The 106,250-nt window shown below is 51.5% G+C and carries 131 protein-coding genes, 1 tRNA gene and 1 pseudogene; 59 read left to right on the top strand and 74 right to left on the bottom strand.

Annotated features, from left to right (window positions below; translation table 11 throughout):
* Positions 1-615: 615 nt before the first annotated feature.
* On the bottom strand, positions 616-1,260 hold the full coding sequence (locus SynBIOSE41_RS11050) for a MarC family protein (RefSeq protein ID WP_186537939.1): 645 nt from the start codon (positions 1,258-1,260) through the stop codon (positions 616-618).
* A gap of 29 nt (positions 1,261-1,289) precedes the next feature.
* Entirely contained in the window at positions 1,290-2,684 is a 1,395-nt protein-coding gene (locus SynBIOSE41_RS11045) for a glutamate decarboxylase (RefSeq protein ID WP_186537938.1), read from the bottom strand.
* A 359-nt stretch (positions 2,685-3,043) separates the two neighbouring features.
* On the opposite strand from SynBIOSE41_RS11045, the gene SynBIOSE41_RS11040 reads away from it, so the two are divergent.
* The gene (locus SynBIOSE41_RS11040) at positions 3,044-3,382 is read left to right on the top strand and encodes a hypothetical protein (RefSeq protein ID WP_186537937.1); all 339 of its coding nucleotides are present in this window, start codon (positions 3,044-3,046) and stop codon (positions 3,380-3,382) included.
* Here the strand turns inward: SynBIOSE41_RS11040 and SynBIOSE41_RS11035 are convergent.
* Entirely contained in the window at positions 3,356-4,033 is a 678-nt protein-coding gene (locus SynBIOSE41_RS11035; protein WP_255475722.1) for a hypothetical protein, read from the bottom strand. The genes SynBIOSE41_RS11040 and SynBIOSE41_RS11035 overlap by 27 nt on opposite strands.
* Positions 4,034-5,683: 1,650 nt before the next feature.
* Positions 5,684-5,860, bottom strand: coding sequence for a hypothetical protein (locus tag SynBIOSE41_RS11030; protein WP_186537935.1), 177 nt, complete (start codon positions 5,858-5,860; stop codon positions 5,684-5,686).
* A 161-nt stretch (positions 5,861-6,021) separates the two neighbouring features.
* On the opposite strand from SynBIOSE41_RS11030, the gene SynBIOSE41_RS11025 reads away from it, so the two are divergent.
* Positions 6,022-6,270 carry a Nif11-like leader peptide family natural product precursor gene (locus tag SynBIOSE41_RS11025; RefSeq protein WP_186537934.1) on the top strand — a complete coding sequence of 83 codons (249 nt, stop codon included), beginning with the start codon at positions 6,022-6,024 and terminating at the stop codon, positions 6,268-6,270.
* Positions 6,271-6,732: 462 nt separating this feature from the next.
* Here SynBIOSE41_RS11025 and SynBIOSE41_RS11020 read toward each other — a convergent pair whose 3' ends face one another.
* Positions 6,733-7,722 carry a hypothetical protein gene (locus SynBIOSE41_RS11020; protein ID WP_222930538.1) on the bottom strand — a complete coding sequence of 330 codons (990 nt, stop codon included), beginning with the start codon at positions 7,720-7,722 and terminating at the stop codon, positions 6,733-6,735.
* A 602-nt stretch (positions 7,723-8,324) separates the two neighbouring features.
* Between SynBIOSE41_RS11020 and SynBIOSE41_RS11015 the strand changes: the two genes are divergently transcribed.
* Positions 8,325-8,630, top strand: a complete 306-nt coding sequence (locus SynBIOSE41_RS11015) for a hypothetical protein (protein WP_186537932.1) — start codon at positions 8,325-8,327, stop codon at positions 8,628-8,630.
* 336 nt (positions 8,631-8,966) lie between these two features.
* Here SynBIOSE41_RS11015 and SynBIOSE41_RS11010 read toward each other — a convergent pair whose 3' ends face one another.
* Together SynBIOSE41_RS11010 and SynBIOSE41_RS11005 are read right to left on the bottom strand one after the other, a co-directional pair.
* A complete protein-coding gene (locus SynBIOSE41_RS11010) occupies positions 8,967-9,359 on the bottom strand; it encodes a nuclear transport factor 2 family protein (protein WP_186537931.1) in 393 nt (130 codons plus the stop codon).
* Positions 9,360-11,355: 1,996 nt separating this feature from the next.
* Entirely contained in the window at positions 11,356-11,592 is a 237-nt protein-coding gene (locus SynBIOSE41_RS11005) for a hypothetical protein (protein WP_186537930.1), read from the bottom strand.
* Positions 11,593-12,070: 478 nt separating this feature from the next.
* On the opposite strand from SynBIOSE41_RS11005, the gene SynBIOSE41_RS11000 reads away from it, so the two are divergent.
* The 5 genes from SynBIOSE41_RS11000 (at position 12,071) to SynBIOSE41_RS10980 (ending at position 15,142) form a co-directional block, all read left to right on the top strand.
* A complete protein-coding gene (locus tag SynBIOSE41_RS11000; protein WP_186537929.1) occupies positions 12,071-12,538 on the top strand; it encodes a hypothetical protein in 468 nt (155 codons plus the stop codon).
* Positions 12,531-12,899, top strand: coding sequence for a hypothetical protein (locus SynBIOSE41_RS10995; protein ID WP_186537928.1), 369 nt, complete (start codon positions 12,531-12,533; stop codon positions 12,897-12,899). Before SynBIOSE41_RS11000 ends, SynBIOSE41_RS10995 begins: the two co-directional genes overlap by 8 nt.
* A 5-nt stretch (positions 12,900-12,904) precedes the next feature.
* Complete coding sequence (locus tag SynBIOSE41_RS10990; protein ID WP_186537927.1) at positions 12,905-13,132, top strand: hypothetical protein; 228 nt, start codon at positions 12,905-12,907, stop codon at positions 13,130-13,132.
* A gap of 1,381 nt (positions 13,133-14,513) precedes the next feature.
* On the top strand, positions 14,514-14,717 hold the full coding sequence (locus SynBIOSE41_RS10985; protein WP_255475721.1) for a hypothetical protein: 204 nt from the start codon (positions 14,514-14,516) through the stop codon (positions 14,715-14,717).
* Positions 14,718-14,860: 143 nt separating this feature from the next.
* Positions 14,861-15,142: a hypothetical protein gene (locus SynBIOSE41_RS10980; protein WP_067325263.1), complete on the top strand. Its 282-nt coding sequence runs from the start codon at positions 14,861-14,863 to the stop codon at positions 15,140-15,142.
* A gap of 752 nt (positions 15,143-15,894) precedes the next feature.
* Here the strand turns inward: SynBIOSE41_RS10980 and SynBIOSE41_RS10975 are convergent.
* Together SynBIOSE41_RS10975 and SynBIOSE41_RS10970 are read right to left on the bottom strand one after the other, a co-directional pair.
* Positions 15,895-16,089, bottom strand: coding sequence for a hypothetical protein (locus SynBIOSE41_RS10975; RefSeq protein WP_186537925.1), 195 nt, complete (start codon positions 16,087-16,089; stop codon positions 15,895-15,897).
* Positions 16,090-16,231: 142 nt separating this feature from the next.
* A complete protein-coding gene (locus SynBIOSE41_RS10970) occupies positions 16,232-16,441 on the bottom strand; it encodes a hypothetical protein (RefSeq protein WP_186537924.1) in 210 nt (69 codons plus the stop codon).
* A 424-nt stretch (positions 16,442-16,865) separates the two neighbouring features.
* Between SynBIOSE41_RS10970 and SynBIOSE41_RS10965 the strand changes: the two genes are divergently transcribed.
* Positions 16,866-17,918 (top strand): fatty acid desaturase, encoded by a 1,053-nt coding sequence (locus SynBIOSE41_RS10965; RefSeq protein ID WP_186537923.1) that lies wholly within the window; start codon positions 16,866-16,868, stop codon positions 17,916-17,918.
* Here SynBIOSE41_RS10965 and SynBIOSE41_RS10960 read toward each other — a convergent pair.
* The 3 genes from SynBIOSE41_RS10960 to SynBIOSE41_RS18120 form a co-directional block, all read right to left on the bottom strand.
* Positions 17,904-18,233, bottom strand: a complete 330-nt coding sequence (locus SynBIOSE41_RS10960; protein ID WP_186537922.1) for a hypothetical protein — start codon at positions 18,231-18,233, stop codon at positions 17,904-17,906. The genes SynBIOSE41_RS10965 and SynBIOSE41_RS10960 overlap by 15 nt on opposite strands.
* Positions 18,234-18,308: 75 nt before the next feature.
* Positions 18,309-18,908: a class I SAM-dependent methyltransferase gene (locus SynBIOSE41_RS10955; protein WP_186537921.1), complete on the bottom strand. Its 600-nt coding sequence runs from the start codon at positions 18,906-18,908 to the stop codon at positions 18,309-18,311.
* Positions 18,909-19,353: 445 nt separating this feature from the next.
* Positions 19,354-19,488: a hypothetical protein gene (locus SynBIOSE41_RS18120; RefSeq protein ID WP_255475720.1), complete on the bottom strand. Its 135-nt coding sequence runs from the start codon at positions 19,486-19,488 to the stop codon at positions 19,354-19,356.
* On the opposite strand from SynBIOSE41_RS18120, the gene SynBIOSE41_RS10950 reads away from it, so the two are divergent.
* Positions 19,487-19,684, top strand: a complete 198-nt coding sequence (locus tag SynBIOSE41_RS10950; protein WP_186537920.1) for a hypothetical protein — start codon at positions 19,487-19,489, stop codon at positions 19,682-19,684. The genes SynBIOSE41_RS18120 and SynBIOSE41_RS10950 overlap by 2 nt on opposite strands.
* A 1,400-nt stretch (positions 19,685-21,084) precedes the next feature.
* Here SynBIOSE41_RS10950 and SynBIOSE41_RS10945 read toward each other — a convergent pair.
* The gene (locus tag SynBIOSE41_RS10945) at positions 21,085-21,960 is read right to left on the bottom strand and encodes an alpha/beta fold hydrolase (protein WP_255475719.1); all 876 of its coding nucleotides are present in this window, start codon (positions 21,958-21,960) and stop codon (positions 21,085-21,087) included.
* Between the two features lie 770 nt (positions 21,961-22,730).
* Here SynBIOSE41_RS10945 and SynBIOSE41_RS10940 point away from each other — a divergent pair.
* On the top strand, positions 22,731-23,183 hold the full coding sequence (locus SynBIOSE41_RS10940) for a hypothetical protein (protein WP_186537918.1): 453 nt from the start codon (positions 22,731-22,733) through the stop codon (positions 23,181-23,183).
* A gap of 277 nt (positions 23,184-23,460) precedes the next feature.
* Here SynBIOSE41_RS10940 and SynBIOSE41_RS10935 read toward each other — a convergent pair whose 3' ends face one another.
* Positions 23,461-23,631, bottom strand: a complete 171-nt coding sequence (locus tag SynBIOSE41_RS10935) for a hypothetical protein (protein ID WP_186537917.1) — start codon at positions 23,629-23,631, stop codon at positions 23,461-23,463.
* Positions 23,632-24,193: 562 nt separating this feature from the next.
* Between SynBIOSE41_RS10935 and SynBIOSE41_RS10930 the strand changes: the two genes are divergently transcribed.
* Positions 24,194-24,424, top strand: a complete 231-nt coding sequence (locus SynBIOSE41_RS10930) for a DUF1651 domain-containing protein (protein WP_255475718.1) — start codon at positions 24,194-24,196, stop codon at positions 24,422-24,424.
* 28 nt (positions 24,425-24,452) lie between these two features.
* Positions 24,453-24,722, top strand: coding sequence for a hypothetical protein (locus SynBIOSE41_RS10925; RefSeq protein ID WP_066905206.1), 270 nt, complete (start codon positions 24,453-24,455; stop codon positions 24,720-24,722).
* Positions 24,723-25,298: 576 nt separating this feature from the next.
* Here the strand turns inward: SynBIOSE41_RS10925 and SynBIOSE41_RS10920 are convergent.
* Both SynBIOSE41_RS10920 and SynBIOSE41_RS10915 read right to left on the bottom strand, forming a co-directional pair.
* Complete coding sequence (locus SynBIOSE41_RS10920; protein WP_186537915.1) at positions 25,299-26,003, bottom strand: VIT1/CCC1 transporter family protein; 705 nt, start codon at positions 26,001-26,003, stop codon at positions 25,299-25,301.
* Positions 26,004-26,182: 179 nt separating this feature from the next.
* Entirely contained in the window at positions 26,183-26,953 is a 771-nt protein-coding gene (locus SynBIOSE41_RS10915) for an SDR family NAD(P)-dependent oxidoreductase (protein ID WP_186537914.1), read from the bottom strand.
* 353 nt (positions 26,954-27,306) lie between these two features.
* Here SynBIOSE41_RS10915 and SynBIOSE41_RS10910 point away from each other — a divergent pair, with 353 nt between their 5' ends.
* The 3 genes from SynBIOSE41_RS10910 to SynBIOSE41_RS10900 all read left to right on the top strand — a co-directional run bounded on the left by SynBIOSE41_RS10910 (position 27,307) and on the right by SynBIOSE41_RS10900 (position 30,060).
* The gene (locus SynBIOSE41_RS10910; protein ID WP_186537913.1) at positions 27,307-28,215 is read left to right on the top strand and encodes an SMP-30/gluconolactonase/LRE family protein; all 909 of its coding nucleotides are present in this window, start codon (positions 27,307-27,309) and stop codon (positions 28,213-28,215) included.
* A 297-nt stretch (positions 28,216-28,512) separates the two neighbouring features.
* On the top strand, positions 28,513-28,749 hold the full coding sequence (locus SynBIOSE41_RS10905; protein WP_222930537.1) for a hypothetical protein: 237 nt from the start codon (positions 28,513-28,515) through the stop codon (positions 28,747-28,749).
* 573 nt (positions 28,750-29,322) lie between these two features.
* On the top strand, positions 29,323-30,060 hold the full coding sequence (locus SynBIOSE41_RS10900) for an MIP/aquaporin family protein (RefSeq protein WP_067325540.1): 738 nt from the start codon (positions 29,323-29,325) through the stop codon (positions 30,058-30,060).
* Between the two features lie 224 nt (positions 30,061-30,284).
* On the opposite strand, the gene SynBIOSE41_RS10895 is transcribed toward SynBIOSE41_RS10900, so the two are convergent.
* Both SynBIOSE41_RS10895 and SynBIOSE41_RS10890 read right to left on the bottom strand, forming a co-directional pair.
* The gene (locus tag SynBIOSE41_RS10895; RefSeq protein WP_222930536.1) at positions 30,285-31,493 is read right to left on the bottom strand and encodes a VCBS repeat-containing protein; all 1,209 of its coding nucleotides are present in this window, start codon (positions 31,491-31,493) and stop codon (positions 30,285-30,287) included.
* A gap of 722 nt (positions 31,494-32,215) precedes the next feature.
* Positions 32,216-32,983 (bottom strand): sulfite exporter TauE/SafE family protein, encoded by a 768-nt coding sequence (locus tag SynBIOSE41_RS10890; protein ID WP_186537911.1) that lies wholly within the window; start codon positions 32,981-32,983, stop codon positions 32,216-32,218.
* A gap of 69 nt (positions 32,984-33,052) precedes the next feature.
* On the opposite strand from SynBIOSE41_RS10890, the gene SynBIOSE41_RS10885 reads away from it, so the two are divergent.
* Positions 33,053-33,346 carry a DUF3104 domain-containing protein gene (locus SynBIOSE41_RS10885; protein ID WP_186537910.1) on the top strand — a complete coding sequence of 98 codons (294 nt, stop codon included), beginning with the start codon at positions 33,053-33,055 and terminating at the stop codon, positions 33,344-33,346.
* Positions 33,340-33,582, top strand: a complete 243-nt coding sequence (locus tag SynBIOSE41_RS10880) for a hypothetical protein (RefSeq protein ID WP_186537909.1) — start codon at positions 33,340-33,342, stop codon at positions 33,580-33,582. Before SynBIOSE41_RS10885 ends, SynBIOSE41_RS10880 begins: the two co-directional genes overlap by 7 nt.
* 72 nt (positions 33,583-33,654) lie before the next feature.
* Here the strand turns inward: SynBIOSE41_RS10880 and SynBIOSE41_RS10875 are convergent, their stop codons facing one another.
* The 13 genes and pseudogenes from SynBIOSE41_RS10875 to SynBIOSE41_RS10815 form a co-directional block, all read right to left on the bottom strand.
* Positions 33,655-34,368, bottom strand: a complete 714-nt coding sequence (locus SynBIOSE41_RS10875) for an SDR family oxidoreductase (protein WP_186537908.1) — start codon at positions 34,366-34,368, stop codon at positions 33,655-33,657.
* A gap of 258 nt (positions 34,369-34,626) precedes the next feature.
* Positions 34,627-35,007 (bottom strand): hypothetical protein, encoded by a 381-nt coding sequence (locus SynBIOSE41_RS10870; protein WP_222930535.1) that lies wholly within the window; start codon positions 35,005-35,007, stop codon positions 34,627-34,629.
* Between the two features lie 1,080 nt (positions 35,008-36,087).
* Complete coding sequence (locus tag SynBIOSE41_RS10865; protein WP_186537906.1) at positions 36,088-36,330, bottom strand: Nif11-like leader peptide family natural product precursor; 243 nt, start codon at positions 36,328-36,330, stop codon at positions 36,088-36,090.
* Between the two features lie 133 nt (positions 36,331-36,463).
* Positions 36,464-36,751: pseudogene (locus tag SynBIOSE41_RS10860) on the bottom strand (Nif11-like leader peptide family natural product precursor).
* Positions 36,752-36,969: 218 nt separating this feature from the next.
* Positions 36,970-37,260: a Nif11-like leader peptide family natural product precursor gene (locus SynBIOSE41_RS10855; RefSeq protein WP_186537905.1), complete on the bottom strand. Its 291-nt coding sequence runs from the start codon at positions 37,258-37,260 to the stop codon at positions 36,970-36,972.
* A 189-nt stretch (positions 37,261-37,449) separates the two neighbouring features.
* Positions 37,450-37,716, bottom strand: coding sequence for a Nif11-like leader peptide family natural product precursor (locus SynBIOSE41_RS10850; RefSeq protein WP_186537904.1), 267 nt, complete (start codon positions 37,714-37,716; stop codon positions 37,450-37,452).
* Between the two features lie 183 nt (positions 37,717-37,899).
* Positions 37,900-38,157 carry a Nif11-like leader peptide family natural product precursor gene (locus SynBIOSE41_RS10845; protein WP_186537903.1) on the bottom strand — a complete coding sequence of 86 codons (258 nt, stop codon included), beginning with the start codon at positions 38,155-38,157 and terminating at the stop codon, positions 37,900-37,902.
* A gap of 206 nt (positions 38,158-38,363) precedes the next feature.
* Positions 38,364-38,594, bottom strand: coding sequence for a Nif11-like leader peptide family natural product precursor (locus SynBIOSE41_RS10840; RefSeq protein WP_186537902.1), 231 nt, complete (start codon positions 38,592-38,594; stop codon positions 38,364-38,366).
* Positions 38,595-38,803: 209 nt separating this feature from the next.
* Complete coding sequence (locus SynBIOSE41_RS10835) at positions 38,804-39,028, bottom strand: Nif11-like leader peptide family natural product precursor (RefSeq protein ID WP_186537901.1); 225 nt, start codon at positions 39,026-39,028, stop codon at positions 38,804-38,806.
* 187 nt (positions 39,029-39,215) lie between these two features.
* Positions 39,216-39,500, bottom strand: coding sequence for a Nif11-like leader peptide family natural product precursor (locus SynBIOSE41_RS10830; RefSeq protein ID WP_186537900.1), 285 nt, complete (start codon positions 39,498-39,500; stop codon positions 39,216-39,218).
* Between the two features lie 347 nt (positions 39,501-39,847).
* Positions 39,848-40,072, bottom strand: a complete 225-nt coding sequence (locus SynBIOSE41_RS10825) for a Nif11-like leader peptide family natural product precursor (RefSeq protein ID WP_186537899.1) — start codon at positions 40,070-40,072, stop codon at positions 39,848-39,850.
* Positions 40,073-40,284: 212 nt separating this feature from the next.
* Positions 40,285-40,509: a Nif11-like leader peptide family RiPP precursor gene (locus SynBIOSE41_RS10820; RefSeq protein ID WP_186537898.1), complete on the bottom strand. Its 225-nt coding sequence runs from the start codon at positions 40,507-40,509 to the stop codon at positions 40,285-40,287.
* 226 nt (positions 40,510-40,735) lie between these two features.
* The gene (locus SynBIOSE41_RS10815; RefSeq protein ID WP_186537897.1) at positions 40,736-40,969 is read right to left on the bottom strand and encodes a Nif11-like leader peptide family natural product precursor; all 234 of its coding nucleotides are present in this window, start codon (positions 40,967-40,969) and stop codon (positions 40,736-40,738) included.
* 1,473 nt (positions 40,970-42,442) lie between these two features.
* Here SynBIOSE41_RS10815 and SynBIOSE41_RS10810 point away from each other — a divergent pair.
* Complete coding sequence (locus SynBIOSE41_RS10810; RefSeq protein ID WP_222930534.1) at positions 42,443-42,694, top strand: hypothetical protein; 252 nt, start codon at positions 42,443-42,445, stop codon at positions 42,692-42,694.
* A gap of 1,101 nt (positions 42,695-43,795) precedes the next feature.
* Here SynBIOSE41_RS10810 and SynBIOSE41_RS10805 read toward each other — a convergent pair.
* Together SynBIOSE41_RS10805 and SynBIOSE41_RS10800 are read right to left on the bottom strand one after the other, a co-directional pair.
* Entirely contained in the window at positions 43,796-44,062 is a 267-nt protein-coding gene (locus SynBIOSE41_RS10805) for a Nif11-like leader peptide family RiPP precursor (RefSeq protein ID WP_186537896.1), read from the bottom strand.
* Between the two features lie 168 nt (positions 44,063-44,230).
* Positions 44,231-44,518: a Nif11-like leader peptide family natural product precursor gene (locus tag SynBIOSE41_RS10800; protein WP_370594122.1), complete on the bottom strand. Its 288-nt coding sequence runs from the start codon at positions 44,516-44,518 to the stop codon at positions 44,231-44,233.
* Between the two features lie 233 nt (positions 44,519-44,751).
* Here SynBIOSE41_RS10800 and SynBIOSE41_RS18400 point away from each other — a divergent pair, with 233 nt between their 5' ends.
* On the top strand, positions 44,752-44,889 hold the full coding sequence (locus tag SynBIOSE41_RS18400) for a DUF3104 domain-containing protein (protein ID WP_186541111.1): 138 nt from the start codon (positions 44,752-44,754) through the stop codon (positions 44,887-44,889).
* Between the two features lie 868 nt (positions 44,890-45,757).
* On the opposite strand, the gene SynBIOSE41_RS18115 is transcribed toward SynBIOSE41_RS18400, so the two are convergent.
* The 10 genes from SynBIOSE41_RS18115 to SynBIOSE41_RS10740 all read right to left on the bottom strand — a co-directional run bounded on the left by SynBIOSE41_RS18115 (position 45,758) and on the right by SynBIOSE41_RS10740 (position 50,453).
* Positions 45,758-45,856, bottom strand: coding sequence for a hypothetical protein (locus SynBIOSE41_RS18115; RefSeq protein WP_255476048.1), 99 nt, complete (start codon positions 45,854-45,856; stop codon positions 45,758-45,760).
* A gap of 317 nt (positions 45,857-46,173) precedes the next feature.
* On the bottom strand, positions 46,174-46,323 hold the full coding sequence (locus SynBIOSE41_RS10780) for a hypothetical protein (RefSeq protein ID WP_186537894.1): 150 nt from the start codon (positions 46,321-46,323) through the stop codon (positions 46,174-46,176).
* Positions 46,324-46,824: 501 nt separating this feature from the next.
* A complete protein-coding gene (locus tag SynBIOSE41_RS10775) occupies positions 46,825-46,989 on the bottom strand; it encodes a hypothetical protein (protein WP_186537893.1) in 165 nt (54 codons plus the stop codon).
* Between the two features lie 405 nt (positions 46,990-47,394).
* Positions 47,395-47,652, bottom strand: a complete 258-nt coding sequence (locus SynBIOSE41_RS10770) for a Nif11-like leader peptide family natural product precursor (RefSeq protein ID WP_186537892.1) — start codon at positions 47,650-47,652, stop codon at positions 47,395-47,397.
* A gap of 179 nt (positions 47,653-47,831) precedes the next feature.
* Positions 47,832-48,107, bottom strand: a complete 276-nt coding sequence (locus SynBIOSE41_RS10765; RefSeq protein WP_186537891.1) for a Nif11-like leader peptide family natural product precursor — start codon at positions 48,105-48,107, stop codon at positions 47,832-47,834.
* A gap of 129 nt (positions 48,108-48,236) precedes the next feature.
* On the bottom strand, positions 48,237-48,548 hold the full coding sequence (locus SynBIOSE41_RS10760; RefSeq protein WP_186537890.1) for a Nif11-like leader peptide family natural product precursor: 312 nt from the start codon (positions 48,546-48,548) through the stop codon (positions 48,237-48,239).
* A 223-nt stretch (positions 48,549-48,771) separates the two neighbouring features.
* Positions 48,772-49,014 carry a Nif11-like leader peptide family natural product precursor gene (locus SynBIOSE41_RS10755; protein ID WP_186537889.1) on the bottom strand — a complete coding sequence of 81 codons (243 nt, stop codon included), beginning with the start codon at positions 49,012-49,014 and terminating at the stop codon, positions 48,772-48,774.
* 108 nt (positions 49,015-49,122) lie between these two features.
* Positions 49,123-49,467 carry a Nif11-like leader peptide family natural product precursor gene (locus SynBIOSE41_RS18395; RefSeq protein WP_186537888.1) on the bottom strand — a complete coding sequence of 115 codons (345 nt, stop codon included), beginning with the start codon at positions 49,465-49,467 and terminating at the stop codon, positions 49,123-49,125.
* Between the two features lie 105 nt (positions 49,468-49,572).
* Positions 49,573-49,803, bottom strand: coding sequence for a DUF1651 domain-containing protein (locus SynBIOSE41_RS18390; RefSeq protein ID WP_186537887.1), 231 nt, complete (start codon positions 49,801-49,803; stop codon positions 49,573-49,575).
* Positions 49,804-50,192: 389 nt separating this feature from the next.
* The gene (locus tag SynBIOSE41_RS10740; RefSeq protein WP_186537886.1) at positions 50,193-50,453 is read right to left on the bottom strand and encodes a Nif11-like leader peptide family natural product precursor; all 261 of its coding nucleotides are present in this window, start codon (positions 50,451-50,453) and stop codon (positions 50,193-50,195) included.
* Between the two features lie 143 nt (positions 50,454-50,596).
* Here SynBIOSE41_RS10740 and SynBIOSE41_RS10735 point away from each other — a divergent pair, with 143 nt between their 5' ends.
* The 3 genes from SynBIOSE41_RS10735 to SynBIOSE41_RS10725 all read left to right on the top strand — a co-directional run bounded on the left by SynBIOSE41_RS10735 (position 50,597) and on the right by SynBIOSE41_RS10725 (position 51,911).
* Complete coding sequence (locus tag SynBIOSE41_RS10735) at positions 50,597-50,872, top strand: DUF3104 domain-containing protein (protein ID WP_186537885.1); 276 nt, start codon at positions 50,597-50,599, stop codon at positions 50,870-50,872.
* Positions 50,873-50,887: 15 nt separating this feature from the next.
* Entirely contained in the window at positions 50,888-51,148 is a 261-nt protein-coding gene (locus SynBIOSE41_RS10730; protein WP_186537884.1) for a hypothetical protein, read from the top strand.
* A gap of 349 nt (positions 51,149-51,497) precedes the next feature.
* Positions 51,498-51,911: a hypothetical protein gene (locus SynBIOSE41_RS10725; protein ID WP_186537883.1), complete on the top strand. Its 414-nt coding sequence runs from the start codon at positions 51,498-51,500 to the stop codon at positions 51,909-51,911.
* Here SynBIOSE41_RS10725 and SynBIOSE41_RS10720 read toward each other — a convergent pair.
* The 7 genes from SynBIOSE41_RS10720 to SynBIOSE41_RS18385 all read right to left on the bottom strand — a co-directional run bounded on the left by SynBIOSE41_RS10720 (position 51,892) and on the right by SynBIOSE41_RS18385 (position 55,295).
* Entirely contained in the window at positions 51,892-52,104 is a 213-nt protein-coding gene (locus tag SynBIOSE41_RS10720; RefSeq protein WP_186537882.1) for a hypothetical protein, read from the bottom strand. The genes SynBIOSE41_RS10725 and SynBIOSE41_RS10720 overlap by 20 nt on opposite strands.
* 64 nt (positions 52,105-52,168) lie before the next feature.
* Positions 52,169-52,396, bottom strand: a complete 228-nt coding sequence (locus tag SynBIOSE41_RS10715; RefSeq protein ID WP_186537881.1) for a hypothetical protein — start codon at positions 52,394-52,396, stop codon at positions 52,169-52,171.
* 57 nt (positions 52,397-52,453) lie between these two features.
* Positions 52,454-52,582 (bottom strand): hypothetical protein, encoded by a 129-nt coding sequence (locus SynBIOSE41_RS18105; RefSeq protein ID WP_255475717.1) that lies wholly within the window; start codon positions 52,580-52,582, stop codon positions 52,454-52,456.
* Between the two features lie 21 nt (positions 52,583-52,603).
* Positions 52,604-52,852 carry a hypothetical protein gene (locus SynBIOSE41_RS10710; RefSeq protein WP_186537880.1) on the bottom strand — a complete coding sequence of 83 codons (249 nt, stop codon included), beginning with the start codon at positions 52,850-52,852 and terminating at the stop codon, positions 52,604-52,606.
* Between the two features lie 42 nt (positions 52,853-52,894).
* Positions 52,895-53,257, bottom strand: coding sequence for a hypothetical protein (locus tag SynBIOSE41_RS10705; protein ID WP_186537879.1), 363 nt, complete (start codon positions 53,255-53,257; stop codon positions 52,895-52,897).
* Between the two features lie 732 nt (positions 53,258-53,989).
* On the bottom strand, positions 53,990-55,096 hold the full coding sequence (locus SynBIOSE41_RS10700; RefSeq protein WP_186537878.1) for a N(5)-(carboxyethyl)ornithine synthase: 1,107 nt from the start codon (positions 55,094-55,096) through the stop codon (positions 53,990-53,992).
* Between the two features lie 25 nt (positions 55,097-55,121).
* The gene (locus tag SynBIOSE41_RS18385; RefSeq protein ID WP_370594236.1) at positions 55,122-55,295 is read right to left on the bottom strand and encodes an integrase core domain-containing protein; all 174 of its coding nucleotides are present in this window, start codon (positions 55,293-55,295) and stop codon (positions 55,122-55,124) included.
* Between the two features lie 224 nt (positions 55,296-55,519).
* On the opposite strand from SynBIOSE41_RS18385, the gene SynBIOSE41_RS10690 reads away from it, so the two are divergent.
* The 8 genes from SynBIOSE41_RS10690 (at position 55,520) to SynBIOSE41_RS10655 (ending at position 62,091) form a co-directional block, all read left to right on the top strand.
* Complete coding sequence (locus SynBIOSE41_RS10690; protein WP_186537876.1) at positions 55,520-55,819, top strand: hypothetical protein; 300 nt, start codon at positions 55,520-55,522, stop codon at positions 55,817-55,819.
* On the top strand, positions 55,819-56,325 hold the full coding sequence (locus SynBIOSE41_RS10685; RefSeq protein WP_186537875.1) for a hypothetical protein: 507 nt from the start codon (positions 55,819-55,821) through the stop codon (positions 56,323-56,325). The genes SynBIOSE41_RS10690 and SynBIOSE41_RS10685 overlap by 1 nt, the downstream gene beginning before the upstream one ends.
* A complete protein-coding gene (locus SynBIOSE41_RS10680) occupies positions 56,322-56,561 on the top strand; it encodes a hypothetical protein (protein WP_186537874.1) in 240 nt (79 codons plus the stop codon). The genes SynBIOSE41_RS10685 and SynBIOSE41_RS10680 overlap by 4 nt, the downstream gene beginning before the upstream one ends.
* A gap of 401 nt (positions 56,562-56,962) precedes the next feature.
* Positions 56,963-57,727 carry a hypothetical protein gene (locus SynBIOSE41_RS10675; protein ID WP_186537873.1) on the top strand — a complete coding sequence of 255 codons (765 nt, stop codon included), beginning with the start codon at positions 56,963-56,965 and terminating at the stop codon, positions 57,725-57,727.
* Positions 57,728-57,789: 62 nt separating this feature from the next.
* Positions 57,790-58,437, top strand: a complete 648-nt coding sequence (locus SynBIOSE41_RS10670) for a hypothetical protein (protein WP_186537872.1) — start codon at positions 57,790-57,792, stop codon at positions 58,435-58,437.
* A 96-nt stretch (positions 58,438-58,533) separates the two neighbouring features.
* Complete coding sequence (locus SynBIOSE41_RS10665) at positions 58,534-60,927, top strand: DUF3987 domain-containing protein (RefSeq protein WP_186537871.1); 2,394 nt, start codon at positions 58,534-58,536, stop codon at positions 60,925-60,927.
* A gap of 577 nt (positions 60,928-61,504) precedes the next feature.
* The gene (locus SynBIOSE41_RS10660) at positions 61,505-61,777 is read left to right on the top strand and encodes a hypothetical protein (protein ID WP_186537870.1); all 273 of its coding nucleotides are present in this window, start codon (positions 61,505-61,507) and stop codon (positions 61,775-61,777) included.
* Between the two features lie 44 nt (positions 61,778-61,821).
* The gene (locus SynBIOSE41_RS10655; protein WP_186537869.1) at positions 61,822-62,091 is read left to right on the top strand and encodes a hypothetical protein; all 270 of its coding nucleotides are present in this window, start codon (positions 61,822-61,824) and stop codon (positions 62,089-62,091) included.
* Here the strand turns inward: SynBIOSE41_RS10655 and SynBIOSE41_RS10650 are convergent.
* A complete protein-coding gene (locus SynBIOSE41_RS10650) occupies positions 62,061-62,378 on the bottom strand; it encodes a DUF3303 domain-containing protein (protein ID WP_186537868.1) in 318 nt (105 codons plus the stop codon). The two genes, SynBIOSE41_RS10655 and SynBIOSE41_RS10650, sit on opposite strands and share 31 nt — an antisense overlap.
* 520 nt (positions 62,379-62,898) lie before the next feature.
* Here SynBIOSE41_RS10650 and SynBIOSE41_RS10645 point away from each other — a divergent pair.
* The gene (locus SynBIOSE41_RS10645; RefSeq protein WP_186537867.1) at positions 62,899-63,108 is read left to right on the top strand and encodes a hypothetical protein; all 210 of its coding nucleotides are present in this window, start codon (positions 62,899-62,901) and stop codon (positions 63,106-63,108) included.
* On the opposite strand, the gene SynBIOSE41_RS10640 is transcribed toward SynBIOSE41_RS10645, so the two are convergent.
* Complete coding sequence (locus SynBIOSE41_RS10640; protein WP_186537866.1) at positions 63,105-63,560, bottom strand: hypothetical protein; 456 nt, start codon at positions 63,558-63,560, stop codon at positions 63,105-63,107. The two genes, SynBIOSE41_RS10645 and SynBIOSE41_RS10640, sit on opposite strands and share 4 nt — an antisense overlap.
* Before the next feature lie 175 nt (positions 63,561-63,735).
* Here SynBIOSE41_RS10640 and SynBIOSE41_RS10635 point away from each other — a divergent pair, with 175 nt between their 5' ends.
* The 3 genes from SynBIOSE41_RS10635 (at position 63,736) to SynBIOSE41_RS10625 (ending at position 64,810) form a co-directional block, all read left to right on the top strand.
* Positions 63,736-64,053 carry a hypothetical protein gene (locus tag SynBIOSE41_RS10635; protein WP_222930533.1) on the top strand — a complete coding sequence of 106 codons (318 nt, stop codon included), beginning with the start codon at positions 63,736-63,738 and terminating at the stop codon, positions 64,051-64,053.
* Positions 64,054-64,128: 75 nt separating this feature from the next.
* Entirely contained in the window at positions 64,129-64,287 is a 159-nt protein-coding gene (locus tag SynBIOSE41_RS10630) for a metallothionein (RefSeq protein WP_186537864.1), read from the top strand.
* Between the two features lie 166 nt (positions 64,288-64,453).
* Positions 64,454-64,810: a hypothetical protein gene (locus SynBIOSE41_RS10625; RefSeq protein ID WP_186537863.1), complete on the top strand. Its 357-nt coding sequence runs from the start codon at positions 64,454-64,456 to the stop codon at positions 64,808-64,810.
* 209 nt (positions 64,811-65,019) lie between these two features.
* Here the strand turns inward: SynBIOSE41_RS10625 and SynBIOSE41_RS10620 are convergent, their stop codons facing one another.
* Positions 65,020-65,592, bottom strand: a complete 573-nt coding sequence (locus SynBIOSE41_RS10620) for a site-specific integrase (protein WP_186537862.1) — start codon at positions 65,590-65,592, stop codon at positions 65,020-65,022.
* A gap of 804 nt (positions 65,593-66,396) precedes the next feature.
* Between SynBIOSE41_RS10620 and SynBIOSE41_RS10615 the strand changes: the two genes are divergently transcribed.
* The 3 genes from SynBIOSE41_RS10615 (at position 66,397) to SynBIOSE41_RS10605 (ending at position 68,681) form a co-directional block, all read left to right on the top strand.
* Positions 66,397-66,696 carry a DUF2811 domain-containing protein gene (locus SynBIOSE41_RS10615; protein ID WP_186537861.1) on the top strand — a complete coding sequence of 100 codons (300 nt, stop codon included), beginning with the start codon at positions 66,397-66,399 and terminating at the stop codon, positions 66,694-66,696.
* Positions 66,697-67,427: 731 nt separating this feature from the next.
* Positions 67,428-67,790, top strand: a complete 363-nt coding sequence (locus SynBIOSE41_RS10610; RefSeq protein WP_186537860.1) for a hypothetical protein — start codon at positions 67,428-67,430, stop codon at positions 67,788-67,790.
* Positions 67,791-67,793: 3 nt separating this feature from the next.
* The gene (locus tag SynBIOSE41_RS10605; RefSeq protein WP_186537859.1) at positions 67,794-68,681 is read left to right on the top strand and encodes a hypothetical protein; all 888 of its coding nucleotides are present in this window, start codon (positions 67,794-67,796) and stop codon (positions 68,679-68,681) included.
* Positions 68,682-69,009: 328 nt separating this feature from the next.
* Here SynBIOSE41_RS10605 and SynBIOSE41_RS10600 read toward each other — a convergent pair whose 3' ends face one another.
* Together SynBIOSE41_RS10600 and SynBIOSE41_RS10590 are read right to left on the bottom strand one after the other, a co-directional pair.
* Positions 69,010-69,294, bottom strand: a complete 285-nt coding sequence (locus tag SynBIOSE41_RS10600) for a Nif11-like leader peptide family natural product precursor (protein WP_186537858.1) — start codon at positions 69,292-69,294, stop codon at positions 69,010-69,012.
* A gap of 810 nt (positions 69,295-70,104) precedes the next feature.
* The gene (locus SynBIOSE41_RS10590; protein WP_186537856.1) at positions 70,105-70,506 is read right to left on the bottom strand and encodes a thermonuclease family protein; all 402 of its coding nucleotides are present in this window, start codon (positions 70,504-70,506) and stop codon (positions 70,105-70,107) included.
* 472 nt (positions 70,507-70,978) lie between these two features.
* Between SynBIOSE41_RS10590 and SynBIOSE41_RS10585 the strand changes: the two genes are divergently transcribed.
* The gene (locus SynBIOSE41_RS10585) at positions 70,979-71,263 is read left to right on the top strand and encodes a hypothetical protein (protein WP_186537855.1); all 285 of its coding nucleotides are present in this window, start codon (positions 70,979-70,981) and stop codon (positions 71,261-71,263) included.
* 38 nt (positions 71,264-71,301) lie between these two features.
* On the opposite strand, the gene SynBIOSE41_RS10580 is transcribed toward SynBIOSE41_RS10585, so the two are convergent.
* From SynBIOSE41_RS10580 to nrdJ, 5 genes are all read right to left on the bottom strand, one after another.
* Positions 71,302-71,547: a hypothetical protein gene (locus SynBIOSE41_RS10580; protein WP_186537854.1), complete on the bottom strand. Its 246-nt coding sequence runs from the start codon at positions 71,545-71,547 to the stop codon at positions 71,302-71,304.
* A 70-nt stretch (positions 71,548-71,617) separates the two neighbouring features.
* Positions 71,618-72,016, bottom strand: coding sequence for a hypothetical protein (locus tag SynBIOSE41_RS10575; RefSeq protein ID WP_186537853.1), 399 nt, complete (start codon positions 72,014-72,016; stop codon positions 71,618-71,620).
* Positions 72,017-72,058: 42 nt separating this feature from the next.
* Complete coding sequence (locus SynBIOSE41_RS10570; protein WP_186537852.1) at positions 72,059-72,715, bottom strand: hypothetical protein; 657 nt, start codon at positions 72,713-72,715, stop codon at positions 72,059-72,061.
* 140 nt (positions 72,716-72,855) lie between these two features.
* Positions 72,856-72,942: transfer RNA gene (locus SynBIOSE41_RS10565), tRNA-Ser, on the bottom strand.
* A 72-nt stretch (positions 72,943-73,014) separates the two neighbouring features.
* Positions 73,015-75,351, bottom strand: a complete 2,337-nt coding sequence (nrdJ, locus tag SynBIOSE41_RS10560) for a ribonucleoside-triphosphate reductase, adenosylcobalamin-dependent (protein ID WP_186537851.1) — start codon at positions 75,349-75,351, stop codon at positions 73,015-73,017.
* A 59-nt stretch (positions 75,352-75,410) separates the two neighbouring features.
* Here nrdJ and SynBIOSE41_RS10555 point away from each other — a divergent pair, with 59 nt between their 5' ends.
* Genes SynBIOSE41_RS10555 through SynBIOSE41_RS10545 form a run of 3 tightly spaced genes read left to right on the top strand, consistent with a single transcriptional unit; the run spans position 75,411 to position 80,061 of the window.
* Complete coding sequence (locus SynBIOSE41_RS10555) at positions 75,411-77,717, top strand: mechanosensitive ion channel family protein (RefSeq protein ID WP_255475715.1); 2,307 nt, start codon at positions 75,411-75,413, stop codon at positions 77,715-77,717.
* On the top strand, positions 77,714-78,427 hold the full coding sequence (locus SynBIOSE41_RS10550) for a trans-aconitate 2-methyltransferase (RefSeq protein ID WP_186537850.1): 714 nt from the start codon (positions 77,714-77,716) through the stop codon (positions 78,425-78,427). The genes SynBIOSE41_RS10555 and SynBIOSE41_RS10550 overlap by 4 nt, the downstream gene beginning before the upstream one ends.
* A complete protein-coding gene (locus tag SynBIOSE41_RS10545; protein WP_186537848.1) occupies positions 78,424-80,061 on the top strand; it encodes a peptide chain release factor 3 in 1,638 nt (545 codons plus the stop codon). Before SynBIOSE41_RS10550 ends, SynBIOSE41_RS10545 begins: the two co-directional genes overlap by 4 nt.
* A gap of 93 nt (positions 80,062-80,154) precedes the next feature.
* Here SynBIOSE41_RS10545 and SynBIOSE41_RS10540 read toward each other — a convergent pair whose 3' ends face one another.
* Positions 80,155-80,526: an AbrB family transcriptional regulator gene (locus tag SynBIOSE41_RS10540; protein WP_114991188.1), complete on the bottom strand. Its 372-nt coding sequence runs from the start codon at positions 80,524-80,526 to the stop codon at positions 80,155-80,157.
* A 732-nt stretch (positions 80,527-81,258) separates the two neighbouring features.
* Between SynBIOSE41_RS10540 and SynBIOSE41_RS10535 the strand changes: the two genes are divergently transcribed.
* From SynBIOSE41_RS10535 to SynBIOSE41_RS10525, 3 genes are all read left to right on the top strand, one after another.
* Positions 81,259-81,792 (top strand): hypothetical protein, encoded by a 534-nt coding sequence (locus SynBIOSE41_RS10535; RefSeq protein WP_186537846.1) that lies wholly within the window; start codon positions 81,259-81,261, stop codon positions 81,790-81,792.
* A 179-nt stretch (positions 81,793-81,971) separates the two neighbouring features.
* Positions 81,972-82,259, top strand: coding sequence for a hypothetical protein (locus SynBIOSE41_RS10530; protein WP_370594121.1), 288 nt, complete (start codon positions 81,972-81,974; stop codon positions 82,257-82,259).
* Positions 82,260-82,334: 75 nt separating this feature from the next.
* Positions 82,335-83,024 (top strand): CPP1-like family protein, encoded by a 690-nt coding sequence (locus SynBIOSE41_RS10525; RefSeq protein WP_186537844.1) that lies wholly within the window; start codon positions 82,335-82,337, stop codon positions 83,022-83,024.
* On the opposite strand, the gene hslO is transcribed toward SynBIOSE41_RS10525, so the two are convergent.
* Together hslO and SynBIOSE41_RS10515 are read right to left on the bottom strand one after the other, a co-directional pair.
* Positions 82,992-83,933, bottom strand: a complete 942-nt coding sequence (hslO, locus tag SynBIOSE41_RS10520; protein ID WP_186537842.1) for an Hsp33 family molecular chaperone HslO — start codon at positions 83,931-83,933, stop codon at positions 82,992-82,994. The two genes, SynBIOSE41_RS10525 and hslO, sit on opposite strands and share 33 nt — an antisense overlap.
* A 21-nt stretch (positions 83,934-83,954) precedes the next feature.
* Positions 83,955-84,587 (bottom strand): ABC transporter ATP-binding protein, encoded by a 633-nt coding sequence (locus tag SynBIOSE41_RS10515; RefSeq protein WP_186537840.1) that lies wholly within the window; start codon positions 84,585-84,587, stop codon positions 83,955-83,957.
* Positions 84,588-84,679: 92 nt separating this feature from the next.
* On the opposite strand from SynBIOSE41_RS10515, the gene SynBIOSE41_RS10510 reads away from it, so the two are divergent.
* On the top strand, positions 84,680-85,129 hold the full coding sequence (locus tag SynBIOSE41_RS10510) for a DUF3531 family protein (protein WP_186537838.1): 450 nt from the start codon (positions 84,680-84,682) through the stop codon (positions 85,127-85,129).
* The gene (locus tag SynBIOSE41_RS10505) at positions 85,126-85,887 is read left to right on the top strand and encodes a 16S rRNA (uracil(1498)-N(3))-methyltransferase (RefSeq protein ID WP_255475714.1); all 762 of its coding nucleotides are present in this window, start codon (positions 85,126-85,128) and stop codon (positions 85,885-85,887) included. The genes SynBIOSE41_RS10510 and SynBIOSE41_RS10505 overlap by 4 nt, the downstream gene beginning before the upstream one ends.
* 342 nt (positions 85,888-86,229) lie before the next feature.
* On the opposite strand, the gene SynBIOSE41_RS10500 is transcribed toward SynBIOSE41_RS10505, so the two are convergent.
* Positions 86,230-86,682, bottom strand: a complete 453-nt coding sequence (locus SynBIOSE41_RS10500) for a hypothetical protein (protein ID WP_186537836.1) — start codon at positions 86,680-86,682, stop codon at positions 86,230-86,232.
* A gap of 93 nt (positions 86,683-86,775) precedes the next feature.
* Here SynBIOSE41_RS10500 and SynBIOSE41_RS10495 point away from each other — a divergent pair, with 93 nt between their 5' ends.
* Entirely contained in the window at positions 86,776-87,534 is a 759-nt protein-coding gene (locus SynBIOSE41_RS10495) for a DUF92 domain-containing protein (protein WP_255475713.1), read from the top strand.
* Here the strand turns inward: SynBIOSE41_RS10495 and SynBIOSE41_RS10490 are convergent.
* The 3 genes from SynBIOSE41_RS10490 to SynBIOSE41_RS10480 form a co-directional block, all read right to left on the bottom strand.
* A complete protein-coding gene (locus SynBIOSE41_RS10490) occupies positions 87,527-88,312 on the bottom strand; it encodes a sigma-70 family RNA polymerase sigma factor (RefSeq protein ID WP_186537835.1) in 786 nt (261 codons plus the stop codon). The genes SynBIOSE41_RS10495 and SynBIOSE41_RS10490 overlap by 8 nt on opposite strands.
* A gap of 108 nt (positions 88,313-88,420) precedes the next feature.
* Positions 88,421-88,957, bottom strand: a complete 537-nt coding sequence (locus SynBIOSE41_RS10485) for a YqhA family protein (protein ID WP_186537833.1) — start codon at positions 88,955-88,957, stop codon at positions 88,421-88,423.
* Positions 88,958-88,999: 42 nt separating this feature from the next.
* Entirely contained in the window at positions 89,000-89,239 is a 240-nt protein-coding gene (locus SynBIOSE41_RS10480) for a hypothetical protein (protein ID WP_186537831.1), read from the bottom strand.
* 428 nt (positions 89,240-89,667) lie between these two features.
* On the opposite strand from SynBIOSE41_RS10480, the gene SynBIOSE41_RS10475 reads away from it, so the two are divergent.
* The 5 genes from SynBIOSE41_RS10475 (at position 89,668) to SynBIOSE41_RS10455 (ending at position 95,410) form a co-directional block, all read left to right on the top strand.
* Positions 89,668-89,946 carry a Nif11-like leader peptide family RiPP precursor gene (locus tag SynBIOSE41_RS10475; RefSeq protein ID WP_186537828.1) on the top strand — a complete coding sequence of 93 codons (279 nt, stop codon included), beginning with the start codon at positions 89,668-89,670 and terminating at the stop codon, positions 89,944-89,946.
* A gap of 445 nt (positions 89,947-90,391) precedes the next feature.
* Positions 90,392-93,934: a transcription-repair coupling factor gene (mfd, locus tag SynBIOSE41_RS10470; RefSeq protein ID WP_186541096.1), complete on the top strand. Its 3,543-nt coding sequence runs from the start codon at positions 90,392-90,394 to the stop codon at positions 93,932-93,934.
* Positions 93,935-94,028: 94 nt separating this feature from the next.
* A complete protein-coding gene (locus SynBIOSE41_RS10465) occupies positions 94,029-94,196 on the top strand; it encodes a hypothetical protein (protein ID WP_186537820.1) in 168 nt (55 codons plus the stop codon).
* 161 nt (positions 94,197-94,357) lie between these two features.
* The gene (locus SynBIOSE41_RS10460; protein WP_255475712.1) at positions 94,358-94,810 is read left to right on the top strand and encodes a hypothetical protein; all 453 of its coding nucleotides are present in this window, start codon (positions 94,358-94,360) and stop codon (positions 94,808-94,810) included.
* A gap of 45 nt (positions 94,811-94,855) precedes the next feature.
* Positions 94,856-95,410, top strand: a complete 555-nt coding sequence (locus SynBIOSE41_RS10455; protein WP_186537818.1) for a hypothetical protein — start codon at positions 94,856-94,858, stop codon at positions 95,408-95,410.
* Here SynBIOSE41_RS10455 and SynBIOSE41_RS10450 read toward each other — a convergent pair.
* The 4 genes from SynBIOSE41_RS10450 to SynBIOSE41_RS10435 all read right to left on the bottom strand — a co-directional run bounded on the left by SynBIOSE41_RS10450 (position 95,401) and on the right by SynBIOSE41_RS10435 (position 99,125).
* Positions 95,401-96,753 carry a S41 family peptidase gene (locus tag SynBIOSE41_RS10450; RefSeq protein WP_186537816.1) on the bottom strand — a complete coding sequence of 451 codons (1,353 nt, stop codon included), beginning with the start codon at positions 96,751-96,753 and terminating at the stop codon, positions 95,401-95,403. The genes SynBIOSE41_RS10455 and SynBIOSE41_RS10450 overlap by 10 nt on opposite strands.
* Positions 96,754-96,790: 37 nt before the next feature.
* Entirely contained in the window at positions 96,791-98,026 is a 1,236-nt protein-coding gene (gene ispG, locus SynBIOSE41_RS10445) for a (E)-4-hydroxy-3-methylbut-2-enyl-diphosphate synthase (protein ID WP_186537814.1), read from the bottom strand.
* A gap of 119 nt (positions 98,027-98,145) precedes the next feature.
* Complete coding sequence (locus SynBIOSE41_RS10440) at positions 98,146-98,700, bottom strand: uracil-DNA glycosylase (protein WP_186537807.1); 555 nt, start codon at positions 98,698-98,700, stop codon at positions 98,146-98,148.
* A complete protein-coding gene (locus SynBIOSE41_RS10435; RefSeq protein ID WP_255475711.1) occupies positions 98,697-99,125 on the bottom strand; it encodes a VOC family protein in 429 nt (142 codons plus the stop codon). Before SynBIOSE41_RS10435 ends, SynBIOSE41_RS10440 begins: the two co-directional genes overlap by 4 nt.
* Positions 99,126-99,257: 132 nt before the next feature.
* On the opposite strand from SynBIOSE41_RS10435, the gene SynBIOSE41_RS10430 reads away from it, so the two are divergent.
* The 6 genes from SynBIOSE41_RS10430 to SynBIOSE41_RS10405 are packed head-to-tail and all read left to right on the top strand — an operon-like array spanning position 99,258 to position 104,633.
* Entirely contained in the window at positions 99,258-100,436 is a 1,179-nt protein-coding gene (locus SynBIOSE41_RS10430; protein ID WP_186537805.1) for a pyridoxal phosphate-dependent aminotransferase, read from the top strand.
* 42 nt (positions 100,437-100,478) lie between these two features.
* A complete protein-coding gene (locus tag SynBIOSE41_RS10425) occupies positions 100,479-101,378 on the top strand; it encodes a putative selenate ABC transporter substrate-binding protein (RefSeq protein WP_186537804.1) in 900 nt (299 codons plus the stop codon).
* Entirely contained in the window at positions 101,375-102,133 is a 759-nt protein-coding gene (locus SynBIOSE41_RS10420; RefSeq protein WP_186537802.1) for an ATP-binding cassette domain-containing protein, read from the top strand. The genes SynBIOSE41_RS10425 and SynBIOSE41_RS10420 overlap by 4 nt, the downstream gene beginning before the upstream one ends.
* Positions 102,134-102,141: 8 nt before the next feature.
* Positions 102,142-103,659, top strand: coding sequence for a phosphonate ABC transporter (locus SynBIOSE41_RS10415; protein ID WP_255475710.1), 1,518 nt, complete (start codon positions 102,142-102,144; stop codon positions 103,657-103,659).
* A 28-nt stretch (positions 103,660-103,687) separates the two neighbouring features.
* Positions 103,688-104,356, top strand: a complete 669-nt coding sequence (locus tag SynBIOSE41_RS10410; protein WP_186537796.1) for a GDSL-type esterase/lipase family protein — start codon at positions 103,688-103,690, stop codon at positions 104,354-104,356.
* A gap of 34 nt (positions 104,357-104,390) precedes the next feature.
* Complete coding sequence (locus SynBIOSE41_RS10405) at positions 104,391-104,633, top strand: hypothetical protein (RefSeq protein WP_186537794.1); 243 nt, start codon at positions 104,391-104,393, stop codon at positions 104,631-104,633.
* A gap of 2 nt (positions 104,634-104,635) precedes the next feature.
* On the opposite strand, the gene SynBIOSE41_RS10400 is transcribed toward SynBIOSE41_RS10405, so the two are convergent.
* The 3 genes from SynBIOSE41_RS10400 to SynBIOSE41_RS10390 form a co-directional block, all read right to left on the bottom strand.
* Entirely contained in the window at positions 104,636-105,052 is a 417-nt protein-coding gene (locus SynBIOSE41_RS10400; RefSeq protein ID WP_186537792.1) for a hypothetical protein, read from the bottom strand.
* Positions 105,049-105,285, bottom strand: coding sequence for a hypothetical protein (locus SynBIOSE41_RS10395; RefSeq protein ID WP_066905332.1), 237 nt, complete (start codon positions 105,283-105,285; stop codon positions 105,049-105,051). Before SynBIOSE41_RS10395 ends, SynBIOSE41_RS10400 begins: the two co-directional genes overlap by 4 nt.
* A 166-nt stretch (positions 105,286-105,451) precedes the next feature.
* Complete coding sequence (locus tag SynBIOSE41_RS10390) at positions 105,452-106,234, bottom strand: DUF938 domain-containing protein (protein WP_255475709.1); 783 nt, start codon at positions 106,232-106,234, stop codon at positions 105,452-105,454.
* Positions 106,235-106,250: the final 16 nt, after the last annotated feature.

Genomic DNA, 106,250 nt, shown 5'->3' with positions numbered 1-106,250 from the left:
AATCCTGCGCAAGATAGGGCTTCATACTTGATGTGAGTGATTGCCAAATTAATCGGCTCAAATAGGTAATCATTCTGTCGCACTCAGAAAGATCGAGTTTGGCTAGCGAGCTTACATGTCTATTTTCCGTGTATAGGTAGGCGCTTATTGATTATTGCTATCAATCTCGCAAGTGCATAAAATATATTGAATATCTTTTTTGACGGATTGCACTTTTTGATCTCCATCGCAGCTCGTTCTCTTGAAGATGTCGCGCGTATTGCTCAAGTATATGATCACAAAATTACTCTTTATAAGCTCGCTAAACCTCCTCAAGCAGAATTGAAGTCATTGCTGGTTGTTGATCGACTGACGGAAAGATTGTTTGCTAGGAGGAGGTACTATTCTCAGGTCCCGGTGCCAGCACGCTTTGAAGCCTGAATGAATACTGCATGTTAGATTTATCGGAATGATGCACGAATTTTTCTTGCAAACTTTGTTCTAATCTTTTTCAAATGTTGATTAAAAAGCGTAGTTCGAATCGATAATCTTTTTATTTATGCAGCCTTTGATTTTTGATTTATTCCAATCACTTGGCGATTATTGAGGTATTGCTTGCGAGCTTGACGATGATTGCTATCCAATCGCATTAATTGATGCGTCTTGATATTTCAAGTAGAATGATCCTATTCCTTGGGCGAGAAATTGAATTCCTATTGATAGCATGAATAGGCCCATGACTTTGATGAAGATTTCCATGCCCATTGTGCCTAGAAGGGTCATAATTTTGCTGCTAAATCTGAAAACCACATAGTTGACAACCACTAAGGCGATTGTTGCTCCAAGTAACTCAAGAGATGTGCCCGTGCTGGCAGCCGTATCTGCAAAGAGAACCACAGCCGAAAGTGTTGCGCCGCCAATTGTCAGTGGGATTGCAAGTGGAACGACCGCAGCTGAATACAATTCTGAGTCGCTGAGTTGTTGTTGATGATTTTTGATTTCAGTTGCATCTCGTTTAGGTGTCGTGTCCGACTTGGAGTTCAGCATTCCAAATCCAACTCGACCTAGGATTAATCCACCTGTGATTTGAAATGCGTCGACGGAGATCCCGAAAAAATCAAGGATTCGTGTGCCCACCAGCATGAACAAGACCAGGATGATCAGACAGGCGAAACTGCTGATCAGAATCAACCGGTGCACTTTTTGGCGCGGTATTCCTTGGGTGAGCATCAGAAAAGCTCCCAGCGCTGAGACGTTGTTCCCGATGGCGAGCAGTCGCATCAGGTAGTGCTGAGACGAGCTGGTATCGATCAATGGTGGAAGGGACGATGATCAGGATTGGGATCCTCCATTGGCTGCTTCAGCTGCTGGAACCAGTCGACGGCATTGCGAATGTCCCGCAACAGCAGGTCAGCCATGTCCCGGGTGAATCCAGCGCGGATCACAAAGCGCAGCACCGCCAGGTCTTCACAGGCGGCAGGCATCGTGTAAGCAGGAACTTGCCAGCCCCTTGCTCTCAGGTGATCGGACAGCTGGAACACGCTCCAGTTCTTCACCGAGTCCTCGAGGGTGATGGCGAACACAGGCAGCTGACCCCGTGGGTGGCTCAGCAGCTTCATGCACTCCATCGCCTGAAGTGAGTCAGCGATGTAGGACGCCGTGTTCTCCAGGCGGCTCATGCGTTGGCGATAACCCGCCTGGCCCAGATGGATGAAGTTGAAGTACTGAGCTACCACCTGCGCACCTGGACGGGAAAAGTTCATGCCGATGGTTGGCATCTGGCCGCCGAGATAGTTGACGTTGAAGCGCAGTTCTTCAGGGAGGTCATCCTGCTGCCGCCAGAGCACCCACCCCACACCTGGAAGCACACCACCGTATTTGTGGCCGCTGGTGTTGATCGATTTCACGCGGGGCAGTCGAAAATCCCAGCTCAGCTCGGGAGAATTGAACGGGGCCACAAAGGCGCCGGAAGCACCATCAACATGGATCGGTATATCGAGTCCCGTTTGCTGCTGCAGCTGATCCAGCCCCTGCTGGATGGCTTCGATTGGCTCATAGCTTCCATCGAAGGTGCTTCCCAACACACCTACCACACCGATTGTGTTTTCATCGCAGGCCTGGATAGCGCCCTCAGCCGTCATCTGCAGGTGATCCCTTGTTACCGGCACCATGCGTGCCTCGACATCGAAATAGGCGCAGAACTTGTCCCAGCAGATCTGAGTGTTGGTGCCCATCACAAGGTTGGGGCGGCGATCATCCAGCCCCTGTGCGTTTCTGCGCTGACGCCAATGCCAGCGCAGCACCATTCCCCCGAGCATGCAGGCTTCACTCGATCCCGTTGTCGATGTTCCGACGGCATCATCAGGATCCGGTGCATGCCAGAGGTGCGCCAGCATTTTCAGACAACGATTCTCGAGCTCAGCGGTTTGTGGATATTCGTCCTTATCAATCATGTTCTTATCGGCACACTCACGCATCAGATGCTTCGCCTCTGGCTCCATCCAGGTGCCAACGAACGTGGCCAGATTGAGCATGGCGTTGCCATCCAGCATCAGGTGATCGTGGATCAGCCTGTAGGCAAGATCCGGCTGTAAGCCGTGTTCGGAGAGCTGATCCCGGGGTAATTCAAGCTGTGTCTGATTGCTTTGGCTAAGGCGGTGACCCAGGGTGGTTTGGAGATCGATTCCGGATTCAGAGGAGGTCAAGTTGTGTTCCTGTTCACAGCGGTTCTTCACTGGTAGCCACAGTTGCAGGGAAAGGGAATCATCCTGCCGTTCATCAGCGGGCAGCCTGAACTCTGTGTACAAAGCAGGCCTTGGGTCCTTCTTGTTGCTGCAGAGCTTCCATTGATGATGACGTGGATGGATCTGAAAGCTTGTCGGACGGAAGACTCTGCAAACGGCGCCCGAACCGCTGTGATTTGTTCAATGGTCCAATGTCTGTTGTCAACGCACTGAAGACTGTTGGTTGATCCACAGCATTGCCGGATACCGCACAGATTCCGAGGGCGTGATCAGCCCTCGGACCCGGATTCTTTCTGAATGCATGGAGGCTTCTCATCGTGATGGAGGCAGCACTCTCGATTCAGGAGCGGTTGGTTGAGTGGAGCTTGTCTGTTGTCTGCTGGTGTCTGATGGGAGCCGGTGAGGCTGATCAATATCGCCAACTCATTGGGGTGTCACTCAGGTTGATTCGCTTTTGTTCAGCTTCTGCAAGCATCACGGCAGCAAAAGATTCCAGTGCTCAAGTAATGAATTTTATGATGAGTATGGCATTCATTCTCAGTGAGATGAATATCTGTATGATTGATAGTGTTGGACTGCGGCAGAGGTCATTGTTGGGGGCGTTAAATCAATATCACACCGTTAACAGGTTTTTATGTGCTGGTGATCTCGTCTTCTGAACATTCAGCCAGGCTTAAGAGTCCAACCACTGCGAAAGCAAGAGAGCCAAGGAACGTTGTTCGAGCCGCCATGTCTGCATTAAAAACGCTTTGCTCTGGCAAGTGATTTGGAAGAGCCGCTAACGCAGATTGCATGAACCATAGGCAGCCCAGTCCGTTAACCATCGCGATCCACCAGCCGAGGTGATTTGGTTCATAGACCAGCAGCTTTCCGTGGCCAACCTCAATCAGGCCATCGGCAGCGGAGATTAAAAATAAAATAGATCCCAAAAGATTTGGAAGCACTGCTAGCAAAAGCCAGCCAATTTCATTTGGCTGAGCCCAACCCCAGAGAAAGAAGGTGTTGATGTTAAATAACACCGTTCCCATGCTCTGGGTTAAGGCGCAGCGAAGACCACACCACTGCCAGTTTTCTGTTTCTGCAGGAAGTTTCTCAACAGCAATTTGTGCCTGTCTCAGTTGCCACCAGCCCCCTGCTGTAAAGAACACGGATCCCATTGCAAGTGTTGCTGAACTGATCTCTACTGCTCCTGGCTCTATCAGCGACCACAACGATCCGATAGCAAATAAAAGAGGCCCAACAATAAAGGCCAGAGATGTAAGAACCTCAAGGCGATTGAGTTGCTTGGGATGACAAAGCGCCCGTGTCATCGATCTGAGGCTCAGACGTTTGAAATGAACAACGGTTAAGGGGCCATGGCCCTTTCGAAGGCGACGGCTGGTCAATATTCCCGTAGGGTGTTGCCAAGCGGTCACTCCTAGACGGGTGCGCCAGTAGGCCTTGAGCTGAGGATTGCTACTGCCAGTGATTAACTCTTTATTCATGTGTTTGCACCGCAACGTTTCCCGATGGATCCATGCAATGTGTATTACTATGGTTGATTCTATGCATGAATTCAATCCGCAGAACGAATGCTACTCAAAATCATTGCTTTCAAGTGATCAAGGTTTCGATTTCGTGCTTTTTGCCATCAGTCTTCAACGTTCTGACGTGTAAATCATCATCTTTCAGCCCCCATGATCAGCCTGAATGACTGGTGACTGTTGTTGATGTGGTGGATGTTGACAAACTTTATTCGTAGATGTGATTGTTCAGCTACCTGTTTGGGAGTAAGCCAAAGTCCCGTCGATGAATGTGATGGCTCAATATTCTGTTCAATTGTTCAAGTATTTCATTGTGCAATGCCTTGAAAGCAGCTTCGATTCCACCCTGCAATCCTTGCTCCCTAAATGATGAACTCCGTGGCTGATTGATGAACACTGAAACCCTTCGACTGATGCCCCTTCACAGATACCAAAACACATCCTGTTGGTGGGTCCTGTCTCCAGTCGTGCCCAGTATTCAATTCCCAGTGCCCAGTGCCCAGTGCCCAGTGCCCAGAGCCTAGATCCGGAATGGATGGCTGCTCTGACTCTGGGTTCCATGCATGATCGCGGATGCCCTTGTAGATGGCGCAATGACCCTTTTCAATGAGTCCTTGGCCATGACCAACAAGCCGTTAACAATCTTGGACCAAGATCCAGTGCTCTGAAAAATTGGAGACGAACGCCTTAACATCCGCGATTGAGTTTGTCGCTCAAGATGAGCTGATCACTGTTCTGAATCAACTCGCCTTTCTTCGTTCGGAAATGTGTCACCATTGTGCGAATGATCACGACTTTTACCGTTGGGTTGACTCTCTTGTTTTTCTGAACTGCCCTGTTTGAGCTGTTGCTTGTCATGATGCTTCGGATGAAGTCTGTCATGATCCGCTTTGTGTGGGCGTCTGTCACTTTGATGATGTTCGTTGCTCATATCAGTTGACCTTCTTTCGCAATGAAGCTGGTCCCTGTTCGTTTAGCAGCACATCAGTTTCTTGTCCGACTTGCTCTCGTCCCAGGTTGCTACAGGCGTCGGTGGGGAGGTGATTGACACTCCGATTTCGCTCCACATCAATTTTTAGAGCTCTTGTTTCGTATCGATGTTGTTTGTCGTTTCCATGCAGGGGCGTCCTGACTCTGATCCATAAAAATTCCATGAACCTTTTGGAGTCTGCAGCCAAGTCAGGGGTTTTTGGCAACAGGTCAAGGGTGACTGAGTTTGTGCCTATCGATGCGTCTTCCAGCAATCACTCACTCACCTCCACCAACTGCCAGGCTTGTGTCGGTTCGGAGCACGATCTGAACGATCGTATTGATGAACTGGACCTATTCACCAATCACGGCATCAGTTCTTCTGTTTGTATTCAGGCGTGACAGGCTTGGTTAGCTTCGGTTCCATGAGCGACAGCCAGAGCCCTAGTGCCTGGTTTCGTGGAGGGACTAAGGCCCTCTCCAAACTCCTTGGTCATGTGCTGTGGCCGCTTCCTCCAGTCCAAGGTTGTCCTGATTACTAACGAACTGATTCCAGGTCATGCCGCATTGAACGGTTTTCAGCTCGTTTTCGCTGAGTCTGTTCTGATTTGCATCGGTGTCCTTGTTGGCTGTTTTGTCTTTCATCGGTCTTGCTTGGTGCTCCTTCAAGCTAGTTACCACCCGGTTCAGTTTCAATCCTTCAGATGCAGCATTGAGGGCCAGCCAAGCGCCGCTAAATATCCCCTAATCGAAGGATTGGCTTGTATTCTCTTTATGGGTATTTTGAGATGACTCGCAAAACACCAATGTCCAATGAACAACTCGAGTTTTTCCTTGCCAAAGCTAAAGGCGATACACACCTTCAAGAAAAGCTCAAAACAGCTAAGTCTGCTGAAGAAGTCGTGTGTCTCGCTAAAGAATATGGCTGCGAATTTACTTCGGAGAAACTCAGTAAACTTAGTAAAGAGGAGTTAGAGCATGTAGCGGGTGGATGCTGGATGAACACCTGCTGGGGGTACGGGCCAGGAACAGCTGCAGCTCCAGATTGGAACTAAATGTCAAGGCCATTGACGTATTACGTGTTTCTGCGACATCTTAGAGTATCATAAAAACCTACATGGCCACATCAATCTTCAGGAAAAAATACAAGCAGTAATATTACCTGGTTAATTGATTGGGATTGTTAAAAAGCATTGGAATCAAGCGACTGCTCGTCATATTGCCTTGCTCGGTAAACTGAACTTGAAGATTTGAAAGGTGTTCAGAGCTTTTTCTTGCACTTTAATGCTACATCAGGCTGCTTTTTAGCCTGATCCGATCAAACTTCGATTTCCTTGACTTTACCCAGAGGTTGTTTTGATTTTGACGCTCTTTATTGGATCATTCAATCCAGGCGTTGAAAAACAGCTGTCACAAGCTTCATCATTTAACATAAGAAAAGCCTTGAAATATTCAAAAGGCAGATTTTTCGCTTTTGAATTGTGTGAACGAAAAAGGTGTCTCACTAATGCGCGATCCTACAACTCTGCAACAACATGGGCATAAGTTTTTAGCTGTACTGGCTTATCTTTCTCAAGGCAAATTTTGTAATGACTAAAGATAGCTGCAATCGTATTGTAAGGCAATTGTGGACATGGGAAGATATGACTAAATGGAGTTTTTTTGACTCCTCGCGGCAGATCATTGTATAAATTGCATATCTGCAGTATTAAGTCCTCTTTTAAGTTGAAGCAACTCTGCAGTGAGTTCAAAACAGACCAACTCGTTGACTCTTTAACGTGGTTAGCCGGGAAGATCTCAAAACAAAGTCTTGGGTGGTTTGACGGCTTTGATAAGCATAAATCAAGGCAGCATCGTACACCAGTTTGTTCAAGAGCAGAAAGACATTTTATGGCATTTCTAAATGAAACCTGAAAGTCTGATGAAAACCACTGCCAAAAACTAGGTTGTATATTTTCAAGTGATACAGAAGATTTAAAAACGAGTTTGATCATGTCCCCTCGTCCAATCATGAGGCCAATCCAAAATGGACAGCCAAGACACTCAAAGATATCCTTCAACATTTGCTCACACTCACTCGTTCGATTATCCTTCTCTTGTAAAATAAGACAATAATCAAGGATTTCGTTCAACATTTGTGGAGGCACCTCATTCTTTAGGCTGTCCAGTCTCTGAAACACGCCACCCAGACGAATTGAATTTTCTAAAAAGTCAAATTCGAGATAATGATAATCAGGCAAAGCACAACTAAATGAAGTGTTTCGCTTTTTATATTTGGGACTAGCATTATTGGTGTCAATGGTTTCGAAAAAAGATTGGGATGGTACGAGTTGATCACAACGCTCAACATATAAGTCCCACCAGGTTGGCATAAACTCAGCAGGTAAACGTGCCGCTGGCGACAAAATGCCAAAAGATACATCTAGTGATAAGTGATCCTCATGATGAAATTCAAGCAAGCATTCGTTTGTTTTGCAGGTTTCATCAAGCTTGATTTTGCTTGCCATCTCCAGGATAGGATTCCATAAGTGTTGATCTGTTTGATTGAAAACTTCGCTGGCGGCCCAGGATATTGATTTTTCGAAATCAGTGTATTTCAATTCTTAAAAGTAATATCTAAGCTGCAACTTATAGAAGTACTGCCTTTAGTCTTGCTTTTAATGTCTTTTTGAAATCTATTTTAATCTGAAAGCTGCGAATTCCACACACCGTTGCTTTCGCTTTGCCAGTGTCAGTATTAATTGATCAGCCTTTCATGGGCGATTGATTTGATGTGGTTATGGGCATCGAAGCATGACGGTAGGTCGGAGAGCCCACAACAGGAATGATCTACATGGTTGACGATCAACACCTCAGTCAGCAAATACCAAGATTGAGCGCGTTTAACCCCGCTTCTTAGAAACGGTGGTTTCTGGGGGACCCGGCTGCCTCGGCATCAACGGCTTCCTCGTGTGCTGATTGAAGCCTGGGAGAGGCATTTGAGCCTCTCACCAGAGGCTCACCAGAAACTTTTGGGTGCTTCACCAGAGCTGTGCAGTGGGGTTCACCAGAAAGGCTGTGATCTTGAAGAAGTCAAGGGGGCAAGACCCCAAACATTTACTCCTCAGCCATGACGATCTTTAGTAATGCCACCAAAGTAATCAAAGCAGTTCTTTGCCTTGGTCTTATTGGAGCTACAACAGGTGCTCTAGCCCCAGCTAGTGAAGCGAGAAGCTATGAAAATAAAATACGACATGAAATGAAAGTGAGGCAGCTACGCAGGGAAATTCGCCGCGACAATCGTAACGACAGGTACGGTCGGCGTGCATATCAACGTGAGTTCAATCGTTCTCCACGTGTGATTCCTGTCTATGGAGTCAGGTATGGAAACGTCTATGGAGCACCCGCAGGTTTTGCAATTCAGTTGCGCTTCTGAGGCATTGTCGTCCCCTTCCAGGTCTATAGTCTTAAAAAAATGTTCTTTAAAACGACCTTTTCTTCCTTAACTATGATTTACGTTTTCCTTGCCTTCGTTGAGACTATTTTTTCATATATAGGCTGTTGCAATGACTCATGAGCGGCCTGTATATCAGTACACGTGTTCTGATTATATGTTGGCCATTGAAGATCAAATCCTTGAATCCTTGAGTTGTTCGGTTTCATAAAATGCTTTTTTCTAATTTCGATCAAAACATCGATTGAAGAGCTTTGGTGCTCAACCATACAGTCGCAAGCATGATGTTGGCGGAGATGTTGATGTTTCAAGTGCAAGTTACTTGATAATCTTATTCACTAAAACATCATCAAAATATACTCGGACTTTGTCAAACACTATGCCATTAAACTCTAATATCCAAACGTACTGATTATTGTAAGGTTGCCCTTGTTTGGAAACAGCCTTTGATGTCATTTCCAGTACAGCAACGGAACCATCAATGATGACATTTTTTACTATCCATTGAATATCGCCATCCAAAGAGGATTTTAACCTTGATATCGCAGTATTGATAAAGTGAGTCCTCGACGAATAAATGCCACCAAGGACGCTTGAGCCTGTAATCACCCATTGAACATTTTCCGCCACATAATTGGCTAAAAATTCATCGATTGCTCCAACTTCAAGCAAATGAATGGCTTTATCTACATAATCACGAGTGAGCTGCATCGCTTCGAAGTAGAGGGAGAAGAGTGAATGGGCAGAATTTAGGAACGATTAGATCCTTCAGCTTTCGTTTCGGAGTTTCGAAATAAAGGGGTTCTGCCGTCATTGTGAAATTGGTGTAGTTATTCTTGTCTGAGTTTTCTGGTCATTGTCTACAACAGCGCTCTCTCATGTTACGTGATTATACAGGTATCCGCGGAGATTCATGTTCACTCTTGTTGGAACAGGCAATCAGAGGAGAATGGACTGACAGGGTGAAAATCAGCTTCACTGGTCCAGTCGTTTTTGCTATTTTTAAATAATTTTCAGTTGCTGATGTGCAGTTTTTAAAGATTTTGCTTAAAGTATAGTATAAAATATTTAGAACAAAAGCATTGTAGGAGCTATCGGTTGCGTTTGACTCTTTGACTTTTCCCTTGCCTTTGTCTCTTCAGCCTCAGATGATGCGTCGTGATTTCAATCAGCTCAGATGGTCGCCCTAGCTTCCGAGTTGGATATCCACCCAAAATTTACAGAAAGGTTCTCTCATGCTCTTGAGCCGGTGAGGACGGTTGCCTCAGATTCGAGATGTCATCAACTGCATTGAAGTATTGATGAAAAATCCATAGACCAATACCGTCGTTGCCTTTGTGGGGGTTCAAAGGTTGATCCTTGTGGGCATATTGTTTTGTTCCTCTCTCTTCAGTCATGAGATTTAACAGCAGAATATTTGCCTGAATATCAAAACACTCAACGATGAGGTGCAGGTTATAGTGTATACGAGTTGATTTACTTTATGGATCTTTTAATTGCTTTAGGTGTTCCCATTGTTCTGTTTCTTGGTCTAACCATCCTCTTTGTCATCGACGGTGTTCCTGACTGGGTCCTCAACTTCAATAATAAATACAGTAGTAAAACCTGGCTTTATGGCGTGATAGTTCTCAGCGTTGTTTCGTTACTAGTTGTTCTATTTAAGAAGTAAGATCTTGGCTTTCTCTTGACTACTTGCTCAAGCTGGAAGGACTACTCTGTTATTAATTTCATACAGATTCTTTCAGCAGGACCAGTGTGGCGTCGACGGATTGGATAGCTTCAAGCAATTTACCTGCAGCCCAATCGGTCTCATCAACAAAGGTGCTGGAATGAACACTCGTTAGCGATGAATGTTCAAGACATCGGACCTCGCTGCACCTATGAATGCCTCGCCCCCTTGCCTTGTTCTCAGACCGATCAGATCCCCGTGAGAGCAGCCTCGTGGCCATGGGTCTGCTGTGCTTCAAAATTTCCGAAGCTCTCCCTTTGAGGCAGAGAAAAGAAGGCGGTACCGCCGATGTCCGTCTCTTGAGGCATCAATCTGCAATCGTTGGAGGTCTGGTACCTCTCGATGCACACATCATTTTCCGTTCAACGTCTGAACAGATGACCGGCCTTACTGATCTCTGTGATTGTGGTTACAGGCTCAATGCTGCTGGCAGCTCGACTCAGCAGCCAGCACTTTTACGCAGCGCCATCTGGGATCACAGCGCTTAACCTTCATTTTCGGCGCCTGTGTGAGTACCGCTCGCCAATCAGCCGCTCAAGTTGGTGTATAGCCGCTTTTCTCAATTTTGAGACTGACGCTGCTCGATGGTGTGTAACGTCAGTTATTGACTCAGCGGGATTCTGTGTCCCACTTTCTGTCAACCTCAATCGGTCAGGGCTTTTCAGCTGATTACTTTGTTGTCATCAAGACAGCATCCATGGCGTCATGCATCCGATGCGTCCTTGCTCTAGGTGAGGGATTTGCATGCTGCAGCAGCAACAGTCACCTGACAACGCAATAGCAGCGATGCACAATTCATAGGTCTGTCGGAGCTTAATGAGCCCTACTTACCTGATCACAACCCCTGTTGAAGTCGACGTCCTCTGGAAAGTCAAAGCAGATTCTGAGGCAGCGGCCATTACGAACCTCTCTGCACATTGCACTGATCTCAAGAGAACACCCGATACCTTGACATTGGGGTCCATCACCAAGGGAATCTCATATCGAGGCCTGCCAGACGAAACGCAGAATATCCAACAGATGTCGATCCGTTTTGCGTCGGACAACCCCCATCGATGCGTTGTCTTTGACGAAATTGACGAAGACGAGAGCTGACTCGCAGAGATTGACGAGCTGGCTTATGAGCATTAGCCCCATCGCAATAAGTGATTTGACCCGTTCATCAGTTCTGGAAATCGATTTCAGCGGGCGTGGTGATGCACTGAGTGATTCCATTCTTGCAAGGCTTCACCACCTGGACTAATGGCTGTTCCGACTGTTTTTGCTTGATGTCCTGATCAGCATGAACTCTGTACTGGTAACCGTGTCGCTACTGGAATAGCCTGACTGTCGTGATCACTGGAGTTGCTTGCTCTTTTACTGCCTGATCTTGCATCATCTTTAAGCAACCCATGTTCTGATGTGGCTTGATGTGATTGACCACAAGTAAATGTTTTCGATCCGCTACAAAACCAGATCTACAGGCCGATCCTTTGGATTAGTGAGGGTTGGTTGAATCGCCTGTAATATTCATGAAGAACTTCCTTCACGATTTCTAGGGTTGGATTGATACTCATGATGCGCTAGTCCAGGACATGGGGAGTCGCAGGCAGCTACTTGCTGTTCACTGTCACGGCATTGATCCAAAGAGCTTCTCTGGATAGAGAAGAATCAGACAGCTTGTTTTTATTTCTTTATCAATTAGTCTGATCAGATGCAAAGCAGACAGCCACAAGACAATCGAGGATGGGAAGAAAAGTTCTATTCCATCAAGGACGACCTGATTGAGCACGCCAAGGATTATTCGAGATATGAAAGTGGGTTTTACTGGTATGATCATCAGCACTCAGGATTGTTTTTTATCTCGGCTAGGATGGTCGACAAATACAAGTTGCGAATGGTTTCTGATGACAACCTTGAACTCTGGATCAATGACTGTGGTTTAAATGATCATGATCGAGCAGAATGTTTGAGAAAATTTGCTTATGCAATTTATATTCACCATGCTGAAGCCTTTTCTATAACAAAGGATGGATTGGATTTTTCCAGCGGCACGTATACAAAAACGCCTCATGGCGAATGTTACTCATTGGAATTCGTTGCTTGGTTTAATGATGTTTCTGTCGAGCTACTCCAGGAAGGCGATGAAGACCTCAAAATTATCAGCTGGTGTGATGGCTGACATGTCAAACTGGTACCAATCAAAAAGCTTGATCGTGCAGGATCTTGTTGACATAATCTGTAAAAAGACTTGTTTTGTAGTTGATCAAAATGATATTGATGGTTTTCTTGTCATTCTTTCAAGCTACGATATTAGTACTGCGAAGCAATTTTTAGACTCATTTTTTGCTGAGTACGAGGGTGATGAAGGTGTCGTCTTGGAACAATTCGTCAAAGACTGGTGTGCTCTTGCTAAGGGCTGCCTGCCTAGAAAGTTGTTGAAGCAGCGAAGTCCCGAACAGCTCTGGCAGGAGATGATTCAGTTTGACTTTGATAAGACTGTATTCAACGGCAACACCTACTTTTTTAAAAAGCACTTTTAAATCGTATGACTGTACAGTCCAATCAGTATCTTATTCTTTTCTGGATTAAGGGCGAGGAGCGTCTTGATAGTGACCATTCAACGCTTCAGGATGCCAGGCAGAGGTTTGAATATCTGAAAGATAACTGGCAAGATGTTTTTCCAGAAGGTTTTGTTGCTATTGAGTTGACGGACCAGTATTTTGACCAAATCGATCAATTCAATCCTTTCCATGAAGGTTACGAACAGGCTTAACCGTCAGTGCTTAGTCAAGCATTATTATGTAAGGATGAGCAAGAATATATCGTAGTGCATGATTTGCTCTCTCAAGTGTGAAATTGATGTGTCCAAGCTTTCTCAAGGTGGATTTTGGGTATGTTAATTTCTTTCCGTCAACTACGTTGATGCCAATTTGTACTAAGGTCTGGCTAACACGAATGCAAATGTATCTAATTTTTGGCTGCCGACCTTTGTTCTTAATATCTTTCATGCCTTGATATGGCAGGAGCTTAATTTCAAGATGTTTTGATCAATGAAATTGCAATTCGCATAACACATAATGCTTGGAGGGCCTGTCCATTATTAGACAAATGGTCTTCGTGAAGAACAGTCAGTGTTTGAAGTTAATCCATGCGATATCTTTTCGATCATGTGAGCATCATTTGCGCATGCTTCAAAGTTTTCCATGCTTTGCAGGTTTATGTTGTTGATGTTTGAACTCTTTTCTCTGTGATACTGCTTTATTCGCAATACATTTACTCTAAATCGGGTGGTTCTGGCTTTGGGGCCATCCTCAGTTCAATAGGTGACCTATGACCTTCTCAAATTTCATTCCCCCTTTCATATAGAGAAGCACAACGCTTGAAATGATCATGGAGTTCACGATCAGGAAGGCTGAGATGACTCTGATTTCATTTTTCATCTCTCAATTTTCGCCGACTGGAGACTGCTGCTGTGGATTGAAAGCTGTTGTGATCTGGAAGAAAGTATCCTGAGACATTTTTCTCGCCGGATCTGGACCGTCTCTGTTCTCTGTCTTAGACCGCAGCTCGACTCTCTTTGCACATGTCCAAGTCTTCATGCTGTTTGTGGATGTCTGCTGATGGAGGTTGGCCTGTTGTTGATCTCTAAACCGCAAAGGAATGATCAATGCCCGTATCTGAAGGCACAGGTCAGTCGCTTTTAACCTGAGATTCCTATGGCCTTGCCTCATGAGCAGTACCGTTTTGCGGCTTGCCATGCTCTTCATCGCTTGATTGGTTCTGATTTCCTCTGTCGTTAGCCTTTGTCGCCTTCTCCTCTGGTTGTGCGTCCCCACCGATGACCTGCTGAGACATTCGCTTTTGATCACAGGCTTCTGCAGCGGATGTGTTCAAAAACCTGCTTTTCACCTGATGTCCTAGCCTCCTCGGTAATGCTTTGAAAGGGTTGTTGAGGTCAGTTTGAGGTCCGATGAAGGATTCAGAGGAAGTCTTGGCTTGCTTAGACCACCTCAGTTACAGCAACAGATCTTCGCTGAGGTCCAGGAGTCCTCTCGTCTTCGCTGGTTGCTTTGTGGAAAAATCCTGAATTCAGGAGCTTTGTAGGGGGTTACAGCCACTAACTCCTGAGCCTCGACCAGTCTGGAATTATGAGCATGACGCTTCAACTGGCTGTTGCACGTGGTACGGCCCGTGGTCTGATCAACGGCACAGCCGCTGCTGATTATGGCGACGTGATTTGTCTGAGGCAACTGCTCCTGCGTGAGGGTGAACATGGTCTTGCGACTGACCTGCTGGTGCTGGCCAAGGCCATGAGCCCTACAGCTGCTGAACTTTCTGAATATGGTCCAGCAGCATGACCGCAATCATTCCAATTGCCCGATAGCGCAGGTTGACTTCATTCGCGTCTTTGTCGTTTTGTCAAGTTAATAGGCTTCGATCCTTTCCCATGTGCAGACAGCTGCTGAGTTTGCTATGCATTGGGTGGTTGTAAGCAAGTTCAATGTCGGAGAATTCAGATCCCCAAACCGTTGATGTGACAGCGATTGTGGAAACTCATCCTCTCTTGGATGAAGATGATCTTCATGGAGGCGTCGCTGAAAGGCTGAAGCATTCCAAGGAGTTTGGAGCGCTCGTCTGGGATGCAACCAAGGATTATGTGCAAAAAATGAATCTCACTTCTGACGAAAAAGCTAACGTCAGTACTTGGTTGTCTTCAAAAAAAGATCGATTGCAAAAAACAATTGTTGAAAGGCTTCATAAGCTGCACCAGCACGATTCATAGTTGTTAAATGTTTTGTGTGTTCGGTTGACTGATGGTCGTGTAATTTGATCGATATCTTTTACTCCATCCATCAGTCGCTTTAAACAGCACCTTGGCCTTGGCTGCTTTTGAGTCGTTTTTTACTTAGGTGTCGTCAAAAGCGCTTGCCATTAGAAATAGATTTACTTCAACCGTTTCAATACTCCTGGTGTTCGGATCCATCGGCTTATCTGTTGGCTGAGAGTCCATTCATCCACGTTTTAGCCTCCTATGACGAACAGTGAATTGAAGAGGTTTAGATCAGTGGTTGTAGCATGCGATGTTGACCACTTTTTGCTCAGCGTCTCATCTCACAGTGTCTATCTCGTGACGATCCCTTACGAGGCTAACTTGCCATCAGATGATCGTTTTAACATTCCTGATTACACCATTCTCCTGCGTTGACGCTTTGATGCGCGACTGAGACAATCAGCTCTTGAGCAGCGGATCCAGGATGCAAAAGCGCTGAGATCTGAGTATCTACTCGAAGTGTGTTCTGCAATGAGGACCCTACACTGACCGATCGATGATCAAAGTCAGCTAGTACTATTAGAGCGTGAAATACTCGTTCGTAGATGTTCTGCAAAATCCTCAAATCGCAATTCTGCCAGTGACTTCAGTCTCGCTCAAGCTCAACTTTTTCAGCGTGACCCGAGAACGTTTATGACAAAGACCATATCAGATACTACCTAGTCGCACACTGATAATAGTTTCAATCAAAAATTCCGCTATTTTTAAGCGGCTGTTGCCTTCAAAGCATTATTTAGTTCAACTGAATGGTCATGTAGATCATTAAAGCGTTCTCCCTCTTCAATGGCGTACAGCTTGTAAAGAGCCATTGCTGCTTCATCCCATCGCTCCTGTTCAACAGCGTCAAGCATCTGTTGAAAAAAAAGCACGTTCACGACTTCAAGATCGAGTTTGTTCATCGAATCCCGATTTCTTCGGACAACTTATCGGAATTGAGCGTGGGATCCATAGCTCAAAGCGGTAGAGAGGTGGAAGATTTTGCTTGTTCTCCACACTGCTCTGCGTTGGTAGGTGCACGGTTGATGGTTTTTGCGAGCACTGTCACTGTTGGCAGCCATCGTTTTGAAGCTGCTGGGGTGAGGAAGCACCCCAGGCATCCGATTCGTTGTTGGTGCATTCCTGCTCTCGAATTTCGCTGAGTTCGCTTTGCTCGCCTTCGTTATCAGAGGCTTCTGCTACCAACACCCCCGCGAGCAGGGCGCTGACTACGACGATGATCACGCTGATTGCTCTCAAGGCTGTTTGCAGCATGTGATCCCAGCATGCTCTTTTTTCAGCTGTCTGTCTGGTTAACGGCTTGTTTTCAGCGGGTCATTGCTCGATCATCCACGCCTCTTGATCGGCTGGGTCTCTCGCCATCCTGAGCACCCTTGCTGTTCGGTGATCCTGGTGAGCGTACTTGAAGACGAGCGGACTCAAGACACACCTGCTGAAGGGCTGTCACACGGCAGATGTGCCTGCCCTCACTGCAATCTGTCCACTCAACCGCCCATCCATGCCCAAAGTGTCCTTCTCTGGTCCAAATGATCCAACATGATTGAGGAATTTTCGATAAGTTAACCTCGTCATTGCTCGACACAGAAAACCAAAATGCAACAATCATTTGAATAGTTCTGTCACCCGCGCCTCAAAATCAAAACCTGTACGAAGGGTTGATTTTGATCTGAAATCGTACATGGCCAGTGATGATCGCATTGCTGTATGGCAGATTTTTAATACTGTTCTTCCTTTAGTTGTTTGTGCGTACGCCTTTTGTGCAGTTACTTCTTCGTTTGATCTGAAGTCGATATTAATCGCACCTTTGTTGTTTGTCCTCATTGTACTTCTGATGAGTCGAAGCTTCTCTTTGATGCACGACTGTGGTCATCATAGTTTGTTCCGCTCGAAGTATGTCAATCGTATTGTTGCATTTGGGCTCAGCATTATTCATGGAATTCCTCATCATCCATGGTCGCGAGGTCATGCGTTTCATCACAAATATAACGGCAATTGGGATCGCTACAGAGGTCCTTCTGCCTTGACTACACGTGAGCAATACGAATCAAAGAAATCAGGGGCCAAGTTTTTCTATCAAATTTTGCGTCATCCATTATTGCTTTTCCCTGGAGGTTTTTATTACCTTATTTTAAAGCCCAGAATAGCGTTGCTTCTGGGCTTTTTTGAATGTTTGCTTGCAACTCTTCAAAAGTTGTTTCATGCGCTTTCTAAAGGTGAATTTGTGAACATTTTTTCAATAATCAACAGTCATCAATCCAGTTTCTTTTATACGAGGGGCGAGGTTTATGACACCATTGCCAACTCAGCCATTCTTTTCACCTGCTGGTGGTTGATTGGAGGTGCTATTGGCCATTGGCATTTCTGGCTTCTCTATGTCTGTGTGATGAGTTCCAGTGCCGCCTTGATGATCGCTGTTTTCTTTGTTCAGCATAACTTTCCTGGATCTTATGCCAGCAATGAGGAGGATTGGAGCTATTTCAAGGGAGCTATCGAAGGCTCATCTTTTCTTCAGCTTCCGCCAGTCCTGGATTGGTTCACAGCTGACATCGCCTATCATCATATTCATCATCTTTCTGAGCGAATTCCTAACTATCGTCTGCGTGATTGCCATTATGCCAATCTTCACTTGCTAGCAGATGTTAAGCCTCTTTATTTGCATCAAATTCCTGCCTGTTTTTCTCTGATTCTTTGGGATAATGTAAACCTTGAATTGGTTTCAACTGGGATGTGAGTTGTTGGTTGGATTTTTAGGCTGAGGGATCAGCGTCGTCGGCCCAGGAGGTTCGTCACTGAGTTGCACTTCGACACCGTTTAGAACGAGGCATTGTGCTATCAGGGCGCGGAATCCGTCAATCGGAAGTAGTAAATACTGTGCGGCTTCCCTTGGATCTTGTTGCATGATTTTAATTGTTTTGGTGATATCTAAATTGGCCGCTTTGCGCAAATGATCCTGGAACCAGCTTTCAGGTGTTTTTATGCTGCGACTCGAAAAACCCATCGTTGACTGGATCTCCGTTAGCTCTCTTCTCCAGATATAAACCCCCACGATGCAGTCATTTGCTACCTCATGCCATGGCTGAAAATGATTGAATTTCTTATGGTTAAATAAAAATGTAGGTCCTTACTTGAACTCAGCTCCTTGTCGTGTACTGACCCAGAGTCTTGAAAACAATCCCTGATAAAGCTGAAGTGCAGGTGTCAGCTCCTCTGAGGAAAGCACTGATGAGACCCGGTTTGAATCAATTGAGAACACGTCCTTGTTTCGGCTGCTGCGTATGGTTTCGATCCGATCATCGCTGAGATCACGGTCGCGAAGACGCTGAAGGCCAATGTCCATCATCTGTTGTGCTGTGTTCTGCTCAGAGGGCTCGCTGTAACCGCTAAGGAGCAGTAAGCCATTGAGCGCTGTGCATCGAGCCAGCAATCGCAGCAGGCTCACCTGCTTGTTGGCTTCATACAAGTGCAGCACGTTGTGACACACCACAAGATCCCACCCGATTGGTTCGAGGGATCTCAATGTTTGTTGATTGAGCTCTTCCTGGATCAAAATGCATCGTGCTCTGCCCGCATGGTCGGCGATGGCTTCCCGACAGAACAAGAGCATCTGCTGGCTTGGTTCCAGGATTGTTAGCTCTGCCTCTGGACAGGTGTTCAGTAAGTCGGGAAGCTGTTCTCCTGGCCCCGGACCTACCACAAGGACCCGAGTGGCTTGAGGGGCCATAATATACATCGCTGCCAGTGCAATCTCGTGAAGGGTGTCATAACCCGGTATTGAATGACGAATACTTTTGCGATAAGACTGTCCGTATTGTCCTTCGACATTAAGTGCGGTCATTTTTTTGCTGTGATTTCGGGTTTAAATGAGTAGCTTTTGATGTTTCGTTACTGCACTTTATCGTTGCAAGTGCCTGCTGATACCCAGCAAATGTGAGTTTTAAGCGCTTATTTGCTGCGATTATTGACCCAATAACGCTCTGCTTTCATTGCTTTTGATCTAGGTATTGGTGGTTCGTTTGCCTTTTCTGTGGATAAACAGTTTGCTTTTTGCCGATGCTTCCAGCTGGAGAGCATTGATTTCGGGAGCTTGTTTCCTGTTATCAAGGTTTGACCAATCTCCAACACGGCTCTTAGCTAAGAATTTGGTTTCAGCATGGCTCTTTCACTTTTCAAAGTTTGGCGGTTTCTGCTTTGTTGGCCGATGAGGCATTGGTGTTGAGTGCTTCACGGCCATTCAATCGCCAAGCCTGCTTGCGTTGTTTTTCATAAAGTGCCAGAACAGAAACAGTTGTATTGGACTCCATGGCGTCAAGCCCTGGCCAGCAAACACCTGTTGATTTTCAGACCAGAGTGATCATGTTTACAGGTGTTGTAGCTGGACTGAGCTGTCTGATGGTTGTGATCACCGGTGGCTTCATCACTGCAACAGCAGTCAAAAAGGGACTGCAACAAGTGCCTGTTGAAGCTCCCATTCCTTTGCATGATTCACAGCTTCCGTAACGGCAACGACCTGGCTCAGAGGCTGCAGTTTTGATTGCATCAGACAGACTTGATGTTCAAGGATCGTCTTGATGACGCGTGGTTTGATCAGCATCCCCAGTACGCAGAGTGGCTGATCAATCTTCAGAAAGGTCTGATTATCCCAATCAGGCCAGTCACTTCCATACACCACGCTGACAGCGTTTCTGAGTGTTTTTCGCGGTCACCAGTTCTGGTTCTCCAGTTTGTCAACAGATGATGCTGCACTATCTCGGAATTGAGCTGTGGATTCATTTGCAGCAAATCGGTTGGATTCTCTGCTCATCGCAGCAGTGCTGACTTTGCGGAAAGAGGGAGTGTGACGTCTCCCTCCCCCCAACGTTCATGAGTCGGCTGCTCGACTTGCCTCCCATGACACCATTCAACGTATCAAACCGCACACGTTTTCGCATGGGTTCGGCTGCTTAGGCTTCCGGAGCCTGCTCAGGAAGCCTGTCAGGAGAGGGTTTGTTGGCTGTGTTGATAAGTCGATGACAGTTTTCGCGAACGGCGTTGATCAGGCTCTTTAGCAGCTGAAAACCGCAGCCTTTGCTCTAACGCGTGAGGCTTTAATTAAGCCACAGGTCAAGGGCCGGGCACTGCGCCGCTGACAGTGCCAGAGCCAGCTGGTCTTGCACAGGTTGTTGTTTGCCGGCATGAAAACCTGCAGCCCTCATTGATCAGTGTTCGAAGTTCCGGTCTTCTGAGATCAACTGTTCACTTCAGAGTCAAGATGCATGACCCGATCGCGGATTGACGCTTGCACCAGGACGAACGATGCGTCCGCCAATGCCGATCCAAAGCGATGCTTCTTTGGCGTTTCTCGCTGACCTGTCAAAGAGTATTCACCAGCTCTGCTGATTTGAAAACAGACAGCTTCCTTTGGTTGTCGTTGTTGAGTGCTTGCACTTTGGGAAGGTAGGAGGCCATAACATCCAGAAATTCTTGGGGTCTGTTCGGCATTGGCTCCAAGGATTGCCACAACATCTGACCAGATGCCGTTACCAGCGAGTCTGTTTCTCGAAAAGCCGCGACTTGTGTTTGACTCAAAAAGCAGCTGTCAGCTGCTCAGCCAACGATTGAGAGAGCAATGTTGACAAGGGCCAGTCCACCCAAAAAGAAAGCCGCTAGCAGAGAGGATTCGGGGAAGAATTTGGCCAATGCCAGCCCGGCTCCCATGAATGTGGATGAAACCAGAATTGCCGTGACATCAACGGGCATCTGAACGGGAGCTCTAAGCAGTGCTTTTTAACAGAAGATGAGATTTTTTAAGGTCACCTGCAACGCAACAGGCGATCATCTGGCTTTTGGTTTGGCGCACGACTACCGAGCCAGCAGATCAAGGCGGTGTTTTCGGCCAGAGCGTGAAACAGGCCCAACGCTCACTGCCCCCGCCCAGATCCGTCGCTGGAACGATGTGCTGACCGTTGGAGCGTTGTGATCCATTCCCGGACGCTGTTGACGCATTCCTCAGTGGATTCATAGGGAAGAACGTTCCTGCCAGTGATGGTGCTGATCGAGGCGTTGGGCAGCTTTTCCCTGTAGGTCGCAAGTCGCTCCTCGAGATCATCCCAGTTCCTGGATGAACCGATCCCGGTTGTGTTGATGCCGAAGAGGATCTGAACAGGAATGTTCAACCCGGTCAGCTGCGGTTCCCAGTTGCGTCGCCAGAATCCCGCAAGGAATGAATACACAGCCCAGCGGGTGTCCATCGCTCGTGAGCCCCGTTTGAGCATCTCCAGCCATTCATCATCAACCGACTCAGGGCGAGCAAACAAATTTTTTCTGGAAAAGCCGTCCAGAAATCTGCGACGCCTTGCATAGCGGTAAAACAAGTTGCCGATGAGTCCATCAAACAAGATGCGCCAAAGCCAACGTGCTCTGCTTTGTGGAAACTCCTGCGTTAGAACCCGCCAGCCCGGCGGGCTAATCGCCACCAAGCCACTCACCAACTCGGGAGCGTTGGCCGCAATGGCCAGGGCAATGGGCAGAGACGCTCCCTGGGAGACCAGTACGACAGGTTCTTTGGCTCGCTCTCGAAGCAGATGAATGAGCGGCTCAGCCCAGTCTTCAGGTGTCAGTGGCCGTGCTGGGCATGGTGCTGTTCCGCAGCCGAGCAAATCGGGATTGAGTAAGACGGGAGTTCTCTTTTCGCTTTGCCATAACGCCACGAATCGATCCCAGAACCGCGAAGACAGACCAACGCCAATCGGATGAACGAGTAGCAGCTGCTGTTCAGCTGATGTGTTGCTGGCCAACTTCACAGGCAACGATGGGGACCTTGATTGTGATGAATAGAAGCACTGAGCGCGACGGCAGCTTTCATCCAACGAGCTTTTGGGTTGATCCATGACTTGGTGGCGTCGTCCGCCTGAGACGATCCTGCCTGCAGCAATTGCGACGGCTCATGAGCCATTGCAGGTCAGGTTCAGCACCCGGGTCTCTCTTTCCCATCCCGAGTCGCCTGGGAACGCATATTTCGCCATAAATGCCCTCAGCTGAATGGGTGAGAACATCGCGGACTAACACCATGGAAGGCTGATGGAAACTTGAACGCAATAGATGAAGTCAATCGACTCTTATTGACCCTGTTCATCGTCATGGAGTCCACTGGGGGGGGGGGGATTTTTGGTTACATTTAATAGGGTCTTTTGATTAAACCATCGGCATAGATCGCATTGTTGAAAAATCTTCTGCATTCCAGATTTGTTGATTTGGCTTTTTGCAGGTATCAAGATCTCTCGCTCAGGGTGTTGCTCGGACAGTGCGCGCACCCTGCTTATTTCGCCTGGTTGATTGAGTTTGGGTATGTCCTTGAATGCAAGAAGAAGTTCAGAAGTTCGAGCCTTTGCTTTGAAAAATGATGCTGTCTGCGTCTAAGCAGTTCGGTCTGTCTTCCAGCTTTCTCCAAACGTGAAGCAAGCTGATCTGGTCGGCCAGCCTGAATGTTGTGAGAGGGGTTGAAACCCTACAGCGAGGAATTAAAACCCTGGCCATTCTGGATGGATGATGATTGCAGGTGAGTCGGATGACCGTCGCGCCCACCGATTTCAGAGAGGCCCATCAGAGGGTATGGGCCCTCATCGAGTCTGGACTTGAATCGAATTCCAGTTGGCGCCAGATGTTTGTCGACTATGGCCTGCTTGCCACGGTTGGCTTTGATCCGCCTTTTGCCGAGGATGACGACAAGGTTCGAGAGCTGGCAGAGCAGCTCAACCTCTCTGCGGAGGTCGTGGTTGGTGAGCTTCTTTATTTCATCCGTCAGAACTGCTTATGGAGCACTGATGAGCTGGTTGCAGATATGGACAGGGCTCTGAAGGTTCTTGTCGACAATGGAAGCCCTTTGGAGGTCGTGGACGGTCTGCTCGACTTTTCTCCGTACGGGAAGCGCCCTGACGTTTTACGAGCCTTACGAACAGCCGCGACGAAGCGAGATGATGCTGGGGCTTTTCAGAAGGTCTTGTCTGCGTTTGAGCAATAAAGCTGTTGGTGGCGCTGCAGAGGCACTGCGACACCATTCGACGGCAGTGATCGCTACCTATCCACGCTGCCTTGGAAACAAGTTTGTTTCCATCTGAGCATGTTGTTGATTGTCTTGGAGGGTTTCATGGGCAATGGACCTGCGCTCCGTTGACGTCTCTGATCAAGACTTGCGAAGCAACCTTGCTGATTCGGGTTGGCTGGAGTCCGCTGCCAGCTGTTTGATTGTGGAACCTGATGAAGTAACAAATGAACTGGCATTCATTTTCAGGCTTCAGTTACAGCATTTGCAGGAGCTCTTGCCCTGTTAGAGGTGACTTGGACTTGAGCTCAGGCGGTTTGGCCAGTACCAGGCTGGATCGTCCTGCCTGGTTCTGGTCGGCGATCCGTTTCAGCAGGGCGACCACCTTTGAGGTGTTGATTTCAGTGATCAGTCGACTCGGATCCACTGAGGTGCAATTTCTTTGATGGCGAGGGATCAGAGTCAAATGCAAAAGTCGGCTTCGGATTTTTACCTCTGATCGCAGCACTTTGCAGGGGTTGGTTGTGGCAATACTCCTGAAGCCCAGAGGCAATGCTGCTCCATGAGCTGATGCAATCCATGGAGGCTGCTCAATCGCTGATGCTCTCTGGGGCTCTCGATGAAAGCCTGTTCAGATAGACCGAATTCTCTCCATGTTTGATCTCCACGGCAGGCATTGACGCCGTCGTGGACCATCGCCGTTTGAAGCCTGGTGAAGTGGAACTGGATTGGGGTTCAGTGGCGGAGTCTGGCTGATCGTTTGCTTTGGGCCTGAGCCAGTCATCACGGTTTCAGCTCTGAGGCCTGTGGATCCTGATCTGCAACGTCCTTAACGGACTTGTTGTGGCGTAGTCGCGTATGCCAATGGCCGACTCGCACCTCACTCTCCCCGGTGGTGCGGTGGCTCTCTCTTTGTACTTATTTGTACTTGGCTGGGCATCAGGCGGTACGAGCCTCTATCGATAAGGACAAGACTTCAGCAAGTAACTATGTCTGATGCCTGGCTGGAAGACCCTAAGACTCATTGGGCGATGAGGTTCCACCAGCAATCCAAAACTCTTGACGGAGATGTCCAGGTCGTCGTGGAAAACGGCAGACCCATGCCTCACAGCCAGCCTGCTCTGATCAAGTCACGCATTCATATGGCCTATGACGACGCTGTGTCTCTCTATGAGGAGCTGCAGCAGATTGGCTGGATGCACTGTCCCGCTTTCTGGTGAGCCTCTCGGGCGGCCAGTCAACCAACCAATGACGACGGATCCCATCTCTGCTGTTTTGGAAGGAGTCTTGCTCGGAGCCGAGGATCTGGAAGGCAACCATCCCTGGAAGGCCAGCACGGAGCAAATCATCAGTGCCTGTACACGTCTTGTTGAGGACTACGGCATCAGGCTGCAAGGGAGGGGTAGAGATTGCAGCGATTCAAGGTTCCAGCTTGGCGGTGACGATGAATTTCGGTATTCAGATCACGAAGACGACGATGGAAATCCTGTTGTATTGATTGAGGTGGCAGAGAGCTGAGCTTCCATCTCACAGCACAGCAAGTTCTCTAAGGCGGCTGCGTGACCATACCCCTAACAATCTGTATTGTGTTCCCTGTACTTACTGGACTGAAATAACCCCAATTTTTTCAGGCTTTGCAGGTTGAAAGGAATTATTCATCCGAATGATGAATCTTCGCGACGTCCTTTTGAGCGGAGAAGCTAAATTTCCAGATATGGAATATTTTTAATAATAGGTGGTCCTGATTTTAACGCCACCATAATCGCTGGTGAGCGTCCAAATGTTGATGATCTAATTTTTCACGTAATTAAGAGGCTAGTTTTTTGATACGGGGCGAACTCGCTTCAAGTCAGTTCCTTTTCTTGGTGATCCGGCTTGGCTTGTAACGAACGTAGCCCCATTCGCATTCGGGAATGAGTGCATGGGGCTTCTAGCATCACAAAATTGCAAATCATCTAGCTAATTTGAGAAGTATTTTGTAAAGCTAACTTGTCAACCTCAACCCAATGATCACTTGTGGAAGATACTCAGCCACTGGCAGAGGGTTTTAGTGATTGCATGCCGAGCCTGTTAGCGGAGTCTTGTTGGCAATTTTTATGAAAAACTTCGGCTGATGAGCTGTCCAATCATGACTCCGCCTGCCGCTGCGAAGCCTGCAATTCCAACGGTTTGTATCACGGTTGGATAGATGGCGCGTTGCCCTATTTTTGCCCGTCCAAATCCAAGTATGAATAGGAGTGCAAGCGTCATCAGAAGTGATATCCAGCGTGCTGTTGCTAGAGGGCAAAATGCAAAAGCGATCACTGGAGTCAATGCAGATAATGCATTTGAGATGAACATCCAGCAAGCATGGATGTATGGACTATCAGAGGTGTCTGAATCTTGCGAATCAAATGCTGAGTCCAAAGCGATCAGTTTCCTTTTATCACCAACGATCTCGGATTGAATGGCGCAAATTCTTTGTTGACTTATCCCGGCATCCGATAGCTTCAAAAGAAAATGATCGGCTGCTTTCCTAGGCTCTTCCTGGATTCGTGTAAAGCGTTTCTTATCTTTGATTCTCTCTTGATCATGGTCGGATTGAAGATCAAGAAATACGCCGCACATCATCGATATGGCTGAGGATATTCCTCCTGTGGCCCCTGCTAATAAAACTTGTGTGCTGCTATTAGCTGAAATTGCAACCCCGGCAACAAGTCCAAAAATGGTGACTACTCCATCTTCCATCCCAAACACGATTTCTCCAATCGATCCATAGAAAGACCTTTTTATGCTTTTCAGGTTAAGAGACAAGGCCATTCTCAGCACTCTTTGAACACATATCAAACTTATCCCTTTTCTTTGCCTCTCTTAGCTAAAATGGAATTGTGGATAGGACTCTTAAAGTTCATTGTATTGGCTGCAAGTCACTTGAAAAGCTTTTTCGGCTTGATTGCATTGGTTGGAATACTCAGGTCATTCAAAAATTGGATTTGCGGTCAATGCTGAATCATGAAACCGCCATCTACCAACAGCATTGAGCCTGTGATGAACGCGGCTTGATCAGAGAGAAGCCACACCACAGCGTTGGCGACATCAGCTGGTTCGGCCATCCTTCCCAGGGGGTGGAGTGCGCAAGCTCGTTTCCTGAGAGCCTCAGGGTCATCGCTAGCTTCCAAGGCCTGGTGGGTGAACCCTCCGTCGACCCATCCTGGTGCAACGTTGTTCACGCGAATCCCCTGCGGCGCTAACTCCCCGGCTGCGGCGTAGCTCAAGCTGAGCACGGCACCCTTGGAGGTGGTGTAGCCCCCTCCCTCCGCTGAGCCGATGAAGGCCGAAACGCTTCCCATGGTCACGATCGAGCCTCCTGCCGCTTTCAGATAGGGAATGGCGGCCTGCACTGCATGGAATGTTCCATCAACGTTGACGGCCATCATTTGTTGCCAGTCTTGATGGGTCTGGGTCGCGAGTGGTCCGGTGCGTAAAAGTCCGGCGGCGGTCACGAGGCCGCGCATTTCACCAAGCTCTCCGACTGACCTCTGCATGATCTCTCTCACGGCGGTCGCATCGGTGACATCGAGGTGGAAGCCCTCGGACACACCACCGTTTGAGCGAATTTCTTCAGCGATGCGTTCAGCAGCTTCGTAATTGGTGTCACAGACGGCGACGCTGGCTCCTGCCTGAGCTGCCTGAACGGCAACAGCACTGCCGATCGAGCCTGCTCCACCGGTCACCACAACCAGGCCACCACTGAGATCAATCCTTGTCATTCTGCGATGAGTCGATGGCTTGATCCTCTAAGAGTGGAGGACATTGAAGTCTTCGTCATCCACAGCTGTCTGGATAGATCCATTGCAGGATTTTCTGAGATGTTCACTCATGTCTCACAGCAAGCCACCACAGCGGGCTTAGTTGAGGCACGCGTGTGAAAGTCAAGAACCTCAAGTTATGATCGGATTGGCTCCGCCAGCACAACCAAACTCTTGATTGGATGTGCAGATGTGATGAGAACTTAATGATGACGCATGTCCTTGGATAGAAGACTTGTTGAAAGTCGTTGCTTCTATGACATTCGTCGCAAGTGTTGTCACAATGATTGCAATACTGCCATCAGAAATTATTCATGCATCAACAGGTCAAAGTCTATTCATCGGAATGCGTGCTTGATGTGGGAGCGCGTCTTGCCGAAGGTCCTCACTGGTGGGACGAGCGTGGGCTTTTGATTTGGGTCGATATCGAAGACTCACGCATTGGCTTGTTCGACCCTTGCCGTCAGACCAATCGTTTTATCGATACTGCTTTTCATGTGGGTTGTGTCGTGCCAACAAACGAGGGGCAATTGTTGGCTGCAACGTCGGATGGATTTAAAATAATAAATCCAGATAGCGGGGAAATGGTGTCGTTGCATAATCCAATCAAGGATCTAACTAATCATCGTTTCAATGATGGTAAGTGCGACCCTTGGGGAAGACTATGGGCCGGCAACCTTCATTATGATTTTTTGCCTAATGCTGGATCTCTCTGGAGGTTGAATAAATTTTTAAAATCTAGTCGTATGATTGATGGGGTCACTATCTCAAACGGACTTGCCTGGTCATTGGATAGAAAAAATCTATATTATGTTGACACCCCAACTCTTCATGTGAAGCGGTTCCCATTGTCCGAGAGTGGAGATTTGGCTGGTGATGGAGAGATCTGCATTCAAATACCTTCTGATTGGAATTGTTCTCCTGACGGCATGACCATTGATTGTAATGGCATGCTTTGGATTGCTCTTTGGAACGGAAGTGCTGTAACTTGTTGGGATCCAAGAAATGGAAAGCATCTGGCTACGATAGAAATTCCATGCTCGCAAGTAACCTCTTGCTGTTTTGGGGGTACGGCGTTTGACAAGCTCTACATCACAACCGCTAAATATGACCTTGATCAGGAAAGTCTATCTTTAATGCCTGCCGCTGGAGGTATTTTTATAGCAGAAGTGGATGTTTCTGGTCTGCCTGCTTCAGTGTTTATGCAGTCACAGAATGATTGATTTCCAGGGTTTCCATTATTCATTGTGATTAGCCTGATAGATCGAAAAATAAAAAAAACTTTTCCGACTTTTGATGTAACTGGCTGGCGATGGTGTTGCTGATAATCACACACGCAGCTCCTGTCATTCGTTGGCAGCTCAACTTCCTTCTGCAGCGCTGCGCTTCGCTGTGAACGTGCAGTGAGAGCAGGGGAGTACTGTCTAGCTCGGTGGATTGGCCTCAGTTCACGTCGCTACTTAGCGTCGTGAGTATTTCTCTAGAACTCACGCTGAGCTGCCTCTGGCAACCATCAGCGGATGGTTCCAGAAGCGATTCCGTCTGTTCTGAAACGGCTGTGTTGCTCGAGTGCCACAGCTGATCGTCGGCGAGGAACCATGGTCTCCAGCGCTATCGGTCAGACCCGAGAGCAGATCAACAGAGCCATTCTGATGTTGTTAGCTTCCACCAACCCTCGGCGTTATGCCAAGGCGTTCTGGTCAGTTTTCGTGGGTGTCTTGGAACAGTCCATCGGTGGTTTCCTGCATCAAAGTTGATCCACCTCAAGCGAGTTGATCTTTGTTCGTTTTGAATGTCTATCAGTGAACGTAAAACTGTGCCTCAAGGGTCGGTCTTGTTCCTGTCGAGAATCATTCAAAGGTTATAGAAAAATGTTCATTCAGTTTCATGCAGCATCATGGATGCAGATCTCATCCAGCGTCAACCCAATAACGACTGTCAGTGCAGGATTGAAGTCACCATTGCCGTGATGGGTGATTGACTCGGCTGTGGTTGCCTTTGCTGGTCTGATTCCTCAGGCTCCAATTCTCTGCTTGATTGAATGGGACATCAAATCATGCACGCAGTTTCGTGTGCGCTGATTTGATCGGGATGTCGCAGCGCAGCCAGGATGGTGTTGCCTTGCCCAATATCCCTTGGTGGTCATCATCAGAGAGTGGGATGTATTATTATTAATAAAAGCCTCTACAGATAGTATTCACTCCAGTAGCCAACAAGGGTGATTTAATTTGTCAATTGATTGGTTTTGCTATTCTGTGTAATTCTTGCTTCTTTTTTTGTTGTTGGCATGAAAAAGCTGCAATACAATATGTTTATAAAGGAAAAACTTGATGTACCAGAATTACTTCATTGGCGAGCTGCTGGGCACTCTTTTTTTGGTGTTGTTTGGATGCGGAGTATGCGGCGGAGCCTTATTAAAGGCTTCAAAATCGTATAGCTCGGGGTGGATGGCTATTTCGGCAGGTTGGGGCTTCGCCGTAATGATTGGAATTTTTATTTCTATGGCGTCTGGGTCCCGGGGCGGGGACATTAATCCGGTCATTACCTTGATGAAATATGGCCTCGGTAAGTATTCGTCTGGATGGATGGTTACGGCAATCATCATTGCTCAACTAATTGGAGCATTTCTGGGAGCAGTGTTTGTATGGCTTGTTTATTTGCCGCATTGGCAGCACACGGAAAGCAGGATAGATAAATTGTCTGTTTTTGCGACAACGCCTGCGATCAAGAATTTTTTCGCAAATTATCTATCTGAATGCTTGGCGACAACCGCACTTGTGATTATCGCCGGTGCGCTTGCCGAATATGGCAACACTTACAATTTTTCGGACGGTTCATTACCTTATATTTTCGGCTTCGTCGTTTGGGGGATTGGTTTATCCCTTGGGGGACCAACCGGCTATGCCATCAATCCAGCGAGAGATTTGGGCCCCCGACTGGCACATGCCGTTCTACCTATTGATGGCAAAGGCACATCTTGTTGGAGGTATTCATGGGTTCCGGTGGCTGGACCATTATCTGGCGTTTTGATTGGATTGTGCATCATTAAATTATTTCTTACCAAATAAGCTGCAGAGTGTTTATTACAAGATTTTTAGGGGAGCCGAATTTGATCGCTATTGATGAACGAGTTTTAGATTGAGTTGCTGGTTGATAACAGGGTTGATTCTCAATCAATTTTGAACCATTTCTGCCAAACTCCGCCTCATTGTAGCAGTCGTTGGATACCCAGCTGCCTTGATCTCTGAAGAATTTATGCGATATAAATCTTATGTCATTACTTGGGGTTGTGTTACGCAATTGCTTCATTCATGTACAATCGATTGAAATCGCCTGAATTGGCAACTGCAATATCAAGGAAACTATCTTGATTAAAGTCAGCAACACTGACTCCGTACGTAGGGCTTCCTGCATAATTAGGGGCTTTGCCTGGACCGAAGGGGATGGCATCAAACTCATTCCCGTCACCCCGGTTAATATAAACAGTATTCTTTTGGTTTTTGTGGTGGCTTCCTATCATGTTGCCTACAATTAAATCAATATCTCCGTCGTTGTCAACGTCACCAGTAATAACATCGTAGGTCTGACCATCTGTATATCCAAATTCTCGTACTTCAATGATGCCACCACTCCCGTTGCCAAAATAGATTTGATTTTGCTCCCCTATATTTCCAATAATTATGTCTAAATTCTTGTCTCCATTCATGTCGGCGATGGCTACGGCTCGGGAATTCAACCCCTCCGAATCATGCAATATTTGCTTATCTGAGAAATTTCCCTTTCGATCATTCATCAAGATCACATTGGGGTCATTAACGCGATTGGCGAGTACTAGATCCAGATGATCATCTCCATCCCAATCAACTACAGCAACGTCAATGGTTTTATCTATTCCTGTTCCGAATGTTCTGATGTCAGCGTCAGGGAACTCACCAGAACCACTATTGAAAGCAATTTGATTAGGCGCACCGCGACATGGAACGAGAATATCGATATCACCATCATTATCAATATCAGCAAGAGTCAGACTCCGTAAACTAGATATATAGCCGAAGGAGCCAGTCTCATAAAACACGCCTTGCCCATCATTGTAAAAGATTCGATTGGGCGCATTATCATTGCCAACAGCAATATCGAGATCGCCGTCTCCATCCAGGTCAGCAGGCACCGCAGCATAACTGGTGGAGAGATTCAGGCCCAAAGGTCGCTGAACAGTGAAATTGACCTTGCCTTGCTTTCCATAATTAAAGAACAGATAATTCTGCTGAGGCCAATGGCGTCCATTAGCGACAACCAGATCATTTATTCCGTCGCCATTGAGATCGCCAATGCCGATAGAAGCTGTGAGTTCCTGTTTGTCCACACCTAAAATACGTCGGTCGTTAGTGATAAATGAGCGGCTGGAAGATGTGGACTGGTTTTGCTTATTCGAATTTAAAAGTCGGCTAGGTTGGCCAATGAATGTTTGGCTGTGTAATACAGGGTTTAGTTTTCGGCTCATCTCGTTCTGGCTGATTTCCAGCTAAGCACTCCACTTAGCATAGGAACAATGATGAAGTTCAACAACTTTCCTTCCCTACGCGTGATTTAGTCTCTGTACCCCATTGCTAAATGGAGTAAATCCTCAGCCATGAATGGCTCTGCATGCTCCCACTTCAGTAGTCCTTCTTTGCAAATGCTGAACAGGACAGGAGCTTCCCCTGGGGCGATGGTATTTCATAAAATCGTGGCATTGATATCTTTGGCCAATCTGAAAGAGGCTAGTAAGGGGTGGAGACTCTGCAGCACTATGGCGCCAATGCCAGTCAGTCGAGGCTGATGACTGCCGCTCAATAAGTTTTGCCCGGAGTTGTTGAAATAAATCAGACTTGGTGGCTGATTGAGCCATCAGTCTCTATGTATTTCATTGCTAAGTATTAACTTAAAAGGGCATTGTGTACCCCTTGAGTAACACCTATTAGTTCCTTTTGGAATGGCTGACTGAAATGCTCTTGATTAAGCTCGTGCCCGTTTTCTTTGACGATAGTCATGACATTCACAGGTCTCTTTGTTACCTTTCGTTCTCCTGAATGTTGGAACCATTGTTGCATTGGCGATGAATGCTTCAAGTCGCTCTAGAGATATGCAGGATTGGTCACTACAGGAGAAATTGCCATGGCCAGCCGCAGCGTCAGCCTTAATTTGGATATGACTCGTTCTGATCTTGTTGATTGGGAGATCAGCTCAGAGGCTGCGGATCAGCAGTGAAAGGCCCATCAGCAGGGCGAGACATTCGAAAGCTTTCTTTACAAGTCGGCTTCCTTGTTTGAGCGAAAGGTGAGCACCGAGATATCCCCCAATGAGCGATCCCACGATCAGGGCTGGCAGCCAGCTCCAGTGAATTTCGCCGCGGAACCCGAGGACTAAAGCGCCGGTGCCGTTCCAGACGAGTCCCACCATGATCAGTGTGTGGGCAACGGCTCTTGGATAACTCAATCCGAACCAGCGCACCAGCCATAGCGTGACGAAAAGGCCTGAGCCTGATGAAAGGGAACCGTTCAGCATGCCGATCACGAAGAGCACGCCAATACCGATCAGCAGTTGCTGTCTGTTGTGATTCACCACTCGTTCGGTCTGTCCGAGTTTGGGGCGACGGGCCGAGTACAGGCCGAGGGATAGCGTGAGCAACCCAAGGGCGGCTGTGGCGACGCGATCCGGCAAGGCCAGCACGCTGCTTGCTCCGATCCACACTCCCGGGAGACCAGCCAGCAGAATCAACAGGCTTAAGTGGGGATCGAGGCTGCTGGCTTGCCAGTGGCGACCTGCGGCGCCAAGGCCCAGTGCCACGCTGGCCAGTTTGTGGGTGGCCAGTGCTGAAGCGAAGGGTAACCCCAGCAGGATCAGCGCCGGTAGCTGCACCAGGCCGGCGCCTCCACCTGCAAATGCTGAAAGGGCATTGGCTACAACAGCAATCATGCCGAGTGCCAGCTGCAGCAGCAGCTCACCGGCCATGGATTGATCTCGGTTGAGTCATTGCTGCTAAGCATTGCCTCCCAGGCCTAACCTATCCAGCAGGAGTACATGCGTACTGTGTTTGATGGTGTGTTGATTGGCTCTGGTTGCATTCCTCAGCAGGAACCCTCGGAGCGGCCGGTTTTCCTGGATGTTGCTCCAGGTATGACGGTGATCGTGCGCCACGACTGCCTGACTGGGGAGAAGCCTGATCAAGACTGGTGGATGGGTCAAGTGATTCACTGCGGAGGCGCTGCACGAGACCCGAAGATTCACAACCTTTTTCAGATCGCTGATGTGGATTCCGGGGAGATCAAGTGGGTCAGTGCCGATCTGGTGACTCAAATCCTTTCTGGTTGCTAGAACCGCTGATAGGAATTGCTTCAAAGAGCATGAATGACCACTGGGCAAACCGCATGACCGTTCCCGTTGTCAGCGTCAAAGAGTTTGCAGAGCTATCGGCTTGCTATCAAGAAGCGCTGAAGGACCGTGGTGCTCTGGACTGCACCTACAAGCTTTGGTCTGAGATGACTGCTGCTGAAAAAGCCAAAGCAGCAAAAAGACTGCCGAACACAGCGAATAACTGGTATGTGAATTAATTGGACGGCTATAACCTGCTAGTTTTCATAACAGAAGAAAGGCTGATTCTTCCGAGGAATTTGTAGCAATAATCAGAACGCACAGTCTGTAGGCATCACAGCGATATCTCGGATGCAGATGTGTTGTGGCTGCTGCCAGCAGAAAAGGACGATTGTTGCGAGTTCCGCTGGAGCAATGAAAGTCGGATTGCCAAGCATTTCGCAGTATTCCTCAAAGCTGATCCCCATCTTCTGATGAATCGCTGTTCGGATCAGTCCAGGGGCAAGGTTGATAACACGGACATTGTGCTCAGCTTCCGACATGTTCAGGCTCTCGCCCAATGAGCGCACGGCGTGTTTGCAAGCGTGATAAACGGGTGCCCCTGGTGCAGGCTTGCGATCGCCAATGGAGCTGATATTGATGATTGTTCCGCATTTGCGTTCCCGCATGCCTGGCAAAACAAGGTGAATGCCATTTGTCACTCCTTTGATCATGGTGTCGACTTCCTCATTGATCTGCTCGATGCTGAGGCTGTCCAGTCCGCCGATGTGAATCATCCCTGCGTTGTTAATCAGACAGCCTGTGGGCCCGTACTGACTCTCTGCTGACGCGATGGCATCCCTCAGCTCTTGAGCGTCGGAGACATCAAGCCGCCTGTAAAGCACTGGCTGATTGGCCAATGTTGGATCCACCTCCTGGTTTCTTGATATCAACAAACAGGGGTGACCGGCTGATGAAAAAGCATGGGCCAAAGCCTTTCCGATCCCTGCACCCGCTCCTGTAATCACCACCAGTTGTGCTGTCATGGTCTCGGCCGACGGACTGATTGTTCACAGCTTGGCAACAGACCCCTTCACTCGCTGACTAATCGGATCTGTTGGTCTGTACCCTCCCGGAGGCTTCCACGGCAGCAAAAACCCCGCACTTAACGGGGCGAGATCAGTGTGAGTTTTTTGTCGGGAGATCGATGGCGATACTCAACGCCCCCTGCTTTTCCCTTTCGGGTCTTGTATAGCTCTCAGCCTCGCTTTCATGGCTTCAGGCTTCCCGACAGAAATTTCAAATCAGAAGCTGATCTGGATTCCGAACCCAGGATGGCGATGGTTGTATCCGTAGGCAGGAATCACTCTCGGGTAGCCATAGACCTCGCGGTTGTAAACCCTGCGAGCATGCCGCCAATCACGATCATATGCTCTCTGGTAATGATTGAATTCGCGAACATCATGACGGAATTCACGATGAATTCTTCTTAGTTCATGATGTCTATGATGATGATGGTGGTGGTGGTGATGCTCTTTTGCGTCAGCAGCTGGTGGAGCAATAAACATTGAAGCGCCGATAACAGAAGCGGCAGCGATGGAAGAGACGAGTTTCATTGGTTTGGTGTGAGGGTAGGAGGTCATCCCTCCGATGTCTTCAGCATCGCTGAACTGAACTAAATCCACATCACCCGGAAGGGTGATGTTTCGTCTTACGCTATCCCCCAATGGTGTGATCCGTATCTTCCAGATCTCTAATTAGTGCATTTTCGCTTGTTCAAAACTTGCGGAGCTCACGCTGTCGGCCAGTATTCGAAGGTCGCTGTGGAGACGCCCTCTTACTGGTTGATGTTTCTGCAGATGGCAGGGTGTTTTTGCAGTCGCAACGCGGTTCCTTGATCGCGAGCGTAATGACGGCAACTGCCAGGAAAGCAACGGCTATCGAGTTGATTGGCGTAGATCTGGTGTCCATAAGGTCAGGGGCGATGTGCTTCTTCCCAATTAATCTCGGAATGGCGACTGGCGACCATTACCCGTTGCGTATTTCTCCTGCATACACAGCTCGTCGTCTGAGCTGCTGCTGGTATCCCCGTCGTAGGAGCTCATGATGGTGACGTTTTCTAGTCTTGTAACAGTCTGAACAAGTTCGTATCGCAACATCAGGCCAACTGCACTGATTTCAGTGAATCAAAGTGTCATCATTTCTGCTCCTTGTCTGAGCTTGGGTATGCCATTTCCATTATTGGAGGATTTGGCAAGGATGACCATGCTCGATTCAACTGATTCCAGAAGTCCCACCTCAGCTGGAAAGATGGCCACAACATCCGAGGCGCTTATGATGGCCGATACTCCGCTTTAGCAGATTCCAGAAGCAAACTGACTCTCGCCCCTGCTTCACCAGTTTCAACAATGACCTGATTTGGTCCTTTGGTCGGTATACCTTGATCCTGTCCATGCAGCTCTGGTTGCATCGCAGAATCTCTGGACACTAGATCAAGTATTTAGCTTTTCGCTTAGATGCAGTGCTATCACTTGCTTCATGCTGTGCCGCCATGCTGTCAGGAGCGCAGACGAAAAAAACATATTGTTCACAGCGCCACTTGTAACTCATACCTATCACTCATGCATATACGTATTCCTCTCACCACGTTTTGCTCAGACACCCTTCTGAGCGCTACACCGCCATGAGGGAGGGAGAGCAGGCATTACGTTGCTGAAACATGTCTGCCAAAATTCAATAGGGAGTGACCTCCCAATTGATTTTCATTAATCCAACAAAGAATTTTCGACACTAATACAAACAGTTCTTTCTATACATTCTCCGCCTCCAGCAATTCGTTCGAGCTGATCCGCTCTGACTTGATTGATATGTTCAACTGAGAAGACGTGACCATGTTCTTTGGCGATAGACACAACCTCCTCAGATGATTTTGCAGCTTTCAGTTTGTCTTGAAGACTGGTGTCTCCCTTCACTTTGCCGAGGAAGGAATTGAGTTGTTCGAGGGACATGGATTCGAAGTCTGTACACCACTTATAGCAACATTTCATTGAAGTGTCTTTATTTGATCATTGCTGCACTCAATTGTGCCAGGTATTAGAGGTTGGTTTGTGGGATTAGTCAGGCTATAGAATCAATAATAACTCATACAGCAGGGACTTTGATGAATAGATTGCCTATGCATAGATTCCCAATAAACGACAACACAGTTGGCTCCAATTCTGGGTATCTGTTTCCTCCAGCTGCGTTTCCCAACTCTTCGTCAGAAAGCTCTGATTGAGCCTTCTTTAGGTCATCAGCAGAAATCATAAATCCTGCTTATTTCACAATCGCAGCAACAGCATCAAAATCAGCAGCAGCTTTCAGATTCTCCTGAAGATTAGGGTCAACTTTAATCTTCTCGAGAAAAACTTTGAGTTGCTTTTCTGACATGAGAGTACGTTTAGCTTCAGCCTAGTTCTAGCAACAGCATACTGAAGTGTTTTGGCTAATACTTGCTGTTCTCAATCGTGTCAGTTGTTGGAATCTTATTTATGGGATGAGTTCAGGCTATTGAAGCAATAAGGTCTCTGTATTGGAGGGGCTTTGAAAGTGTAGGCTGTTCTATAGCTCGAATACTGAAGTATGAAAGTAGCTCTGTTCAAATAAACTTAAATTATGGAATTATCACACGGCTTAGTGTACCCGGGAACCTCACCACTAGGTGAACACCCAGTAGTGCATTTGTTTAGGGCATTATCCGTGCCACCCAAAGCAGCCTCTAGCTCATCATCAGGTAGGTTTTGGCTATGTGAGTTTAGATCTTTTGTCGTGATAGAGAACCCAGCAGCTTTGGCAATCGCAAGAACTGCATCTGAATCTGCAGCTCCTTTGAGCTTCTCCTGAAGGGTAGTGTCAGCTTTTACTTTTTCTAGAAAGGCTTTGAGTTGCTCTTCTGACATGTATATGAGGTCGGTTCTTCATTTATAGCAAAGGTATGTCGCAGCGTCTATGGCTAATAATTAAGGCGCTCAATCGTGCCAGTTATCAGAGGCTGATTGATGGTCTTTTTTGGGGGGGATTGAAAAAGTGAAAAGATCATGCTTAGAATCCGCTTTGATGGGCTGGTTGAGGGCTGGTGGTGTTGACTACTAGCATCCAAAGCCACACGTATTGCAACCAGTGCCATAAACATAATATGATCCACCGTGACAGGAGTTAAGTCCTCCAGAGATTTCCTCAAGTTCTCCTTCTGAAAGCTCTGAAAAGGCCTTCAATTCATCAGCAGAAATACTAAATCCAGCATCTTTCGCAATCGCAAGAACTGCATCGGAATCAGCAGCAGCTTTGAGCTTTTCCCGAAGACTGGTGTCTACTTTGACCTTATCTAGAAAGGATTTGAGTTGCTCTTCTGACATGTATATGAGGTCGATTCTGTATTTATAGCAAAGGTATGTCGCAGCGTCTATAGCTAATAATTAAGGCGCTCAACCGTGCCAGTTATCAGAGGCTGATTGATGGTCTTTTTGGGGTGATTTAAGCAATAAAAAACACCTGCGGCAGGTGCTTTGAGGGCGTAGGCTTTTTTAGTCACCTACTCTCTATACACTGTTGCTTAGATTACAACAGCCAAAAGTAAAGCAGTAAAAAGTCATAACAGTTCCCCCAGCCACATTCTCCAGTTCTTCTTCTGAAACCTCTGATTGAGCGTTCTTCAAGTCATCAGCAGAGATGCTAAATCCCGCCTCTTTCGCAATCGCAAGAACCGCATCAATATCAGCAGCGGCTTTCAGCTTCTCCTGAAGGCTGGTTTCGCCTTTGACTTTCTCAAGGAATGCCTTGAGTTGTTCTAGAGACATGGGTGACGGGAGTTTTTAATGGTTATAGCAATGGTCTGCTGCAGCGTCTTTGGCTAATACTTACTGCGCTCAATCGTGCCAGGCATTGAAGGCTAATTTGTGGTATTATTGGCGAGATTGAAGCAATAAAAAGCACCTGTCAATGCAGAGGCTTTGAGTGTGTAGGTTTTGAAGTCTAGGGGAAATCTCCGCCCAAGACAGTCACATCATATCCAATTCTTGTTAAAGACAGTTTTGTTTGTACAGTCACCGCCTCCAGCCACGCCTTCTAGTTCCTCTTCACTGAGTTCAGTAATCTTATCAGCAGTGAATTCGTGGCCGTGTTCTTTAGCGATGCCCACGACGTCTTCAGGTGACTTAGCTTCTTTTAGTTTCTCCTGAAGATTGGAATCGCCTTTGACTTTGGCGAGGAATGCCTTGAGTTGTTCTAGGGACATGGGTATGAGGTCTGTTCAGGAGTCATAGCAACGTTCGGCAGGGCGCACCGTATCCGCAGGCTTATAAAAAAACTCAGCTCGTGGCTGGGCCAAGTATTAAACAGTGCCAGGTATCGGATGATGTTTATGCGCGATTTGGCAGTGATTGAAGCAATAAAAAGCCCTGTCAATGCAGGGGCTTCATGTTTGTTATGGTTAGTAGTGAAACATTATCCACCACAACCTGCTCCTTGATTACCCACTGAAACTCCGCCCGAAACACTTTCTAGCTCCTCTTCACTGAGCTGACTGAACTTATCAGCAGTGAATTCGTGTCCGTGTTCTTTGGCAATGCCCACAACATCTTCGCGGGAAGTTGCTGCTTTTAGTTTCTCCTGAAGGCTGGGGTCGCCTTTGACCTTGTCGAGGAATGCTTTGAGTTGTTCTAGGGACATGAGTATCGGTATATTTTACTAAACATAGCAACGGTCTGCTGCAGTGTCTTTGGCTAATACTTACAGCGCTCAATCGTGCCAGGTATTGGAGACTGATTGATGGTGGGTATCGGGTGATTGAAGGAATAAAAAGCCCTTGGCGTTGCAGGAGTTTTGATGAGTACGAATATCTAATAGATTGCTGTTATTAGATCATACAACCTCCACGTACAGGTGCCGTAGTTTTGGGTTTTGCTCCGCTTATAAGCCTGCACCAAAAACCATGAGTGAATCCTCCACCAGCTGCGCCTTCCAGCTCCTCGTCAGAAATCTCTGATTGAGCGCTCTTCAAGTCATCAGCAGAGATACTAAAACCTGCTTCCTTGGCAATGGCAGCAACAGCATTGGTATCAGCCGCTGCTTTGAGCTTCTCCTGAAGGCTGGTGTTGCCTTTGGCGTTAGCCAGAAAAGCTGTAAGTTGATCTTGAGTCATGGTTCTAAGGAGTGAATGATTGGAGGTGTTGCCCCCTCGACTCCTTCAAGATCACAGCCCTACTGGTGAACCCCACTACACAGCTCTGGTGCAGCACCCAAGAAGTTCTGGTGAGCTTCTGGTGAATAGCTTAGAATCAATTCACCACTAAGTTCGGTAATGTTTCTACCCACCTGATTACTGCTCAACTGCGCTCAATCTTGCCAGGTATTGGAGGCTAATTTGTGGAATTAGTCAGGCTATTGAAGAAATTAAAGCCCCAGCAGCAACAGAGGCTTTAAAGAGTAGGCTACAAATGGACGGAAGGTTAGACAACATTTATGGGATAACACCATAATTCAAAGTCATCACGCATAGCTTATATCTACACAAGGAGCTCCTCCAGCAACGCCTTCCAACTCGTCTTCAGAAAGCTCTGAGGCCTTTTTGAGGTCGTCAGCAGAGATACTAAATCCAGCATCTTTCGCAATCGCAAGAACTGCATCAGAATCAGCAGCGGCTTTGAGCTTTTCCTGAAGGCTGTCTTCGGCTTTGACTTGTGCAAGGAAGGCTTTGAGTTGCTCTTCTGACATAGGTATCGGGAGTCTTTAACGGTTATAGCAACGGTCTTCTGCAGTGTCTTTGACTAATAATTACTGTGCTCAATCGTGCCAGGCATTGAAGACTGATTTGTGGGATTTTGGGGTGATTGAAGAAATAAAAAACCTCTGCTGCGGCAGGGGCTCTTATGAGTAAACTCCGCAACCTTCCCCTCTACTCACAGCCTGGAGCACAACCAGCCCCATCAGCACCGGCCACTTATCTCATCAGTGTAATATTTCCCCCCAGCAGCTCCTTCTAGCTCATCATCTGAAACTGAAGTCCGAACGACATCAGCGGAAATACTAAACCCAGCCTCTTCCGCAATCGCAAGAGCTGCGTCAACATCAGCAGCTGCTTTGAGCTTCTCCTGAAGGCTGGTGTCCGCTTTGACTTTTTCTAGGAAAGCTTTGAGTTGTTCTTCTGACATGGGTGTCTGAAGTCTTTTATCGATTATAGCAACGGTCTGCTGCAGTATCTTTGGCTAATACTTACTGCGCTAATCGTGCCAGGTATTGGAGGGTGCTTTATGGGATTAGCTAGTCTATTGAAGCAATCAAGACTCTCTGTGGTGGCAGGGGCTTGATGAGTTGACTAATCCACATTAGTTCCCCAAATTAATACAATACAGTTTCCAGTATCGCTTGCATTAACATTCAACAATGCCTTGCTATCGTTAATCCAAGCAGTGCTCCCAACAACGTCCCCCCAGCCACGCCTTCCAGCTCCTCTTCGCTGAGCTGGCTGATCTTATCAGCAGTGAATTCATGACCATGTTCTTTAGCGATACCTACAACATCTTCAGTTGACTTTGCTGCTTGTAGCTTCTCCTGAAGGCTGGAATCAGCTTTGACCTTGATGAGGAATGCCTTGAGTTGTTCTTGGGACATGGGTGATTGGCCAGTACAGAAGCCTTAGCTACGGCCAGCAGCAGCGTCAGCCGTACTCCGGGCACCTGCCGGCTCATTGGCTTCCAAGTTTTTGACAGTTCTTGAGCAGTTTTCTGCCTTGAGCGGTAGTGACTCCTTTCCAGTAGCTCTCTAGTGCAGTCATTGGCTTTTTCCCTGTCAGTAAATAAGTTCTACGTGTGTTTCACAAAGCGAAGAAGTCGAAATAGTCGCACTGAGAGGTTCGGTTTCAGGAACTTTCCAGACCAGATTCCACGGGAGCACATTGACGGGCTTGACCGGCGCCCAACGCTTTTAGGCGCTAGTACTAGCGTTCTGGTTTTGTGGACATGCCTCTTCGCCGTTGGGCCCATGATTTGCCCGAGCCACAAGGGCCGTTCTACACGGATTTGCCTTCAGGGTTGAGGGACTCCTTGCTGGGAGGTGATGCCTGGAAAGAATCGAGTCCATCATTTTCACCTTTCGCGTTATTGATGCCTGTGCGGCTGTCTGTGACCCTTAGAACCCGAACCTTGCTCAGATCACAGCTATAGGATCCGGAGTGAGGTGGGTCAACTCTGATTTCGTATCCCACATGCTCCCTCCTTGCGGTCAGAACGATTAGATTCTCGTTTTCTATCGTTAACGCAATGATTCCAGAGCCCTACGAACTTTTCGATATTGACAAAGGCTCAGACAAGTTATTCCTTATCGGGAGTACTTGGATTGTTCTTTTTTTGTTTCTTCTGTAAGACACATCTGATTTTCTGCTGAGCCGACTAGCCGACTTGCAGTTAATCCATTCAAAAATGTTCCGCTTCGTGCCAGTTTTTCAGCTCATGCGGGTGTCGTTGATCTCACGACTTTTGGGCAGTAGCCCTTTTGATTTCCGCATTGCAGGCACATCCGTGTGTTTTGGAGATTTTTTTGATTGCACTTCAGCTCTGCTCTTGCCGTCACTTGCAGCCCGTTAGTAACGCATGCATATCCCTTAGTCACTGCTCCTGACTCTCCAAGACGTCATTCAGAAGGGTCCTTACCCATGTCTTCCTGGCTGTATTGATGATTCCAGTCATAGTTGATCTGTGCACCACTTGACGGCAATGCAGAGAAGCACCGCAACTCGGTTTATTCACTGATCGAGGCTGATGGCTGCTGCTTTGCCTCCAGCACAAACCTATTTGCACATCACCGCTTAGTAGTGGTGGTTATCGCTTGAGGAATTTTTATTGACCGCGTTAGGGCCGGTTGCTCTTCTTTCAATTTGCTATTCGAGTGATGAATGGAAAATACATATGTACCATCTGCTGAATCCACGATTCATGTTTGCCGTGCTTCAGGATCTACCTGATGGTTAACGTTAGTCGGTAGCTTTTGATATGTCGGGATTTTGTCGAAAAATTGGTTATTTTGATTTTGTACCACTCCAGGAGTTTTCTGAGAATGAAGCCAATCAAGGTTCTGACAATCCTACCGTTGACATTGCTTGCAGTTGCTTGCGAAATGGGTGCAGACGTTCCAGGTGAATCAGATAAAAAGATTAAAGAAATTTGTGCTCAATATAAAACCGAGCAAATCACTAAAGATGAAGCGCTTGATCGTTTGGGATTAAAAGACGAAGAGCAGGCTAATACTGTTGATGGCTCTATCGATACAGATGAGCTGATTTATGATATTTGTGATCCTTCGGCAGCAAAAGATCGGGGTGATGTTGAAGATGGCATCTGAGTGAAACTTCTGCCTGAGTCTTGTTCGACCGAGCGCAAATGCCGAAATTACTTTCGGCATTTTTCTTTTGTCCATAGCCCAAGGAATCCCCAAAACAGCTTCTGCAGAGTCCTATCGCAGTGCTGCATAGGTCGATATGGGCGTCAGCGTTTGGCTGTTTGTCAAAACCCGGCTGGAGCTCACAGCAATCAGCAAAGAATGCCTTCAAATAATTTTCGCTTTGACCTTTTGTTTCGCTCCATTGTGCATACAAGCCAAAGACATTGGATGGACTAGCTAAAAGTGCTGGTCCCAGTGAGCTGGCTGCAGCCAACGTATGAATTGCTTTTGCTCTGATGCTTCTATTACGGTTAGATCTTGAGTTTTTTATTTCACAATTATCACTTGGAGTTCTGCAGAGGAACGCCACTCTCAAACCATGATGTGACCCTTCATTTCATGGGGTTTGCATGCAGCAACAGTTGCCTTGAACATGTTTCATGCCTTCCAAATGCTTTCTAATTGTCCTGCCGGTATAACGTTTTCGCGAAACTGCTAGCAAGTTGTCAATCATCAAAGTCTGCTCCAAGCACTTTTAAATACAATACCCCCTCAGTGACATGGTTTTGAAACAGAGAGTCATGGATTCACAGCCGCGGTAAATTAGCGCCTACGGGAGGTGTAAATATAATAGTTGAACCTTAAGAGTACGGCTGGTGTCATAGTCGCGAGCCAAGGCATTTATTTATCGGTTCAAAGCCAGCAGCTATCTCTTGCATTTCCCATCTGATAGCATTGAGTGAGCCTTATTAAGTCATCAACATATATCATAAATGCAACCTCTTGCGCAATCACAAGAACTGTATTTGGATCTGCTGTCGCTTTGAGCTCCTCTTGTGATTCTGCATTTGATTTGATTTCTCCCTAGAAAGCTATGCGTTGTTCATTGGTCGTGTCTAAAAGCAGACTCTGCCTATTATGCTCTGGACGCTTCTAAGCATCTTTGCCTGGTTATCGCTGTGCTCGAAAACGCTTGATCTTGAGCTCTGGTTTGTTGGTTATTAAATCAACAGTTTCCAAATTAGATCTTGGAAATATTGTCTATTTTTCAAAACAGAATTGTCAGCCGGAATTAGTGTATCTAAGTATTTGGCTGTCATCTATGCAGGTTGTTGCGATTTGGCATCCAGTGCATATGTTTGCTCCTCCTGAAACACTCTCTAATTCGCCATCTGTGAGTTCATTGATATGCATAGAGGTAAAGATGTGGCCATTTTCTGCAGCGATAAGTGTTATTTCGTCGGCGGACTCAGCAGCTTTTACCCTCTCAAAGAGACTGGCATCGTTCCTGACTTTTGCTAAAAATCCCCTAAGTTGATCTAGGGTCATGACCGTCAAGTATGTATGAGAGTTTTAGCAGTGGTGTGCGTCATTGTCTGTGGCCAATGATTGCTGCATTTCATCTTTCGGGCATCCTATGCCGTTTTAATCAAAAACGGAGGTCCTTGCAGCCATAAAAACCTACGCCTACGATGAGGTTTTGAGTGTTTATCTATTTTAGCTTGGTGGGGTCTTTGTATGTCCAAGTTCAGTGATGTTTGCCCTAGCTACACTTTCCAATTCTTCATCTGACAATTCTAGTTGAGCTTTCTTCAATTCGTCAGCGGAGATAATAAATCCAGCCTCTTTTGCGATCGCATCAACAACATCAATAACAGCAGCAGCTTTGATCTTCTTCTGAAGGATGGTGTCGCTTTGTACTCTCTCACGAATGAGTTGAGTTGCTTTTCTGATATGGGTGATTGGTAAGCATAGAAGACTTAGCCATGACCAGCAGAACGTCACCGGTACTCAGGGCACCTTCCTGTACGGACCTGCCAGGCGGTCTTGGCCAGACTTTCTCAACCGTGACTTGTGCAGGTGCACTAGCCAGGAAAGAGTGTCGGTCGATCATGGCTTCTAGGACCCCTAGGTCCCCTTAGAGCAGCTGATCTTCCGAAGTCAGGCCCTTATCGGCAATGATGGTGGTCGTGCGCCAGGATTATCTGAGCGCTGAAAGGGTCGACAAGCACAGGTAGATAGGCCAGGTCATCCACTGCGGGGGAGCAGTACGTGGCCCAAAGCCCCCAATCCTCTTGAAGATCGCTGATGTTGATTCAGTTGTGATTTGCAGGGTTAGCGATGGCCTGGTGACGCATACCCTTCCATCGATCTGATGAGACTGTGAGCAACATCACAGATTTACTTGAGATTGAGCATTGAGTTAGACGCTGAATTCATCGATGGTGACATCAACCGCCACTTGTCCCATGAACCGCGCAGAGAACTTGTTCGCTCTTAAGGTGATTCATTGCTCCATGAATACGGTCAATTCTGAATCTCAAACCATGAAAAACCTACGGCGAGCAGCTTATCTACATGTCATCGTCAATGCTGTTCTGAACGAGCAGGTGAGCAGCCTTCCGCAAACGTCTGAGATCTACAGCTGATCGGTATTAATGCATCGCTGAAAACCCCGCACTTAACGGGGCGTGATCAGTGTGAGTTTTTTGTCGGGAGATCGATGGCGACACTCAACGCCCCCTGCTTTTCCCTTTCGGGTCTTGTATAGCTCTCAGCCTCGCTTTCATGGCTTCAGGCTTCCCGACAGAAATTTCAAATCAGAAGCTGATCTGGATTCCGAATCCAGGATGGCGATGGTTGTATCCGTAGGCAGGAATCACTCTCGGGTAGCCATAGACCTCGCGGTTGTAAACCCTGTGAGCATGCCGCCAATCACGATCATATGCTCTCTGGTAATGATTAAATTCGCGAACATCATGGCGGAATTCACGATGAATTCTTCTTAGTTCATGATGTCTATGATGATGGTGGTGGTGATGCTCTTTTGCGTCAGCAGCTGGTGGAGCAATAAACATTGAAGCGCCGATAACAGAAGCGGCAGCGATGGAAGAGACGAGTTTCATTGGTTTGGTGTGAGGGCAGGAGGTCATCCCTCCGATGTCTTCAGCATCGCTGAACTGAACTAAATCCACATCACCCGAAAGGGTCTCTTTAGGCCCTATGTCTTCCCCATTCAGGTCTTCAGCGCGTCCAGGGGCACTGGCTGGCGTATTTCCAAGAGATTTCTGCATGGCGACTGGTGACCATTGCCTGCTGGACGTTGATTCCGTCGATGAACAGCGACCCGACAGTTCGGCCATAACGGTCGGTTGAGATGCGGCGAAGGCTGACGGACTTGTCACAACCATGCCCTTCAGATGATCACGGGCAGCTCTGGCACGCTTCGGCTTAGCCCGCTTGCCTTGTAGCTCCGGGGTGTCGATGCAGGCCAGCCTGATCCGTTCACCGACAGAAGTCCGGCAGGTATCGCCGTCGTAGCAGCTGCTTATGGTGACGGTTTCTATGGTCCCAACAGGCTGTGTCTGGCCAAGCATCAACAGCAGTGCAAATGAAATGATCACGGCAGTGTGAAATCGAGTCTCTCTGTAAGTGATGGTTCAGGGGCCGGAGCTTTCCATGGTCAGCTCACCAAGATTGAACGACAGCTGCAGCTGACGCGGGGCGTTCACCGTCAGTCCACGGGACACCACCAGCAAAGCTGCATTCTGTGTGACCCTGATCTTGCTCTGCTCAAAATCAACCTTCAAGGCTTGGACTTCGCCAGCCTGGTCTCTACTCAACTACGCTCAATTGTGCAAGGGATTGGAGGCTAATTTATGGAATTTTAGAGGTGGTTGAGGCCATGATAGACCCTGTAAATGCAAAGTTTTTGATTGTGTAATCTAATCTTTGTACGCTGAGACTAAGTGAATTGGAATCAGCCGCAACTTGCTTGAGCAAAGTAGATTACCGTATGACAAGCTGGGTTTTTGCCTCCAGCCAAGCTTTCCAGTTCCTCTTATGAAATCGTAAACCCCACGTCTTTAGCAATTGCAACTATTTAATCAGAATCTGCTGAAGCTTTGAGCTTCTATTGAAGTCTGGTGTCACCTAGTACCTTCTCCAGGAAAGCCTTGAGTTGCTCTTCTGGCATAGCTAGCGGGTCTGCTCACTCGTCGTAGCAACGATCTGCAGGGCCGTATTGTATCCGGAAGGATGGCAATAAAAAACCCGCACTTGGCGGGGTTGGCTGAATGACCTGGATCGGCTCAAGCAGTTTTTTGCTGAAACTCATCCTTAAGGTAATCAACAATTGGCTTGAAAATGTCGTCCACAATTTGTTCGAAAGGCTGATGCCCACAGCCACCTTGGGCTGCTTTGAGTTGATCGTCAGTCAGTTCAATGATTTGGGCTTGGATGTTGAGTTCAGTCATGGTTTTGAAGTGAATGAGTTGAGTGTTTGAGTTGTGTTGGCGGTTTTGCCACCTCGACTCCTTCAATATCACAGCTCTTCTGGTGAACCCCACTGCACTGCTCTGGTGCTGAACCCACGAAGTTCTGGTGAGACTCTGGTGAATGACTCAGAATCAATTAACCACTAAGTTTGGCAACGCTTCCACCCGCCTGATTACTGCTCAACTGCGCTCAATCGTGCCAGGCATCGGAGGCTGATTTGTTGGTTTATTGGCGAGATTTAAGCAATAAAAACCTCTGCTAATGCAGGGCTTTGAGTGTGTAAGCTCTATCAGTGATCCCTTAAAAAATGGATCCTCGGAGATCTGGGATCAAATAACAAGCAACCAAAAGCAGTCTGCCCCACCAAGCTGACTTGAAGCTACCTATGAGGTACCAGCACCTCCCAACACACACTGACTTGAACCAACACAGCACCCCGCCGCATAGCTCCCACTCCCCCCAGCCACGCCCTCTAGCTCCTCTTTACTGAGATTAGTGAACTTGTCAGCGGTGAATTCATGACCAAGTTCTTTAGCAATGCCTACAACATCTTCAGGTGACTTCGCTGCTTTGAGTTTCTCCTGAAGGCTGGTGTCGCCTTTGACTTTGGCGAGGAATGCCTTGAGTTGTTCTTCGGACATGGCTATCAGGACTGTTAAGCAGTCATAGCAGCCATTTCCTGAAGCGTCTTTGTCTATCGATTAATACGCCTAATCATGGCAGGTATTTAAGGCTTATTTATGGGATTCGTCTGGCTATTGAAGCAATAAAAAGCCCCTATCAGTGCAGGGGCTTTGGTGGATAATGAGTACAACTCTTCTTACTGTGTCAAGCAGGGACCTCGACAGGTGCATGCTACCGGGCCACATTCCGCAGTCTTCCCAGTCATATAATACCCGGCCCCTCCAGCCATACCTTCGAGTTCTTCTTCTGACATAGATTGAGAGCTCTTCAAATCGTCAACAGAAATACTAAAACCAGCCTCTTTGGTAATCGCAACAACAGCATCGGCATCAGCCGCTGCTTTGAGCTTCTCCTGAAGGCTGGTGTCTGCTTTGACCTTCTCAAGGAAGGCTTTGAGTTGTTCTTCTGACATGAGTAGCAGGTCTGTTCAGCAGTCATAGCATCCATTTCCTGAAGCGTCTTTGTTTATCGATTAACACGCCCAATCGTGCCAGGTATTCAAGGCTTATTTATCTTTTTTTTGGGAGGAAGTGATAAAAAATCAAGGGCATATTATTCCGGTACACACTATGTCTGAAATTCCTTTGCAGGCTATATCATTTATGGTTGCCACTTCTGGACAGGTATATTTAATATCTGTAAATTGTTCGCCACCAGCTGCAATCTCTAACTCTTTATCGGAAATTTCTAAGGGCCCAAAAACACGCTTTAGATTGTCAGCAGAAAATTCAAATCCAGCATCTTTCGCAATCGCCACAACGCCATCAGCATCGGAAGCTGCTTTTAGCTTCAATTGCAGACTGGTGTCGCCTTTGACCTTTTCTAGAAAGGCTTTGAGTTGTTCTTCTGACATGGCTATCGGGAGTCTTTAACGGTTATAGCAATAATGTCTTGAAGTGTCTTTGATTAATACTTACTGCGCTCAATCGTGCCAGGTATTGGAGGCTGATTGATGGGATTACCCAAGCTATTGAAGTAATAAAAAGCCCCTGTTAATGTAAGAGCTCCGAGAGCGTAAGCTTTGAAGATTTAACATTCAGCCAAGATTGAAAGTGCCTGCTATACAGCGTTTAGGATTACCAATTATAGCCGCAAGGAATAGTAGTATCTTTAGGCACGGCCCCACCAGCCAAACCCTCTAGCTCCTCTTCTCTGAGTTCAGCTATGAGCTCAGTGACTTTATCAGCAGTGAACTCGTGACCGTGATCTTTAGCGACGCCCACGACCTCCTCGGGTGACTTTGCTGCCTTTAGTTTGTCCTGAATGGACTTGTCGACATCGGCCTTAGCAATGAAGGCTTTGAGTTGCTCTTCTGACATGGGTATCGGGAGTCTTGAACGGTTATAGCAACGATTTACTAAAGGGCCTTTAGCTAACAATTGGTTCGATCAATTGCACCAAGTAATGAATTTTTTTTCAATAGCTTATCAGGCAAATTCAGGAGTTTTAAGCTCGTGCAACTGTAGTGATTTAGAGGTAGCTGGCCAAACAATCTCTATATACTTGGCTGCAAATAATGTCGCAAATATTTTTATGCTATATCGTTGAAGTTGCCTACAGCCAAATTCGGCACCCATGCCGGTGCCTCCACCAGACACGCCTTCCAGCTCCTCTTGACTGAGCTCTTCGATCTTATCAGCAGTGAATTCATGACCATGTTCTTTTGCAATTCCTACGACATCGTCAGGTGACTTAGCTGCTTTTAGTTTCTTCTGAAGATTGGAATCATCTTTGACCTTGGCGAGAAATGCCTTCAGTTGTTCTAGGGACATGGGTGACTGGCCAGTACAGAAAACTTAGCCATTGCCAGCAGCAGCGTAATCCGTACTCCGGGCACCATCCGGCCTGAGATGGATCGAACTATCGGTCTTAAATTATCAGGAAGCTTCAGTCACAGTCCATCCACAGCGTTGAAGCTCTCTCCAAAGAGCAACGGCATCCTCATAACGCATGTTCCGGCGTGTCTTCAGAAGAGGAGGATGACTTGCTGGCATTTCTTTGATGTGGTCAACGATCACGAAGACGTCATTTGTTGAACCACTGGGGCTTGGATCAGAAAGGAAGCTGACCGTCTGGCACTTATTCGCAATGGTCAGCAAGTCTTCCATTTGACGCGATCTCGACAAACAAAGGCTACAACTGCTTGTATGTATCGGGTGACACGTAGTCACTAAAGGAGAGCCCTTGGATCGCCAGGCAGGCTCTGCTGCGGTCTATCCGTATTTCGGGCGTAGGCCGGCCTGGTCTTGGCAGGGAGTCGGAGTTGATTGCAGCGGCTGAACGAGTATTGGCCGGAGTTGCTAGTTAATTGCAGGCTTGATTGTTAATTAAGCCCTGACTATTTCTGCTCAACTGCGCTCAATTGTGCCAGGTATTGAAGGCTGATTTATGGGCTTAGCCAGACTATTGACACAATAAAAATTTCCTGTCAATGCAGGGGATTAGAGGGCGTAGTCTACGAGAGCTCTCATATGGGGAGTCCACTTAATCTTTCGCTTTATCTTTTATCCCCCTCCCCTTGCAACACAACAATAGTCATGGTACTACACTCATTAGTATTATCGTAACATCCACCGCCAGCTGTGCCTTCAAGCTCTTCTTCACTGAGCTGGTTGATCTTATCAGCAGTGAATTCATAACCTTGTTCTTTAGCAATGCCCACAACGCCTTCAGGTGACTTAGCTGCTTTAAGTTTCTCCTGAAGATTGGAATCGTCTTTGACTTTGGCGAGGAATGCCTTGAGTTGTTCTAGGGACATCGGTGACTGGCCAGTACAGAAAACTTAGCCATGGCCAGCAGCAGCGTCATCCGTACTCCGGGCACCATCAGGCTTGGTCTTGCCAAAAAAACTTGGGGCAGACCTGCTGTTTTGTGGCTATTACTTATCCTCATAGTGAGAGTGTGTCAGTCGACCACGGGATCTACAACCAACAGGACCCCTCAGAACAGCCGATCTTCCTGAGCGTGGTTCCAGGCATGACGGTGATCGTGCTCCACGACCTTCTGACCGGAGAGAAGGCCGACAAGGATTGGTGGATGGGGCAGGTGATCCACTGCGGTGGTGCTGCCCGTGATCCCTCCATGCACAACCTCTTTCAGTTCGCCGATGTGGATTCAGGCGTGATCCGCTTGGTCAACGCTGATATGGTGACCCACATCCTTCCCGGTACCGACTAAGGCCAAACTGATGGGATGAAACGACTCCTATTGGCTCTGCCGTTGATCCTGGTTGCCTCCCCTGCTAAGGCCGAAAGGTGGGTCACAGCTGCATCAATTTCATATGATCTTGATAAAAAGCCGATTAATATTGTGGATTATCAGATTGATATCAACAGCATTCGCATCGACGGAAGATTCACGTCTGCGCGAGCTACGTGGAATTACAGAGACGATCCACACAAAATTATTGCAGAATTCTCCAAAGAGCGCTTAATGATTGTAGATAAAAAGTAAATACTTTTCCGTATTGGATGATCCGAAAAGGTGAAGATTGGTATTTTGATGTAGAGAAAAAAGGAGATTGGCCCGCATTTCAGCCACCCAACGAGGTTCCCGGCAAATTCGTATATCGTGAATGGTATTAAGGGGCTTTTGATCTCCTTTGCGGATGAACGGCTCCAGGCGTGATCCGCTGGGTCTACGTTGATCTGGTGACGCACATCCTGCCGAGCGCTCCAGGGCAATAAAAAATCGCACTTGGCGGGGAATGGGTGGCGTGAGGTTGTTTTTCCGTCAGGAGGTCATCCCTCCGACGGCCAAGCGATAAAGAACTGCTAGAAGAAAGGAAGCATTGATATTTGAAATGACCCGAAGACTCGTGAAATTATTACTATCAACATCTTTTGTAATTGCAGCTATTAGTCAATTCGCCAAAGTTTCTGCAAACGACGTGCAAATTGGAGGCAAGCCACGTGAAGAGTACGGCTATTTTGAAGTCGATCAACCTGAGAAATACGTGTTTAGCTATGCAAGAGTCGTGGGAAGTAAAACAGCGTTTGGAGTCGGAGTCACCACTCCCACGCAAACCATGGCTGACAATGGTCTACTCGTGCCAACGGCACTTTTTGTTGACTGCAAAAATTTGCGTGCAAGCTTTAATTTAATGCAGGAACTGCCCGATGAAAATGCAGAAAAATGGTCGATGGAGACTATGACTTACCAAGCAACATTTTTCTGGCAAATTCATAAGAAGTTTCTCAAGCATTCATATTGGTGATCTCTGTATTCATCGTCGCTGGGTGATCTCTAGCCGCCTTGACCCGTTCCGGCTGAGCCCGCCTCAGTTGCCGCTCGGGAGTGTCGATGCAGGCCGGTCTGATCCGCTCACAGCCAGTGGTTCTGTAGGTGTCGCCGTCGTAGTAGCTGCGGATGGTGACGGTCTCCAGGGTCGCAGCAGGAAGCCCAAGCATCAACAGCAGGGCAGCTGAGCCGATCGCGCGGCAGTGTTGAATCTCATCACTCCGATGATGCTGATCAGGCGAGCGCCATCTTTACGGCCAGCTCGTCGAACTTGAAAGAGAGATGCAGCTGGTGCATCCCGATCACCTGCAAGGCACGGGCGACACCGCCAGCAAGGTTCTGCTCCATGCGATCCCTGGCCTCAGGAGTCAGCTCATGCTTCTGCAGGCAGTGGATGTGAGTCGCGATCTCGTCGTTCATCGCAGTGGCGGCCTCCAGCAGAACGTCGAGAGTCAGCAGCATCCGAGCCAGGCAATCGATCCTCATTCACTCGCCAAAGCGGTTGCTGCAGGTATCAAATCAAGCTGCGTTTTGCATCGCCAACGCGACTGCGGCGATGTCGGCCTGATCCAACCAGCGGTGATATTCCCGATGGTGCACGGCGATGTCGTGGCCCATGCACTTCGCAGCGATGGATGTCGACGGCACCTTGCTGATGCTGCGGATTGCTCAGGCATGCCTGAAGCAGTAGAGCTGCATCCCGGGGAATCGCCGTTTTAGCCAACCCTGCCAACGATCACAAAGGAGCTTGGCGTGTTTGCTGTCGTATTTCGCCGGAGCTGTCACATCCCACGGCAACACCCGTTCAGGTTCGGAGAGATCACAGACTGGCAGCGCCAGGGCAGTGCGCCAGGTGGGGAGTTTCACCTCCCTTTTAATGGTGAGGCACTGCGCGGTGCCGTCATCAGAAGTGCGCATTGAAAAGCATTCAGACGGTCTGCAGCCGAACGTGGCAAGCGTTCACGTTGCCCAGCCCCAAGTTGGATCGTCAATCGTGGCCTCAACAACCTGCTTAATCTCCGCATCGCTTGGAATCTCGCGAGCTTCTGGTTCGTAAGGCGTTTTCAGATCATCGAGTCGGTCTGTGCCCTCAACGCGCATGAGCTTGGCCAGCCGTTTCGACACTTTCAGAAATTCGAGGTGGGTTCGGCTGCCGGGCTCCTGCTGCTCACCGACACCCACAAGCAGATCCATGGTGAGCGTTGCTTGCTGCGGCAGCCGATCTGTCTCTGCTTTCAACCGTTCCCAGGTGCGCTCAGCTGCAGTGGTTCTGGTCTTGCCTTTCCAAAAATCAACCTCGAAGGCTTTGACCCCCTTGGCCACGGTGAAGGCGTGTTTCTTGGCTACAGGAGCAACTTTCGGTGCGTTCCATGGCAGCTGATCGGGCAGAACCCCCCTCCAGCTGGATCAATGCAGATAATTCGGCAATTCTTGTTTCCGCCAGGGTCAGGGTTGAAGGCTGCGTCCGCAGCCGCAGGGGAATTTTGCGAGTTCTTCCTTGACCTTCTGAATCTGCAACGCAGACCCGCCAGTAGAAGGACCCCCTCGCCTCATACAGGCTGCCCTTGATCCCACGCGCCATAAGGCTGGCTGCAGTGGCATTCAGGCCCAGGGGCATTTTGTTGGCACTTTGTGCCTCTTTTTGGCGTAATTCCAGGCAGTGTTGCTGCACCTGAAGCTTCGCTGCAGACCTTCTGAAAGCCATCTCAAACACTAAAAAACCCAGTCAGTGACTGGGTTTCTGGAACGGAGAGGGTCGGATTCGAACCGACGGTGAACTTGCGCCCACGCTGGTTTTCAAGACCAAGCTGTGCCTCCCTGCTTGCAAGGACTTTGGGCATATGTGTGACAGTCTGCGACACATTTTCGACATATTTGCCCGGCACTGGTCTTTCGAGCCAGAGCCAACTCAATTAATGAGGTTTACTGTTTCTAAAAATCAGTAGAAGCACTTTTCTACACCTCAATTAGTTAACTTGACGGTGCCCTTTTGAAAATGGTGAAAATAGAGGTAAACCATGTTCAATAAAGGTGAAAACAATTTAGTCAAATAATCTATATAAAATGATAAGGGTATTCTTCATTTCTATTTTGAAATGAAATTATAGTTTTATTATTGATAATCCCATCTTTGATGTCTGTAGCATTTAGCAATGTCTTATTTTTAGATTTATTTTCTTTGCCTATAATGATATTAGGTAAGTAATCACTGAGTGCTTGAGATATTGTCATAGTAGCAGTATCCCAGAGGTAACTTGGGGTATGATCTACCCCATAGTAATCTATATTATCTACTTTAAATATAGGATCTTTAAATGTAGTTGGTTTTGAAAAAGAAAATCCCATGTCTTGATCACAACTAACATCAATAATCAAACTTCCTGATTTCATTTTTAAATGGTCTTTTTCTTTTATGAACATTATTGGATTATCAGGGTCTTGTAATATCCCGTTAATAACCATATCAGACTTATAAATCAAATTAGCAAACCTTTTACTGCTTATAATATCTTTTGGCATAGTAACATATTTACACCCTGTAATTACATTCGATAATGTACCAATACTTCTGCGTGTACATATTGTTATATCTTTATAGCCTCTTGCTTGTAAGGCATGTATAGCTCCATGACTTACAGACCCAAAACCTATGACTAGTATTTTCTTTTGATCTCCATACAGACCATCAATTCCTTTTAATTGAAGTGCATGTAGAACGGCACAATAACCAGCTAATTCATTATTTTGATAAAAGACATGTTCATTTATTTTGTTATCTTTATTAAGAGAAAACATTGACTCAAAAGATATAATAGTTAATTTTTTATCAATAGCTATTTGAGTGATTTCTTTTTGTTGGACACAGTGAGACCAACCCAAAATTATTCCACCCTCTTTGATCTCTGTAAAGTCTTCTAAAACTGGTTTTAATAAAATTACGTTTCCTATATCTTTTAGTATATCTTTACGTGAAGCAGTGCCTGCAGTTAAGCTAGCAATTTTTTCATCAGATATCCCAAAATGTTCTCCATATCCAGTTTCAAAGACCATATTACTTCTAATGTCTTTAGGTATTTTTAGTAAATGTTTTGGATGAATTGGTAGTCTTTTTTCTGATTCTTTTCTAGAAGTTCCTATAACTCCAAACATTTGATTATTCATAATTTGTTAGATTCTACCGAGTTGTTTACACATTTTGTTTAAAATATCTCTCTAGTTTATCATATGAGGTTAAATTATCAATCCCTTTGTGAGGCTTAACAGTGTTATAAAAATTCAAAAATCTTCTAAGCTCAGTTCTTCTTTGCTCTTCAGATGAAAAAATAGTTTTGTCATGCCACATTTGCAAAATAGTACGAATTACTCTTGAGTTGCTTGACTGCCTGAGTCAGGTTGTGCAAACTCAGCAAGTTGAAACCGGCACGGTCTGAACCCTTCAGCAAGGTTTGGTGCTCCCCGGCCCTCACTGTTGCCCCATCGCTACGGGGACCGAAGAGGGATAAGTCACCGGCACATTGAAAGCTCGGACGCAAAATCACCCGCAACAGGTTCCAGAGGGATCCAGGCGGTTTTGCTCCATCAACAATGGAACATCAAACTCTTGAGGGGCGAATTGCTGCGCTTTCCGGCGAGGTTCAGGATCTCCGCGAAATTCTGAACAAAGCGATTCAGCACTTACCCGTGCCGGGAAATCGCCACACCACCAGCGCGAAGTTCGCGCAGGAGCTTGGCATCAGCAAACGATGCCTGATCCGGTGGTGCGAGACCGGGCAAATGGACCCGAGCTGCTTCGTGAAAAAGAAGCGTGGCACTCGGTTTCAGTACGTGTTCGACCGACAACGGGCGACTGTCTGCGCCGAGCAGATTCAGCGAGGTGAGCGCTGATGCAGCAACCCAACCTGAACGAGGTTGTCGAGACGTTGTGTGAGTTGGCCACATGGCCAGCCATCCATCGCAATGACAAGGCTCGGCAACACCTCCGCTATGCGGCCGGTCTTATCGACATGCCGCAGGACAACGATTGCCAGAAGAAAGCAGATGAGATTGCTTTCCTCAGACATCAAAACTCTGAGCTTGAGGTGTCATTTCGCTTTTACCTCAATCGATCAGAGCGCTTTGAAAAAGAGATTCAGGAGCTCCAGAAGGAGAACGTGCGACTGGCTGCTTCGGTTTCACAGCTGGAGCTAGCCAGCCTGTTATCTGGAGGTTTGGGGCGTTCCTCTGAACCCTTCGCAATCCTCGGCCTGGATGCAACCGCCAGGGCTTCAGAAGTACGGACTCGGCATCGAGAACTGATGCGAATTCACCACCCAGATCGAGGAGGTCGAACTGAGGTGATGGCACGAATCAACACCGCCAGAGACAAAGCATTGGAGATGGCCCGCTCATGAGGGAAAGAATCACTGCGGCCGATGTGGCCGCCACCGGCATCAGGTTCGAGCAGCTCAGGGCCAGCTACTTCGAGGGCCTCGGCATGGCAAACCATGCTGACGATGCCCGGGCAGCGGCTTCGCTCTGGCGCGAGCGTTATCGGGATGCCATCGATTTTCATTCAAGTGAAGATCTCAAGGTGCTGGATCGGGTGGAGCACCAGCTGGCTTGTCAGCAGGGAGATCAATTCCCATAAATAGCTGCCTAAGTAACTAGCAAGAGAGAAGATTGCAGTCACATTGATGTGCATTAATCTGAATTATCTTGCTAGTCTTTGTTCACTCGCTAGGAGTAATCAGTTTTGACAACCTCAACCAATTGCGCAAATTGCGCTGGAGGGTTGCAGCCATACGAGGAAAAACATCTGCCACCACTTGTCAGGCAGATCACTGTTCGTTGTGGCGCATCTGCTTACGCGAAGTTGCTCACCCGAGCGCTTTGCGAGCGTTGTTCAGAGGGCCGAATCATCCGCCTTTGGTTGTGGCGTGGCGCTCTCGCTGAGGGCATCAACCTCCACGAACCACTCTGAACACCAGGCATAAAAAACCGCCTCGGAAGACGAATTCCGAAGCGGCAGAAAAACCTAATTTCCTTCCCATGACCTTAGCAACAACCACAGACCAATCCCCCGTCTTTGACGATTCGATGTCACTCGATGACTGCAAGCGGCAGGTTCGAGAAGAAAGGCGGCTCGCCAGGCAAAACGCGATTGAGGAGCGTCTTCACGACCATCTGCAGCAGGTCGATGATCTGATTCTCAACAGGTTTGGCGATCTTGATATCGCGTACCAGTGGATCAATGACCGGCCTGACTATCTGCGAGGCACCTCGGAATATGACGCCTATCCAGAACGCGGGCCGTTGATTATCAAACCCCTTGACCGCACCAGAAAGTTCTTCATGCCCGAGGGCTACTGGTGTCTGCTGGAAGATGCAGCGATTGATTGGTTTGAGCCTGGGTTGCGTCGGACAGTGGCAGATGCTCACAAGTGGCATGAAGGAGATCGTCAAATAGAGATCTCGCTGACCCTTGATAGGGCGGTTGAACAGTGTTGGTTGATATGTGTGCTGGGGCATCGCCATGCACTGTCAGAGACAAAGCCAACTGCCTATTTGGAGATTCGTGAGTGTTGGTGCAGGGAGCTGATGTTCCACATTCGATCGCTGATGTGGCATGGCTCTGACGAGATGCGCCTCGCTGTTGTTGAGCCTTATTCACTGATGCGCACCATGCTGCCGCCCTCAAGTGACGAGCACCTCCACATCAGTGCGCTGAACCAAGCAGCCGAAGCGACGAAAGCAAGAGTTCTGAAAGAGATCGAACTCGAGAAAAAGCTCGCTTCAACCGATCCCGCTGACTGATCAGCACCCCGCCTCAATCAATCAATCACCACACCCCCGATCTTTATTTTTCAGCCCTGCTGATGGCCCCTCGAAAGCCGAAAACTAATTCTTCTCAGGTCGTAGAGAAAGAGACCGAATGGGGCACTCGCTACGACGGCCCATTCGATCAACTTCCTCAGATTGAGAAGGATCGCCGAAGACTTACAGGCCACCGTTCGAAGATTGTCGACGGTGCTCTCAACGGCCACAGCAAGGATGCTCGGAAGGTTCTGGATCGCTTCATTCAGAACGGCGGAAAGGTTGAGGAGTTCGCTGATGTTGCCAACGCTGCCGGGTGGTCAGTGCAGAACCCCCAGGCTCCCGATCCATGGGGCGAAACAGATTCACCAGCTGCAGGGCAATCAGCAGCGAAAGCGATTGGAAAGCCGATCACCCTGCGTAGTGATCTGAAGAATCTCGATCACCCGACCGTCAGATTCTTGGCGATCAGAAAGACGGTGATCGCAGACGGCATCACCTTTGTGATCTGCGGCGACCGACCTGCCCTGCTCGGATTCGGAGATGACGGAGAGCTGCAGCTCGCGCCGCTTAAAGCAACCGACAAAGACGGCAAGGAAGCGTCATGGCTCAAGTTGGGCGAATCCATGCAGCACAGCTTCAGCAGCAATCTGTATGGCCCGAATCCGAATGACGGCTGCCGGGAAGGGACTGCCAAGTGCCTGGAGTAGATTAAGACAAATTCCAGTAACGCCAAGGCGCGAACAAAAGGCGGTTTTTATCTCACCAGCCAGACCGACTTCGATCGGAACACTGCGCTCACCACCATGGGCAAGCGGACGGCGCTTGGCCTGCCAGAGCTCTATCTGGAGTGGGATGACATCAGCGAGGAGGAGCAGCTCAAGCGGGTTGATTGGCTGAAAGGGCTCGGGTTCTCACTGACCGTGGTGAGCAGTGGCGGCAAGTCGGTACATGGCCACATTCACCTAGACAGCGTTGCCAGCTTTGACGATGCATTCCCGGTCCTGAAGTTGCTCACAGCCCTGGCCGGCAGTGATCCAGCTGTCGTCAGCAAGGCACGCCGGATGAGGTTGCCGGGTGCTCTGAGGCCAAACTCGAAACGCCTTCGAGGCGGGGCAGCCACGACTGAGCAGAGGCTGATCGAAGCAGCTGACCATTGTTATGACCTGGCCGAGGTGCGCCGGGTTCTGGAGGCGGAAGCCAAGCAGCGCGGCTGGAAGGTTGACCACCTCGAAACCCGCTGGAGTGAATACCGGGAAGCTTTGAGCGCACTGCCCGCCAACTGGAAATCACCTGAGTTCGCTTGGGAGATGGATGAGGCAATGGCGATTGCTTGGAGCCAAGCTCGCAGCAACGGCGGAAATGATGGTGAGTTCGATCCGCCGGTTGAGTGGAGGCGTACTGAATTAGAGCTCGGCTGGAAGATTCGCCACGCAGAAGAGAAGCTGTTTGAACAGCACGGCCTCGCTGGTGCGTTCGAGTTCGTTGCCAGGCAGGGGACGCTGATCGAGAAGCAGGAGAAACGCGGCTGGCCTGGCTTTGAGTTCGCTTTCGTAGAGACAGCAGAGGGCGCAGAAGGCCAATCACCGTTCAGCACTGTTCGTGAGAGCGGCGTTTACAGCGGCAACAGCCTGAGGCTGTTCGCCGAATCCAATCACTTCTATTGCTGGGCGAGTCATAGGAAGGGCGGCCTCGGTGAGTGGGCTGCGCATTGGTGCTCCTACGGAGTCGCCAGACCGGCATCACCAACCCCCGAAGAGCAGACATTGCTCGGGCTGTGGCTGTGGGAGCTGGCGGGCCTGGATCGTGATGAGTTCGACAGCAACCTGAGCGAGAAAGAGAACCTCGACAAGGAACTGCAAGCAGAGCAACTCGATCGCTTCGAGAATGCAAAGAAGGATTGTTTGCAGCTGCGCGAAGTGCTTCCGACCTCTGTTGCCGAACTGCTGAGCACCCGAGCAAAGGCTTTCCCGATCAGTGAGCTGGCGATGCTGCCTCCATTCCTGTCCGCATCGGCCTCGATCCTTGGCAGGCGGTATCGAACCAAGGTGAAGGTCGGCTACACCGAGCCGATGGTGTTCTGGATCGGTCGAGTCGGCGGAGCCAGCGAAATGAAGACACCAGTCAGCAGGCAAGTTCTGGCACCGCTGAACAAGTGGGATGAGTTGAGCGATCAGATCGAGAAGGAAGAAAAAGCTCGGCAGGAAGACCTTCCGAAGGATCAGCAAAAGAAAGTGCCGGCGGCACGGCAGCGAATCGCCTCAGACACCACCTTTGAGGGGATGGCGAAATCACTGACTAACCCGATGACCTTCGGGCTGGTGATGGCCAGGGATGAACTGTCGGCATGGATCGGCTCTATGGATGCCTACAGAAAAGGCGGGGCAGCAAAGGATCGGCCTCAATGGCTCTCGATGTGGAGCGGCGAGGGGATCGACATCACCAGATCAGGAGCTGATCGCCTGATTGTGTCCGAGACAGCTGTGAGCGTTTATGGCTCAATCCAACAGGACACCCTCGGTGGAATCCTGAGCGGTGAGGATGCGGCGAGCAGAGGCGGTGATGGTTTCTGGTCTCGGTTTCTGTGGGTGATTCCGCCTTATGTCTTCCCGGCTGCCAATCGTGATGAGAGTGACATCACTCCCGAGCTGACTCGTATTTATTCCTCGCTGGATCAGATCAGCGGAGAGATCGAGGTGGAGCTTTCAGAGGATGCCTGGCACGTCTTCGCCAAGGCGGCTGATGAGTTCAGCATGGAAGCAGCTCAGTGCGGCGGTGTTCGATCGCCGTATCTGGGAAAACTGCGCGGCTATCTCGTCAGATTCGCTGGATGGATCCATGCGATCGAGCACGCCTCGCTGATCAGCAAGCCTGGAGCTGGTGGATCGATGAACGACATTCCGCTCAAGATCAGTGCCGAGAGCATGGAGAGGGCTGTTCGCATGGCTCAGTATTTCCTGAACAGCTTCGACACCCTGGCTCCGCAGATCGGAATGAGCGACATTCCTGCCTCTGTGGCCAAGGTGATCGAGCTTGGCGGAAGGCAAGAGAAGGTCACTGCCAGGGAAGTTCTGAGGCGGAGGTGGGCATCAGACGCAAAGGCTGCGAAAGAGCTGCTGCTCTCACTGCCAAAGCAATACGGCAGGGGGCGAATCATTCCGGCTCCAAGGGCTGATCAGGTCGTCTGGAGTGCCTCTTAATCAAGAGAATCCAGTCAGGGACTGGGCTATGCCCGGAGCTCAACTGTCGAACTGTCGAAAATTCAGGATTTTGCCGGTGGCGATTCCTCAAAACCAAGGCTGTGACTGGGCTATGCCCGAAGGCGAGAGGCAACTGTCACCACTACTGTCACCCCAACTGTCGCATGGGTTTTTTCGGGCATAGCCCTTTGCTGGTCTTGCTTCTCAGGCTCGAGGGAGTCAACTGTCACGAAACAGGCCCTCTATGAAGGAAATGGAGAGATGGAACCAAGCAGGGAGAGAAAGGACTCAGAAGAGAAGAGAAAAAGAGAGTGACAGTTCGACAGTTGATGATTTTTATTAGTACAACCCTTCATATGACTGGGCTATGCCCGGAGCTCAACTGTCGAAAACGGTGGTGACAGTTGGGTGACATTTCGACAGTCGCAATTCTGTTCAGAGCACTTAGTTGATTAGGTATCGGGCATTGGGCAGCGACACCGGCCGAGCAGCTGCTCATCCCAGTTCGCCGCACGCCCGGAAGCCCCTAGCTGGATTCAGTTGCAGAGGTCAGAATCCGCGGAGCGCAATCGATCGCATGGCAGGCCCACACGATGAGATCAACAGGATCGAGCGTGAATTGGATCAAGAGGCAGGGAAGTTGAAAAAACCTCAGTCATCAGGCAAACCAACCAAAAAGCATCAAAGCCTTGATGCGGTGGTCGCAACATCAGGGCTACTGGTGGTGGTGGCCATTGCCATCGTTTTCGGTGGACGCCTCAATGTCACTCAACGCGCAGCATTGAGCGGAGGTGTTTTGGGCGGCGCAGCAGGGTTGCTGGTGGGTTATGTCGTCGGAAGGATTCGCTGAAAACTCCAGTAGATGTCAGTACCGACTGAGCAGCATCACCAGCCGTGACGATGACATCAGGGGCTGAGATCGGAGTTGAGCCGAGCAGCAGCCAAGTGCAGGTCATGGTCGACAGCACCCTTTTGATCACTGTCGACAACAACAACAGAACAGCCTCGATCCTTCGGATCGACCTGCCAGAGGTGGGCTTTTTCAGCATCACCCGCAGGGATGAGATGGGCATCACCCGAAAGGGTGAACGCTGGCCATGGGACTACTCATCCCTGCTGCATGGAATGAGGCTTCAGCCCATTTTTGCGAACAGCTTTTTGTGATGGTCCACAACGTCTTGGCAACCGATCACTGGCGTGAAATCCATTTCGATCCCGTACTGAGCACGCCAAGGAGCGAAGTGCTCAAAAATTTGTGCATCGCTCTCAGCTTTGAAGAGTGCGGTTACACGGCCAGCACCAGGTGCATGAACGCGAAACAACATCTCAAAGCCTGGAAACTTGTCAGCCTTGGCCATCTCACCTGAATCCCACAACTCGCAAAAGCTCTTGTAAGCAGCGAGCTGGCTTTCAATATCCGGAAACAGGCAGTCTGCGAGATACATCTGCACGATTGGTCAAAGCGAGGGAACCCACTTCGTAGCCATCTCCATGTGCTCAACCTCTTCGCGTCATCACTAGCTGACGCAGGACAGTGCTGATGGCTGTCAGATCCAACAGATTCCTAAGACAGGCTGGAGTCAATTACCGTCGAAGTGGAGAGGGCCGTTATTTGATGGGCCATGAGCCAAGGTCATAAAAAAGCCGCCGTTTTTGCGGCGACTTAATTACAAAGGCTGGAAAATCCCCATCACCCGGCCGATGCGCAAAGATTAGTCAGACTTTCAGTGAATTTTGTATCTAGGTGTACAAAGTCATATTTGGTATGCACTGGACACCATATGCAGCGTTGACGCGAACGGCTGGCGGTAGCAAACTGGACTTCCCCATCACTCGGACCCGGCCAAGGCACTACGCCTGGTGTGGGTCTTTTTTACTGGCCTGAAAGCCCAGCATCAGGCAGGGGCTCTCCTTATCGCTGGAGTCCGGGCGTTAGCGCAGGGAGTTTGGCTGAGGTCACAACCAGGGCTGATGGGTTCTGCCTGGATCGGAACAGAACAGGTCAGCAACCAGCTGCAGGCCATCGTCGACAGCAACCGCTTGGCTGAGCGAGACAGAGTTGCTACCGACATCAACAACAGAACAGCCTCGATCCTTTCGGATCGACCTGCCAGAGGTGGGCTTGTTAAGCATCAACCTCTGAATGGAAAAAAGACTCTTCCTGGAGGGGTGGAAAATTAATTAGCGGTTAGATGCTGTTCCAGGAGGTTTAAGCGCTCATGGATCTGAAGGATGTTGGCGTATATGGTCTCTAAGGTTATGGCCGAAAATTCAGGTAAGGATTGCTCATCGCTTGGTCCTCTCATACGTGTTCCACCATGTTTCTTAATGCCTCTGGCAACAACTCTTACGAGCAACATACAAGGCAACCACCAATCTCCATACATTCCATTTTCCTTTGGACCGTGTCTCCAAGGATGTAATTTATTAAATTCTGGCCAACTGTTTAGAGCAATCTCCCTGCAGCACTTGTGTAACTCAGTTTCACATTTGGCAGCGCTTTCATTGTCTGAGAATTTCCATACCCACATTTTATCTGGTTCACCCCATTCGCATCGTTCTTCTGCAAACCTGCTCTTTAATCTTTGATGTGGATTGTCTGATGCGGTTTTGCCATATTTAGCGAAACCCATCTGAGACCAGCAGATTAAATAGTTGTAACTCATCTGAGATAATGCTCTTTTATGACTCTTTCAATATCTGTTGAATTCCGGATCCTTGCATCCCTCTTTCTGGGGAAATCCAGTTTTGATGTTACTCATTAATTTCTCAGGGAATCAACAGCTGATCATTTAACCGACCGTGGTGGTGGCCATCGCCTACCTCACTTATCAGCTATTGCTTGACCAATGTTCCAAGCCAAACACCGTTGAATCAGTCGATGCCCACGACTCAGAAGGCAGGGCGGTGGAGATCAAGGCGACTACAGGCAAAACAGGAGTGGCCCTGCGAGGGATGGTGCCGACAGCCGAGCGGCTGATTGTCCTGCAGATCAGCAAGACCGGCGATGCCGTTGAGATCTATTCAGGGCCTGCATCACCAGCCTGGGAAGCAGCAGGATCGATGCAACCCAACGGTCAGAGGCACATCAGCTTGAGTCGTCTCAAGGAATTGCAGGCCCAGTGACAGCAGTTCACCTGCTTGGGGGATGCCCTGTGAGTGTTGCCCGTCCTATAAAGAAGGGAGAAACGAGGAAAGCTGATGGCTGTCTCAACTCCTACCTGTGCATGTGAGCCCTGTGGCTGCACTGTTTCGCCCCAAACTGCAGTTGAGAAGGACGGCAAGCTGTTCTGCTCCCAACCCTGCGCGGACGGCCATGCTGGCGGTGAGCAGTGCTGCAACAGCTGTGAGTGCTGCTGATTTCTAAAAACACACCAATAAAAGATGCCCTGCTCAAGAGAGTGGGGCTTTTTATTGAGTCTGTGCCCTACTTGATTAACTAATCAATCAGCGGAAGATTGCACCCGCTGCCAGCGCACCAGCTTGGTGATTAAAATGAGGCCAGCAATTCAACGGCACTAAAAAGATGAGCGCCGATACTTATGGGAAAGGAGTAAAGAAAGCAAATAAGGAACTTTCAGCCCGTCGAGTAGACAAAATCATCGAGCTGATCAGCCTGTGCAAGCCAACTGGCGAGATCGTTCGGGTTTGCTCGTCCGAATGGGGGGTTAGCACACGTCAGGCTGAGACCTACCTACAGAAAGCGCGTGGCGTCATCAGAGAGCGATTCGATCAGATGGATCGCAAAGATTGGGTTGCCAGTGCCTTGGAGAAACTCGAAAAGGTGGCAACAATGTCAATCGAATCCCGGCAGCACAGCAATGCCATCGGTGCTCTGGGCCTCAGCGCCAAGCTGCTTCAGATCACAGGCAGGGAAAACTGATTCAGGGTTAACGTCTTAGAGATATCGCAACCCCCCGGCACCCCAAAGCGGCGGCAAAAATAATCAGGAGGGGAGAAAGCATCACTCAGCTCCATTCTGTTTCTCACCATCCTCAGAAAATCGCAGCAACAGAATCCACCGCCACCCCCGCAAGGCAATAAAAAGCCCGGCAACATCGGCCGGGCAGCTGTTCTGATTGTTGGCCTTAGTTATGCACCAGCCAGGGCGGCCATCACATCAACCTCATCCACCTCGATGTAAGGAGTGAGCCCGGAAAGTGATTGATGGCCCGTAACCCGTTGCACTGCAGGCAATGATGCCCCTCGCTTCAGAGCACCAGTGGCAAAACTCCGGCGGAAGCTGTGAGTCGAGACACCCTCGAAGCCGAGTCGCTTGGCAGTTGACCGCAGGGCCTTGTCAGCTGCCTGCCTGCTCATCGGAGTGTGGGTGCTGCCACTGGCAGGAAACAGCACCTCACCAGCTGCAGGAACGTGGCCATGCTCATCAGCCCAAGCCTGGCGGTAGTCATCCAGAGCAGCCTGAAGCCTGTCGGTGCTGCGGATCTGCTTGGTGGCCTTTGTCTTAGTGGTGGCCTTCCGATAGGTGACGTGACCGGCAGCAACATCGCCCCATGTCAGGACCAGGGTCTCGGTGATGCGAGCTGCTGACCATCGCTGCAGCGACCACAGAGCGCGATAACGAGGTGACGGAGCAGCAGCCAACAGTTCATCCAGCTGCTCGGTGGTGAGCACTGTGGCCTGACCGTTGCGATTGACCTTCACAAGAGGGCTCGAATCAGCCTTAATCCTAGTTGCTCTATCGATAGAAGAGCAACCAAGCAGTGACAGCAACAGATCCGGGCAGAGCACCGCAAATCCGGCCGGTTTCGGGCCTTATTGCTTAGCAATAAGGAGGCGCTATTGATGACTCGGTAATGCTTTCTCAGGAGGCAAGCGCTGATAAAGCAAAGCGAACGCCTGCAAGTGTGATGCGTGCCAATCAGGTAAGCATTACTTAGCCGAAAAGCGAAGCATCATCAATTCGCAATAATCTCTAGATAAGTGCAACATTCTGTTTTTATCTTGCCCTCCCCCCTGGTGAGTGAGTTTTGCGGGCTGACGTGCTTTAGAGGGTCACTCAGAGTTGGACTTGGATAAGACTGCCTGCGTAAAAAGTAGCCAGCAATACCCGTGCTTCTCGCTGGCTAGAGCCCATCAACGATCTCAAGCGTCTACCCCAAGTCCGAGTCTTGAGAGAGTTTTGAATTATCAGCAAGGCTTATGGTGCACAGCTTTGTGGAAAAGCAGAGTCTTTTTCCACGGATAGAAGCGTGTTTTTCCACAAAAATTCCTTGAGATCTTCCGCCATGCCGCTGATCTGTGGTTTTTAGTTTTTGTGCCTTAAGGTTCTTGACAGGATTGCCCCCCCTTGTTTGGGGGAGTGTTTGATCATCGTCGATCTATGCGCAGTCGACAGGCCAGTGAGTCTCATATGAGATCACAGCTTGAAGATGAAAGTGCGACGGCTTTGACGTGAGTCGCTTTTCGTGTCTTTCTAGTGGGGCAATCGTGACGAATACAGCCTGAATGGATCGCAACCACTTGGAAATCTGTGCCAACACATCTCATGTATCTTTTTCGGAAGATCAAGCCTCTTTTGTAAGTCTTGAATCTGAAATTCCTGAGGTTCTTTATAATGCGTTGAATACTTTTGTGAGCATGAATAACAATTGGGACCAGTATCGAGTGATGAGCTCAGCTTTAGCCTATTTCCTTTACCAGAATGGATGTACTGACAGAGCTGTGACTGAGCGGTACCTTGACGATCTTTTTGTCAACGCCCAATCAATCTCCGAACAGCCGTCAAACCGACTGCAGACAGCTTGAAAAATGGTTTCTACCTTATAGATATATCTACTTAAGTAACTAGTATTAGTAGTAAACTAAGAGTGTATAAATTAAGCTAGATCTGGTTTGATTGACGAACAGTGTCGACACTCTTTACCCTCCCCTAGCCCACCAGCTGGGGTTTTTTAATGCAGACTCCGGGTAAGAAACGACCGCCAATCAATGCCCCGCAGGTTTAATGATGGCATCGCTGCACTTCATGCAAGAGCAGCGGAGCAACTGAAGCATTGCCCTCAAATAGCAGTCACATCAACAGTCCAACCCCCTTCTACTGAACCCGATGCCTTCGATTTTGAGCGTTACTGCCTGGATAGCTATGCCTCAAAGGTGACAATCGGAATGAAGGGGCAGCGTTACGCCTCAACACCACGAGGCAGGGTCCTAGCTGAGAGGATTGCCCACCATCTTGAGGCTGGTGAGATGCTCGAAGCCAACAAATTGAGAAGCAGCAGCACCTACAACAGGCCACCAAATCTCAAAGAGGGCATCGTCAAACTCCACAGAAAACAAGAGCGCAGCATGTTCCCTGGCAGCGGGTTATTTTAGGAGCAGTTATTTGTGAGAACTTGGCGGATTTCTCAAGCTCAATTGCGGTTCTCCGGCGCTGGGCAACATTCAGCGCGACAGAACCCTTTCCAGCTGATTTTGCAGCCTGGAAGCAACAGAATGCATCGAAATGCTTCGAGTTAGCAGCATCTGACCCCGAGCTGGTGAGTCTGCTGAGCGGATCTGCACCAGCCGACCTGGTGGCTGATGCCCTGCAAGGTTCACTCTCACCAACCCCGAAGAGCCAGGAGCAGCGCCGAGATGAGGCAAAGGCCGCTGAGGTGAAACAGCTGATCGAAGCGAACCCCTACAAAGCCCGGAATTTCACTCAGGCGATGCGCCTGGAGGAGCTCGACCCTGCAGCAGCCAAGCGACTCAGGACTGAGGCAGGAGTGCAGACACCCTCAGAAAGAGCAGAAGCCAAGGCTGCTCAGCAACAGGCGCATGAGCACGCCATGCAGCAGATGTATGCAGCTGGCATCGCCAAGCAGCAGGCCGAGCTCCAAGCCATGTCACGGGGGTATTGATCCATGCAGAAGGTCACTTACAGAGGAGAGATCGACGAGTTGAAAGGCACCAGCTGGGAAGTCCCCGACTCCATTCCGCTCGAAGGCCGCAAGGCTTGGATCGAGAGCCAGCACCGTGAGGCACAGCTGGAATCAGCAGCAGAAGCAGAACGCCAACAACGTGAGCGTGAACTGCTCAACGCCAGGATTCAGCAGCAACAGACTCAGGACACCATCGGTCAGCTGCAGGCTGATGTTGAGCAGGTCAATGCTGGGCTGGCAGAGCTCTCAGAACGTTTCGGCACCAGCCCCGACGTGACGGCAATGACTGAGTGGAACGCTGCAAGCAGCGCCATCTACGCAAGGTCGATGCTGTTTTCCGAGGAAGTTGCTGGAATGCAAGCCACCGTTAGCGATCTGCTTGAGCGAACCACCGCCATGGCAGAAGCTGCAAAGACGGGCGAGACCCTGCAACAGCAGTCACTGGCATTGCTGAAAAACAATCAGGAGCAGATCAACGGCTCCTTCGAGACGTATCGCCGAGCTCTGGCAGACCTGCAGCAGCAAACCAACGATGCAAGCCGTTCAGTCGGTGCTCTGAACACTGCTGCACAGGACAACCGAGAGCTGATCAACAAAGCAGCCAACATCACAGAAGAGGCGATCAACATCGCTGGCCTGGAGGCAAAGAAGGCAGTCGACGAGGGCATGGAAGACCTGCTCAGCATCCAGTCTGTGGCCCTTGAAGTAATGGGCATCAGTGAGCAACAGCTTGCGCTGCAGCTAAACACCGATGAGGTTGACCCCAACAGAGGCGTCTTCCTGACTCGTGAATATCTCCGCAGGGTGAAGGACATCCACCGCGGCAAGGGCAATGCCAGAGATGCCGACATCGAAGGCCCTTTGCTCTGATCGGCAATGCAAAAGGGCTACATCAACCTTTCATCGGGGATTAGTGGCGTGACTGCGGGGGCCGGTCCATAAGGCAGTGCCTAAGGGATCCCTGCAGGCCATAACGATGCACCGGTGCTCGGGCGTCCCGGTGGATCGGGCTGCCGCTGAACGAGTATTGGCCGGAGTTGCTAGTTGATTCCAGGCTTGATTGCTAATTAAGCCCCGTCTATCTCTGCTCAATCGTGCCAGGTATTGAAGGCTGATTGATGGTCTTTTTTGGGGTGATTGAAGCAATAAAAAACCCCTGCGCAGGGTTTTTGATGAGTAGGCTCACATCGGTCGAGTTCTAGTCACAGAAGGGAGTGCTAGTCGAACAGTGAAACAGTGAAGGATTGACCGGGGGGGTTCCGAAAGAATTAACACACCCCGGCCGCCGCAGCCCCCCAGCCGCGCCTTCCAGCTCTTCTTCAGTCATCTCTGATTGAGCCATCTTATCAGCAGAAATCATAAATCCCGCCTCTTTCGCAATCGCAAGAACTGCGTCTGAATCATCAGCAGCTTTGAACTTCTCCTGAAGACGGGTGTCACCTTGGACCTTTTCGATGAATGCTTGGAGCTGTTCTTGGGACATGATGTGTCACCGTTTGGAACCCTTTCGGTCTACGCCTGCTGTTTAGAAGTCGGAAGAGGGGCAGCCGCACAAGAAGATACGGTTTCAAGATCCTTCGTTGGAAGGAGTAGTCAGATTTGGCTTGAAGTTCAGTCATATTCACCGGCAAAGCTGAATCGAAAAAATCAATATGAACAGTCCTGCGCTTGGCGAGGCGATAGCAATAGCAGAAGCCAGCAACCCAATGAAGAGAGGGCGAAGTATGGATCAGGCGTTAGTCCGCGCATGATGCCGGGCTTTGCTTGGTTGCGCCCGTAGGCCCTAATTACTGTCACTTCTCAGGTGGGCATGATTTCCAAGTGCCAGAAGGTGTTTGCTTAGCATCTTTCAGTTGCCAACAGAAATTTAGCCAGTGAACGTCGAGAATTGACTTTCGCTTTCTGCGTGCTGTGATCATGGAAAGTTCTTTGCGTTGATAAGAATTCATATCACTGAATTCTTCCCTTAAAATATGATTTTGTGTTTCATACAATTCTATGGCTTCGATCGCAGACACGTTTTCGATGTAGTCAGAAAAGCTTTTCATTTTTTCTAGTCCGAGGGGTATCTTTTCGGTCTATGCCCCATGAATGCCGCTTGGAAGAGGGGACATCCGCCCTCAAAGTTCGGTTTGAGGATCTTTTCAGAGTGGTTCATCAGGAGCAAATTCCCCGGTTTCAATTCCATGTGGAGGTCATCCCTCCTGGACCTCTTCACCATCTCCGGAATCAATCGGATTCACATCACCCGGAAGAGTGAACGTGCCGGCTTAGGGCTCCCTCAATCAGGTATTCACCGCGTCCAGGGGCACTGGCTGGCGTACTTCCAATAGATCTCTGCATGGCGGCTGGCGACCATCGCCTGCTGAACATTCATCCCGTCGACGAACAGCTCACCGACAGTCCGGCCATAACGGTCTTTGGTGATCCGGCGAAGGCCGACAGACCTTCCCTCGACCATCGCCCGCAGGTGATCCCTAGCAGCTCTGGCTCGTTCAGGCTGAGCCCGTTTCCCTTTCAGCTCGGGAGTGTCGATGCAGGCCAGCCTGATCTTTTCGCCGGTATTGCTGCGGCAGGTGTCGCCGTCGTAGCAGCTGCGGATGGTGACGGTTTCCAGGGCTGCAGCAGGCTGCGCTAGGCCAAGCACCAACAGCAGGGCTAGAGACCAGTTCGCAGCGGTTCGAGGCGTCGTCATTACTGCCCCTCATCTGAGCTTGGGCAAGCCGTCTTCACTATTGGATTTTTTGCCGGTGAAGGCAATGAGCAGGATGGCTGGTTGCCATATGTGTGTTCGCTGACGAAAGTATGTTTATCGAGATCGGAGGAGCTTTGACAGCTGACACTCCACCAGCGCAGATCGCAGAAGCAGACTGACTTCTGGCCCCTGCTCCAACAGTCTCAACAATGACCTGGGTTGGTCGTTTGGTTAGGTACACCTCAGATACGTCACGCCAATCGCCGCTCCGTTTGCACCGCCTTAGGTGCCCTAGGAGAAAACAACCCGACACCTAGAGCAAATGGCCCCAGGGCGCCTCTAGCCAGAAGCTTCGACCCCTTCCTTTCTCTACAAGCGATGGGTTGAACAATGCACAAACGAGCGAAGTAGGCCGTCTTTCCACCGGGAGGGGCGGCCTTCCTCTTGATTGGCAACACATCCATCAGTGGGCATGCTTCAAGAGCAACCATTGAATGAAAGGATGTCGCCGCTCAACCTTCAGGACGCATTACGGCAGCTGATTCCTGGGGTTGATTTGTTCGACTCAGATGATCTTAATCATTTGGTTGAACTTCTTTCTATGGAGTACTCAATCAATTCTCCAGAAGAGCTTAAGACCAGATTTGTTTGCGCAAAGCAGCTGATTTGGACTGATGAGGATAAGGTTGATGTTGATGGTTGCGAATCATTTGAATTCAATGAGTTACTGATCTATATCAAAGAGATCGATTCCTGATTTGAGTCAATTAAGGGCTCAGATTAGCCTCGTATTACTCACTCGGCTGTCATTTTCTGATCATCAACGCAACACACGCACAGCTCATCGAGGCGGAGAGACAGGTGCAGCTGATGCAGCGCGATGAGCTGCAGGCCACGAGCACAACCTCGAGCAAGGTTCTGCTCGATGTGGTCGCGATCCTCTGGAGTCAGATCAGGCTGCTTAAGGCAGTGGATGTGAGTCGCAATTTCATCGTTCACCGAGATGCCTGCTTCGAGCAACACGGGGATTTCGAGAAACATGCAGGGCTCAGCAACCGATCCCCATTTTCACTCGCCGAAGAGGTTGCTGCAGGGATCAAGCAGCGTCTAATCAGGCTGCTTTCTGCATCGCCAACGCGACTGCGGCGATGTCGGCCTGATCCAACCAGCGGTGATATTCCCGGTGATGCACGGCAATGTCGTGGCCCATGCACTTCGCCGCGATTGATGTCGAAGGCACTTTGCTGATGCTGCGAATTGCCCAGGCATGTCTGAAGCCATAGAGCTGCATCCCAGGGAATCGCCGTTTCAGCCAACCCTGCCACCGATCACAAAGGAGCTTGGCGTGTTTGCTGTCGTATTTCGCCGGAGTAGTGACATCCCACGGCACCAACCGCTCAGGTTCGGAGAGATCACAGACCGGCAGGGCGAGAGCAGTGCGCCAGGTGGGGAGTTTCACCTCCCTTTTAATGGTGAGGCACTGCGCGGTGCCGTCATCAGAAGTGCGCATTGAAAAGCATTCAGACGGTCTGCAGCCGAACGTGGCAAGCGTTCACGTTGCCCAGCCCCAAGTTGGATCGTCAATCGTGGCCTCAACAACCTGCTGAATCTCCGCATCGCTTGGGATGCCGCGAGCTTCCGGTTCGTAAGGCGTTTTCAGATCATCGAGGCGGTCGGTGCCCCCGACGCGCATGAGCTTGGCCAGCCGCTTCGACACTTTCAGAAATTCGAGGCGGGTTCGGCTGCCGGGCTTCTGCTGCTCACCGACTCCCACAAGCAGATCCATGGTGAGCGTTGCTTGCTGCGGCAGCCGATCTGTCTCTGCTTTCAACCGTTCCCAGGTGCGCTCAGCTGCAGTGGTTCTGATCTTGCCTTTCCAGAAATCCACCTCCAGGGCTTGGACCGCCACTGCCACGGTGACGGTGTTTTTCTTGCCGGCGGGGACCACCTTGCGGACATCCCAAGGCAGCTGATCGGGGAGAGCCCCCTGCTCCTGAATCTGACCAGAGAGTTCAACAATTCTGGATTCAGCCAATGCAAGGGCTGAGGGTTCTGCGGCCAACCGCAGCGGAATTTTTCGAGTTTTTCGTTCGCCCTCGGTATCGGTCACACGAACGCGCCAATAGAAAGATCCCTTTTCAGACAGCAAGCTTCCGCGGATGCCCCGAGCCTTGAGGCTGGCGGTCGTTGCGGTCAGATCCAGCGCCATATTTTCGACACATCAGGGGCTCAGTATGCCCCTTTTTGGCACATTTGAAGGCAGTACAGCTCCCCCGGAAGCCCTGCTGCAGACCCGCTGAAAGCCCTTTCAGACACTAAAAAACCCAGTCAAAGACTGGGTTTCTGGAACGGAGAGGGTCGGATTCGAACCGACGGTGAACTTGCATCCACGCTGGTTTTCAAGACCAGAGCCATAAACCACTCGACCACCTCTCCAAGCTGCGTGACATCGATGACGTCCGCAAGAACATTTTAAAGGAGTCACCACCGGATGACTCCCTCTTGCTTTCAACTGTTGGGCTTTGCCAGAGGCATCAGGCACTTGTCTGAATCACAGCCGGCAGGGCCGGCTTCGCTGATTTCACCCATGTCGTAGTGCTGCAGAGCCTCGAAGAAATCAGTACTCACGCGACGCTGGATCACCTCGGATTGCATCCGCTCGTAGGTCGCGGCATCGATTGGTTCGAATGGAAGCCTGGGGAAGGTGGCATTGGCATCGAAACGGGCCAGCAAGGCAGCTGAGATGTAGCCATCTCCACGGTCGATGCTGCCGTGCAGTGCGTCGACGAGCGCATCAATTTCATGCTCACGGAACTCGATCGTCGCCGATGTGTTGTGAGCTGTGTAGTGAGTCTGCACCTGCATGTAGAAATCAAACTGGGCCATGGCTGAGAAGGAGTTGATGTCCACGGCATCCGCGCCAGGCAGGTTGGCCCAGCTCACTTCAGTGGGAATCTCAACCAGCCACTCGGTGCAGCGGCTGTCAAACGGATCATCGAGCAAGCGACCTTGCTCGTCCTTGTCGGACTGGGAAGGCACCACTGTGTAGCCGTAATCCATGCAGGCCATCGCCACAGGATCGTTCTTGCCAAACGTGATGCGTCGGATGAAACGCTGCGCTTTAGGGGGGTGCCAGCCAGGGGCAGCACCGGTGAGCAGACTCTTCGTGCCGGCGGGTTGAACCGTGGTGCAGCGGTTGGGGCGACGCAGTCCATGACGGTCGCAATACTCCCAAACGGCTTCATTCACCGTTGTCTTCCAGCGACTGAGGTAATCGGCTTCCTGACGCTTGAACTCACGGCCTTCCTCCGTGTCCGGGCGACCGGCTTCCCACCATTTCAGCCAGGGAGTTCCAAAGGCGTGCACAAAGAAATCGAATAAGCCCGTAAAGCTCACGCCAACGATCGGATCCCAGGCGCGGCTTTGGCGATAGCGCTCCACTTCGAATTGATGGTTGAGCAGGCAAGCCACCGACAGGGCTCCAGCCCTGAAGGCGTCGCGTTGTCCCTCGTCATCGCTTGGGTCGATCTGATTGAGATGAACTTCCGCCAGGTTGCAGTGGAAATCAGCACCAAGGATTTCTCCGCATGGATTGAGCCCATAGCGGCCGAGCCGATGCTCGAGTTCGTCATCAGCAATTGGGCCGTGATTCAGATTCAGCCAGCGACCTGCTTCTTCCTTGCCTTGATCGCAATAAATGTCGATGAATTCCCGACGCAGTTCAGGGGTGGAGAGCAGGTCGGCATTGGATCGAGCAATCGCTTCAGGTGCGAACTGGATCGCTCCCTCACCGCTGTGGAACTGGCGGGTGACCGCATCCAGCACCACCTCGCGGCTGGGACGAGTGTGATAAACCCGAGTGTGATTGGCCATGCGCAGGGCATCACGCTCTGGATCAATCCGCCAATTGCCATCAGCATCCTGCTGCCAGAGATTGTCTTTGGCTCCAGCTGCGCTGGTGTCGTTGGATGAAAACTGACGCATTCCAGCGCTACGACGGATGTTGCCGGCCACGATGGTGACGGCAGCTTCATCAATCAGCAGACAGCATTCAATCGATGTGAGCTTGCGTCCAACGGCTTTGCCCAGAAGGCGGGCGACACGTCCGTAGAGATCTTTCAGCTTGACCGGGTTGGCCATGCCGCCGAAGCCCTTGAGGGTTTCGCCAACAGGTCGTACGTCAGAAAGGTCAATCTCAACCTTGACCGTTCGACCTGCAAAACGCTCATCACTGCTGAGGTTGAGCAGCAACTGATAACTGTCGACCCAGCCACGACGGGTGTCGCCAACACGGATCGAAACCGTGTCGCCATCGATGCTGTGGCTCGTTGACTCCTGACGCTCACCCGCAGGTGTTGCACCGATGTCGGTGACTTTGATCACCTCAATCGGGTTGGTGACCACCGGCAGTCGATCGATCAGGTGCGGCTCGATGATGGCGCCTGTCCCGCAGCCCATCATCGCCAGGTCCATCATCAAACCGAAGGCTTCCCAGTCCACAAGATTGGTGGAAGTGCAGTTGTAGGAGCCTGAGAAATTCTCCTGGCGTTCGATCCAGGGGGTGCCGCCGATCCAGAGCCAACGTCCTGAAGGCAAGGCTTTCTTGTCGGCCTGCATCCGAGCCAGCAGCGAAACCTCTTCGTCAGTCAGCTGGCCGAGCTTCTGCAAACCGCCGAGGTTTCGGGCTCCAACTTCACTCCAGCTTTCTCGTCCAGCGGTGCTGCGCCGGCTGTAGGTCCGATAGAAAACTGGATTGGCTGCGGGTGCTGTGGCGGGGAAGTCCCCATTGCTGGACACGGTTTTGGCCATGTCCTGGGTATCACTGCGGCTTGGAGACAGGGTCACGTTGTCAGGCGGGTCAGTGCCGGCACCCTAACGCCAGCAATGGGGGTAGCAAGTGGTTGGTGGCACTATCTGCAGTGTCGCTGGTCAGCAGGGGTGAGGGGCTGCCACCATTTCGGCCAGTGACCGTGAGCAGACAGATGGTTTGTGCTCAAAGCCTGGTGAGGCGACTGTTAACGCGACTGTTTACGCGATTGTTCCTGCGAACGCTGCGATTTCTTTTGGTTGCTCTGCTGGCAGTGGCCTTGAGCATCGGGTCGGCGCTGCTGCCTGTCACAGCGACGCAGGCTTCTCAGCCACAACCCCAGAACACTAAAGGTCTGATTCCGATTGAGGATCAGCCGTTCTACCCACAGCTGGTGAAGTCCTCCGAGACCTGGAGTGATGTGGTGCTTGATCAGGTGGTGGGCGACAGCCCTCGGACCACCTTGCTGAACTTCTATGCCGTGATGGCTGATGTTGGCCTGCGTGCTGACCGTCTCGGTCGGAAATTCACCATCAAAGATCAGTCACGTCAGGAACGGATTGACGACACGAATCTCTTGTTTGGTCTGGCCGTCAAGGCACTGGATGCCAGCTCGATACCCAAGAGCGTTCGCGATGACATGGCCGATGAGGCAGCGATTCAGTTGAAGCACGTGCTCGATTACGTGCTGACCCACAGCCGGCAGGTGATTGAAGTCCCCGATGTGGAAGGGATGAAACAGCTCAATGACCGTCGTTCAACGCCAACCAACTCATGGCGGATTCCTGGAACGGCGGTCACACTCACATCGGATCTTGATGGCGACCCAGAGAACGAAAGCTTCTATTTCTCTGCATCCACGGTGTCATCGATTCGCTCGATGTATGACGAGATCAGGGCCATTCCCGAGATCCAACAACCATTCGCCACGCCTCGCTTTTACTCCGACTTCATCTACACGCCTGGTTATCTCATCCCCCCAGACTGGTATCTGGCTCTTCCTGAGAGTTGGCGTGGCTTGTTCGAGTGGCCAATTGGGGATCAAACACTCTTTCAGGTGCTTTGTGCTGCACTTTTGATCGGTGTTTATGGATTGATCTCATACCGCCTGCTGCGGATGCTGTTAAGCACGTACAGAACTGGGTCCCAGCGTCTTGAAAATGATCAGGAGATTTTTCAACTGGATTCATTGGCCTGGAAGCGGGTGCTGATTGTGCTGCCTTCACTGCCTCTCACCTATGTCACTGAACAGCTGATCGATAACATCCTCAATTTCACTGGCCTGCCACTCGTGGTGGCCATTTATTCCTTTTATGTGATCTGGTATTTCTCGGCCAGTGTTCTCGTTTTCTTTCTCTTTGAGGCGCTTGGTCGAAGCAGCTCTGAGTTTCTTGCTCGGGTTCGCGGTGGTGAATCTCCGATTCAATTGCGCAGGATCACCAGTCTGGTGATGCCGATCAGCCGTGCAGTCGGCGCCTTGGTTTCAGTCGTTCTGATTTATCGGCTGCTGCTGTTGCTGGGCCTTCCTTCCAGCACTGTGCTTGCCTTTTCAGCCGTACCGGGCCTCGCCATCGGCCTTGGAGCCTCCAAGTTGCTCGGCAATCTGTTCGCGGGCTTGTCGATTCAGACCGATCGTCCGCTGCGGGTGGGTGAATTTTGTGAAGTGGGAGGCAATCTTGGCTTCGTGACCAAGATCGGTCTGCGTTCAATGGAACTGCAAACGTTGGAAAGTCGCGTCACGATTCCTAATTCAGTTGCGGATGAAGCCACGATCGTCAACTTTTCAAGACGAGGCGTCAGCTGGGAGCGTCAGCCGGTGCAGGGACTCGAATTGCGCTTGCCGATTCGTGATCCACTCTCCCCGTTTCAGCTTGAGGAGTTGATGCGCCAGGCCAGAAGGATGGTGGCCATGCCTGAAACGCTTCGGTTGGAGGTGGCACTGCATGAACCTGTGGTGAGTCTGGAATCACTCGAGGACGGCACAAATCAGCTGATTGTGTTTGTGATGGTCCAACTTCATGGCTGGACAGCATTCCTGAAAGTGCGTGAAACCCTGCTGGTGGCTTTGGAAGAATTGCTGGAACGCGTCTCACTGAGTGAGGTTGTTGTGGGTGTTTCCTACAGCACAACCCCTGAACAATTGGAGAGCATTCCTGAGCTCATGCGATCAGTGGTGGCGGAGGATTCTCAGCTTGATTTCGAGGCTTGTCGGCTCGTGCGTATTTCAGCATTCAGCTATGACCATGAGTTGGAAATCCGTTCATGCCATGCCACGCATGACGCTTTTGAAAACAGTGTGCACCGCCTCAATCGCAGGATCCTCGAAGTGCTCTCGCAGCATCACATTGAGATTCCCTTCCCCACACAGACTCTGGAGTTGCATTCCAGTGGATCAAGTCAATGATTCTGCGCATTCCTGAACCGGAAGTCATGAACGATCCGCTGCAGGTGGATGCCTATGCAGCAGCTGATTTCAGTGGAACTGATCAGGCGATGGTGGAGCGGATCTGCACATTGCTTCAGTCATCGGGGGCGTCTTTCGGGGCAAAGTCGCGATTGCTTGATCTTGGTTGTGGACCGGGAAATATCACGGCGCGTCTGGCCCGGCGGTGGCCTCACTGTTCCGTGCTTGGACTCGATGCGGCAGACCGGATGATTGCTGTTGCGGAGGATCGCCGTCGTGACGCCGGGTTGTCCCACGAGCGTCTCCGATACAAAAAGGCTCCGTTGCCGATCCACCAGGCAGATCAACCGGCGGATCTGATTGTCAGCAACAGCTTGCTGCATCATCTTCATGATCCTCAGCAGCTTTGGTCATCGCTGATTCCACTTGCATCGCCTCACTGTCTGGTGCTGCATCGCGACCTCCGGCGCCCCGACAGCGAAGCAAGTATTGATCGACTCTGTGAGTGCCATGTCGCCGATGCGCCAGCAGTCCTGCAACGTGATTACAGGGCATCACTGCATGCATCCTTCACGCTGGATGAGGTTAAAGAGCAGTTGCTGCATGCCGGTCTGGGGCATCTGCGGGTGGTAGCCGTTGAAGATCGTTATCTGGAGGTGAGTGGCTGGATCACGGGCTGTCAGGCTGGTTCTGATCAACGCAGGCCATGAGCACGGATTCAGCACTTCAGGACGGACGTGAGCTGCTGGATGCGGTGGCGAGACGGCGCAATTTTGCGATTATTTCTCACCCTGACGCGGGTAAAACCACCCTCACCGAGAAATTGCTGCTCTACGGGGGGGCGATTCAGCAGGCGGGTGCGGTGAAAGCCCGCGGTGAGCAGCGCAAGGTCACGTCCGATTGGATGGAGCTTGAGAAGCAACGGGGTATTTCGATTACCTCCACCGTTCTTCAGTTCGATTACACGGGTAACACCATCAATCTGCTGGATACGCCCGGCCACCAGGATTTCTCCGAGGACACCTACCGGACCCTGGCCGCAGCGGATAACGCCGTGATGCTTGAAGACGCGGCCAAGGGGCTTGAGCCGCAGACCCGCAAACTGTTTGAGGTTTGCCGCATGCGAGACATTCCCATCTTCACGTTCATCAACAAGATGGACCGACCGGGTCGGGAACCTCTCGCACTGCTCGATGAAATTGAATCAGAACTGGAACTGACCCCCTGGGCCGTGAACTGGCCGATCGGCAGTGGCGAACAGTTCCGTGGGGTGATTGATCGACGCTCCCACGAAGTGATTCTGTTCAGCCGTGCTGAACGCGGGCGACAATCGGAAGAACGTCATCTCAATCTGGATAATCCTGAGCTCAAAGAGCTTGTGGAAGCTGAGCTGCTCGAGCAGGCGGTTGAGGAGATGGAGCTGCTGGACGCTGCGGGTGCTGAACTTGATCTGGAGCTGGTGCATGCCGGCGAGCTGACACCTGTGTTTTTTGGTTCGGCGATGACCAATTTCGGTGTGCGTCCTTTCCTGAATGCGTTTCTGGAGATGGCTCAAAAGCCTGTGGCGCGTCAAAGCCAAGACGGTCCAGTCGACCCGTTGCGGCCTGACTTCAGTGGTTTCGTGTTCAAGCTGCAGGCCAACATGGATCCTCGTCACAGAGACCGGGTCGCTTTTGTACGCGTTTGCAGCGGACGTTTTGAAAAAGATATGACCGTCCGTCATGCCCGCACGGGAAAGGCCATTCGTTTGTCACGTCCACAGAAACTGTTCGGGCAGGATCGTGAGGTTGTGGAGGATGCGTTCCCAGGTGATGTGATTGGACTGAATAATCCCGGGATGTTCTCGATCGGCGACACCCTCTACACCGGAACCAAGGTGGAATACGAGGGGATTCCCTGCTTCAGTCCAGAGATCTTCAGCTGGCTCCGTAATCCCAACCCCTCAGCGTTCAAGAATTTCCGTAAGGGGGTCAATGAATTGCGTGAAGAGGGGGCAGTTCAGATCCTGTATGACAACGACGAAAGCAAAAGGGATCCGATTCTCGCTGCAGTTGGTCAGTTGCAACTCGAGGTTGTGCAACATCGTCTTCAGAACGAATATGGCGTTGAAACGCGGTTAGAGCCACTGGGCTATCAAGTGGCTCGTTGGGTCACTGGTGGATGGCCGTCTTTGGAGAAAGTCGGTCGGATTTTCAATTGCAAAACCGTGAGGGATGCATGGAATCGACCGGTTCTGCTATTCAAAAACGACTGGAATCTCAATCAGCTTCATGAAGAGCATCCCGATCTTGAGCTCAACGCTGTGGCTCCCGTTGTGAGTGGGGTCGAGCCGATCAGCCTTTGAACGCAGCATTCGCTCAATGTTCGGGCAATAAAAAGCCCTCCGTGATGGGGAGGGCTTGTGGATTGATGCTGAAATGAGCTGGCAATCAGCTCATCACTCCTCGCCTTCTTCGTCAGTTGCGCCAACGGGGATCAAGCGAATCGCCTTGCGACCAAGCTTGATTTCAAATTCATCACCTGGATTGAGGTCAAGCATGGCGGTGTAGGCCTTGCCCACAAGCAAATTGCCGTTGCCCTGAACTTTTGCGGTGTAGCTGAGTTTGCGGCCACCTTTGCCGATGCCGGCGGTGCCAGTGCCCAGTTCGACACCTTTGGCGCTCAGTAGTGCTTCATAAAAAGCCGTGAAATTGACCCGCTGGCCTCCATCTTTTTTGTCGGTGACGTATCCGCAGGCTGTAGCTAGGTCAGTTTTGGAGACATCACCAAGCTCTTTCACCTTCGCCAGAAGATCAGATCCAGTAAGCATCGATAAACCTTATCTATGTTCATTTATGCATTACACGCATCAGTTCGTCAACTATTCAATCCGGTTCTCTAGGTGGTGTTGTTTGCATGGGTGTCTGTGCTGCTGAGCGCTTGAATGCGGTGGAGATCGTTGTCAACGGATCGGAGGGATCTGTTGTTTCTGGTTGAGCTGAGTGCTTTCAGACTGTGATCCAGGTTTAAGAGGGGTGTGAATTCGCCAAAACCCCATTTTTCACGGCCAGCTGTGGTGTTTGGGCTTCAGTGTGAAGACCTCTCGCAAAGACTGTCTCTGGGTAAAGCGAGACCGCTTCTCTGAAAAGTGTCTGTTTTCGCTTGATTGGCTTCATCCAGTGGAGTGGGCGATGAGCCCGCTCTCTTCTCACTGCGGTTGCTTCTCTGAGTTGCAATCTTCGGCCAGAGCAACGGCGTCAAGCTGTGGTCCTGGCGTTGTGAACTGATGACAGGAAACCAGCTGACCCTTGACAAAGGCATGTCTTGAAGTTGATGACAGCAACGCCAGAGGTCTGCCTCCGTCAACATCACCAGTCGCTGCCGTACTGAGCAAAAGCAAGTTCTGGGTACATGCCACTCCTTTTGTGTACTGCTCAGTCGACTTGACTGTTGACACGCAAATCTTCTCCAGTCGATCTGATGCGGCTCGATGGTCGCAGTCGCTGGTTTGAGTGAGTCCTGGATTGATTAGTCTGATTTGGATCAGCACTGATGAGCTTTTGTGTTCTCCGTCGGGCGTTTTTTTGCTTTCTCAGTGGTGGTCCTGTTCTCCTCTGCCGCATCAGCGCTTGAGGTCTCGGCTGTTCGAGGCGTTCTCGATTCCCATCCGGTGGTTGCTTCGGTTCGAAAGTACCGCGGCAAGGTCGTCATCAAAGATCAATGTAAAGCAGATAACTATGCAATGTTCGTTAACTACGGTCCGAATCCATACCTGATTATCTGTCCAAAATCGGCACAGTCACTGGCTTTGATTGAACGTGCACTCCATCATGAAGCCGTGCACATGGCCCAGTGGTGTTGGGGGACAGCGTCCCTTTACAGCAGCCAGAATTTAAGGGCCAATGCAATCAAAAAGGGTCTGACTTACAAGCATGCGGATTTGGCCTTAAAGCGTTTGGGTCATCAGCCTGGCTCAGATCTTTACGAGTCTGAATGGGAGGCTTATTACTTTGAAGATGCACCTCCGGAATCGATTGTTTCTCTGCTGAATGACAATTGTAAAGATGCCACTCAGAAGGATCTTGATCAATATTAATGCGTTGCGTTTCTGGGTTGGATCGATTTAAATTTTAGGCTCTTTCTCGGTGATCTCAGTGTTTTCCGAGCTGGTCTGCAGGATGCTGCCTGCTCTGTGGCCTGAGTTCTGTTGCGAGATCTGATTCGAATCGTTCCTGGCTGCAGTCCCAATCCTTGGTGAAAGGTTGAGATTCACTCATGACCGTTTTTCAGTCACGGAGAAGCAATTCCATCGCCAGAATATTGCCTCTGAATCGGTCTGCTGTGGACACCCTCTGGCTGCACCGTCCCTGTGACGACGGTGGTACCGATTACGTCTGTTTTCGCGATCATCAGGATCACGTTGAGGTTCTCGAGGGATATCACCTGCCTCCCCAGATGCCTTTGATCAAGCACCGTCAGGTCCTGCTCAACGCCGATGTGCCCAGTTTTCGACACCGTTTTGAGCGTCAACACGGATTCCGTCACGGTCCGCCCTTGTTCTGAGTCGCTTCCAAATGCAGGCTTTGTGCTCGCTTGAGCAGGTCTCTCGATAATCTCTAAATAGATTTCCGTATATCAATGGCTGCAGGGCTGGATCCAAGCTCGGATTCGGATCCGAAAGATCCCTACTCCTTGCTCGGCGTCAATCCTGGCGCTGGATTTGACGACGTCCAGAAAGCCAGAGATCGGGTTGTTGCATCCTGCGGCGATGATGCAGTCGCGCGCGCCCGTGTTGAGGCTGCCTACGACGCTGTGTTGATGGCACGTCTTCGTGACCGTCAGTCTGGTCGTCTGAGTTCAGCAGCCGCCTCTGCTTCACAGATCGAGCGCCAGCAGGTTTCCGCCGGAGTGCCCAGCAGTGGCAATGGTCCCGCCGCTTTGTTGACTCGTCTGCGCGGAATGTCATTGCCGGCGCCATCCCTCAGTGGCGCCGGCTTTATGCCCGATTTTCAATTGGTGCAGGGACAGGGTCTGCTCGTGCGCTCCATTGCGGGAGCTTTGGCCTTGTTGCTGCTGCTGCTGGCTCCGCAAACCGTTGATCTGCTTCTGGCCTTGTCCACGATTGCTGTGTTCATCAGTCAGGTCAAACGAGGCAGGCGGCCCTTGGGCTCTCTTGGCTGGACCCTTTTGCTCCTGATTGTGGGCCTGGCGCTGGGGGCATTGCTCAGTGCTGTCACAGCTCAGACCGGTCTGCCACTTGGTGTGGAGCAATGGCAGGCACTGCCCACCTTGCTTTTATTGCTTGCCGGTGCTCTTCTCCTCGCCTGATTGGGTCATGTCCTCAATCAGGCTTTGCAGCTCTGATTCATTGAATCGATAAACCTCACTGCAGAAATGACAGGTGAGCTCTGCTCCCTTGTCTTCCTTCAGCATGGAATGCAATTCCTTGCTGCCTAGCAATGTGAGTGCGCCCAGGCTGCGTTTACGGCTGCAAGGACAAAGGAACTGCACTGCCTGCATGGGTTCGCTGCTTGGGATGGGCTGAGGATCCAGATCCGGGAACACATCCCGAAGCAACTGTTCCGGATGGTCGCCGCAGCTGTGCAGCTTCTGGCTGAAATGTTCGATCTCGCGGCACCTTTCTTCGAGCAGAGCCACCAGAGTTGGTTCTTCTGCTGCCTTGGGCAGCACCTGAACCAGAAGCCCTCCGCTGCTTTGCAAGCCTTCACTTTTGATCGTTTCGCCCACGAATACCGCTGAGGGTGTCTGTTCGGAGTGGAGCAGATAAGAGGCAACATCGTCTCCGATGCCTCCGCTTACCAGTTCCACTGTGCTGCTGAAGGGTTCGCCTTTGCCGTCGTCGCGCACCACATGCAGGTAACCCGTTCCCGCCGCCGAACTGAAGTCGAAACTCGCTCGTCCTTCGGTATCGCTTATCGGGTCGAGTTCAAGCGAGGGGTTGCCGACAAAGCCCCGCACGCTGCCGTCACGGCCGGCATCCACTGTCAGACCTTTGAGAGGTCCGTCTGAGCCCAGTCTCAGGTTGACGCGACCGTGACGCACCTTCATGGAACTGGCTAACAGCAGACCCGCCCCCATGGCTCTGCCGAGCATCACGGTGGTGAGGTAGGAGAGCCCATGCCGTGATTGGGCGACACGAGAGGTTTCGCCGGTGGTTACCGCCACAAGCCTGATTCCCCCGCCTGCTGCGGTGGCGCGGACCAGCCGATCAGCCATGGCTCTTCAACAATCCAGGCGTCATGGTGACAGAGCATGCAGTCGACCATCGCGCAGGCGCAGATGCTCGCAGCTCCAGTCCTGGAACAGTTCCGGCTCGTGAGTCACCACGATCAACAAACGGTCGTGGCTCAAACGGTCAAGCAGTTCGAGCACTTCGGTACGCACTGACCAGTCGAGTCCGGCGGTGGGCTCATCGAGCAGCAGCACATCAGGCTTGCGCAGCAGCTGCACAGCCAGGGCCAGTCGCCGCTGCTGTCCGCCGCTGAGTCGCTCCGGAGCCTGACGTCCATCCACTCCGCTGAGTCCGACCTTGCGAAGTGCGGAAATCATCTCCTCACTGTTCAGCCGCCGGTGGCCCAGCTTCAGTTCCTGATTAACGCTCAGGCCCAGAAAGTGTCGTTCCGGAAACTGAAACACCACTCCGCAAAGCCAGCGTCGTTGACGCTGATTCAGCGGCTGTCCTTTCCAGCTGATGCTGCCGGTGTCAGCACCTGCCATCCCGCTGATCACCTCCAGAAGGCTGGTCTTTCCACTGCCGCTGTCGCCGGAAATCAGAAGAGGTCGCCCTGGATCGGCCTTCAGCTGGATGCTGTTCAAGACCAACTGCTCTGCCGTTGCAGGTCTGTAGTTGATATCCGTGAGTTCCAGCATTCCGCTCGAATGCCCCGCTGCGGGCTGCCTTGGCTCTTCAGCATGGTCGATGGTCGCTTCGGCGGCGATGATGACGGGGTCAGCGGTGGGTCATGCGCGTTCGCTTCCGAGAGGTTGATCCTTTCAATTGCTGGGTCTGGTTGCGATTCAGCGAAATCCCCAGTCAGGGAGAAAGGAATTATGTGGATGGCATCTTTGACAGTTGGTATGTCCTGGGACGGCTCGGAGGTTTCAATGCCGAGAACCTGCAGGTGCACGAAGAAGGCGATGAGCTCAGCTGGATGAGCTACGAAGCCGAGGAAGCCACGGGTGTGATGCCGGCCCTGATGCACAACATGGGTCAGATGGAGTATCAGCAGGACTGGGCCCGTTGCTGGATTGATCTGGGCACCAGTGATGGGATTGCCCTTGATGTTCTGATCAATGCCCTGCGTCAGCTTGATTCTGATGTGGTGCAGCTCGAGGAACTGCTGATCGGTGGAGTGAATGACGACTGGCCGGTGGAGGACCATCCCGACAGTGTTTTTCCCGGCATGGGTTGATCGTTGTTGTGGCGGAACGACGACGCCTGCTGATCGACTCCCGCAGGTTGCAGTGTGCCGGTGAGCATCGTTGTTTTGTGCTGGAGGAGCATGAATCGCGCTACCTGCGCAAGGTTCTGCGTCTGAAGCAGGGTGCTGAGGTGGACGTCATTGATGGTCGTGGTCATCTCTGGATGGCCCGTCTTCGCGACGGACAACAACTCGAGTTATGTACTGAGATCGAGGCGCCCAGTCAGAGCGTGATCTCTCCACTGCCGAAACTGGGTCTGGCCATTGCTCTGATCCGTCGAGGCATGGATGACGTGATGCGGATGGCTTGTGAGCTGGGTGTGGATCGACTGCAGCCGCTTGATTGCCAACGCTCCGTTCCTCAGGCTGAGCATCGTCCGGAGCGCTGGAGCTCGATCCTGCAGGAAGCCGTTGAACAGTGCGAGCGGCTCTGGGCTCCTGAGCTGTCCGCACGGTGTTCCGCAGCAGCGTGGTGGCCAACACCGAGCCAGCACGACCTGCGCCTGATTGCGGTCACTCGCGAGATGGAGAGCCCTCCACTGTCTGCACTACTTGCATCTCAGACTTCAGTTGATCGATCCATCTGGCTGTCGATCGGACCCGAGGGGGGATGGAGTGATCAGGAGCTTGCAGCAGCGCGAGCGGCCGGCTGGATCTGCGTGTCCTTGGGTGACACCATCCTGCGCAGCTCCACAGCTGCTGTGGCTGGGGTGAGCAGCCTGAGCAACTGGCGAACATTCAGGTGCTGAGGCTCCGCCGTTTACACGCATCCATGAACGGTCGCCCTTTCACGCCCATGCGCTGCATTAGGGCGATCTGGGCGGAGGTTGGTCCCTGAACTGAACGGTTCAGACCAGGCTGAAATTGTCCTGAACTCTGGGCTTGTCCTGAGCCCCACTGTCTGATCAGCTGACCGAGACGGCTCCTCAAGAACCGAAGAGGTGACGGTGGGCGGTTCATGTTGGTCGGGGCAGAAACTGCGGCTTGACTTTGCTCGTTGACTCGAGGCAGCAACGGCATCACGCATCAATCGATCAGATCAGGATTGTGCCTGACAGTGATGGGCAGGCCAGTGCAGCGTTTGTACGAGTTCAGCCTTTGAACAGGTCGGTCGCCATGCTGCGGAATCCAGCCAGGTTGTTGCCGGGACGACGCTTGCCCGGACGAATGGAATTGCCCGGTTGAAGTGCATCTGGGGCGAAAGTGACGAGTTCAACCTCTGGTCTTGCGGAGTCTGCTGCAGCCAGTTCAGCTGCAATGGCATCAGCAGTGGTCAGGGATGGCTTCTCCTTGGCCTCGACGCTCTCTGCTCTGGTGTCGGTTTTGCTTTCAGCAGCAACGGCAACAGGAGCAGGAGCGACCTCTTCGATTTGAGCAGGAGCGACCTCTTTGACTGGAGCTGGAGCTGGAGCTGGAGCCGCTGCGGGCTGTGATGACTCAGGAGCGCTTTCAGCCTTGTCCTGCTTGGCTTCAGCCTTGGTTTCTGGTGCTTTCGCCTGATGGTCTCCCAGCTCAAGGAAGAAACCCTTTCTGTTCAGCACCATGCCTCAGCGGGGAAATCGTCAAGGTGATTATCCGTGCCGGAGCTCCCTTCAACGTTGATGCTTAGGGCAGTGCAACACAGCCTGATGTTTTCCATGCCTTTTGAGCTTCCGTCTCAAACCGCTGCGCTGTGGCTCACTGCGCTGTTGCTCAATGCAATCTTGATCAGTCTGGCGCAGCGCTTTCCGTTGCTCACTCGGGCCGGTTGGTGTCATGCAGGCATCCTCGGCACGGTGCTTTGGGGCTCGCTGGCCTGGCGCGGTTGGCTGGCGGTTGTGGCTTACCTGGTGCTGGGCTCCCTGGTGACCAAGCTGGGTTTTGCCAGGAAAGAGGAGCTGGGTCTTGCCGAGGGGCGCGGCGGTCGTCGCGGTCCGGAAAATGTCTGGGGATCGGCCTTCACCGGTCTGGTGCTGGCCTTACTGGTCGCTGCTCGAATCGGCTCGCCGACGTTGTTGCTGATCGGCTTTGCCGCGAGTTTCGCAGCAAAGCTGGCCGACACCTTCGGAAGTGAAATCGGCAAGCGCTGGGGGCGAACCACTCTGTTGATCACCACTCTCAGGCCCGTGCCTGCCGGTACGGAAGGCGCTGTGAGTGTGGAAGGCACCCTGGCCAGTGCTGTTGGCAGCCTGCTGATGACGATCGTGATGGCTGTGCTCGGTTTGATTCAGTCAGGCACTGCTTTTGCCGTTGTGCTGGCGGTTGGTTTCATCGCCACACTGCTCGAAAGTCTGCTTGGAGCTCTGGGCCAGGACCGTTGGCCCTGGCTGACCAATGAGCTGGTCAATGGCCTGCAGACCGCCTGGGCGGCAGGTCTCGCCATGGTTGCTGCGTGGCTTCTGGGTTTGTCTAGCTGAAAGTCCTACGCGCTTCGGCACGCAGGGTTTTGAGTATTCCGTGCAGTGTTGTACGCAAGATTTGCCGGTCAATGCATTCGCGGCGTGCAATCTCCGAGAGGGACAGTCTGTCGATCCAGAAAGCACTGAGCCAACGGCAATGGTTCGGCTCCATGCAGTTGAGCATTTGGATCAGCCATTCGTGCTGTGGATCAGCCTGCTGGCGTCCGTGATCTTGAAGACACTCAATTCGAGCCTCCTGTTCAGAAGATCCATTGCTGTTGCTGCACTGGCAATGCAGTGACTGGACCCGACGATCCCGGTGTGCCATGCAGGCCTCTCGCCAGCGATCTGTTGTGACTCCGAGTTGTTGTGCGAGGTCCTCATTGTTCAGCTGTGGCAGCCCCACATGCAGTCGTTGCTCCTGCACTTTCATCCCACGGGCATGCAGATCACCCAGTCGCCAGGGGATTCGCAAGGTCTGCAGTCTGTCTCTGCGGTAATGCCTGATCTGGCCTGTGATCCTCGGCATCGCGTAGCTGCTGATGCGGTGGCCGCGACCAGCATCAAAATGTTCAAGAGCGCGAATCAGCCCATAGCGACCTTCCTGCACCAGATCGTCGCGTTCGCCAGTTCCGTTGTTCAGCAGTCGGTTGGCACCGAGATGTGCCAGTCCCAGGTGCATCAGCACAGCGTCATTCCGCTGCAGGATGTGAGCAGGGATTTGGCGGCGGCGTTCATGGCGTCGTTGACGTTCAAGCCGTCTTTGAATTGCCGCCGGTTGTGTGCTGGTGGTCATGGTCGACATCAAGCAGGAACCCTTTCAAGGTCTGCTGAGTCCTGGTTGGCTCACCTCACTCCTGTGGATGAAAGGATTCGTCCTCAGGGGGGATGCATGGGCATTGCATCAGTGTTTGCCGGTGCGCCCGATCAGATAGGAACTGAACGCCAACATCAGCACACCTGCGCAGTACTGAATCAGTTCGGTGATTGTGGTCACCTCAAAGCTCACCATCACCTTGAACGCCGTCACGATCAGGGCAACGATGATCACCTTGGTGAGCTTCTGTTTCAGCCCATCGAGATCTTGGATGTTGAGCAGGTTGCGTCTTGAAGTCGATGCATCGTTCTGTCTCGGGTCGATGTCGGAGATCACCAGCTCGTAGATGCCGTAGCCGAAGATCAGCAGGGCAATGCCGATCAGGTAGTAGTCGATGCCTCCCACCACCTTTCCGATCAGCAGCGTGCTGTTGTCATGGGTGAAGTCACCTCGAAAGACTTTTTGTAGAACGCTGATCTCTGCGTAGGTCCCGATGACAAAACAGCTGATGCTCCCAAGCAGACTCATCAGCACGGGAATCAGCGTGACCAGCCGGAACTTCCAGATCAGCCCTTCAAACCTGCGTTCCAGTCGTCTCGATCGGTTCATGCTCTGCTTGTTCATGGTGGCGATTGATCTTGATGCGTTCAGATCAGAAGGGATGACCTAAGCGAGGTTCTCCGATGTCGGAGGTCTTGGTGGAGGTGGCGGTCCCAGAAGCGCTGGTATGGAGAGTCCCAAAAGGGCTGAGCTCACGGCCAGAAAAACAGCCAGAGGAATGGGCTTGACCAGTGGCTGCCGTTCCATCACGGTGCCGCAACGGGAGCACACTGGCAGGGCTCCTTTGGGTGGGCGCAGCACGACCGCTGGACCACAACAGCAATCAGGGCAGCGGAATCGAGGCATGGCCGAAGAGCGCGTCGGAATTCACGCAGTGGCGATCAATGGATTGCGACAATTGTCAGCTATTGAAAGGCAAAGGCCAGGTAGATCTATTCACATCACTGCTGATCAGTAAATTGTACAGCTGTATCTAAGTACATATACACAGGTATTGGCATAGATAGTGCCCACATACTTGTTATTGTCTCGTCCCTCTCTTCACTGCCTGTCATCGTTTTTCCTTGTGGCGATTGCAGGATCGGCTTGTCGTTGCTGCAACGCTATTTCGTTTTTGGCGACCAGGCTGTTCAGTGTCGCCAACTGAGTGCTGAAAACTTCTTGTGGTCGCGAGCCTGCGTAGTGACCCGAAGCCTGATTAGCTGCATCTGTATCAGCAGGTTTGCATTGGAATACCTTTCTGTATAGAGTCGAAAAAACGTTCAATACTCCTCATGCCTGCTATCGATGACCTGTTAGTCGCTCTTGATTCAAATTCTGAGTTGCGTGATGCAATCATGTCGGCAACGACACTTGAGGAAGCTACTGAAATTGCTGAAAAAGCTGGTTTTAAAATTGACGGAAAAGATTTGTGCAACGCCCATAAAAATCAAATGTTGGAATTATCTGATCAAGAATTAGAAGCTATTGCAGGTGGAAAAGTGACTGACACAAAAGGAGGCGTCCCATGTCATCCACTGCATACCGAGAGTCAATTGGTAGCGTGTGTTTAAAACAATGCATGCCCGCAGCAAGTGATCTTTGTGGCCAACTCACCGAGCTCCTGCCAGCGCAATAAATCATCCAAGATCGCATTGTTAATTAGGAGGCGTCATCGCTCTGTAGAGGGATGACGCAATTTCTGCATTTAATTGAGAAATCTTCAAGCAGTTCTGCAACGACAAGAGCCGTTGGTGTCATTCCTGCTGTTATGAGAGCAACGGCAGCGATGAGTGCAAGGCGTTTCATCAGTTGCACCTAGTCAACCGTTGCAGGTGGGTCCCCTATTCATCGCATCAGAGGCAGGTGATTCACATCCCACGAAAGGACCAAATACCCATCCACGAGAGCCCCTAAAACCAGGCAAAGCATCCAGACAAAGACAAAGCAAACCCGTAGCACATTGCAGTCATGCCGGTGCTCTTGACAGAATCATGCGCTGCCGTCAGTGGTCTCGCCATGCCCCTCAGCTCCCTGGTGCGCCTGCTGCAATGTTCAGCGCTGACCTGTGAGCTCGGTGAACGCATCGATCGCTCCGACCGGCTCCTGCTCCGCGGAGGCGGTCGAGGAGCCAGGGCTCTTGTGGCCAGTGCCCTGGCGCGGCACCAGGACAGGCCTCTGCTTGTGGTCGTGCCGACTCTCGAGGAGGCGGGGCGCTGGACGGCTCTGCTGGAGCTGATGGGCTGGCGCAGTGCCCAGCTCTATCCCACCAGTGAAGGTTCGCCCTATGAACCGTTTGATCCCACCAGTGAAATCACCTGGGGGCAGTTGCAGGTGCTCAGTGAATTGCAGCTGGATCAGCAGAACCGTGATCTGGCGATTGTGGCCACAGAGCGCTGTCTTCAGCCGCATCTGCCACCGCCGCAGGCCTTGTCTGATCGATGTCAAACCCTGCGCAAGGGCGACAGCATTGATCTGGAGGCGTTAGCCACCAGCCTGGCCCAGCTTGGTTATGAGCGGGTTTCAACCATCGATCAGGAAGGCACCTGGAGCCGCCGTGGCGACATCGTTGATGTGTTTCCTGTCAGCAGTGAGCTGCCGGTGCGTCTGGAGTTCTTTGGCGATGAGCTCGACAAGCTGCGTGAATTCGATCCCGCCAGCCAGCGTTCCCTCGATCCGATCGAGAGCCTGAGGCTGACGCCGACAGGATTCAGTCCCTTGATCGCTGAACAGCTGCGCGATGCCATGCCCGATGGCCTTGATCAGCTTCTCAGTGAGGACTGTTTTTCTGAATTACTGGAGGGAGGTACGCCCGAGGGAATGCGCCGTCTGCTTGGTCTGGCCTGGAAGCAGCCCGCCTCACTGCTCGACTACCTCCCGGCCGATAGCTGCGTGGCGATCGATGAGCGACGCCATGGCCGCTCCCATGGAGACCAGTGGCTCGACCATGCCAGGGAGCATTACGACGAGCTGGCACTATCGTTGCCGCCCCTGCATCGCGACATTGAGGAGGCGATGGGTCTGGCCGAAGCTTTCACCGGGTTTGATCTGGCCGAGCTGCAGGAAAGCGATGACCATGCCAACGCCTTTGATCTCAACAGCCGGCCTGTGCCGGCTTATCCCAACCAGTTCGGAAAGCTTGGTGAACTGATCAAGAGCTACGTCAAGGAGAAACAGGCGGTCTGGTTGCTGTCGGCCCAGCCGAGCCGAGCTGTTGCGCTGCTGGAAGAGCACGACTGCATCAGTCGCTTCGTTCCCAATGCCGCCGACGCTCCAGCGATTGAGCGTCTGATCGAACAGGGAACACCTGTTGCTTTGAAAACGCGTGGTACCGCGGATCTCGAGGGTTTGCAGTTGCCTGCCTGGCGTGTCGTGCTCATCACGGACCGCGAGTTTTTCGGACAGCAGACGCTGACCAGCACTGGTTATGTGCGCCGCCGCCGCAAGGCGGCCAGCCGCACGGTGGATCCCAACAAGATGCAGCCCGGGGATTTCGTGGTGCATCGCAATCACGGTATCGGTCGTTTCCAGAAGCTGGAGAAGCTGGCGATCAGTGGCGAGGTGCGTGACTACCTGGTGGTGCAGTACGCCGACGGCATCCTGCGGGTGGCGGCAGACCAGCTGGGCAGCCTCGGTCGTTATCGCGCCAACAGTGATGCTCCACCCCAGCTCAGCAAAATGGGGGGATCGGCTTGGGTCAAGGCCAAGGAGCGTGCTGGAAAGGCCTTGCGCAAGGTGGCGCTCGACCTGGTGAAGCTCTATGCCGAGCGACATCAGGCGCCTGGGTTCGCGTTTCCTGTTGATGGCCCCTGGCAGAACGAGCTGGAGGAGTCATTCCCCTACGAACCGACCCCGGATCAGCTCAAGGCCACAGCTGATGTGAAGCGGGATATGGAGAAATCTCAACCGATGGATCGTCTGGTTTGCGGTGATGTGGGTTTCGGTAAAACCGAGGTGGCGATTCGAGCCATTTTCAAGGCGATCACGGCGGGGAAGCAGGTGGCGATGTTGGCTCCCACAACAGTGCTTGCGCAGCAGCACTGGCGCACACTCTCGGAGCGTTTTGCCCCTTATCCGATCAAGGTGGCCCTGCTCAATCGTTTCCGGACCACCAGCGAGCGCAAATCGATTCTTGAAGGTCTCAAGAATGGAACCATCGACGCGGTTGTGGGAACCCATCAGCTGCTCAGCAAGAGCACGGTGTTCGACAAGCTCGGCTTGCTGGTGGTGGATGAGGAACAGCGCTTCGGTGTCAACCAGAAGGAAAAGATCAAAGCGTTGCGCAAGGACGTTGACGTGCTCACTCTTTCAGCGACGCCGATTCCACGCACGCTCTACATGAGTCTGTCGGGAGTGCGGGAGATGAGTCTGATCACCACGCCTCCGCCGTTGCGCCGACCGATCAAGACCCATCTGGCCTCTCTTGATGAAGAGGCGGTTCGCAGTGCCATCCGTCAGGAGCTCGATCGCGGTGGGCAGGTGTTTTACGTGGTCCCGAGAGTTGAGGGTATTGAAGAGGTGGCTGGTCAGCTGCGTCAGATGCTTCCAGGCCTGCGCCTGCTCGTGGCGCACGGACAGATGGCCGAGGGCGAGCTGGAGAGCGCCATGGTGGCTTTCAACGGCGGAGAAGCTGATGTGATGCTTTGCACCACGATCGTGGAAAGCGGGCTCGACATCCCCAGAGTCAACACAATCCTGATCGAGGATGCGCATCGATTCGGTCTGGCGCAGCTCTATCAGTTGAGGGGACGTGTTGGTCGCAGTGGCATTCAGGCCCATGCCTGGCTGTTTTATCCAGGCAACGCTTCTCTCAGTGAGGCGGCACGGCAGCGACTGAGGGCTATTCAGGAATTTGCTCAGCTGGGCAGTGGTTATCAGCTGGCGATGCGGGATATGGAGATCCGCGGGGTTGGAAATCTGTTGGGCGTCCAGCAGAGCGGGCAGATGGAAGCCATCGGTTTCGATCTCTACATGGAGATGCTTCAGGAATCCCTGGCCGAGATCCAGGGCCAGGACATCCCTGCGGTTGACGACACCCAGGTGGATCTGCAGGTCACTGCGTTCATTCCCGCTGACTGGATCACCGATGCCGACGAGAAGATGGCGGCCTATCGATCGGCAGCAGAGTGTGTCACAAGCGAGTCTCTGGTTGAGCTTGCAGCGATTTGGGCCGATCGCTACGGCGCTTTGCCCGGACCGGTTCAGTCCCTGCTGCAGCTGATGGATCTGAAGCTTCTGGCCAAGCGTTGTGGTTTTTCACGCATCCGTCCAGAGAAGCCGAACATTGCCTTGGAAACACCGATGGAAGAGCCTGCTTTCCGACTGCTACGCCAGGGGTTGCCGCAGCATCTGCATGGGCGGCTTGTCTATCAGGCCGGGTCTGGTGCGACTGCCAAGGTGATGGCCAGAGGCCTCGGCGTGTTGCCGATGGAGAAGCAGCTTGAGGAAATCAAGAGCTGGCTTGAGCAGATGGCAGCTCAGATTCCTGGTGCCGATGGACTCACCGCCGACGAGCATGAAAAGCAGCAAACCGCACGTAACGAGGCCGTTCTCAGCGTTTGACCCTCGGCGCCGATCTTGCTGGCCGGGCCAAGATGAGAAAGTTCCTACACAATGCGCAATTCTTCGTTACACTGCACAGAGATAAATGGACCACGTGGGCGAATTCATCGATCCGATCAGCACAGTGGGTTCTATGGGTCTGTTTTCGAGCCTTGTCGGAGCTGCTGCTCTCGGCGTTTATGCCCTTTGGCAGGACGACTCGCAAAATAATGACGATGACGATTCAAGCCCTGGTGGCGGCTTGATGCAGCCTGTTGCCTAAACCGATCAGTCCCTTTCTTTCTACGCCAGTCACATCCACTCATAACCATCACCCATTTGGGTGATGGTTTTTTGGTATCCGCATAAGAGCTTGGAACAGTCCCACGCTGTTCAGGGCCTTTGAATCGACCTTTGCTTCGATGTTGGTGTTGTTGGCTGCCAGTGGTCTGCCTGCCCTTGCTTGCTGCCATTCCGGCGCAGGCTGTGTCCTGGGAAGCCATTGATGTTCTGCGCAACAAGCTCACCCGGGCTGGTGTGCGCGTGGTTCAGAAAGATTGCTCTCAACGAGGGCTCCAGGGCTTGTATCACCCAAGCAGCGACACCCTTGTGGTCTGTCGCTCGCACGGGTCCCCAGCCCAGGTTTGGGACACCCTTGCCCATGAGGCGACCCATCGCATGCAGCGCTGCGCGGGAGGCCCCATTTCCGATCGGCAGCACCATCGAGCCATGTATTCAGCGCTTGCCCGCAGCCATCCGGCGGAAGTGCGTTCAATCCGTGTTTATCCCCGTCAGCAGCAGTTGGCTGAACTTGAAGCCAGGTACACCGCCAAGCTCCCTCCCCGCGATGTTCTGCAGCTGTTCGATCGCTACTGCGGAAGTCAGGTCCGTGTCTGAACGACGACGATCACGCCTTTTTACTCACATGTATGGAGATCAATCATGAATTCAATACTGATGCAACTGGCGCTGGCTGCGCTCGGTCAGTTCGGTGGCAATGGCTCCATGCCGATGGGCGGTGTTCCCTTGGGCGCTCTTCCCATGGGAGGTGTTCCGATAGGAGGTGTTCCGAGGGGGGGGCTTCCCATCGGAGGGTTTCCTGTCGGCGGGGGACGTCCCGTCATGCCCGTTTCAAGGCCAATGCCCCGTTACCCCACGGCACCCATGGCAGGGCGCACCTCATCGCTTCAGCTCGCCTCATTGGCTACAGCCACATGCCTGTTGCGAGAGAGACAGTTGAGCCGTGGGCAGGCTGTTGATCTTCTTGACCGCCAGGGGCAGGTCTGGGGATGGGAACCGCAGTGGGGACAACGCATTCAGCTGGCTGCTGTGGATGGTGCCATCAATGCAGCCGGAGGCTGCAGAAGCATGGTGCGCAGGATTAAGCAAAGCCCTGTATCCATGCCCCCAATGGCAACAGCCCCGGTCAGTCGGAACCCAGTTCGCACTGGAAGCCGGAGTGAACGTGAAGGATTCGGATTGTTTCCCTACCGCTGAAGGGCGGAACGCAGGTTTGCGGATCCCGGTTGATAGGCCTGACCACGTTGCGGTGAGCGCAGCGCTTTGATCAGGGTGGTTTCAGCAGCTCGGTACTGACTGTCTTTGCCGGTGCCAAGCTGCTCGACGGTCAGCGATTCGATCTCCTGATCGCTCAGTTTCACGTCAACATCCGGGCGGATGCCGTTCTTGTGGATATCGGTGCCTTTGGGTGTGAGGTACTTGGCGATGGTGACCGTCAAACCGGATCCATCCGAGAGACCGCGGACGGACTGCACCAAACCCTTGCCAAAAGTCTTCTGACCAACCAGAACAGCTCGATTGTTGTCTTGGAGGGCGCCGGAGAGAATCTCGCTGGCACTGGCTGAACCTTCATTCACCAGCACCACAACCGGACTGTTGGTCAGTGCACTGCCGGTGGCGCGTCGGACGTCCTGAATGCCGTCTCTGGTCTTGGTGCTGACGATGGTGCCTTCATCCAGCCATTGCCTTGCGATGTCGATGCTGGCTTCCAGCAGCCCACCAGGATTACTGCGCAGATCGAGCACGTAGCCCTGAGCGCCCTCTTTTTCGAGCTCCCGGATAGCGGCTCGCATCTCCCGGGCGGCATTGGCATTGAATTGTTTGAGCCGGATGTAGCCGACCTTCTTGCCATCGCCTGCTGTGTTCAGCCGACTTTCGACCGCATGAATTTCGATACGTGCTCTCTTGAGAGGCACCGTCACCACTTCCCCCTTCCGTCGCAGTCCGAGGGTCACCTGGCTGCCTTCCTGGCCTCGGATCAACTTGACAGCATCCTCCGTGGTCATTCCTTTCGTGGACTGGCCGTCGATCGAGACGATCACATCCTTGGGCTGCACTCCGGCTCTGGAGGCAGGGGTTCCTTCAATCGGAGACACCACCAGGATCTCTTTGGTGTCTTTGTCCAGGGTGATCTGGATGCCAACCCCCGTGAGCTCTCCGGAGGTGTCGATCTGCATCTCCTTGAACTCTTTTGGGTCCAGGAAGCGTGTGTAGGGATCGTCGAGGCTGGCGAGCATGCCTCGGATCGCTTCATAGGACTCATCCGTGCCTGCATAGCTTTTAGCCAGCAGATCTCTTCTCAAGCTGGTCCACGTTTCAGGGGAATACTTTCCTGAAGAGTCCAGAAAATCTCTGTAAACGATCTGCCAGACCTGGTCGATGACCTCCTTGGGGCTGTTGGTGATCGAAGAGGAATTGGTGCTGGGGAGCCCAAGACCGGGTGCCGCAACAGCAATGGCTGTGGTCAAACCACCTGCCCCAAGAATCAGCAGCAGACCTCTGTGCTGTGAAAAAGGCGATCGAGGACTTTTAATGGTCATTGATGTCCTTCAGGCCCGTCTCTTTAGATTAACGAGTTCAGGCAGGATCTACCCAGCGTCCGTCGTCTTTGATCAGCTGAATTAAGGCTTGAACACCATCGGCTTCCGGTACTTTGCGGATCTCTTCACGTCCTCGGTAAAGCGCGATGGTGCCAGGCCCTTTACCGACATAACCGTAGTCAGCGTCTGCCATCTCACCTGGACCGTTCACAATGCATCCCATCACGGCGATGTCCAGTCCCGAGAGGTGAGAGGTTGCGTTTCTCACCTGATTCAGCACCTCCTCAAGATTAAACAAAGTGCGACCGCAGCTTGGGCAGGCCACGTATTCGACCATGGTCTTGCGTAAGCCAATGGCCTGAAGAATCGAGTAGCAGACGGGGATTTCCTTCTCAGGAGATTCAGTCAGCGAAACTCGGATCGTGTCTCCAAGCCCCTCGGACAGCAGAGTTGCGATTCCTGCGGTGCTCTTGATGCGGCCGTAATCCCCATCACCGGCTTCGGTGACTCCAAGGTGCAAGGGGAAATTGAAGCCTGCGTTGTCGAGCGTGTCGGCCATCATTCGATAGGCAGCAAGCATCACTGGGGCTCTGGACGCCTTCATCGAAATCACGATGTTGTGGAAATCAAGGTCGTCGCAGATCCGCACAAATTCCATGGCCGACGCCACCATTCCCTCGGGGGTATCGCCGTAGGTGAACAACATGCGCTCCGCCAGGGAGCCGTGATTCACCCCGATGCGCAGGGCCTTGTTCTCCTTCTTCAGTGCCTCAACTAATGGTGAGAATTTGTCCTTGATGCGCTCTCCGATGGCATCGAATTCTTCCTGACTGAAGTCCTGCCGGTTGGGGTCCGGTTTGTCGAACACGAACAGACCAGGATTGATTCGCACCTTGTCCACGTGCTTGACCACTTCCAGAGCAATTCGAATGCCGTTGTGGTGAACATCTGCCACAAGTGGAACATTGCATCCCTGGGCGCGCAAAGCCGCGCGAATCTGGCCCATGGCCTTGGCGTGAGCCAGCGTGGGCGTGGTCACTCGCACGATCTCGCAGCCGACTTCTACCAGTCGAAGGATGCCTGCCACGGATCCTTCGATGTCGAGGGTGTCCTCATTGATCATCGACTGAACCGCAACCGGATGCTCACTGCCGATGGGGACTTCGCCGACCATGACCGTTCGCGTGCTTCGCCGGCGAATCACCGTGTCGTAACGGGGATTGATGGCAACTTCACTGCTGCTTTCAGGAGCACTGGTCAAGGTGCCGGTCATGGATCGGACGGGTTCTGAGCCAAACCTTGGCATAGACGTCGGCGCAATGACTTGCGTTTGTCCCAGTCGCGCCGCCTATGACGTTGAACGGACCATCGATTTCGGTTCGGCTGGACGGCTCAGCTCTCCGACAGCAGATGCAGTCTGTGTCGGGCCTCTCGCAGGTCCTGCAGTGTCAGATCCTGGGGTGTTCCAGCCTCGCGAGAGCGGAAGCGCAACAGGTAAGAGGGATGAAACACGGGCATGAAGTCGCGACCCTCATGGTTCTGCCACTGGCCCCTCAGCTTGCTGATGCCGCTACGGATACCAAGCACCGCCTGCAGGGCTGTGGCTCCTGAAAGCAACACAAGTGCCGGATCAATCAGATCGATCTGTTGCTTCAGCCATGGTCTGGAAATCTCGATCTCCTTGGATGTGGGCTTGCGGTTATTGGGTGGCCTGCACTTGATCACATTGCAGATGTAGAGCTGGCGCTGTTCATCCAGGCCTGCTTCCTTCATCAGTTCACTGAGCAGCTGTCCTGAGCGACCCACGAACGGCAAACCACGGGCATCCTCTTCAGCTCCGGGTGCTTCGCCGATCAGCATCAGGCGCGCATTCGGATTGCCACGACCAACAACAACCCGAGGCTTCTGCTCAGGACACTTCAGCCGCTTCCGCTGTGGTTCTGTCATCCAATCGTCGTTTCAGCAGATTCAGATCCGAGCACTAGCAGCAGGAACCTCTGGCCCTCTGGATCCTCCAGCCAGCATTCCGCGCCGAAGCTTTCCAATCTCGGCTCTTCCGTGCTCTTGCCTCCGAGTTGAATCACATGGTGAAGCCAGGACTGAAGCTCCAGCAGGGGGTCAGCCTTTGCCCGCCGTTGCAGACATGGCGCCAGCGCCGAGCCTGACTCAGGCCATGGACGCTTGCCTGATGGTGTGTAGATCTGGAGACTTCCCTGCGCCTGCAAAGGAACAATCCAGTGATGGGCGGCCACCCCCGGTTCGGGGATGCTGCCCAGAAGATCCGCATAGAACTTCGCCAGCTGCTCAGGCCTGCGCGAGGCCAGCACCCAGCTCAGAGCAATGTCGTCACCATCCATCCCGCCATGATCCATGGTCTGGAGGCTGGCTGCGTGAATCGTTTCTTTGTTGTCTTTGACTGCACGTCTTCACTGTTGTTTTTGACACCACATCAGGCAGGATGATCAAGCTTCTACCTGCGCATCCACTGGAGGGGTGCCGCTCCGATGTCACGCCCGCTATCCCTTTCAAGCCGGGCTGAAGCCCTCCAGCCTTCGCTCACCCTGGCGATCAGTGCAAGGGCCAAGGCATTGCAACAGCAAGGGCGCGATATCTGCAGTCTCAGTGCCGGGGAACCCGATTTCGGCACACCCTCATTCATCGTTGAGGCCTCAATCCAGGCGCTTCGTGATGGAGTGACGCGGTATGGGCCAGCTGCTGGAGACCCTGCTCTGAGAGAGGCGATCGCCACCAAGATCACCAACGAAAACGCTCTTCCCACATCGGCAGATGAGGTGCTGGTGACCAACGGTGGGAAACAGGCCATCTTCAACCTGTTCCAGGTTTTGCTCAATCCTGGTGATGAGGTGTTGATTCCTGCGCCCTACTGGCTCAGCTATCCAGAGATGGCCCGCTTGGCCGGTGCCAAGCCCATCTCAGTTCCGTCATCGGCGCTGAACGGTTTCCGCCTGGACATGGAGGCTCTCGAGGCCGCGATCACCCCGGCCACCCGCTTGCTGGTGATCAACTCACCGGGTAACCCAACCGGCCAGGTTCTCAGTCTTGATGAGTTGCAGCAACTGGCCGAGCTGGTGCGGCGTCATCCGCGTCTGCTGGTCATGACAGATGAAATCTACGAATACCTTCTCGATGACGGCATCGAGCATCACAGTTTCGCTGCTCTGGCACCTGATCTCAGAGAACGATGTTTCATGGTGAATGGCTTCGCCAAGGGCTGGGCGATGACCGGATGGCGTCTTGGCTATCTCAGTGGCCCCGCCTCAGTGATTAAGGCTGCATCCGCTCTTCAGAGCCAGAGCACCAGCAATGTTTGCAGCTTTGCTCAGAGGGGCGCCATCGCGGCCATCGAGGGTCCCAGAGACTGCGTGAGAGAGATGGCTCAGAGCTACAACAAGCGCAGGACCATTCTTGTTGATGGGCTCCAGGCCTTGCCTGGTATCACACTCGTTCCTCCCAAAGGGGCCTTCTATGCCTTTCCTCAGCTTCCGGACGGCTGCGGTGATTCGGTGAGCTTCTGCCAGAGAGCACTGGAAAAGGAGGGCCTGGCCATCGTTCCTGGCGGAGCCTTTGGCGATGACCGCTGCGTTCGTCTCTCCTGTGCTGTCTCGCGTGAGACGATCGCAGATGGCCTCTCACGCCTCGCCCGCTTGCTTCCCGCCAGCTGAGGTCGCAAACCGGTCAGATCATCCAATTGCGTCTCTAGAGACATGCCTTTCCGAGAACCCCGGGCCGTTGCCTTGCTGGCCGTATTGCTCTGCCAAGGGGTAACGGTCTTACCTGTTGTGGCCCAGCCCACACTCAAGGTGGGTGCCATTCCTGATCAGAATCCTGAGCGACTCAATCGTCTTTATGGCCAGTTGGCAGACGAATTGAGTGATCGCCTCAAGGTCAAGGTGCGCTACGTACCGGTCAGCAATTACCCAGCGGCTGTGAGCGCTTTTCGCACCGGTGGACTGGATCTTGTCTGGTTTGGTGGCCTGACCGGTGTGCAGGCGCGCCTGCAGACGCCCGGGGCTCAGGTTCTTGCTCAGCGCGACATTGATGCACGCTTCCGCAGTGTCTTCATCGCCAACACAAGCTCTGGTCTGCAACCAATCAGCTCGATCAACGGTCTGACCAGTCTGCGAGGCAAGCGGTTCTCTTTCGGTTCAGAGAGTTCAACCTCCGGCCGTTTGATGCCACAGCATTTTCTTGCCAAGGCCGAAGTTACCCCAAATCAGTTCAGTGGCGCTCGGGCCGGATTCAGCGGCAGTCATGACGCCACCATCGCAGTGGTGCAAAGCGGTGCCTACGAAGCGGGTGCCCTCAATGAGCAGGTCTGGACGTCGGCGGTGAAAGACGGGCGCGTGAACACCGAGAAGGTGAGTGTGATCTGGCGAACTCCTGAATACGTTGACTACCACTGGGTCGTTCGGCCGAAGCTGGATCTGCGGTTCGGAAAGGGCTTCACCACGCGTCTTCAGAAGGCGATCCTGGGTCTCCAGCCCACCACGCCACGCCAGGTGACCATCCTTGAGCTCTTTGCTGCCAAGCGGTTCATTCCAGCGGAGGCGAGTCAGTACAAGCCGATTGAAAAGGTTGGCCGGGAGCTGGGCAAGATCAGGTGACAGCGCTCCTGGAGCTCGATGAGGTGCGTCTTGCCGGTCCCCATGGGGATCGGCTGAACGCTGTCACTCTCAAGCTCCAGAACGGTGAGCGAATTGCCCTGCTCGGCCGCAGCGGGGCCGGCAAGAGTTCATTGATCGGGGTTTTCAACGGCAGCCTGCTCCCCGCTGCAGGCCGCGTTCTGTTTCAGGGAGCGTCGCTCGCGTCGCTCAGCCGGCGACAACGCGCACGGATCGGCACCCTCTGGCAGGACCTGCGTCTGATCGAAGAGCTCAGCATTGGTCAGAACGTCAATGCCGGTGCACTTGGCCGCCGCCGCCTGCCTTGGGCCCTGGCCAACCTGTTGTTTCGCGTTGATGCGGAGGCCAGCCGATCCTGCCTGCGCCAGGCAGGTCTGGAGGAATCCCTGCTGGCTGACGCTGGGCTTGATCGTTCTGTGGGCCAGCTTTCAGGCGGACAACGGCAGCGCGTGGCCCTGGCCCGACTGTTTCGACAACAGCCTGATCTGATGCTGGCGGATGAACCCCTCGCCAGTCTTGATCCCGCCATTGCCTCTGAAGTGTTGGAGCGGCTTCTGACCTCTGCGCTGGATGGCACTCTGCGCAGTGGTGCGCAGGCAGTGGTGGTGTCCTTGCATCGCCCGGAGCTGATCGATCGCTTTGATCGCGTACTCGGTCTGCGCGCAGGACGGCTTGTGATCGATGCGCCTGCAAAGGCCGTCTCAGCAGCTGATCTCCGCGATCTGTATGCGCCGTGATCGCTCCGATGCGGCCCACTGCACCAGCTCTGGTTCTGTTGCCGGCTCTTGCTCTGCTGCCGGTGCTGCTCGTGGTGTTGAACGGAGCCCACGGTGGCGGAGCCGAGATTCTGGGCTCGTTCGTGGTCGGTGCGGTCAGCCCTTCTCTGGACCCTGCCTTGTTGAAGGCGTTGCTGGTCGGCTTGCAGGTGACGGTCGCCACGGCGCTGACCGGATGGAGCTGCAGTCTGGTGCTCGGTGTCTTGCTGGGGTGTCTGAGTTGCGAACGTCTCTGGCTCACCTGGTGTCTTCCTGACTGGCCGGCGACCCTGCTCCGGCGCCTGATGGCCTTGCCCCGCTCCGTTCATGAACTGATCTGGGGACTGCTGCTGCTGCAGGTGCTTGGGCTACATCCCTGGGTCGCGGTACTGGCGATCTCGATTCCGTATACATGCCTGATCGCCCGGGTGTGGCGCGATCAGCTGCAGAGCCTTGATCCGTCCCGCCTACAGGCCATGCTCCAGACCGGGTCTTCACCCATAGCGGCCTGTGTGACGGCGTTGTCACCCGCCATGGGCTCGGTGCTGGTGAGTTACGGGGGCTATCGACTGGAGTGTGCACTTCGCAGTGCCACGTTGCTTGGGGTCTTTGGACTTGGCGGTCTTGGGATGCATCTGGAACTGAGTCTGAAGTCGCTGCAGTTTCATGAACTCTGGACAGGACTGTGGTTGTTGACCGCCGTCACCATTGTCTTGGAGCAGGGACTTCGCTGCTGGAGGAGCTGGAGCGAAGAGGCTCAATTCGGACAGCGCCGGGTGCTTTGGTTTTCTCTGGCAGTGCTGTTGTCAGCGGGTGTTGGTGCTGTCTGGCTCGCTTGCCTGTTTCCCGACTCCGGCTCCTTGAGCTGGCTTCCTGTGCAATGGCCTGATTTCAGCAGCCTTCAGCAGGCGGCTCAGGAGCTTCCCTGGTTGTCGATGTTGTGGGAAACCTTGATCCTGACCCTGCTGGCGGCGGGCATCGCCATCGGTTTGCCGCCGTTGCTGTTGCTGTTCACCCCCGCGCGGCTCTGGCAACGCTGCGTGAGTGGTTTCTGGGTTGTCGTTCGGGTGATCCCCCCACCTCTGGCGGTACTTCTGCTCTTGCTGAGCAACCAGCCAACCCTGGCCATTGGTGCGCTGGCTCTGGGGCTGCACAACAGCGGCGTCATGGGGCGTTTGCTCCAGGAAGGTCTGGAGCAGCAGGACGACTCCGTTCAAGTTGCTCTGGCCAGCAGCGGAGCGTCCCCGCAGGTGGGCTGGCTGTACGGCTTGCTCAGCCCCAGGAGTCCCTCCCATCTCGCCTATGGCGCCTATCGCAGTGATGTGATCCTGCGTGAAACGGTGGTGGTTGGTCTGATCGGTGGAAGCGGTCTCGGCTGGCAGCTGCTGGAGTCGCTCAGCTCCTTTCACTGGGCGGCGGTGTTGTTGTTGATCACCACCTATGCGGCGCTGACCCTGATCGGTGAATGGCTGAGTGATCGGTCACGGCAGCACTGGCTGCAAAGCTGACCCTGTTAAGCCGAACAGCAGTGGATTGATGCGGGCTCCCCGTCAACTGATCGTGATCGGAGACAGCGGAGTGGTGGGCTGGGGCGACCGGGAGCGAGGCGGATGGTGTGAACGGCTTCGCTGCCATTGGATGGAACTTCCGGATGCACCGCTGATCTATGGGCTCGGGATTCGCGGTGATGGTCTTGAGGCGGTGTCAGCCCGGTGGGAACGCGAGTGGTCTTGCCGAGGGGAATTACGTCGGAAGAAGCCCGAGGCCCTGTTGCTGTCGGTGGGGCTGAATGACACGGCTCGGGTCGGTCGTATGGATGGCAGGCAACCCCTCGATGCGCAGGCTTTTCGCTTTGGATTTGAGCAGCTGCTGCGGGCCATTCAGCCCCATGGATCGGTGTTTGTTCTGGGGCTCACGCCCGTCGATGAACAGGCCATGCCATTCGCCGACTGTCTCTGGTACAGCAATGGCGACATCGCTGTGCATGAAGCGCAGATCGAGGAAGCCTGTCTGGAGGTGGATGTTCCTTACCTAGGCCTTCACCAGGCCATGCAGGCGGAGCCCGACTGGCTGCAGTGGCTGGAGCCCGATGGCATTCATCTCAATGCATTGGGTCATGCCTGGATTGAGCAACGTCTGCGCTCCTGGAGTGCGCTGCAGCAATGGGCTGGGCTTCAGCCTTTGCAGCAGGTCATCCCTTGCTGACCCGCATCAGAATCGAGGTATCAGCGGATTGATCATGCGCCTGCTTGCTTGTGCTGCAGCCTCGTTGTTGTTGTGTTGTGTGGCCTCGGTGGCGAGGGCTCAGCAAGGTCTCGTGAACTGTGAGGCTTTCTCCAGTGGTTTCACAACCCCGGAGGGCTGTATCGACGGATCTCAGCCCAGTTCAGGACCGATTCCCGCGAACCAGGATGGGATGGATGACGACTGGGGGGACATGCCTTTCGGTTGGTATGGACCGGGCGACTGGATGGATTTTTAGCGTCAGCTGGTGGGATCTTCCCTGTTGATGTGTGGTCTGCTGAGCAGCTGTACGAGGGCTCCCAGCGGCCACCCGAGGTTGCGCAAATGGCGAGCCAGAGATCTCGATGCCTCGTAATAGCCCTCTCCGTAACTGTGGGAATAGCCGATCTCCTTCAGTGTCAGGAGAAGCAACCGGTGCTCTCGACGGGTGCCTTCCCTTGCCTCCAGCAATTGGAAGCCTCGCTCTCTGAGCTGTTTGAGCGCCTGGTCGCTCAGATCGTTATGAAACCCCAGGTACATCACATGGTCGATCTCCCTATACGCAGTGAAAACGCGTGCGCCGCGGTGGATTTCCAGGAATTGATAGCGCTCCGTGACGGCAATCACGGCGTCCATGCAGGGGGCGAGCAGGGCCTCCTCGATCTGAGCGATGTTCATGGCGTTGCGCTGCCGGCGGCCAGACGTTCCTCGCAGGCCACTTCGTAGTTCCGGACTGCACCGGCAGGGATCGAACCGTTGCTTTTCAGTTGTCGTACTGACAGCTCGACACACTGCAGGACCACGCTGGTGAGCTCACGTCCCTCGCACTGAGCCCAGCTGCGCAGCAGCACGTGCAGGCTCGGTGGAACGGAAACCGTGAGCTTCACCTGGTTTTCCCGTGGGGGCGCCATCGGCTGGGTCTTCACGTCAGCTTCACCATAGCTTTAAGTAGCCCTGAAGCAACTCTGCAGTAGCTGTGCAGTTGCCTTGAAGCAGCTATTAAGCTTTTGGCGCGGCGTTGGAGCTGTGATGATTGCTTGCGGTTGTTGCTGGGTTTCGGCGCAGGCTCTCATGGTCTCAGCGGACCCAGGTGATCATGCGATTGTTGGCGGGCATCAAGGTGATGTTCTGAAGCGTCAAGCCCTCTTCGCAGGCTTGTTTCAGCACCGCCGTCTGGTCTCGTACTCCCCAGGCAGGATTTCTCTGGCGCAGGGAGTCATCAAAGCTTCGATTGCTCTCACTGACGTGCTGACCATCGACACAGAACGGGCCGTAAACGCAAAGCGTTCCACCATTTGGCAGCAGCGCCGCTGATTGCCTCAGCAGAGCGGTGGTGCAGTCCCAGGCGGAAATGTGGAGCAGGTTGATCGCCACGATTGCCTGCAAGGGTTCTCCCAGTTGTTGCGTCAGAGCCGTGTCTCTGATATCCAGTTGCAGGGCTGGTGGCATCTTCAGTTTCAGCTGCTCATGGCGGATCCAGGAATCGATGCTGCGGCAATGCTCAGGATCAGGATCGCTGCATTGCCAGATGAGCGATGGAAAGCGTTTCTGGAAGGTGACACCGTGTTCACCCGATCCGCTGGCAATTTCAAGAATCAATCCACTGGCTGGAAGCTCTTTCGCCAGCACATCCCCGATCGGGATCCGGTTGCGCTGCGTCGCAGGAAAGATCAGGCGTTCATCGCCGAAGCCGGAATTCATTCGGTCAATGGTGACGTTTCCGTCTGTTGACGGGATATGGGCGTTCGTCTTTTCAGGCTGCCTTGGATCAGGATCCCGAACAGATTTCAGACCACGATCATCGTCGTTTAATGCCACTGCATCTGGTTTGAGGGCCTTGAGCATGATCTCAGCGATCATTGCCGATAAATTGAAT

It is taken from the genome of Synechococcus sp. BIOS-E4-1, assembly GCF_014279995.1.
In the GTDB taxonomy this organism is placed as follows: Bacteria; Cyanobacteriota; Cyanobacteriia; order PCC-6307; family Cyanobiaceae; genus Synechococcus_C.
The sequence above is the reverse complement of the archived record's forward strand: the minus strand, read 5'-3'. Positions and strand labels throughout refer to the sequence as shown.

Excerpts from the sequence above, each read along its gene's own strand:
- SynBIOSE41_RS11050 (WP_186537939.1), bottom strand. The coding sequence starts at position 1,260 with ATGCGACTGCTCGCCATCGGGAACAACGTCTCAGCGCTGGGAGCTTTT.
- SynBIOSE41_RS11040 (WP_186537937.1), top strand. The coding sequence starts at position 3,044 with ATGGAGGCAGCACTCTCGATTCAGGAGCGGTTGGTTGAGTGGAGCTTG.
- SynBIOSE41_RS11035 (WP_255475722.1), bottom strand. The coding sequence starts at position 4,033 with ATGACACGGGCGCTTTGTCATCCCAAGCAACTCAATCGCCTTGAGGTT.
- SynBIOSE41_RS11030 (WP_186537935.1), bottom strand. The coding sequence starts at position 5,860 with ATGAAAGACAAAACAGCCAACAAGGACACCGATGCAAATCAGAACAGA.
- SynBIOSE41_RS11025 (WP_186537934.1), top strand. The coding sequence starts at position 6,022 with ATGTCCAATGAACAACTCGAGTTTTTCCTTGCCAAAGCTAAAGGCGAT.
- SynBIOSE41_RS11020 (WP_222930538.1), bottom strand. The coding sequence starts at position 7,722 with ATGGCAAGCAAAATCAAGCTTGATGAAACCTGCAAAACAAACGAATGC.
- SynBIOSE41_RS11015 (WP_186537932.1), top strand. The coding sequence starts at position 8,325 with ATGACGATCTTTAGTAATGCCACCAAAGTAATCAAAGCAGTTCTTTGC.
- SynBIOSE41_RS11010 (WP_186537931.1), bottom strand. The coding sequence starts at position 9,359 with ATGCAGCTCACTCGTGATTATGTAGATAAAGCCATTCATTTGCTTGAA.
- SynBIOSE41_RS11005 (WP_186537930.1), bottom strand. The coding sequence starts at position 11,592 with ATGGAATCACTCAGTGCATCACCACGCCCGCTGAAATCGATTTCCAGA.
- SynBIOSE41_RS11000 (WP_186537929.1), top strand. The coding sequence starts at position 12,071 with ATGCAAAGCAGACAGCCACAAGACAATCGAGGATGGGAAGAAAAGTTC.
- SynBIOSE41_RS10995 (WP_186537928.1), top strand. The coding sequence starts at position 12,531 with ATGGCTGACATGTCAAACTGGTACCAATCAAAAAGCTTGATCGTGCAG.
- SynBIOSE41_RS10990 (WP_186537927.1), top strand. The coding sequence starts at position 12,905 with ATGACTGTACAGTCCAATCAGTATCTTATTCTTTTCTGGATTAAGGGC.
- SynBIOSE41_RS10985 (WP_255475721.1), top strand. The coding sequence starts at position 14,514 with ATGACGCTTCAACTGGCTGTTGCACGTGGTACGGCCCGTGGTCTGATC.
- SynBIOSE41_RS10980 (WP_067325263.1), top strand. The coding sequence starts at position 14,861 with ATGTCGGAGAATTCAGATCCCCAAACCGTTGATGTGACAGCGATTGTG.
- SynBIOSE41_RS10975 (WP_186537925.1), bottom strand. The coding sequence starts at position 16,089 with ATGAACAAACTCGATCTTGAAGTCGTGAACGTGCTTTTTTTTCAACAG.
- SynBIOSE41_RS10970 (WP_186537924.1), bottom strand. The coding sequence starts at position 16,441 with ATGCTGCAAACAGCCTTGAGAGCAATCAGCGTGATCATCGTCGTAGTC.
- SynBIOSE41_RS10965 (WP_186537923.1), top strand. The coding sequence starts at position 16,866 with ATGGCCAGTGATGATCGCATTGCTGTATGGCAGATTTTTAATACTGTT.
- SynBIOSE41_RS10955 (WP_186537921.1), bottom strand. The coding sequence starts at position 18,908 with ATGGCCCCTCAAGCCACTCGGGTCCTTGTGGTAGGTCCGGGGCCAGGA.
- SynBIOSE41_RS10950 (WP_186537920.1), top strand. The coding sequence starts at position 19,487 with ATGGCGTCAAGCCCTGGCCAGCAAACACCTGTTGATTTTCAGACCAGA.
- SynBIOSE41_RS18120 (WP_255475720.1), bottom strand. The coding sequence starts at position 19,488 with ATGGAGTCCAATACAACTGTTTCTGTTCTGGCACTTTATGAAAAACAA.
- SynBIOSE41_RS10940 (WP_186537918.1), top strand. The coding sequence starts at position 22,731 with ATGACCGTCGCGCCCACCGATTTCAGAGAGGCCCATCAGAGGGTATGG.
- SynBIOSE41_RS10930 (WP_255475718.1), top strand. The coding sequence starts at position 24,194 with ATGTCTGATGCCTGGCTGGAAGACCCTAAGACTCATTGGGCGATGAGG.
- SynBIOSE41_RS10925 (WP_066905206.1), top strand. The coding sequence starts at position 24,453 with ATGACGACGGATCCCATCTCTGCTGTTTTGGAAGGAGTCTTGCTCGGA.
- SynBIOSE41_RS10920 (WP_186537915.1), bottom strand. The coding sequence starts at position 26,003 with ATGGCCTTGTCTCTTAACCTGAAAAGCATAAAAAGGTCTTTCTATGGA.
- SynBIOSE41_RS10915 (WP_186537914.1), bottom strand. The coding sequence starts at position 26,953 with ATGACAAGGATTGATCTCAGTGGTGGCCTGGTTGTGGTGACCGGTGGA.
- SynBIOSE41_RS10910 (WP_186537913.1), top strand. The coding sequence starts at position 27,307 with ATGCATCAACAGGTCAAAGTCTATTCATCGGAATGCGTGCTTGATGTG.
- SynBIOSE41_RS10905 (WP_222930537.1), top strand. The coding sequence starts at position 28,513 with ATGGTTCCAGAAGCGATTCCGTCTGTTCTGAAACGGCTGTGTTGCTCG.
- SynBIOSE41_RS10900 (WP_067325540.1), top strand. The coding sequence starts at position 29,323 with ATGTACCAGAATTACTTCATTGGCGAGCTGCTGGGCACTCTTTTTTTG.
- SynBIOSE41_RS10895 (WP_222930536.1), bottom strand. The coding sequence starts at position 31,493 with ATGAGCCGAAAACTAAACCCTGTATTACACAGCCAAACATTCATTGGC.
- SynBIOSE41_RS10890 (WP_186537911.1), bottom strand. The coding sequence starts at position 32,983 with ATGGCCGGTGAGCTGCTGCTGCAGCTGGCACTCGGCATGATTGCTGTT.
- SynBIOSE41_RS10885 (WP_186537910.1), top strand. The coding sequence starts at position 33,053 with ATGCGTACTGTGTTTGATGGTGTGTTGATTGGCTCTGGTTGCATTCCT.
- SynBIOSE41_RS10875 (WP_186537908.1), bottom strand. The coding sequence starts at position 34,368 with ATGACAGCACAACTGGTGGTGATTACAGGAGCGGGTGCAGGGATCGGA.
- SynBIOSE41_RS10865 (WP_186537906.1), bottom strand. The coding sequence starts at position 36,330 with ATGTCCCTCGAACAACTCAATTCCTTCCTCGGCAAAGTGAAGGGAGAC.
- SynBIOSE41_RS10855 (WP_186537905.1), bottom strand. The coding sequence starts at position 37,260 with ATGTCAGAAGAGCAACTCAAAGCCTTTCTAGAAAAAGTAAAAGCTGAC.
- SynBIOSE41_RS10850 (WP_186537904.1), bottom strand. The coding sequence starts at position 37,716 with ATGTCAGAAGAGCAACTCAAATCCTTTCTAGATAAGGTCAAAGTAGAC.
- SynBIOSE41_RS10845 (WP_186537903.1), bottom strand. The coding sequence starts at position 38,157 with ATGTCTCTAGAACAACTCAAGGCATTCCTTGAGAAAGTCAAAGGCGAA.
- SynBIOSE41_RS10840 (WP_186537902.1), bottom strand. The coding sequence starts at position 38,594 with ATGTCCCTAGAACAACTCAAGGCATTCCTCGCCAAAGTCAAAGGCGAT.
- SynBIOSE41_RS10835 (WP_186537901.1), bottom strand. The coding sequence starts at position 39,028 with ATGTCCCTAGAACAACTCAAAGCATTCCTCGACAAGGTCAAAGGCGAC.
- SynBIOSE41_RS10830 (WP_186537900.1), bottom strand. The coding sequence starts at position 39,500 with ATGACTCAAGATCAACTTACAGCTTTTCTGGCTAACGCCAAAGGCAAC.
- SynBIOSE41_RS10825 (WP_186537899.1), bottom strand. The coding sequence starts at position 40,072 with ATGTCAGAAGAGCAACTCAAAGCCTTCCTTGCACAAGTCAAAGCCGAA.
- SynBIOSE41_RS10820 (WP_186537898.1), bottom strand. The coding sequence starts at position 40,509 with ATGTCAGAAGAACAACTCAAAGCTTTCCTAGAAAAAGTCAAAGCGGAC.
- SynBIOSE41_RS10815 (WP_186537897.1), bottom strand. The coding sequence starts at position 40,969 with ATGTCCCAAGAACAACTCAAGGCATTCCTCATCAAGGTCAAAGCTGAT.
- SynBIOSE41_RS10805 (WP_186537896.1), bottom strand. The coding sequence starts at position 44,062 with ATGACCCTAGATCAACTTAGGGGATTTTTAGCAAAAGTCAGGAACGAT.
- SynBIOSE41_RS10775 (WP_186537893.1), bottom strand. The coding sequence starts at position 46,989 with ATGACTGAACTCAACATCCAAGCCCAAATCATTGAACTGACTGACGAT.
- SynBIOSE41_RS10770 (WP_186537892.1), bottom strand. The coding sequence starts at position 47,652 with ATGTCCGAAGAACAACTCAAGGCATTCCTCGCCAAAGTCAAAGGCGAC.
- SynBIOSE41_RS10765 (WP_186537891.1), bottom strand. The coding sequence starts at position 48,107 with ATGTCAGAAGAACAACTCAAAGCCTTCCTTGAGAAGGTCAAAGCAGAC.
- SynBIOSE41_RS10760 (WP_186537890.1), bottom strand. The coding sequence starts at position 48,548 with ATGTCAGAAGAACAACTCAAAGCCTTTCTAGAAAAGGTCAAAGGCGAC.
- SynBIOSE41_RS10755 (WP_186537889.1), bottom strand. The coding sequence starts at position 49,014 with ATGTCAGAAGAGCAACTCAAAGCCTTCATTGCTAAGGCCGATGTCGAC.
- SynBIOSE41_RS18395 (WP_186537888.1), bottom strand. The coding sequence starts at position 49,467 with ATGTCCCTAGAACAACTGAAGGCATTTCTCGCCAAGGTCAAAGATGAT.
- SynBIOSE41_RS18390 (WP_186537887.1), bottom strand. The coding sequence starts at position 49,803 with ATGGAAGACTTGCTGACCATTGCGAATAAGTGCCAGACGGTCAGCTTC.
- SynBIOSE41_RS10740 (WP_186537886.1), bottom strand. The coding sequence starts at position 50,453 with ATGTCCCTAGAACAACTCAAGGCATTCCTCGCCAAAGTCAAAGACGAT.
- SynBIOSE41_RS10730 (WP_186537884.1), top strand. The coding sequence starts at position 50,888 with ATGAAACGACTCCTATTGGCTCTGCCGTTGATCCTGGTTGCCTCCCCT.
- SynBIOSE41_RS10725 (WP_186537883.1), top strand. The coding sequence starts at position 51,498 with ATGACCCGAAGACTCGTGAAATTATTACTATCAACATCTTTTGTAATT.
- SynBIOSE41_RS10720 (WP_186537882.1), bottom strand. The coding sequence starts at position 52,104 with ATGCTTGGGCTTCCTGCTGCGACCCTGGAGACCGTCACCATCCGCAGC.
- SynBIOSE41_RS10715 (WP_186537881.1), bottom strand. The coding sequence starts at position 52,396 with ATGCTGCTGACTCTCGACGTTCTGCTGGAGGCCGCCACTGCGATGAAC.
- SynBIOSE41_RS10710 (WP_186537880.1), bottom strand. The coding sequence starts at position 52,852 with ATGCGCACTTCTGATGACGGCACCGCGCAGTGCCTCACCATTAAAAGG.
- SynBIOSE41_RS10700 (WP_186537878.1), bottom strand. The coding sequence starts at position 55,096 with ATGAATAATCAAATGTTTGGAGTTATAGGAACTTCTAGAAAAGAATCA.
- SynBIOSE41_RS10690 (WP_186537876.1), top strand. The coding sequence starts at position 55,520 with ATGGAACATCAAACTCTTGAGGGGCGAATTGCTGCGCTTTCCGGCGAG.
- SynBIOSE41_RS10685 (WP_186537875.1), top strand. The coding sequence starts at position 55,819 with ATGCAGCAACCCAACCTGAACGAGGTTGTCGAGACGTTGTGTGAGTTG.
- SynBIOSE41_RS10680 (WP_186537874.1), top strand. The coding sequence starts at position 56,322 with ATGAGGGAAAGAATCACTGCGGCCGATGTGGCCGCCACCGGCATCAGG.
- SynBIOSE41_RS10675 (WP_186537873.1), top strand. The coding sequence starts at position 56,963 with ATGACCTTAGCAACAACCACAGACCAATCCCCCGTCTTTGACGATTCG.
- SynBIOSE41_RS10670 (WP_186537872.1), top strand. The coding sequence starts at position 57,790 with ATGGCCCCTCGAAAGCCGAAAACTAATTCTTCTCAGGTCGTAGAGAAA.
- SynBIOSE41_RS10665 (WP_186537871.1), top strand. The coding sequence starts at position 58,534 with ATGGGCAAGCGGACGGCGCTTGGCCTGCCAGAGCTCTATCTGGAGTGG.
- SynBIOSE41_RS10660 (WP_186537870.1), top strand. The coding sequence starts at position 61,505 with ATGGCAGGCCCACACGATGAGATCAACAGGATCGAGCGTGAATTGGAT.
- SynBIOSE41_RS10645 (WP_186537867.1), top strand. The coding sequence starts at position 62,899 with ATGGGTTCTGCCTGGATCGGAACAGAACAGGTCAGCAACCAGCTGCAG.
- SynBIOSE41_RS10640 (WP_186537866.1), bottom strand. The coding sequence starts at position 63,560 with ATGGGTTTCGCTAAATATGGCAAAACCGCATCAGACAATCCACATCAA.
- SynBIOSE41_RS10630 (WP_186537864.1), top strand. The coding sequence starts at position 64,129 with ATGGCTGTCTCAACTCCTACCTGTGCATGTGAGCCCTGTGGCTGCACT.
- SynBIOSE41_RS10625 (WP_186537863.1), top strand. The coding sequence starts at position 64,454 with ATGAGCGCCGATACTTATGGGAAAGGAGTAAAGAAAGCAAATAAGGAA.
- SynBIOSE41_RS10615 (WP_186537861.1), top strand. The coding sequence starts at position 66,397 with ATGGATCGCAACCACTTGGAAATCTGTGCCAACACATCTCATGTATCT.
- SynBIOSE41_RS10605 (WP_186537859.1), top strand. The coding sequence starts at position 67,794 with ATGCAGAAGGTCACTTACAGAGGAGAGATCGACGAGTTGAAAGGCACC.
- SynBIOSE41_RS10600 (WP_186537858.1), bottom strand. The coding sequence starts at position 69,294 with ATGTCCCAAGAACAGCTCCAAGCATTCATCGAAAAGGTCCAAGGTGAC.
- SynBIOSE41_RS10590 (WP_186537856.1), bottom strand. The coding sequence starts at position 70,506 with ATGACGACGCCTCGAACCGCTGCGAACTGGTCTCTAGCCCTGCTGTTG.
- SynBIOSE41_RS10585 (WP_186537855.1), top strand. The coding sequence starts at position 70,979 with ATGCTTCAAGAGCAACCATTGAATGAAAGGATGTCGCCGCTCAACCTT.
- SynBIOSE41_RS10580 (WP_186537854.1), bottom strand. The coding sequence starts at position 71,547 with ATGTTTCTCGAAATCCCCGTGTTGCTCGAAGCAGGCATCTCGGTGAAC.
- SynBIOSE41_RS10575 (WP_186537853.1), bottom strand. The coding sequence starts at position 72,016 with ATGCGCACTTCTGATGACGGCACCGCGCAGTGCCTCACCATTAAAAGG.
- SynBIOSE41_RS10570 (WP_186537852.1), bottom strand. The coding sequence starts at position 72,715 with ATGGCGCTGGATCTGACCGCAACGACCGCCAGCCTCAAGGCTCGGGGC.
- SynBIOSE41_RS10550 (WP_186537850.1), top strand. The coding sequence starts at position 77,714 with ATGATTCTGCGCATTCCTGAACCGGAAGTCATGAACGATCCGCTGCAG.
- SynBIOSE41_RS10545 (WP_186537848.1), top strand. The coding sequence starts at position 78,424 with ATGAGCACGGATTCAGCACTTCAGGACGGACGTGAGCTGCTGGATGCG.
- SynBIOSE41_RS10540 (WP_114991188.1), bottom strand. The coding sequence starts at position 80,526 with ATGCTTACTGGATCTGATCTTCTGGCGAAGGTGAAAGAGCTTGGTGAT.
- SynBIOSE41_RS10530 (WP_370594121.1), top strand. The coding sequence starts at position 81,972 with ATGACCGTTTTTCAGTCACGGAGAAGCAATTCCATCGCCAGAATATTG.
- SynBIOSE41_RS10525 (WP_186537844.1), top strand. The coding sequence starts at position 82,335 with ATGGCTGCAGGGCTGGATCCAAGCTCGGATTCGGATCCGAAAGATCCC.
- hslO (WP_186537842.1), bottom strand. The coding sequence starts at position 83,933 with ATGGCTGATCGGCTGGTCCGCGCCACCGCAGCAGGCGGGGGAATCAGG.
- SynBIOSE41_RS10515 (WP_186537840.1), bottom strand. The coding sequence starts at position 84,587 with ATGCTGGAACTCACGGATATCAACTACAGACCTGCAACGGCAGAGCAG.
- SynBIOSE41_RS10510 (WP_186537838.1), top strand. The coding sequence starts at position 84,680 with ATGCGCGTTCGCTTCCGAGAGGTTGATCCTTTCAATTGCTGGGTCTGG.
- SynBIOSE41_RS10500 (WP_186537836.1), bottom strand. The coding sequence starts at position 86,682 with ATGGTGCTGAACAGAAAGGGTTTCTTCCTTGAGCTGGGAGACCATCAG.
- SynBIOSE41_RS10495 (WP_255475713.1), top strand. The coding sequence starts at position 86,776 with ATGCCTTTTGAGCTTCCGTCTCAAACCGCTGCGCTGTGGCTCACTGCG.
- SynBIOSE41_RS10490 (WP_186537835.1), bottom strand. The coding sequence starts at position 88,312 with ATGACCACCAGCACACAACCGGCGGCAATTCAAAGACGGCTTGAACGT.
- SynBIOSE41_RS10485 (WP_186537833.1), bottom strand. The coding sequence starts at position 88,957 with ATGAACAAGCAGAGCATGAACCGATCGAGACGACTGGAACGCAGGTTT.
- SynBIOSE41_RS10480 (WP_186537831.1), bottom strand. The coding sequence starts at position 89,239 with ATGCCTCGATTCCGCTGCCCTGATTGCTGTTGTGGTCCAGCGGTCGTG.
- SynBIOSE41_RS10475 (WP_186537828.1), top strand. The coding sequence starts at position 89,668 with ATGCCTGCTATCGATGACCTGTTAGTCGCTCTTGATTCAAATTCTGAG.
- mfd (WP_186541096.1), top strand. The coding sequence starts at position 90,392 with ATGCCCCTCAGCTCCCTGGTGCGCCTGCTGCAATGTTCAGCGCTGACC.
- SynBIOSE41_RS10455 (WP_186537818.1), top strand. The coding sequence starts at position 94,856 with ATGAATTCAATACTGATGCAACTGGCGCTGGCTGCGCTCGGTCAGTTC.
- SynBIOSE41_RS10450 (WP_186537816.1), bottom strand. The coding sequence starts at position 96,753 with ATGACCATTAAAAGTCCTCGATCGCCTTTTTCACAGCACAGAGGTCTG.
- ispG (WP_186537814.1), bottom strand. The coding sequence starts at position 98,026 with ATGACCGGCACCTTGACCAGTGCTCCTGAAAGCAGCAGTGAAGTTGCC.
- SynBIOSE41_RS10440 (WP_186537807.1), bottom strand. The coding sequence starts at position 98,700 with ATGACAGAACCACAGCGGAAGCGGCTGAAGTGTCCTGAGCAGAAGCCT.
- SynBIOSE41_RS10435 (WP_255475711.1), bottom strand. The coding sequence starts at position 99,125 with ATGGATCATGGCGGGATGGATGGTGACGACATTGCTCTGAGCTGGGTG.
- SynBIOSE41_RS10430 (WP_186537805.1), top strand. The coding sequence starts at position 99,258 with ATGTCACGCCCGCTATCCCTTTCAAGCCGGGCTGAAGCCCTCCAGCCT.
- SynBIOSE41_RS10425 (WP_186537804.1), top strand. The coding sequence starts at position 100,479 with ATGCCTTTCCGAGAACCCCGGGCCGTTGCCTTGCTGGCCGTATTGCTC.
- SynBIOSE41_RS10415 (WP_255475710.1), top strand. The coding sequence starts at position 102,142 with ATGCGGCCCACTGCACCAGCTCTGGTTCTGTTGCCGGCTCTTGCTCTG.
- SynBIOSE41_RS10410 (WP_186537796.1), top strand. The coding sequence starts at position 103,688 with ATGCGGGCTCCCCGTCAACTGATCGTGATCGGAGACAGCGGAGTGGTG.
- SynBIOSE41_RS10405 (WP_186537794.1), top strand. The coding sequence starts at position 104,391 with ATGCGCCTGCTTGCTTGTGCTGCAGCCTCGTTGTTGTTGTGTTGTGTG.
- SynBIOSE41_RS10400 (WP_186537792.1), bottom strand. The coding sequence starts at position 105,052 with ATGAACATCGCTCAGATCGAGGAGGCCCTGCTCGCCCCCTGCATGGAC.
- SynBIOSE41_RS10395 (WP_066905332.1), bottom strand. The coding sequence starts at position 105,285 with ATGGCGCCCCCACGGGAAAACCAGGTGAAGCTCACGGTTTCCGTTCCA.
- SynBIOSE41_RS10390 (WP_255475709.1), bottom strand. The coding sequence starts at position 106,234 with ATGATCGCTGAGATCATGCTCAAGGCCCTCAAACCAGATGCAGTGGCA.